At 63.5% G+C, this 113966-nt stretch carries 103 protein-coding genes, 1 tRNA gene, 1 other RNA gene and 2 pseudogenes (2 of these 107 running past the window's edge); 61 read left to right on the forward strand and 46 right to left on the reverse strand.

Features of this window, described 5'->3' with window-relative positions; all coding sequences use genetic code 11:
* On the forward strand, nucleotides 1-1243 hold the 3' portion of the coding sequence (locus tag EV686_RS09500; protein WP_165972564.1) for a UvrD-helicase domain-containing protein. The gene continues 788 nt to the left of window position 1, outside the view; only the last 1243 of its 2031 coding nucleotides appear in the window; its start codon lies beyond the left edge, outside the window; the stop codon is at nucleotides 1241-1243.
* Between the two features lie 82 nt (nucleotides 1244-1325).
* Here the strand turns inward: EV686_RS09500 and EV686_RS09505 are convergent, their stop codons facing one another.
* The 3 genes from EV686_RS09505 to EV686_RS09515 all read right to left on the reverse strand — a co-directional run bounded on the left by EV686_RS09505 (nucleotide 1326) and on the right by EV686_RS09515 (nucleotide 3518).
* Entirely contained in the window at nucleotides 1326-1559 is a 234-nt protein-coding gene (locus tag EV686_RS09505) for a hypothetical protein (RefSeq protein WP_132476232.1), read from the reverse strand.
* A gap of 207 nt (nucleotides 1560-1766) precedes the next feature.
* Nucleotides 1767-2537 carry an enoyl-CoA hydratase-related protein gene (locus EV686_RS09510; protein WP_132476235.1) on the reverse strand — a complete coding sequence of 257 codons (771 nt, stop codon included), beginning with the start codon at nucleotides 2535-2537 and terminating at the stop codon, nucleotides 1767-1769.
* 3 nt (nucleotides 2538-2540) lie between these two features.
* Nucleotides 2541-3518, reverse strand: a complete 978-nt coding sequence (locus tag EV686_RS09515; protein WP_132476238.1) for an NAD(P)H-dependent flavin oxidoreductase — start codon at nucleotides 3516-3518, stop codon at nucleotides 2541-2543.
* Between the two features lie 206 nt (nucleotides 3519-3724).
* On the opposite strand from EV686_RS09515, the gene EV686_RS09520 reads away from it, so the two are divergent.
* Entirely contained in the window at nucleotides 3725-4954 is a 1230-nt protein-coding gene (locus EV686_RS09520; protein WP_132476241.1) for a CaiB/BaiF CoA transferase family protein, read from the forward strand.
* Nucleotides 4955-5078: 124 nt separating this feature from the next.
* Here the strand turns inward: EV686_RS09520 and EV686_RS09525 are convergent, their stop codons facing one another.
* Nucleotides 5079-5705: a c-type cytochrome gene (locus EV686_RS09525; protein WP_132476244.1), complete on the reverse strand. Its 627-nt coding sequence runs from the start codon at nucleotides 5703-5705 to the stop codon at nucleotides 5079-5081.
* Nucleotides 5706-5952: 247 nt separating this feature from the next.
* On the opposite strand from EV686_RS09525, the gene EV686_RS09530 reads away from it, so the two are divergent.
* A tRNA-Arg gene (locus EV686_RS09530) sits at nucleotides 5953-6027 on the forward strand.
* A gap of 142 nt (nucleotides 6028-6169) precedes the next feature.
* Here the strand turns inward: EV686_RS09530 and EV686_RS09535 are convergent.
* Nucleotides 6170-7054 carry a LysR family transcriptional regulator gene (locus EV686_RS09535; protein ID WP_165972565.1) on the reverse strand — a complete coding sequence of 295 codons (885 nt, stop codon included), beginning with the start codon at nucleotides 7052-7054 and terminating at the stop codon, nucleotides 6170-6172.
* Nucleotides 7055-7196: 142 nt separating this feature from the next.
* Here EV686_RS09535 and EV686_RS09540 point away from each other — a divergent pair, with 142 nt between their 5' ends.
* From EV686_RS09540 to EV686_RS09550, 3 genes are read left to right on the forward strand one after another with little or no spacing between them, the layout of a single operon-like run.
* Nucleotides 7197-9233, forward strand: a complete 2037-nt coding sequence (locus EV686_RS09540; RefSeq protein WP_132476250.1) for a hydantoinase/oxoprolinase family protein — start codon at nucleotides 7197-7199, stop codon at nucleotides 9231-9233.
* A 2-nt stretch (nucleotides 9234-9235) separates the two neighbouring features.
* Entirely contained in the window at nucleotides 9236-11227 is a 1992-nt protein-coding gene (locus tag EV686_RS09545) for a hydantoinase B/oxoprolinase family protein (RefSeq protein WP_132476253.1), read from the forward strand.
* Between the two features lie 21 nt (nucleotides 11228-11248).
* A complete protein-coding gene (locus EV686_RS09550) occupies nucleotides 11249-12328 on the forward strand; it encodes a Bug family tripartite tricarboxylate transporter substrate binding protein (RefSeq protein WP_132476256.1) in 1080 nt (359 codons plus the stop codon).
* 164 nt (nucleotides 12329-12492) lie between these two features.
* Here the strand turns inward: EV686_RS09550 and EV686_RS09555 are convergent, their stop codons facing one another.
* The 7 genes from EV686_RS09555 to cuyA form a co-directional block, all read right to left on the reverse strand.
* Nucleotides 12493-13074, reverse strand: coding sequence for a toxin-antitoxin system YwqK family antitoxin (locus EV686_RS09555; protein ID WP_132476259.1), 582 nt, complete (start codon nucleotides 13072-13074; stop codon nucleotides 12493-12495).
* Nucleotides 13075-13172: 98 nt separating this feature from the next.
* A complete protein-coding gene (gene cuyB, locus EV686_RS09560; RefSeq protein ID WP_132476262.1) occupies nucleotides 13173-13916 on the reverse strand; it encodes a cysteate racemase in 744 nt (247 codons plus the stop codon).
* Nucleotides 13917-13929: 13 nt separating this feature from the next.
* On the reverse strand, nucleotides 13930-14664 hold the full coding sequence (locus EV686_RS09565; protein ID WP_132476265.1) for an amino acid ABC transporter ATP-binding protein: 735 nt from the start codon (nucleotides 14662-14664) through the stop codon (nucleotides 13930-13932).
* Between the two features lie 12 nt (nucleotides 14665-14676).
* The gene (locus tag EV686_RS09570; protein WP_132476268.1) at nucleotides 14677-15366 is read right to left on the reverse strand and encodes an amino acid ABC transporter permease; all 690 of its coding nucleotides are present in this window, start codon (nucleotides 15364-15366) and stop codon (nucleotides 14677-14679) included.
* Nucleotides 15363-16187: an amino acid ABC transporter permease gene (locus tag EV686_RS09575; RefSeq protein WP_132476271.1), complete on the reverse strand. Its 825-nt coding sequence runs from the start codon at nucleotides 16185-16187 to the stop codon at nucleotides 15363-15365. Before EV686_RS09575 ends, EV686_RS09570 begins: the two co-directional genes overlap by 4 nt.
* Nucleotides 16188-16295: 108 nt before the next feature.
* A complete protein-coding gene (locus EV686_RS09580) occupies nucleotides 16296-17204 on the reverse strand; it encodes an amino acid ABC transporter substrate-binding protein (protein ID WP_132476274.1) in 909 nt (302 codons plus the stop codon).
* Nucleotides 17205-17421: 217 nt separating this feature from the next.
* Nucleotides 17422-18426, reverse strand: a complete 1005-nt coding sequence (cuyA, locus tag EV686_RS09585) for a D-cysteate sulfo-lyase (protein ID WP_132476277.1) — start codon at nucleotides 18424-18426, stop codon at nucleotides 17422-17424.
* A 115-nt stretch (nucleotides 18427-18541) separates the two neighbouring features.
* Here cuyA and EV686_RS09590 point away from each other — a divergent pair, with 115 nt between their 5' ends.
* Complete coding sequence (locus tag EV686_RS09590; protein WP_132476280.1) at nucleotides 18542-19513, forward strand: LysR family transcriptional regulator; 972 nt, start codon at nucleotides 18542-18544, stop codon at nucleotides 19511-19513.
* A gap of 49 nt (nucleotides 19514-19562) precedes the next feature.
* Here EV686_RS09590 and EV686_RS09595 read toward each other — a convergent pair whose 3' ends face one another.
* Entirely contained in the window at nucleotides 19563-20156 is a 594-nt protein-coding gene (locus EV686_RS09595; RefSeq protein ID WP_132476283.1) for a PIN domain-containing protein, read from the reverse strand.
* 175 nt (nucleotides 20157-20331) lie between these two features.
* Nucleotides 20332-21951 carry a methyl-accepting chemotaxis protein gene (locus EV686_RS18970; RefSeq protein WP_132476286.1) on the reverse strand — a complete coding sequence of 540 codons (1620 nt, stop codon included), beginning with the start codon at nucleotides 21949-21951 and terminating at the stop codon, nucleotides 20332-20334.
* Nucleotides 21952-22227: 276 nt separating this feature from the next.
* On the opposite strand from EV686_RS18970, the gene EV686_RS09605 reads away from it, so the two are divergent.
* From EV686_RS09605 to EV686_RS09645, 9 genes are all read left to right on the forward strand, one after another.
* Nucleotides 22228-23097, forward strand: coding sequence for a transporter substrate-binding domain-containing protein (locus tag EV686_RS09605; RefSeq protein WP_132476906.1), 870 nt, complete (start codon nucleotides 22228-22230; stop codon nucleotides 23095-23097).
* A 115-nt stretch (nucleotides 23098-23212) separates the two neighbouring features.
* The gene (locus tag EV686_RS09610) at nucleotides 23213-23932 is read left to right on the forward strand and encodes an ABC transporter permease (protein ID WP_132476289.1); all 720 of its coding nucleotides are present in this window, start codon (nucleotides 23213-23215) and stop codon (nucleotides 23930-23932) included.
* A 5-nt stretch (nucleotides 23933-23937) separates the two neighbouring features.
* The gene (locus tag EV686_RS09615; protein ID WP_132476908.1) at nucleotides 23938-24666 is read left to right on the forward strand and encodes an ABC transporter permease; all 729 of its coding nucleotides are present in this window, start codon (nucleotides 23938-23940) and stop codon (nucleotides 24664-24666) included.
* Nucleotides 24667-24740: 74 nt separating this feature from the next.
* Complete coding sequence (locus EV686_RS09620; protein ID WP_377748308.1) at nucleotides 24741-25523, forward strand: ABC transporter ATP-binding protein; 783 nt, start codon at nucleotides 24741-24743, stop codon at nucleotides 25521-25523.
* Between the two features lie 74 nt (nucleotides 25524-25597).
* A complete protein-coding gene (locus EV686_RS09625; protein ID WP_132476295.1) occupies nucleotides 25598-26584 on the forward strand; it encodes a diaminopimelate dehydrogenase in 987 nt (328 codons plus the stop codon).
* Between the two features lie 238 nt (nucleotides 26585-26822).
* Nucleotides 26823-27986, forward strand: a complete 1164-nt coding sequence (locus EV686_RS09630; protein ID WP_132476297.1) for an ABC transporter substrate-binding protein — start codon at nucleotides 26823-26825, stop codon at nucleotides 27984-27986.
* A 180-nt stretch (nucleotides 27987-28166) separates the two neighbouring features.
* Nucleotides 28167-29204 (forward strand): branched-chain amino acid ABC transporter permease, encoded by a 1038-nt coding sequence (locus EV686_RS09635; protein ID WP_132476299.1) that lies wholly within the window; start codon nucleotides 28167-28169, stop codon nucleotides 29202-29204.
* A 4-nt stretch (nucleotides 29205-29208) separates the two neighbouring features.
* A complete protein-coding gene (locus tag EV686_RS09640) occupies nucleotides 29209-31008 on the forward strand; it encodes a branched-chain amino acid ABC transporter ATP-binding protein/permease (protein WP_132476301.1) in 1800 nt (599 codons plus the stop codon).
* Entirely contained in the window at nucleotides 31001-31759 is a 759-nt protein-coding gene (locus EV686_RS09645) for an ABC transporter ATP-binding protein (protein ID WP_132476303.1), read from the forward strand. Before EV686_RS09640 ends, EV686_RS09645 begins: the two co-directional genes overlap by 8 nt.
* Before the next feature lie 153 nt (nucleotides 31760-31912).
* Here the strand turns inward: EV686_RS09645 and EV686_RS09650 are convergent, their stop codons facing one another.
* Entirely contained in the window at nucleotides 31913-32626 is a 714-nt protein-coding gene (locus EV686_RS09650) for a FadR/GntR family transcriptional regulator (RefSeq protein WP_243650828.1), read from the reverse strand.
* A 246-nt stretch (nucleotides 32627-32872) separates the two neighbouring features.
* Here EV686_RS09650 and EV686_RS09655 point away from each other — a divergent pair, with 246 nt between their 5' ends.
* On the forward strand, nucleotides 32873-33844 hold the full coding sequence (locus tag EV686_RS09655; protein WP_132476305.1) for a Bug family tripartite tricarboxylate transporter substrate binding protein: 972 nt from the start codon (nucleotides 32873-32875) through the stop codon (nucleotides 33842-33844).
* 8 nt (nucleotides 33845-33852) lie between these two features.
* Nucleotides 33853-35052, forward strand: coding sequence for a mandelate racemase/muconate lactonizing enzyme family protein (locus tag EV686_RS09660; RefSeq protein WP_132476307.1), 1200 nt, complete (start codon nucleotides 33853-33855; stop codon nucleotides 35050-35052).
* Between the two features lie 108 nt (nucleotides 35053-35160).
* Here the strand turns inward: EV686_RS09660 and ybgF are convergent, their stop codons facing one another.
* The 8 genes from ybgF to EV686_RS09700 all read right to left on the reverse strand — a co-directional run bounded on the left by ybgF (nucleotide 35161) and on the right by EV686_RS09700 (nucleotide 42454).
* The gene (gene ybgF / locus EV686_RS09665) at nucleotides 35161-35835 is read right to left on the reverse strand and encodes a tol-pal system protein YbgF (protein WP_132476309.1); all 675 of its coding nucleotides are present in this window, start codon (nucleotides 35833-35835) and stop codon (nucleotides 35161-35163) included.
* 184 nt (nucleotides 35836-36019) lie between these two features.
* A complete protein-coding gene (gene pal, locus EV686_RS09670; protein WP_132476311.1) occupies nucleotides 36020-36526 on the reverse strand; it encodes a peptidoglycan-associated lipoprotein Pal in 507 nt (168 codons plus the stop codon).
* Nucleotides 36527-36563: 37 nt separating this feature from the next.
* Entirely contained in the window at nucleotides 36564-37874 is a 1311-nt protein-coding gene (tolB, locus tag EV686_RS09675; protein ID WP_132476313.1) for a Tol-Pal system beta propeller repeat protein TolB, read from the reverse strand.
* A gap of 15 nt (nucleotides 37875-37889) precedes the next feature.
* Nucleotides 37890-39101, reverse strand: a complete 1212-nt coding sequence (gene tolA / locus EV686_RS09680; RefSeq protein ID WP_132476315.1) for a cell envelope integrity protein TolA — start codon at nucleotides 39099-39101, stop codon at nucleotides 37890-37892.
* Between the two features lie 46 nt (nucleotides 39102-39147).
* Nucleotides 39148-39600 (reverse strand): ExbD/TolR family protein, encoded by a 453-nt coding sequence (locus EV686_RS09685; RefSeq protein ID WP_132476317.1) that lies wholly within the window; start codon nucleotides 39598-39600, stop codon nucleotides 39148-39150.
* Nucleotides 39600-40274, reverse strand: a complete 675-nt coding sequence (gene tolQ / locus EV686_RS09690) for a protein TolQ (protein ID WP_132476320.1) — start codon at nucleotides 40272-40274, stop codon at nucleotides 39600-39602. The genes EV686_RS09685 and tolQ overlap by 1 nt, the downstream gene beginning before the upstream one ends.
* A 2-nt stretch (nucleotides 40275-40276) precedes the next feature.
* Complete coding sequence (gene ybgC, locus EV686_RS09695) at nucleotides 40277-40699, reverse strand: tol-pal system-associated acyl-CoA thioesterase (protein WP_132476323.1); 423 nt, start codon at nucleotides 40697-40699, stop codon at nucleotides 40277-40279.
* 30 nt (nucleotides 40700-40729) lie between these two features.
* Entirely contained in the window at nucleotides 40730-42454 is a 1725-nt protein-coding gene (locus EV686_RS09700; RefSeq protein ID WP_132476326.1) for a proline--tRNA ligase, read from the reverse strand.
* A 60-nt stretch (nucleotides 42455-42514) separates the two neighbouring features.
* Between EV686_RS09700 and EV686_RS09705 the strand changes: the two are divergent.
* From EV686_RS09705 to EV686_RS09715, 3 genes and pseudogenes are all read left to right on the forward strand, one after another.
* Nucleotides 42515-43072 (forward strand): annotated as a pseudogene (locus EV686_RS09705) (RNA pyrophosphohydrolase); the annotation flags it as partial.
* Nucleotides 43073-43289: 217 nt separating this feature from the next.
* Nucleotides 43290-43970, forward strand: a complete 681-nt coding sequence (locus tag EV686_RS09710; protein ID WP_132476329.1) for a response regulator — start codon at nucleotides 43290-43292, stop codon at nucleotides 43968-43970.
* Nucleotides 43971-43976: 6 nt separating this feature from the next.
* Nucleotides 43977-45485 carry a sensor histidine kinase gene (locus tag EV686_RS09715; RefSeq protein WP_132476332.1) on the forward strand — a complete coding sequence of 503 codons (1509 nt, stop codon included), beginning with the start codon at nucleotides 43977-43979 and terminating at the stop codon, nucleotides 45483-45485.
* A 4-nt stretch (nucleotides 45486-45489) separates the two neighbouring features.
* Here EV686_RS09715 and EV686_RS09720 read toward each other — a convergent pair whose 3' ends face one another.
* The 6 genes from EV686_RS09720 to EV686_RS09745 form a co-directional block, all read right to left on the reverse strand.
* Nucleotides 45490-46395 (reverse strand): NAD(P)-dependent oxidoreductase, encoded by a 906-nt coding sequence (locus EV686_RS09720; protein ID WP_132476336.1) that lies wholly within the window; start codon nucleotides 46393-46395, stop codon nucleotides 45490-45492.
* Between the two features lie 203 nt (nucleotides 46396-46598).
* On the reverse strand, nucleotides 46599-49079 hold the full coding sequence (locus EV686_RS09725; protein WP_132476339.1) for a TonB-dependent receptor: 2481 nt from the start codon (nucleotides 49077-49079) through the stop codon (nucleotides 46599-46601).
* A gap of 25 nt (nucleotides 49080-49104) precedes the next feature.
* A complete protein-coding gene (locus EV686_RS09730; protein ID WP_132476342.1) occupies nucleotides 49105-50208 on the reverse strand; it encodes a YncE family protein in 1104 nt (367 codons plus the stop codon).
* A 93-nt stretch (nucleotides 50209-50301) separates the two neighbouring features.
* Nucleotides 50302-50535 carry a sigma factor gene (locus tag EV686_RS09735; RefSeq protein ID WP_341539333.1) on the reverse strand — a complete coding sequence of 78 codons (234 nt, stop codon included), beginning with the start codon at nucleotides 50533-50535 and terminating at the stop codon, nucleotides 50302-50304.
* A 272-nt stretch (nucleotides 50536-50807) separates the two neighbouring features.
* Nucleotides 50808-52313 carry a tripartite tricarboxylate transporter permease gene (locus EV686_RS09740; RefSeq protein ID WP_132476345.1) on the reverse strand — a complete coding sequence of 502 codons (1506 nt, stop codon included), beginning with the start codon at nucleotides 52311-52313 and terminating at the stop codon, nucleotides 50808-50810.
* A gap of 14 nt (nucleotides 52314-52327) precedes the next feature.
* A complete protein-coding gene (locus EV686_RS09745; RefSeq protein WP_132476348.1) occupies nucleotides 52328-52786 on the reverse strand; it encodes a tripartite tricarboxylate transporter TctB family protein in 459 nt (152 codons plus the stop codon).
* 350 nt (nucleotides 52787-53136) lie between these two features.
* Between EV686_RS09745 and EV686_RS09750 the strand changes: the two genes are divergently transcribed.
* The 3 genes from EV686_RS09750 (at nucleotide 53137) to ssrS (ending at nucleotide 54167) form a co-directional block, all read left to right on the forward strand.
* Nucleotides 53137-53574 carry a hypothetical protein gene (locus EV686_RS09750; RefSeq protein ID WP_132476351.1) on the forward strand — a complete coding sequence of 146 codons (438 nt, stop codon included), beginning with the start codon at nucleotides 53137-53139 and terminating at the stop codon, nucleotides 53572-53574.
* Between the two features lie 6 nt (nucleotides 53575-53580).
* On the forward strand, nucleotides 53581-53883 hold the full coding sequence (locus tag EV686_RS09755; protein WP_132476354.1) for a cell division protein ZapA: 303 nt from the start codon (nucleotides 53581-53583) through the stop codon (nucleotides 53881-53883).
* A gap of 101 nt (nucleotides 53884-53984) precedes the next feature.
* Nucleotides 53985-54167: non-coding RNA, 6S RNA (ssrS, locus tag EV686_RS09760), on the forward strand.
* A 58-nt stretch (nucleotides 54168-54225) separates the two neighbouring features.
* Here ssrS and lgt read toward each other — a convergent pair.
* Nucleotides 54226-55023, reverse strand: a complete 798-nt coding sequence (lgt, locus tag EV686_RS09765) for a prolipoprotein diacylglyceryl transferase (RefSeq protein WP_132476357.1) — start codon at nucleotides 55021-55023, stop codon at nucleotides 54226-54228.
* Nucleotides 55024-55093: 70 nt separating this feature from the next.
* Here lgt and EV686_RS09770 point away from each other — a divergent pair, with 70 nt between their 5' ends.
* From EV686_RS09770 to EV686_RS09800, 7 genes are all read left to right on the forward strand, one after another.
* Complete coding sequence (locus tag EV686_RS09770; RefSeq protein WP_243650829.1) at nucleotides 55094-55453, forward strand: c-type cytochrome; 360 nt, start codon at nucleotides 55094-55096, stop codon at nucleotides 55451-55453.
* Between the two features lie 31 nt (nucleotides 55454-55484).
* Nucleotides 55485-56048 carry a peptide-methionine (S)-S-oxide reductase MsrA gene (gene msrA, locus EV686_RS09775; protein ID WP_132476360.1) on the forward strand — a complete coding sequence of 188 codons (564 nt, stop codon included), beginning with the start codon at nucleotides 55485-55487 and terminating at the stop codon, nucleotides 56046-56048.
* A 189-nt stretch (nucleotides 56049-56237) separates the two neighbouring features.
* The gene (locus EV686_RS09780; protein WP_132476363.1) at nucleotides 56238-57158 is read left to right on the forward strand and encodes a helix-turn-helix transcriptional regulator; all 921 of its coding nucleotides are present in this window, start codon (nucleotides 56238-56240) and stop codon (nucleotides 57156-57158) included.
* A 179-nt stretch (nucleotides 57159-57337) separates the two neighbouring features.
* Nucleotides 57338-57787, forward strand: coding sequence for a MaoC family dehydratase (locus EV686_RS09785; RefSeq protein ID WP_341539334.1), 450 nt, complete (start codon nucleotides 57338-57340; stop codon nucleotides 57785-57787).
* A 330-nt stretch (nucleotides 57788-58117) separates the two neighbouring features.
* Nucleotides 58118-58681 (forward strand): sigma-70 family RNA polymerase sigma factor, encoded by a 564-nt coding sequence (locus tag EV686_RS09790; RefSeq protein WP_132476369.1) that lies wholly within the window; start codon nucleotides 58118-58120, stop codon nucleotides 58679-58681.
* Nucleotides 58672-59670, forward strand: a complete 999-nt coding sequence (locus EV686_RS09795; RefSeq protein ID WP_132476372.1) for a FecR domain-containing protein — start codon at nucleotides 58672-58674, stop codon at nucleotides 59668-59670. Before EV686_RS09790 ends, EV686_RS09795 begins: the two co-directional genes overlap by 10 nt.
* 141 nt (nucleotides 59671-59811) lie before the next feature.
* Nucleotides 59812-62235: a TonB-dependent siderophore receptor gene (locus EV686_RS09800; RefSeq protein WP_132476375.1), complete on the forward strand. Its 2424-nt coding sequence runs from the start codon at nucleotides 59812-59814 to the stop codon at nucleotides 62233-62235.
* A 166-nt stretch (nucleotides 62236-62401) separates the two neighbouring features.
* Here EV686_RS09800 and EV686_RS09805 read toward each other — a convergent pair whose 3' ends face one another.
* Nucleotides 62402-63043 carry a nucleotidyltransferase family protein gene (locus tag EV686_RS09805; RefSeq protein WP_132476378.1) on the reverse strand — a complete coding sequence of 214 codons (642 nt, stop codon included), beginning with the start codon at nucleotides 63041-63043 and terminating at the stop codon, nucleotides 62402-62404.
* A 6-nt stretch (nucleotides 63044-63049) separates the two neighbouring features.
* A complete protein-coding gene (locus EV686_RS09810) occupies nucleotides 63050-63970 on the reverse strand; it encodes a LysR family transcriptional regulator (RefSeq protein ID WP_132476381.1) in 921 nt (306 codons plus the stop codon).
* Between the two features lie 212 nt (nucleotides 63971-64182).
* Here EV686_RS09810 and EV686_RS09815 point away from each other — a divergent pair, with 212 nt between their 5' ends.
* The 13 genes from EV686_RS09815 to EV686_RS09875 all read left to right on the forward strand — a co-directional run bounded on the left by EV686_RS09815 (nucleotide 64183) and on the right by EV686_RS09875 (nucleotide 80978).
* The gene (locus tag EV686_RS09815) at nucleotides 64183-65364 is read left to right on the forward strand and encodes a mandelate racemase/muconate lactonizing enzyme family protein (RefSeq protein WP_243650830.1); all 1182 of its coding nucleotides are present in this window, start codon (nucleotides 64183-64185) and stop codon (nucleotides 65362-65364) included.
* Between the two features lie 104 nt (nucleotides 65365-65468).
* Nucleotides 65469-66458: a Bug family tripartite tricarboxylate transporter substrate binding protein gene (locus EV686_RS09820; RefSeq protein WP_132476384.1), complete on the forward strand. Its 990-nt coding sequence runs from the start codon at nucleotides 65469-65471 to the stop codon at nucleotides 66456-66458.
* 54 nt (nucleotides 66459-66512) lie between these two features.
* Nucleotides 66513-67967 (forward strand): aldehyde dehydrogenase family protein, encoded by a 1455-nt coding sequence (locus tag EV686_RS09825; RefSeq protein WP_132476387.1) that lies wholly within the window; start codon nucleotides 66513-66515, stop codon nucleotides 67965-67967.
* Between the two features lie 47 nt (nucleotides 67968-68014).
* Nucleotides 68015-69013, forward strand: coding sequence for a Bug family tripartite tricarboxylate transporter substrate binding protein (locus EV686_RS09830; RefSeq protein WP_243650831.1), 999 nt, complete (start codon nucleotides 68015-68017; stop codon nucleotides 69011-69013).
* A gap of 22 nt (nucleotides 69014-69035) precedes the next feature.
* Nucleotides 69036-72032, forward strand: a complete 2997-nt coding sequence (locus EV686_RS09835; protein WP_132476390.1) for a xanthine dehydrogenase family protein molybdopterin-binding subunit — start codon at nucleotides 69036-69038, stop codon at nucleotides 72030-72032.
* Nucleotides 72029-72847 carry an FAD binding domain-containing protein gene (locus tag EV686_RS09840; protein ID WP_132476393.1) on the forward strand — a complete coding sequence of 273 codons (819 nt, stop codon included), beginning with the start codon at nucleotides 72029-72031 and terminating at the stop codon, nucleotides 72845-72847. Before EV686_RS09835 ends, EV686_RS09840 begins: the two co-directional genes overlap by 4 nt.
* Nucleotides 72844-73353 carry a (2Fe-2S)-binding protein gene (locus tag EV686_RS09845; RefSeq protein WP_132476396.1) on the forward strand — a complete coding sequence of 170 codons (510 nt, stop codon included), beginning with the start codon at nucleotides 72844-72846 and terminating at the stop codon, nucleotides 73351-73353. Before EV686_RS09840 ends, EV686_RS09845 begins: the two co-directional genes overlap by 4 nt.
* Before the next feature lie 21 nt (nucleotides 73354-73374).
* Nucleotides 73375-74949, forward strand: coding sequence for an AMP-binding protein (locus EV686_RS09850; protein WP_132476399.1), 1575 nt, complete (start codon nucleotides 73375-73377; stop codon nucleotides 74947-74949).
* Nucleotides 74946-76385: a UbiD family decarboxylase gene (locus EV686_RS09855; protein WP_132476402.1), complete on the forward strand. Its 1440-nt coding sequence runs from the start codon at nucleotides 74946-74948 to the stop codon at nucleotides 76383-76385. The genes EV686_RS09850 and EV686_RS09855 overlap by 4 nt, the downstream gene beginning before the upstream one ends.
* A gap of 1 nt (nucleotide 76386) precedes the next feature.
* Nucleotides 76387-77064 (forward strand): UbiX family flavin prenyltransferase, encoded by a 678-nt coding sequence (locus EV686_RS09860; protein ID WP_132476405.1) that lies wholly within the window; start codon nucleotides 76387-76389, stop codon nucleotides 77062-77064.
* Nucleotides 77065-77222: 158 nt separating this feature from the next.
* On the forward strand, nucleotides 77223-78029 hold the full coding sequence (locus EV686_RS09865; RefSeq protein ID WP_132476408.1) for an enoyl-CoA hydratase/isomerase family protein: 807 nt from the start codon (nucleotides 77223-77225) through the stop codon (nucleotides 78027-78029).
* 91 nt (nucleotides 78030-78120) lie between these two features.
* On the forward strand, nucleotides 78121-79275 hold the full coding sequence (locus tag EV686_RS09870) for an alpha-hydroxy acid oxidase (RefSeq protein ID WP_132476411.1): 1155 nt from the start codon (nucleotides 78121-78123) through the stop codon (nucleotides 79273-79275).
* Between the two features lie 17 nt (nucleotides 79276-79292).
* The gene (locus tag EV686_RS09875) at nucleotides 79293-80978 is read left to right on the forward strand and encodes a thiamine pyrophosphate-binding protein (protein ID WP_132476414.1); all 1686 of its coding nucleotides are present in this window, start codon (nucleotides 79293-79295) and stop codon (nucleotides 80976-80978) included.
* Nucleotides 80979-81171: 193 nt separating this feature from the next.
* Here the strand turns inward: EV686_RS09875 and EV686_RS09880 are convergent, their stop codons facing one another.
* Nucleotides 81172-82182: an XdhC family protein gene (locus EV686_RS09880; protein ID WP_132476417.1), complete on the reverse strand. Its 1011-nt coding sequence runs from the start codon at nucleotides 82180-82182 to the stop codon at nucleotides 81172-81174.
* Between the two features lie 313 nt (nucleotides 82183-82495).
* Here EV686_RS09880 and EV686_RS09885 point away from each other — a divergent pair, with 313 nt between their 5' ends.
* Both EV686_RS09885 and EV686_RS09890 read left to right on the forward strand, forming a co-directional pair.
* Entirely contained in the window at nucleotides 82496-82849 is a 354-nt protein-coding gene (locus EV686_RS09885; RefSeq protein WP_132476420.1) for a biotin/lipoyl-binding protein, read from the forward strand.
* A 17-nt stretch (nucleotides 82850-82866) separates the two neighbouring features.
* Entirely contained in the window at nucleotides 82867-83310 is a 444-nt protein-coding gene (locus EV686_RS09890; RefSeq protein ID WP_165972568.1) for a transposase, read from the forward strand.
* Between the two features lie 202 nt (nucleotides 83311-83512).
* Here EV686_RS09890 and EV686_RS09895 read toward each other — a convergent pair whose 3' ends face one another.
* Nucleotides 83513-84709 (reverse strand): acyl-CoA dehydrogenase, encoded by a 1197-nt coding sequence (locus EV686_RS09895; protein WP_132476427.1) that lies wholly within the window; start codon nucleotides 84707-84709, stop codon nucleotides 83513-83515.
* 97 nt (nucleotides 84710-84806) lie between these two features.
* Here EV686_RS09895 and EV686_RS09900 point away from each other — a divergent pair, with 97 nt between their 5' ends.
* Nucleotides 84807-85706, forward strand: coding sequence for a LysR substrate-binding domain-containing protein (locus EV686_RS09900; RefSeq protein ID WP_132476430.1), 900 nt, complete (start codon nucleotides 84807-84809; stop codon nucleotides 85704-85706).
* A 67-nt stretch (nucleotides 85707-85773) separates the two neighbouring features.
* Nucleotides 85774-87180, forward strand: coding sequence for an FAD-binding oxidoreductase (locus tag EV686_RS09905; protein WP_132476433.1), 1407 nt, complete (start codon nucleotides 85774-85776; stop codon nucleotides 87178-87180).
* 87 nt (nucleotides 87181-87267) lie between these two features.
* On the opposite strand, the gene purU is transcribed toward EV686_RS09905, so the two are convergent.
* Genes purU through EV686_RS09925 form a run of 4 tightly spaced genes read right to left on the reverse strand, consistent with a single transcriptional unit; the run spans nucleotide 87268 to nucleotide 90004 of the window.
* Entirely contained in the window at nucleotides 87268-88116 is an 849-nt protein-coding gene (gene purU, locus EV686_RS09910) for a formyltetrahydrofolate deformylase (protein WP_132476436.1), read from the reverse strand.
* 48 nt (nucleotides 88117-88164) lie between these two features.
* On the reverse strand, nucleotides 88165-88707 hold the full coding sequence (locus EV686_RS09915; RefSeq protein ID WP_243650832.1) for a flavin reductase family protein: 543 nt from the start codon (nucleotides 88705-88707) through the stop codon (nucleotides 88165-88167).
* Nucleotides 88704-89336, reverse strand: coding sequence for a pyridoxamine 5'-phosphate oxidase (pdxH, locus tag EV686_RS09920; RefSeq protein ID WP_132476439.1), 633 nt, complete (start codon nucleotides 89334-89336; stop codon nucleotides 88704-88706). Before pdxH ends, EV686_RS09915 begins: the two co-directional genes overlap by 4 nt.
* Nucleotides 89337-89374: 38 nt before the next feature.
* The gene (locus tag EV686_RS09925; protein WP_132476442.1) at nucleotides 89375-90004 is read right to left on the reverse strand and encodes a gamma-glutamylcyclotransferase; all 630 of its coding nucleotides are present in this window, start codon (nucleotides 90002-90004) and stop codon (nucleotides 89375-89377) included.
* Between the two features lie 201 nt (nucleotides 90005-90205).
* Here EV686_RS09925 and EV686_RS09930 point away from each other — a divergent pair, with 201 nt between their 5' ends.
* Nucleotides 90206-91021 (forward strand): tRNA threonylcarbamoyladenosine dehydratase, encoded by an 816-nt coding sequence (locus EV686_RS09930; protein ID WP_132476445.1) that lies wholly within the window; start codon nucleotides 90206-90208, stop codon nucleotides 91019-91021.
* 13 nt (nucleotides 91022-91034) lie between these two features.
* On the opposite strand, the gene EV686_RS09935 is transcribed toward EV686_RS09930, so the two are convergent.
* From EV686_RS09935 to uvrA, 3 genes are read right to left on the reverse strand one after another with little or no spacing between them, the layout of a single operon-like run.
* A complete protein-coding gene (locus EV686_RS09935) occupies nucleotides 91035-91700 on the reverse strand; it encodes an aminotransferase class IV (RefSeq protein WP_132476448.1) in 666 nt (221 codons plus the stop codon).
* Between the two features lie 18 nt (nucleotides 91701-91718).
* Nucleotides 91719-92906: an aminodeoxychorismate synthase component I gene (gene pabB / locus EV686_RS09940; protein ID WP_132476451.1), complete on the reverse strand. Its 1188-nt coding sequence runs from the start codon at nucleotides 92904-92906 to the stop codon at nucleotides 91719-91721.
* Entirely contained in the window at nucleotides 92903-98668 is a 5766-nt protein-coding gene (gene uvrA / locus EV686_RS09945) for an excinuclease ABC subunit UvrA (protein WP_132476454.1), read from the reverse strand. Before uvrA ends, pabB begins: the two co-directional genes overlap by 4 nt.
* A gap of 334 nt (nucleotides 98669-99002) precedes the next feature.
* Here uvrA and EV686_RS09950 point away from each other — a divergent pair, with 334 nt between their 5' ends.
* The 3 genes from EV686_RS09950 to EV686_RS09955 all read left to right on the forward strand — a co-directional run bounded on the left by EV686_RS09950 (nucleotide 99003) and on the right by EV686_RS09955 (nucleotide 100977).
* A complete protein-coding gene (locus EV686_RS09950; protein WP_207901732.1) occupies nucleotides 99003-99578 on the forward strand; it encodes a YceI family protein in 576 nt (191 codons plus the stop codon).
* Between the two features lie 163 nt (nucleotides 99579-99741).
* Nucleotides 99742-99870 carry a hypothetical protein gene (locus EV686_RS18975; protein ID WP_279389462.1) on the forward strand — a complete coding sequence of 43 codons (129 nt, stop codon included), beginning with the start codon at nucleotides 99742-99744 and terminating at the stop codon, nucleotides 99868-99870.
* A 162-nt stretch (nucleotides 99871-100032) separates the two neighbouring features.
* Nucleotides 100033-100977 carry a glycosyltransferase family 2 protein gene (locus EV686_RS09955; RefSeq protein WP_132476457.1) on the forward strand — a complete coding sequence of 315 codons (945 nt, stop codon included), beginning with the start codon at nucleotides 100033-100035 and terminating at the stop codon, nucleotides 100975-100977.
* Between the two features lie 4 nt (nucleotides 100978-100981).
* Here EV686_RS09955 and EV686_RS09960 read toward each other — a convergent pair whose 3' ends face one another.
* Entirely contained in the window at nucleotides 100982-101500 is a 519-nt protein-coding gene (locus EV686_RS09960) for a hypothetical protein (protein ID WP_132476460.1), read from the reverse strand.
* 213 nt (nucleotides 101501-101713) lie between these two features.
* Between EV686_RS09960 and ettA the strand changes: the two genes are divergently transcribed.
* The 3 genes from ettA to EV686_RS09975 all read left to right on the forward strand — a co-directional run bounded on the left by ettA (nucleotide 101714) and on the right by EV686_RS09975 (nucleotide 104477).
* Complete coding sequence (gene ettA, locus EV686_RS09965) at nucleotides 101714-103387, forward strand: energy-dependent translational throttle protein EttA (RefSeq protein ID WP_132476463.1); 1674 nt, start codon at nucleotides 101714-101716, stop codon at nucleotides 103385-103387.
* Between the two features lie 63 nt (nucleotides 103388-103450).
* A complete protein-coding gene (locus EV686_RS09970; protein WP_132476468.1) occupies nucleotides 103451-104032 on the forward strand; it encodes an isochorismatase family protein in 582 nt (193 codons plus the stop codon).
* A 217-nt stretch (nucleotides 104033-104249) separates the two neighbouring features.
* Nucleotides 104250-104477, forward strand: a complete 228-nt coding sequence (locus EV686_RS09975; RefSeq protein ID WP_132476471.1) for a glycine zipper 2TM domain-containing protein — start codon at nucleotides 104250-104252, stop codon at nucleotides 104475-104477.
* A gap of 364 nt (nucleotides 104478-104841) precedes the next feature.
* On the opposite strand, the gene minE is transcribed toward EV686_RS09975, so the two are convergent.
* The 4 genes from minE to EV686_RS09995 form a co-directional block, all read right to left on the reverse strand.
* Nucleotides 104842-105096, reverse strand: coding sequence for a cell division topological specificity factor MinE (gene minE, locus EV686_RS09980; RefSeq protein ID WP_132476474.1), 255 nt, complete (start codon nucleotides 105094-105096; stop codon nucleotides 104842-104844).
* A 1-nt stretch (nucleotide 105097) separates the two neighbouring features.
* Nucleotides 105098-105913 carry a septum site-determining protein MinD gene (gene minD, locus EV686_RS09985; protein WP_132476477.1) on the reverse strand — a complete coding sequence of 272 codons (816 nt, stop codon included), beginning with the start codon at nucleotides 105911-105913 and terminating at the stop codon, nucleotides 105098-105100.
* Nucleotides 105914-106046: 133 nt separating this feature from the next.
* Entirely contained in the window at nucleotides 106047-106799 is a 753-nt protein-coding gene (gene minC, locus EV686_RS09990; protein WP_132476480.1) for a septum site-determining protein MinC, read from the reverse strand.
* A 79-nt stretch (nucleotides 106800-106878) separates the two neighbouring features.
* Nucleotides 106879-108633 carry a glutamine--tRNA ligase/YqeY domain fusion protein gene (locus EV686_RS09995; RefSeq protein ID WP_132476483.1) on the reverse strand — a complete coding sequence of 585 codons (1755 nt, stop codon included), beginning with the start codon at nucleotides 108631-108633 and terminating at the stop codon, nucleotides 106879-106881.
* 135 nt (nucleotides 108634-108768) lie between these two features.
* Here EV686_RS09995 and EV686_RS10000 point away from each other — a divergent pair, with 135 nt between their 5' ends.
* The 6 genes and pseudogenes from EV686_RS10000 to EV686_RS10020 form a co-directional block, all read left to right on the forward strand.
* Entirely contained in the window at nucleotides 108769-110106 is a 1338-nt protein-coding gene (locus tag EV686_RS10000; protein ID WP_132476486.1) for a cytochrome ubiquinol oxidase subunit I, read from the forward strand.
* Nucleotides 110103-111158 carry a cytochrome d ubiquinol oxidase subunit II gene (locus EV686_RS10005; RefSeq protein ID WP_132476489.1) on the forward strand — a complete coding sequence of 352 codons (1056 nt, stop codon included), beginning with the start codon at nucleotides 110103-110105 and terminating at the stop codon, nucleotides 111156-111158. The genes EV686_RS10000 and EV686_RS10005 overlap by 4 nt, the downstream gene beginning before the upstream one ends.
* Before the next feature lie 113 nt (nucleotides 111159-111271).
* Nucleotides 111272-111428, forward strand: a pseudogene (locus tag EV686_RS18850) (integrase); the annotation flags it as partial.
* A 255-nt stretch (nucleotides 111429-111683) separates the two neighbouring features.
* Nucleotides 111684-111914, forward strand: a complete 231-nt coding sequence (locus tag EV686_RS10010; RefSeq protein WP_243650833.1) for a hypothetical protein — start codon at nucleotides 111684-111686, stop codon at nucleotides 111912-111914.
* Between the two features lie 438 nt (nucleotides 111915-112352).
* Nucleotides 112353-113051, forward strand: a complete 699-nt coding sequence (locus EV686_RS10015) for a response regulator (protein ID WP_132476492.1) — start codon at nucleotides 112353-112355, stop codon at nucleotides 113049-113051.
* Nucleotides 113051-113966: the 5' portion of a sensor histidine kinase gene (locus EV686_RS10020; RefSeq protein ID WP_132476495.1), read on the forward strand. It continues 515 nt past the right edge of the window; only the first 916 of its 1431 coding nucleotides appear in the window; the start codon lies at nucleotides 113051-113053; its stop codon lies off the right edge, out of view. The genes EV686_RS10015 and EV686_RS10020 overlap by 1 nt, the downstream gene beginning before the upstream one ends.

The following is a 113966-nucleotide window of genomic DNA, read 5'->3' on the forward strand; positions in this document are numbered from 1 at the left end:
GGAGAACCTGTCCAGACTGGAGCAGGACTACGCCAACCTGAAGCTGATCAAGCTGGAGCAGAACTACCGTTCAGTGCAGCGCATCCTGACGGCGGCCAACAATGTCATCGGCAAGAATCCGCGGATCTTCGGCAAGACGCTGTGGTCGGAGCTGGGCGTGGGCGAGCCGATCCAGGTATCGCCGGCCGACGACGAGCTGGCCGAGGCGCAGGCGATCGGCGTAAGACTGTCCGCGTCGCGCTTCGAGCGGCAGGCCAAGTGGCGAGATTTCGCCGTGCTGTACCGTAGCAACCACCAGGCCAGGATCATAGAGCAGGCGTTCCGGGATCTGCGCATTCCCTATACGATCTCGGGCGGCCAGAGTTTCTTCGACAAGGCGGAAGTGCGCGACATACTGGCCTATCTGCGGCTGGTCGCCAATGACGAGGACGATCCCGCGTTCATCCGGGCGGTGACGACGCCGCGCCGGGGCATAGGACAGGCCACGCTGCAGACGCTCGGCCAGTTCGCCGCCGAGCGCCGTCTGCCCATGTTCGCGGCGGTGTTCGAGATAGGTTCCACGGAACTGCTGGCCGCAAGGCACTACGAGCCCCTGCGGGTCTTTGCGGCCTTCATCCAGAAACTGCAGGAAAACCGCGATCCGGTACCCGAGGTGCTGGACGGCCTGCTGGCCGCCATTGGCTATGAGAACTATCTGTTCGATACGCAGGAAGAACGCGCGGCCCAGTCGCGCTGGCAGAATGTGCTGGAGCTGCTGGGCTGGCTCAAGCGCAAGGCGACGGAGGACGGCCTGCAATTGAAGGAGCTGGCGCAGCACGTGGCGCTGGTCACCATGCTGGACCGCGGCGACGATGAGGAGCCGGATGCCGTCAAGCTGTCCACGCTGCATGCCGCCAAGGGGCTGGAATACCCCCACGTCTATCTTGCCGGAGTCGAGGAAGGGCTATTGCCGCACGCTGGCCGGGAAGAGGATGAGCTGCCGGGCGAGGCCGGGGAGCTGCAGCGCGTGCAGCGTATCGAGGAGGAGCGTCGCCTGATGTATGTCGGCATCACCAGGGCGCAGCGCACGCTGCACCTGACCTGGTGTCGCAGGCGCAGGCGCGCCCGCGAGGATGTCATGCGCGAGCCGTCGCGCTTCATCAAGGAGATGGCGCTGGACGGCGGCGGCAAGGCTGCGCCGGAGGATGCGGGCGTCAGTCCCAAGCAGCGGCTGGATATGCTCAAAGCGCTGCTCAAAAAATAATGAAGCCCGCCAGGGGCGGGCTTCGATCAGATCAGAGGCACCAGTGGCCAGCGCAATGGCGCGCTCTGCTCCGGTGCGATTCTTACCAGTAGCCGTGCGACTTGCGCGTATCTTGCGCGCGGGCTTCGTTCAGCACGTCGGCGACGGCGACGATGTAGTTGAATGCGGCGCTGAAGCACTGTGCGATGCCGCTGCCAACGAATTTCAGCAGGGAAGTAGCGGACAGGGATTCGCCGTTTGCCAGAGTCTCGCGGATGATTTCGCGCTCGACGGAGTCGCTGAGGCGGGCTTCGGAGGAGTAGGAGACGTTCGACATGATATTTACCTTTTGGGTTTGGGTGGCTGACAACTGCATTATAGGGATAACCCTAATCCAAAAGCAAGGGTTTTCCCTAAATAAACCTAGGGTTTCTACTAATAAGCTTATTCACCCTGGATTTGTTGTCCCTAAGCCACGCATTTCCCGCCCGGATGCCTGGAACGATCATTCTGGATCGGAGACTGCATTCTCCGTCCGGCCGGCTCAGAGTTCCCCGCCTTCCCCTGCGGGCCCTCGATCCGGCTTTCCTTCGAAGAACTGCTGGATGCGGCTCCTGGCCTCTTCCGATTGCAGGCACTGGCGGAAGTACTCCCATTCATTGTCGATTGCGTGATGGACCGGATTGCGCCGGGAGTCGCGCATCAGGTGCTTGGAAATGCGTATCGAGGCGGCGGGCATCGCGGCAAGCTGTTCCGCCGTTGCACGGGCAGCCTGCAGGGCGGCGCCGTCCTCGACTAGACGGGTCAGGAGCCCGGCCTCCAGCGCCTCGGCGGCATCGAAAGGCTGGCCCGTCAGCAGCCATTGCGCGGCGCGCCTGGGGCCGACGATATCCGCCAGCAACAGGCTCGAAGCGCCTTCGGGACAGAGCCCCAGAGGGACGAAAGGCAGGCGGAAGCAGGCGCTCTTGCCGGCGAGGACGAAATCGCAGTGCTGGAGCATGGTGACGCCGACGCCCACGGCCTGGCCTTCCACAGCGGCAATCACAGGAATGTCCGCGTCGGCCAGGGCGTGCAGGAATGCGATGCCGGCATGGGGCGCATCGGGATCGTAGGCCAGGAACTCCGTCAGGTCGTTGCCCGCGGTGAAGCATCCTCCCGCGCCGGACAGAATGATGGCGCGGCATTCGGCCCAGCCCGCGGCCTGCCGCAGGGCGTCCGTCATTTCGGCGTACATGGCGTGCGTCAGGGCGTTGCGCTGCCCGGCGCGGTCCATGGAGATTTCCAGCCAGTTGCCTTTATTGGAGAGATGGATCATGGTTCAGCTCCTGAGTGTCGTTGCCAATCGGTGCTGCGCCTGCCGGTATTCCTTCGTCAATTGGGCGACGATGTCCGCCGTGGGCTGGATGCCGCGTATATTGCCGACGCCCTGGCCTGCGCCCCAGATGTCCCGCCATGCCTTGGCGTCCGTATCGGCCAGGAGACCGAGGTTGGCCTGCTGGGGCGTGGACGGCAGGGCGTCGGGGTCCAGGCCGGCGGCGCGGATGCTGGCGCGCAGGTAGTTGCCGGGGATGCCGGTGAAATAGGGGGTATAGACGATGTCGCTGGCGGCGCTTTCGACCAGCATGTCCTTGTAGGCCTGGGAGGCATTGGCCTCCTGGCTGGCGATGAAGCGCGTGCCCATGTAGGCGAAGTCCGCGCCCATGGCCCGGGCCGCCAGGATGTCGTCTCCCCTGGAAATGGCGCCCGACAGCACGACCGGCCCGTCGAAGATGCGCCTGACTTCGCCCAGCAGGGCGAACGGGCTGAGCGTGCCCGCGTGGCCGCCCGCGCCCGCGCAGACCAGGATCAGGCCGTCGACGCCGGCATCCAGCGCCTTGCGCGCATGCCGCAGCGTGGTGACGTCGTGGAAGACTTTGCCGCCCCAGCGGTGCACGGCTTCGATGATCGGGCCCGGGGCGCTCAGGCTGGTGATGATCAGCGGCGTGCGGAATTCCGCGCACACTTCCAGATCCGCCTGCAGCCGGGGGTTCGACGCATGGATGATGTGGTTGATGGCGTAGGGAGGAATGGGCGCGCCGGGATTGCGGACGCGCAGGGCGTCCAGGCCGTCGTGTATGGTTTTCAGCCAGTCGCGCAATAGCGGCTGTGGCCGCGCATTCAGGGCCGGCATCGAGCCGACGATGCCGGCGGCGCACTGGGCGATGACCAGCGCCGGATTGGATACGATGAACATGGGTGCGGCAATGACCGGAATGGCCAGTTGTCGTTGCAGCGTGGCGGCAAACGTGTCCGTCATGAACGATTCCCCCGAGTGGCAGGCGACGGTTCAAGCATACCGTCAATGGCCAACTGGCGCATGCTGGTAAACTGCCGGATCGGCCGCATCACGCTGGAAAGACGTCTTCGCGAAGCAGCGGGCGGAGCGGCAAGGCGTAAATGTTCATGAGATGGCCACGAAATGGCGCACGACCGGGCCGTGGCGGTTTTTGGAGTGAAGTTCCGATGTCTTCTTCGCGTAATGCGCCATTGCATGGCATCCGTGTGCTGGATCTGACCCGTGTGCTGGCTGGTCCATGGTGCACGCAGAATCTGGCGGATCTCGGCGCCGACGTGATCAAGATCGAGAGGCCCGGCGCTGGCGACGATACCCGGGGCTGGGGGCCTCCCTACCTGAAAGGGGAGGACGGCGAGTCCACTTCGGAGGCTGCCTATTACCTGTCGGCCAACCGCAACAAGCGCTCGGTCACCCTGGATATTTCGACGGAGCGCGGCGCGGAGCTGGTGCGCGCATTGGCGCGCGGCAGCGACATCCTGGTGGAGAATTTCAAGGTCGGCGGCCTGAAGAAATACGGCCTGGACTACGACAGCCTGCGCCAGGAAAATCCGGCCCTGATCTATTGCTCCATTACCGGGTTCGGGCAGACCGGTCCTTACGCGAAACGCCCGGGCTACGATTTCATGATCCAGGGGATGGGCGGCCTCATGAGCGTGACTGGGGAGCCGGACGGCGCTCCGGGCGCCGGGCCGCAGAAGGCGGGCGTGGCCGTGGCCGACCTGATGACGGGAATGTACGCCACCGTCGGCATCCTGGCCGCCCTGCAGGAGCGCCATCGCAGCGGCCTGGGGCAGCATGTCGACATGGCCCTGCTGGATTGCCAGGTGGCCATGATGGCCAACCAGAACATGAACTACTTGACGACGGGGCAGGCGCCCCGGCGCATGGGAAATGCGCATCCGAACCTGGTGCCTTACCAGGTGTTCGAGTCTTCCGACGGCCATCTGATCATCGCCGTCGGCAACGATACGCAGTTCGCTGCCTGCTGCGCCGTGCTGGGCCGGCCCGAGCTGGCGCAGGACGCCAGATTCGCGCGCAATGCGGATCGCGTCGGAAACCGGGACGCGCTGATCGCCATTCTGGCGCCCGCCGTGAAGCAGAAGGCAAGGGATCACTGGCTAGGCGCACTGGAGGCGGCGGGCGTGCCTGCCGGTCCGATCAATACCCTGGCGGACGTCTACGAAGATCCGCAGGTGCGGGCGCGCGGCTTGCGGCAGGAACTGCCGCATCCGGCGGCGGGCGTCGCGCCGACCGTCGCCAGCCCCCTGCGCCTGTCCGATACGCCCGTCCAATACCGCAATGCGCCGCCTTTGCTGGGCCAGCATACGGAAGAGGTGCTTCGGGACGTGCTGGGCCTGGCGGAAGAGGAAATCAGGGTGCTGGCGGGGAAGGGCTGAGCGCCTCGTATCCTGTGTGGGCTGGGTGATGCTGGCCCATTAAAAAAATGGCGCCTTCCAGAGGCGCCATTTTCATGCCGGCCTGCGTGTCTGTTGCAGGCGGGATCTGTATGCCGGGGGGGACTTACTTGCTTTCCGCAGCTTCCGGCTGAGCTTGAGCGTCGCTGCCGCCCTGGGGCTGTTCGGCCGGAGCGGCCTCGGCGGGCGCGGCTTCTGCGGGAGCGGCATCGCCGCCGGGTTCCGCGGGTTCGGGGAGCGAGCCGCCAGACTGATTCGCCATGTAGACGACGGCGCGTGCGATTTCGAAGTCGTCCAGCGCAGGGTTGCCGCCCTTGGGAGGCATAGCGCCCTTGCCCTCGATGGCGATCTTCAGCATGGCGTCCATGCCCGATGCGATCAGCGGAGCCCACACGGCGTTGTCGCCCATCTTGGGCGCGCCGGCTACGCCGGCTGCGTGACAGGCGGTACAGGTGGATTCGAAGACTTGCTGACCGGTCTTGAATTCCTTGGGCGCATTGGCGTCGACCAGGGCGAAATTGGCGACGGGCTTGATGCGTGAAGCGATGGCTTCAGGCGACAGCGCATCGGAACCGGAGCCCATGCGCGAACTCGATACGACCAGATTGACCAGGAGGATGATGACGACGACCGGAATGATAAACGCCAGCACGACGGTGGCGATGAGTTGCCTCGGGGTCTTGATCGGCGCGCTGTGTTCTTCTTCGGTAGTATGAGCTTCCGTTTGGTTCATGTTTTGATCCTGCTGGTTTGTCTTGTGCCTGTTCGTAGTGCAGGCGGCGATTGTCAGGAGCGGAGCGGCGCCATTCTTCGTATTGTGCCTTGTGTGCCAGAGTGTTCCGGGCCCCGGGCCGCACCATGCTCACTGCGGGATTATAGGCCAGTCTTCAGCCATGCGGCATGCCTAAGCAATATATTGCGGTGCATAGTCGACGGGTGCTGGAATATTTTGTACGAATCACGCTACAATAGCCGGCTTGGCGACCGTAGTTCAATGGATAGAATGGGAGTTTCCGAAGCTCTTGATACAGGTTCGATTCCTGTCGGTCGCGCCATATCCATCCAGTATTTGGGGTTCTCCCATGCCATGCGCGCTTTCTCCTTGCGCGCTCGACGGGCTGCTTCGGCCCATTATTCCCGCGTTCCGTCACGACAGGCTACGTTATCGCAGCTGTGCAGACTGACGGCACGGATGTGTCAGAGGTGCCGGGCGGGTCTGGCGCTGTCCAATGCGGAACACAATTGCATAAGCCACGAACGGAACTCCAGGAAGATCAGTCGTTCGCGAACGCTCTTCTTCGATACCAGATAGTAGGACGAGCAGCGCGGGAGATACGGGGTGTCGCAGATGCGGCGTACTTTGCCGTCCATGACATACTTATGGACTATGTATTCGGGCAGGAGCGCGACACCGGTGCCTTGCAGGACGGCCTGCGCAGACGTAGTCAGCATCGAGTGATTGCCGCCGACCATATCAGGTGAGAAAACCAGGCCGAGCTGTTCGAAATACTCGGGCCATGCGTCCGGATGCCGCAGTTGCCCGATCAGCTTGTGCTGATATAGAACTGAATGGTCAACCGCCTGATTGCATGGCGCCAAGTCCGCCGAAATGTATGGAAAGTACGACGGCGTGCAGAGCAGTTCGGGGTTGCCGTCCCTGGATCGCGGCTCGCCCAGGACTATTGCGGCGTCGAATTCTTCTTCCTCCAGATTGACATCGCCCACGGTGGTCAGGAAGTTGATCAGGTATTGCGGGTTTCTTTGCAGGAAATCGTTGACTGCGGGGCTGATGATCTCAAGGCCAAAGCTTGGCATTGCCGAGATGTTGAGGGTTTCGCGTCCCGGCGATTTTAGCGAGGCGAACACTTCTTCGAGCTGGGACAGCACAGGCTGTATTTTTGCGGCGAGTTGCTGCCCCGCGGTTGTGAGCTCGAGGCCTTTCGAGCCGCGGGAGAAAAGACTGACCCCGACGAATTTCTCCAGGTCGAGGATCTGCCGGCTGACTGCGCCTTGGGAAAGAAAAAGCTTCTCCGCCGCCACTGTGATGCTGCGCGAACGCGCGACCATGATGAATGCTTCCATGTTCGCAATCGGAGGCAGTTTTCTCTTTGATGAAACCTTCATTCCAAAAATGAATTGCTCATGGATTTATTTGCATGGACCAGCCTGAATCCAGCTCAGTATAGTACATTCCATCGCAAACCACTCAGGGAAAATAAAGACCATGGGCTATAGAGTAGGCGTCGACATCGGAGGGTCTTTTACCGATTTCGCGGTGTATGACGAGGGCACCCAAACGATCAGCAGCATGAAGGTTTTTTCGAGGCCGGATGAGCCGGGCTCGGAGGTGATCGCCGGCATTCAGATGCTGGGCGAGCGCTATGGCATCCAGCCTGGCGAGATCAGTTACTTCACCCATGGCACGACGGTGGGCATCAATACTGTCATTCAACGCAAGGGGCTGCGTCTAGCGCTTCTTACGACGCGGAATTTTTCCGATGTTCTGGAACTCGGCCGCCTCAAGACGGTGGACATGTATCACTTGCTGTCGCGCCGGCCCGACCCTTTGATCCCGCGCGATATGGTCTTCGGCGTCGACGAGCGGATCGCTCCCGACGGCAGCGTGAGGACCGCACTGGATGAAGACAGCGTGGCCGAAGCCGTCGAAAAGGCGCGGGTGGCCGGCGCCGAGGGCATCGTCATCGCTTTTCTGCATGCTTATCGCAACTCCGGGCATGAATTGCGCGCGAAGGAGATCGCCGGCTCGCTAGCCCCGGAACTGCCAGTGTTTTGCTCCAGCGAGACGTGGCCCATCATCCGGGAGTATGAGCGGACGATCACGGCGGTGATCGGCGCCTATGTGCAGCCCCGTGTCTCGCACTACCTCGGCTCGCTGCAGAAAGCATTGAGGGAGGTCGGCGTATCGGCCGAGCCCCAGCTGACCAAGTCCAATGGCGGAATCATGAGCGCGGAGCAGGGCAAAAGCGACTGCGTCCAGATGATTCTCTCCGGAACCGCTGCAGGTGTGATCGGTGCCAGTCATCTGGCAGCGTCCTGCGGCGTCTCGCATTGTCTGAGCCTCGACATCGGCGGCACGAGCGCGGATATTGCAGTCATTGTCGATGGCTTGCCGCAGTACGGGGTCGGCGAACTGATCGGAGAGTTCCAGATACATATACCGTCCGTCTCGGTGTCGTCCGTGGGCGATGGCGGAGGGTCTATCGCCTGGATCGACGATCAGGGGGTGCTGAAGGTCGGTCCCGAAAGCGCGGGATCGCATCCAGGTCCCGCATGCTATGGCAAGGGCGGCAAAAGAGCAACGATCACCGACGCATTCGTCGCCTGCCGTCTGATGGGGCATTCCGCGCTTGGCTACCAGGCAGTCTCGGTCGATGTCGACGCCGCAGACAAGGCGGTGGCGGACCTGGCCGTGAAGCTGGGAATCACCAACGAGAAGACAGCGGAAGCGATTATCGAAATCGCCGTATCCGGCATGTATGCGGAAGTCAGCGGGCTGGTTTCCCGTTATGGCATCGACGTGCGCGAATTCTCGATCATGGCGTTCGGAGGGGCCGGCCCGATGATGGCCTGCTATCTTGCCCGCGAACTGAACGTAAAAGAGGTAGTGGTCCCGCGTGCTCCCGGTACGCTTAGCGCCCTGGGCGGGCTGATCGCCGACTTGAAGAATGACTTCTTGAAAACTGTGTACATGGACCTGAATGTGGCCTCCATGGACGTTATCCGAAAGGAATATGCCGGTCTCAGCCAACGCGCCCTGGAATGGGTCCGCAAGGAGCAAGGCGATACCGAGGGCGCGCTCCTGTCCTACTCGGCGGAAATTCGCTACCGGGGCCAATCGTTCGAAGTCGAAACACCGCTCACGCCGGCCGAGTGCGGCGATGCCGAGGGCATGGCCGCGGCCTTCCACCGGCAGCATCGCAAGATCTACGGTTATGCCGACGAAACCGCGGCGGTTCAGGTAGTCAGCCTGCGCGTGCTTGCCACGGGCCGCAAGCATAAGCCCCAATTCAAGCGTCATGAAATGACGGAAGGCATCGTTGCTCCGGAACGGCCCGTCACGGTTTGGATGGACGGAGCTTTTCGCGAGGTTGCGCTGTATTCGCGGGCGAATGCCTTGCCGGGCATGCGCTTCGATGGCCCCGCCATCGTGGCGCAGGATGATACGACGACCGTCATCCTGCCCGGCTATCGCTGCGTGGTCGATGAATTTTTGAATCTGCGAATTTCCCGGGGAGTCTGAGCATGCCCATCGAAAACACCCAACTCCAGGTCCTGGCCAACCATTGCACGGCAGCGGCCGAAAGCATGGGCTACACCATCATGCGTACCGCTTACTCAAGCTTCGTCAAGGAGACTGAGGATTTTTCCGCGCAGATCATGACGCCTGATGGACAGACCTTCGCTTCGCCGCGGACGCTGGGCGTCACTTGGTATACAGGACTCGATTACGGACCGGTCATCCGTATGTTCGACGATTATCGTGAAGGAGATATCTACCTGACCAACGACCCCTACAGCGGTTTCGTGGCGACGCATACGCCGGACATGCATCTGTGGAAGCCGGTCTTTCGCGAGGGCAAGCTGGTCTGCTTCCTGGGTTGCCACCTTCACAATACCGATATGGGCGGGGCCGTGCCCGCCTCACTGTCGCGTGCCCTGACTGAAGTCCACCAGGAGGGCATTCGTATCCCGCCGATGCTACTGATCCGGGATGGGGCGATAGACGAGAACATTCTTCGCATATTGGAAACGAATGTCCGTGCGCCGGAACTGAACCGGGGCGACCTGAATGCGCAGATTGCGTGCCTGAACACCGGAGAGAAGAAGGTACACGAGATCGTCGACCGTTTTGGCGTGGATGTATTCATGGAGGGGACGCAGCGCATGCTGGACTATGCCGAAGAGCAGACGCGCAGTCTGATCAGCAGCATGCCTGATGGCGAGTATTTCTTTTCGGAATACGCGGACGAAGATTCGCCCAACGGATTTCCCTGCCGTATCGCCATTACGCTGCGCATCAAGGGGGACGAGCTGGAGCTGGATTTCACAGGGAGTGATCCGCAAGTGGCTTCGGCCCTGAATGTTCCCACGGGCGGTAACCCTCATCACTCGATCGTGACGGTGGGCCTGGTATATGTATTGCACAGCCTGGCCCCTTTGCATGTGCTGAACGCCGGATCCGTCAAGCCTTGCAAGGCGATTCTCCCCAAAGGTACGGTCCTGAATGCCGAGCACCCCGCCGCCGTAGGCATGCGGAGCCTGACGACAGCGGTGATACAGGCTTGCACTTTCGGTGTTTTCAGCCAGGTGGTCCCGCACCTGCTTCCCGCCTGCCCGGCGGGCGGTTCAAGCAATCTCAACGTCAAGACATTGTCGGCCGACGGCCGGCCAGCGCTGTCGTCCATCGGTCCGTGCGGCGGCGGAGCGGGCGGCGGCCCCGAGCGTGACGGTGTCGAGGGCTGCGGCGCGAATTCGGCTTTCCTGAAGAATACCCCGGTGGAGATCAACGAGGCGGAAGTGCCGATCGAGATTCTCCGTTATGGCCTCGTGCCCGATACAGGAGGCGTTGGCGAGCAAAGAGGAGGCAACGCGGCAACCATGGAGTTCCGCGTCCTGTCGCCCAATGCAGTCGTCACTGCGCGCAACCGCAACCGGACGGACCTTGCCGCCTGGGGAGTGTTAGGCGGCAAGGCTGGAGCGAACTCCCGGTTCATCAAGAATCCCGATACGCCTGCTGCGGTGGAGCTGCGCAATATCGATGTCGTGCCATGCTCGCCAGGCGATGTGATTCGAGTCCAGGGACCGGGCGGAGGAGGGTATGGGGATCCGCTGAAACGCTCGTCCGAGAAGGTGCTGCATGATGTGCGCTGCGGCTTCGTATCGATCGAAAAGGCAAGGTCCGAATATGGTGTGGAGATCACTCCCGATCTGGAGATCGACGCGCAGGCCACCAGCCTTCTTCGCAGCAGTCGCGCCCCCCGCACTGACGGGCATTACGATTTCGGGCCGGGCCGCAGCCGCTTCGAAAGCGTCTGGACACGACAGCGCTATGCAGCATTTACCGAGATCGCGCGCGTCGTTCCTGTGTCTTGGGCTCACTTCGTCAAGCATCATCTGTTCAGCCGCCTGGCCGACAACGTTGCCCCGGCGGATGGCGGGGCGGACGATGTCTTCCGAGTCTATGAGGAATTGCGAGCGCAGTTCCCGAGACTTCCGGAAGTGGCTGCCGCATAAGTTTTTTCTGGATTGGCGGCAGTGCGAACTGCCCCAATCCATTCGCGCGGCATCAGGTTATTTCAACAACTTCTACAACTACAACAGTATGGAGACTCCATGAATGATGATACTTCTGATCGCGTGAATGTTACGCGCCGCGATATCACCCTGTTCGGCATATCGCTCATTGCAGGCGCATTAGCCTGCAGCCCGGCCAGAGCGCAGTCCTGGCCGGCCAAGCCGGTACGATTGGTGGTTCCCTTCGGCGCCGGCTCAATACTGGATTCCATGATGCGGGCAATGGTGAATGAGCTGGGCGAAGCCTTGGGGCAGCCATTCGTAATTGAAGCCCGCCCTGGCGCGGGAGGCTCCGTCGGAACCGCCTCGGTAGCCAGATCCCCCGCCGACGGCTATACGATTCTTGTAACCGGAGCCAATCACACCATCAGCGGAGCCATGTATTCCAACCTGCCGTACCACCCTATCACGGACTTCGCTCCAGTTGCGTCGATTGCCAGCAGCGGTTACGCGCTGATGGTGAACAGCGCACTGCCGGTGAACACGGTGGAGGAATTCATAGCCTATACCAGAGAGAAGAAAGGGCTGGCCTATCCCTCCGCGGGCATCGGCAGCAATACCCATCTGGCCATGGCGCTTTTGGTCGATATGGCGGACCTCGACATGATCCATGTGCCGTTCAAAAGCACAGGAGACGCCATTACCGAGGTTCTGTCGGGGCGCGGTCATGCGATGATCGGAGCCAATGTTGCGATCATGCCGTTCCTCAACGACAAGCGCGTGCGCGTGCTTGCCGTCACTACCGCCGAACGCAGCAGGTTCATGCCCGAGGTTCCTACGATCGCCGAAAGCGGCCTGCCTGGCTACGAGTATGACACTTGGCTTGCCTTGCTGGCTCCTGCCGGTACTCCGCGGCCCATTATCGACAGGATAAATGATGCTGTTGGTCCGATATTGCGCAACGCGGACGTGCTGGAGCGTTTTACCGTGTTGGGCATCGATCCCAAACCGATGACTCCGGAGGCTCTGGGTGATGTGCTGAAGGAGAGCAGCGAGAACATGGCGAAGCTTGTCGCCATGGTGGGCGCGAAAGCCAATTGACGTCATAAGAGACCTTTCATGCCGCTTTGTCCCTTCGCCTCGGATGGCGGCATGTGCCAGCGCTTGTTGGCGCCCGATGGCTCGGCTGAGGCGCAGTTCACGGTCCAGCCGGGCAAGTTCTCCAACGAAGCGGGGAATGCCGATCGTCCCGCCTGGCGCAAGTGTCAAGGCAATCGGCGCGAACCGTCGGGATGGAAGCCCTGTGCTTCGCCGGCTACCCCATCCGCATCGAATTTTTTCTCGGAAACGAGAGTGCCTGAATCGTCGTAGGTCATCTCGGTCCTCAGCTTTCCGTGCTCATCATAGAAGCGATGCGGGCCTACGCGCTTGAACCGCCCCTGCATTACACCGGAGGCCTGCAGCACGCCCAGGTCGGAAAAATGCTCGACGTAGTTTCCGGGCGGACCTTTGGGGTCGCGCAGCGCCTGGTTGACGTGTTTCTCCCGCACCTTGCCGTTCATGTACCAGAACGTTCCGCGCATCTGCATGCCGTCCAGGAAAATCTGGTCGCGCAGCGGGCCGCCGTCCTGGGTCCATTCGCGCTCGGTCGCTTCCAGTCCTTTTCCGCGATCCTGCTCTATCACTTCATAGACCAGTTGCCCGTTGCGCGCGTATTCCTTGCGATGCTCGCCGCCTGGAATCTGCGTCACCACGGTCTGGCCTGCAAGCGAGGCATTGACTTCGGCGCCAGCCATTGCAGGCAGCAGGACGAGGGCGGCGGCAAGGACAAAACTTCTGGCATGCATTGGGAGCTGCTCCGCGGACGAGATGCGTGGGTACGTGAAATGACACGCAATAAATAACACGCGAATTGCCGGATCCCAAAGCGGATATCCAATTTGTTTCAATCGTCGGGTTTTCGCTTTCCTGTTTGCCGCCTGTGCCAGTGGATGGCGGCATGCGCCAGTGCATCGATGGAGTCGACGATGGGCACTTCCCAGGAGCCGCGCATGGCGTGGGGCAGCGCCAGGGGAAGTTCGGTGCAGCCCAGCACGATGGCCTGAACGCCCCGGTCGCAAAGCGAAGCGACGCCGGGGCTGGCGGCGCGCCGGGCTTCTTCGAGATGCCCCTGCTTGGTAAGGGCGATCGGGATCGAACAATGGCGGCCGATTTCCTCTGGCTCCGGTACGAGGCATTCGTATCCGTGGGCGCTCAGCCGCGACTGATAGAGTCCGGATTGCAGCGTGGCGCTGGTCGCCATCAGGCCGACGCGGCCATGCGGGACGCCCTGGGCCTGAAGGTTCTGCACCACGGCATCGACGATATGGATGATGGGAACGCGCGCTTGCGCGGCCAGGGCGTCGTACCAGAGGTGCGCCGTGTTGCAGGGAATGACGATGATCTTCGCGCCGGCGGCCTCCAGGCGTCGGATGCCGTTGAGCATCCACGGGAACGGGTCCTCTCCCTGGCGCAGGTAGGCGGCGGGGCGGTCTGGGATGCGCGGGTCGCTCCACAGGATCGCAGGAATATGCGCCTGATCCGTCTCCGCGGGTGTCAACTGCGTCAAGCGCGTCATCAGGGTCGCGCTGGCCAGCGGGCCCATGCCCCCCAGAATGCCGAGAAAAGGCCCATCGAATGCGTCTTCCATCTCGCGCACCTACCTAGTTGGGCAGAATCTTGGACAGGAACAGCCGGGTGCGTTCCGCCCGAGCGGGAAGATTCTCGAAGAACTCATGTTTGCTGCAGTCTTCCACGATCTTGCCCTCGTCCATGAAGATGACGCGATCGGCCACTTTCCTGGCAAATCCCATCTCGTGCGTGACGACCATCATGGTCATGCCTTCCTTGGCGAGATCGACCATGACGTCCAGGACTTCGTTGACCATCTCCGGGTCCAGGGCGGATGTCGGCTCGTCGAACAGCATGGCGACGGGATTCATGGCCAGGGCGCGGGCGATGGCCACCCGCTGCTGCTGGCCGCCGGAAAGCTGTCCGGGATATTTGTCCCTGTGCGACAGCATGCCGACGCGATCCAGCAGCTTGTCGGCCCGCGATACGGCCTCCGCTTCGCTGCGCTTGAGGACCTTCACTTGGGCGAGGATCAGGTTGCGTATCACGGAAAGGTGAGGGAAAAGCTCGAAGCTCTGGAACACCATGCCGATGCGCGCGCGCAGCTTGGCCAGATCGGTGTCCGGCGCGCCTACGGAAACGCCGTCGACGAACACTTCGCCTTTCTGGAAGGGTTCGAGTCCGTTGACGACCTTGATCAGCGTGGACTTTCCCGAGCCCGAAGGGCCGCAGATCACGACTACCTCGCCGTTCTCGACATGGGTGGAGCACGAGTCCAGCACCTGGACCGTCCCATACCATTTGCTCACGTTCTTGATGTCTATCATTGAATCTCCTGCTTACCGGCCGATGGCAGTGCGCTGCTGCAAGTATCGCACTCCCCGCGAGGCGCTATAGCTGATCAGGAAGTAGACCAGCGCAACGAACAAGTACATTTCCAGGAGCCGGCCGTCGCGCTGGGCGACCTTGACGGCTGCGCCGAGGAAGTCGGTCAGCGAAAGGACGTAGACGAGGGATGTGTCCTGGAAGAGGATAATGGTCTGCGTCAGCAGAACGGGCGCCATGTTGCGGAAGGCCTGGGGAAGGACGATGCTGCCCATGATCTGGAAATAGTTCAGTCCAAGGGCGCGGCCTGCGGCGGTCTGGGATTCCGGCACCGACGAAATGCCCGCGCGCATGATCTCGCAATAGTAGGCGGCTTCGAAGATCGTGAAGGTGATCAGCGCGGAGGTGAAGCCGCCCACGGCGATCGGGCGGCTGGCGCCGGTGAGCCAGGCGCCGATGAAAGGAACCAGGAAATAGAACCAGAAGATCACCAGGATGAGCGGCAGGGCGCGCAGCAGGTTGACGTAGATGCCGGCCACGCCCGACAGCAGCGGTATTTTCGACAGCCGGCACATCGCCAGAATGGTTCCCAGGATCAGGCCGCCGGTGGCGGAGAGCAGGGTCAGCTTCAGCGTAAAGACCATGCCGTCGCGAAACAGGTAGCCCAGCGAGCGTTCAATGACATCGAAGTCGAAAGCGTTCATGGCCGTGCGCCTCCTTTCCACCACTTGCCGTGTTTTCTGCCTTCGGACCGCGCCAGGCCGAAAAGCGCGCCCTTGGCGGGCGCGTCCCGCGCGCTGCCGGCCAGGCCGGGCACGGCGGTGTACCGCGCGAACCCTCCGGCGCAAAGCACGACGACGAGGTTGAGTATCAGGTAAAGCGTGGTGGCGCCGGCGAAGCTCTCGAACACCTGGAAGCTGAATTCCTGCATGGAGCGCGCGGCTCCCACGAGCTCCATCAGGCCGATGGTGAAAGCGACGGAAGTATTCTTGATCAGGTTCAGCATTTCCGAGGTCATGGGCGGCAGGATGATCCGGAAAGCCACCGGCAGAAGCACGTACCGGTAGACCTGGGCGGGCTTGAGCCCCAGCGCGGTGCCTGCCATGCGCTGCCCTTTCGGCAGCGATTCGATCCCCGCGCGGACCTGCTCGGCGACACGCGAAGCGGTGTAGAAGCCCAGGCAAAGAAAAGCCGGAAGAAAAATCCCCCAGGGCGGCGGGATCTGCTTGACGGCATTGCCCAGCGAAGAGGGCAGTAGTTCAGGTATGACGAAGTACCACAGGAACATCTGCACCAGGAGAGGGATATTGCGGAAGATTTCCACATACAGGGTTGCGATTTTCCGCAGCCAGCCGATCTCCGTCGTCCTGGCGACGCCGACGAGCGTGCCTACGACCGAAGCCAGGATCCATGCGAGCAGTGCGGTGAAAACCGTCCATACCAGGCCATTGAGCAGGGTGAAAATATAGAGATTCCCGTACGGGGACGGTTCGAAAAAAATGGACCAGTTCCAGTAGTAGTTCATGCTCTCCTCCTGACGGGATGGCGGATATGGCCAGGGGCGGCTCACCGGACGGCAACCGGCGCAGGGCCGGTTGCCGCGAGGATTGCCCGTCGGCTTTTACGTCAGCCTTTACTTATAGTGCTCGGGATCCGCGGAGTCGCTGGGGTTTTGCAGCGTCCGTTTCAACTGCTCGGTCATGGGCCAGTTCAGGGTTACGTTCTTGGGAGGAATCGGCGATTCGAACCATTTGGCATAGAGTTTCTCGATGGTGCCGTCTTTCATCATTGCAATGATGGCATCATCGACGACTTTCTTGAACTCGGGGTCGTCCTTGGGCTGCATGATGGCATAAGGCTCGATGGTGTAGGCGTCCTTGCTGATCATCCATGCATCGGGGTTGCGGGATGTCGCGACCAGCCCCGCCAGCAGGATGTCATCCATGAAAAACGCCAGGGCCCGGCCGTTTTCCACCGTGAGCATCGCTTCCGCATGGTCTTTGGTGGAGATGATGTTCATGCCGAGTTTCTGCTCGTTGTTGGCCCCGGTGGCCCAGCGGATGTTGCTGGTGCCGGCGGTGGATACGATGGTTTTTCCCTTGAAGTCATCCAGCTTTTCGACCTTGGAGGATTTCAGGGCAAGGAATCGGGTGGCGGTGATGAATGTGGTGGGCGCGAAGGCGACCTGGGCCTGGCGCTCGATGGTGTTCGTGGATGAGCCGCAGTTGAGGTCCACCGTGCCGTTCGCCACCAGGGGGATGCGTGTCGACGAGGTGACCGGAACGTATTTGACCTTGATCTCCGGCATATCGAGCTTCTTCTTGAGCGCCTCTATGACTCCCATGCATATGTCCAGCGAATAGCCGATGGGGTTCTGCTTGTCGTCCAGATAGGAAAAGGGAATGGAAGTGTCGCGGTGTCCGATGGCGATCTCGCCCGTGGACTTGATCTTTTCCAGGCGGCCCTCCGCATGGGCGGGCGTGGCGGCGAATGTGACCGCGGCAATCAAAGCTGTTGTGCAGGCGGTGAGTTTCTTATGCATGACTTGTCTCCGTACAGAATGATCCAACACTAATAGTTATCTGTGTTTGGCCGGCTGAAGAGGCTCCAGGCCGACAGCGTTGCGCGTCTACCTCCTGTATCTGTGGGAATGCATGAATGATCAAATTTTCGCGTCATCCTCCTTGTCATGAGTGGAAGGGTGGTTGGCGTCCGCTCTTTGTCCTGTCGGGCGGCGGGAGCGGAGCCTGTGCTTCTTATTATTGACCGAAAATCGGGCGATAGCCGTATAGTCCGACGGTTCCGCCAGTATGGACGAAAACGATATTTTCGCCTTTCTTGAAATGGCCTTTCCTGATAAGGTCGATCAGGCCCGCCATGCCCTTGCCGGAATAGACGGGATCGAGCAATATTGCGTCCTGCCGCGCTGCAAGCGTGACGGCTTCGATCATGGCGTCCGTGGGTATGCCGTATCCCTCGCCCACGTAATCGGTATTCGCAACGACATCGGAGCGCTGCACGCAGGACAAGGATACTCCCATGTGATCCAGCGTCGCCTGCACCAACTTCCAGACATTTTCCTCCTGCTGCGGGCGCGGCGCGCGCACGCCGATGCCGTAGACGGGCACATGGCTGTTCATCGCGGCAAACCCCGCGACCAGCCCCGCCTGCGTGCCGGCGCTGCCTGTTGCATGCACGACATGATCGATCCTCAGTCCCCGTTCGAACGACTGGCCGAGGAGTTCCTGGGCGCAGGCGACGTAGCCCAGCGCCCCGACGGCGTTGGAGCCGCCTCCGGGAATGATGTAGGGCTTGCCCCCTTGCGAGCGCAGCTCCTGAGCCAGATCTTCCATCGCCCGGGCCATGTCGGTGCCGGAGGGGCAGCGGGCGGCGATGACGCCGCCCAGCAGCCGGTCGAGCATGACATTGCCCGATTCGGCATATTCTTCCGATGCGCGCTGCACGCGCTCTTCGAGGAGTATCTTGCATTTCAGCCCGGTGACGGCCGCCGCCGCGATAGTCTGGCGGGCATGGTTGGACTGTACCGCCCCCTGGGTGATCAGGGTGTCGGCTCCTTGGGCAATGGCATCGGCCACGAGGAATTCGAGCTTGCGCGTCTTGTTGCCTCCCGTCGCCAGTCCGGTGCAGTCATCTCTTTTGATATAGATGTCGGGACCGCCCAGATGTCTGGTGAGATTCGGGAGGAATTCCAGCGGTGTGGGAAGATGTCCCAGACGGATCCGGGGAAAGCGGGCAAGATGCATGACTATCACTCCAGGGCGGGAAGAGAGCTTTCATCATAGGTGGCGCGTTGCGGCTTGACCAATGCTATATTTTGCCCACGGCTATGCCGTTTTTGCATAGTTGGGTGGAGCCGCCATGAAGCAAGAATGGATCGAGGATTTTCTGGCCCTGGCCGAATTCGGCACGTTTTCGCGCGCCGCGCTCGAACGCAACGTCACGCAGCCCGCCTTTTCCAGGCGCATCCGGCTGCTGGAGGAATGGCTGGGCGCGACCCTGGTCGACCGGGGCCGCCAGCCGGTGCAACTGACGGCGGTGGCGCAGCGCCACGTGCCCGAGTTCCGTGCACTGCTGCACGATCTGGCGCAGCTGCGCATGCGCATGCAGGAAGAGAGCAGAGGGTCCGTGCATCTGATCGTGTCGACCCAGCACTCATTGACGATCACTCATTTGCCCGCGCTGCTGCGTCTGATCGGCCAGGAGTCGGAGCGGCATATCGAGTTCGAGGTCCTGTCCGAGAACAGGGATGAATGCGTGGCCTCGTTCATGCGCGGCCGGGCCGATCTGCTGCTTTGCCTCGAAGAAGAGGATGATCCGCTGTTGAGCATCATGCCGAAGACGCCGCGGCTGCAGTTGGGCATCGAGAAGATCGTCCCGGTCACCGCGCCGGATATGCAAAATCAGCATAAATCGGGCCTGGAAGACCAGAAACGCCTCAGGGTGCTGTCCTTCCCGGCCGACAGTTACATGGGGCGCATCATGAGCGCGCCGATGTCCCGGATCATGCGTACATATAACGTGGAAGTGGTGCACGAATCAGTGTTTCTTGCCGGCGTGAAGGAAATGGTCAAGGCCGGGCTGGGCATGGCCTGGCTGCCGTGGAGCCTGGCTGCTTCCGATGTCCGCGAGGGCAAGCTGGTCGATCTGTCGTCGGAATTCCCCGTCCTGAACATGCGCTTCAGCATTTATTGCCATTCCCAGGGGCAGCATCAGGACGTCATCCGGGATATTTATGCGCTGCTGAAGAAATCCTGGACGGGGGCGGTGCTGCAAGAGGGTATGGCGCCCCCGTATGGCGGCGAGGACGCTCCCGACTTCAGGCAGGAGTGACTCACATGCAGGTTGCCGGCGGCATTTCCGTATCCGACGGCTGTCCCGGCTATGCCGCCATCAGGCTGCGCAACATGAAAAGGCGTTCGCGGCCCAGCCGTTCCTTCATGGGCAGACGGGGCAGGCCGGCGGGAGGGTCGGCCGCATCGAGTTCGTCGATGATGCTGCGGATACGGGCCCTGTGCATTGGCCACCAGGCAGCCAGCTTGCGGTCCGGCGTCAGCGCTGCCAGGCCCAGCCGGCGGAGTTCCGAGCGGTTGAAGTCCTTCATGTTCAGCGTCAGGATTTCCACCGGGCTGCAAGGATGACGCTCGCGCATCTCCCTGGCGGCTGCGATCACATGCCAGTCCTTGGGGTCGCTGTAGCGCAGACCCTGCTTGTGCAGATCGATCTGGTGCGCCATGGCGCCGGGAAAGGCGGACTGCATGGCGTCCCACTCTTCCTGCAGGCTTTCGGCCGGAATGTCCCACAGGCGTCCGGCGTTGCGTTTCCATTCGTCCCCGATGCGCTCGCTCCAGGCCGGCTGGAAAACGCCGCTCGCGCCCAGCGCCAGCAGCAGGCGGCGCTGTAGGCCGGACATCATGACGCAGGCGTCGATGACCAGGATGGCGGGAGCGGGCGAAGGAGATTCGGAGAGAGGCAAGACAGGCGTGGAAAAGGGTTCGGGCAGGGCGTATCTTAACCTGCCGGACCGTGGCCTCCGGACACGGAGGGATATGCGCTTGTCATTTGTCGGTCGAAAAAGCGAGGTCGTTAAAAAGGCATGTCCCTGCCGAGGAGGGAAGCGGGCAGGGGCATGCTGAAACCAGTGCCGTGTCTTACATCTGAGCGATCAGCCTGGGCGCTCCGTGTCCCAGCGCATCGTTGTCCGGCCGGGTATCAATGACTTCGCCGGACTGGATCTGGAAGATGGAGACCGCGTCGCGCAGGCGTTCCGCCTGCTCTTCCAGCGAGCTGGCCGCCGCCGCGGCTTGCTGGACCAGGGCGGCGTTCTGCTGTGTGACGCCGTCCATCTGCGTGATGGCGATATTGATTTGCTCCAGGCCGCGGGACTGCTCCTGGGAGGCCGAGGAAATTTCTCCCATGATGTCTGTGACGCGCTGGACGGACTCCTCGATCTCGCGCATGGTGGCTCCAGCCTGCTCGACCTGGCTGGAGCCGGTCTGGACAGTGCTGACCGACTCCTCGATCAATCCCTTGATTTCGCGCGCCGCCTGCGCGCTGCGCTGCGCCAGAGAGCGGACTTCACCGGCCACCACGGCGAATCCCTTGCCTTCTTCGCCGGCCCTGGCTGCTTCCACGGCGGCATTCAGCGCCAGGATGTTGGTCTGGAATGCGATGCCGTCGATCACGTTGACGATTTCCGAGATCTTGCTGGAGCTGGCGGAAATGAGCTGCATGGTCTGCACGACTTCCGAAACGGCCAGTCCGCCGCGGCGGGCGACGTCGGTGCTGGAGGCCGCCAACTGGTCGGCCTGGCGGGCGTTGTCGGCATTCTGGCGCACCGTAGCGGCGAGCTCTTCCATGCTGGCCGCGGTTTCCTGCAGGGCGGCAGCCTGTTCTTCGGTGCGGCTGCTCAGGTCGGTATTGCCTTGCGATATCTGGTGGGAGCCGATATGGATTTCGTCCACGCCCTGGCGGACTTGCGAGACGACGCGCACGAGATTGTCCTGCATGCGTTTCATGCTGGAGAGCAGCAAGCCGATCTCGTTGTCGGAGCGCGATGTGATGCGCTGGGACAGGTTGCCGGCGCCCATCTGCTCGAACACCCGGCCTGCCTGCTGCAAGGGCTTCAGCACGACCAGGGTGATGAAGCGCCAGGCGGCAAACAGCATGACCAGCGCAAATACGCCAAGGGCGATGGCGCTGATCCTGGCGAACGTGTAATCGGATGCAGCGCTGGCTTCCAGGGCCTGCATCTGCTGCTCCGTCTGGGCCAGCGCCTCGCTGACCACCCGGTCGAAGGCCTGGTTGCTTTCGCGGGATTTATCGTTTGCCATCAGGTAGCCATAGCTGCTGCGCTGGGCAAGGCTCTCGGCCACTTCGCGGACGGCGGCGATGTAGGCGTCGGCGACCTGTTGCAGCTGGGCGGCGGTGTTCTCGTGGGCGACATCGATGTTTGCGCGGTAGTGCGCAATTGCCTTTTCGACCTGTTCAAGGCGGTTGCGGGCGCCCTCGATGCGGCTGTCCAACTGGGTGATATCGCCTGAGATCAATTCGGAATAGCCGGATGCCAGACCGATGCGGGCGCGCAGCATGGCGACCCAGGCGGAGTAGAGCTGGCCCCGCTGGTCGGAGGCGATGACATGGCTCTTGTCGATGGCTTGGTGGCTGTCGTGGGCGTTTTTCCAGCCCAGTGCGCTGGCGGCCAGCAGGCCGGCAACCAGCAAAAAGATAATGGCAAGAATGACGGTTCGGACCTTGAGGCGGGTCAGCATGGCAAACAGGCTCCTGATGTACTGCTGCTTGTGGCAGCGCTCCGGGCCAAATGTAATATTTTTCCGGCCTTGGCAATGGGTGGAGCAAATAGGAATAGCCCGGTTTGTTCGGGCGATGCATGCGCGATACGGTGTCGTCCCCGGTAGCGGGAAGACGACGGTTTCGCGCGCCGGAGCGCCTCGAATTTATCGCAAAGCGCAGGCTGGCGTGGACCGTAGTGCGGGCTTTTTGGGTTATGCTAAATGGTTTTGTATCTGGAACCAAAGGGAACGGAAATGATCAAGGCGGGTGGAAGACGGCTGGCAGGCTGGATTGGCGGTTTCGTGGCTGGCGCCGCGATTTTGATGACCCCGGCGCAGGCCAAGGAATGGACCAAGGTGCGCGTTGCACTGACGGGCGCCTACGAACCGTGGAATTTCACGCTGCCCAACGGCAAGCTGGGCGGTTTCGAGCCCGAGCTGCTGGAATACCTGTGCGCGCATGCGAAGCTCGAGTGCATCCTGGGCACGCAGGACTTCAACGGCATGATCCCCGCCCTGCAGGCGGGCAAATTCGACGTGCTCATGGATTCCATGAGCATTACCGAGGAACGCCGGAAGGTCATCGCATTCTCGCGCCCTTATGCTGCGACTCCGGTTGCATTCGTCGCCGTCGACGGCGACGTGCTCCCCAAGCCTGAAGAAGGCAAGGCCACCGTCTACCTGACCGGCGACGATGCGCACGACAAGCCCGTCATCGACGAGCTACGCAAGCACCTGAAGGGCAAGACGATCGGCCTGCAGACGGGCGTCAGCTACACCGCCTTTATCGAAAAGCACTTCAAGGATGTGGCGCGCATCCGCCTGTACAAGACGGCGGCGGAGCATACGCTGGACCTGGTGGCCGGCCGCATCGACGTGGCGTTCGATGCCATCACCTACTGGACCGCGGCGCTGGAGCGCCCCGAGAACAAGAAACTGGCCTATGCCGGCCAGATCATCACGGGCCCTGTCTGGGGCGAGGGCGAGGCCCTGGGCATCCGCAAGTCGGATGACGACCTGCGCAAGAAGTTCGACGACGCCATCGCGGCGGCGCTGGAAGACGGCACCTTGCTCAAGCTGTCGCAAAAGTGGTTCAAGGCCGACCTGACACCCAAGGCGGAGTAAGCGCGAAGATGGCGCCGGCCGGACGCATCATCGATCGAAACGCGGGCTGGAGCTATGCCCCTGCGGCGCTGCATGGCCGGGCCGCGCCCGCCATGGCTTTCGAGGGATGATGGGGATGGCGCTGTTCGACACGCTGGGGTTCGGCGAAAACGGCTGGGGCCGCATGCTGCTGCTGGCGGCCGCGGTCACCTTTCTGCTGACCCTGGCCGCCATGGCGATCGGCGCTGTATTCGGCGGCCTGGTGGCCGCCGCCAAGCTGTCGCGCAACCGCGCCTGGCGCGTGCTGGGCGAGCTGTATACGACTGTATTCCGCGGCGTGCCCGAACTGCTGATCATCTATCTGTTCTATTTCGGCGGCTCTTCCGTGCTGACGAGTGTGGGATCGTGGTTTGGCGCCGACGGCTTCATCGAGATGCCGCCGTTCCTGATCGGCGCGCTGGCGGTCGGCATGATTTCGGGGGCTTATCAGGCCGAAGTCTACCGGGCGGCGGTACGCGCCGTGCCGGTCGGCGAGCTCGAAGCCGCGCGAGCCATCGGCATGACGCGGCCCACGGTCTGGCGCCGGGTGCTGGTGCCGCAGGTCATGCGCTTCGCCCTGCCCGGGCTGGGCAATGTGTGGCAGCTCAGCATCAAGGATTCCGCGCTGGTGTCGGTGACCGGCCTGGCCGAGCTGATGCGCACCAGCCAGAATGCTGCGGGCTCCACGAACGACTATTTCCTTTTCTATATCGTGGCGGGCTTGCTGTACCTAGCCATGACCTCGTTCACCAGCCAGGTGTTCCAGCGTCTCGAGGCGCATACCGGCAAATCCTTCCGGCGCGGGTTTGCCCGCTGAACATGATGGGCATCGATTTCGAATTCCTGCGCGACACATTCCTGAGGCTGCTGGAGGCCGTGCCGACCACGCTCGGGCTCGTGTCGTCCGCGCTGCTCCTGGGCGGCATCTGGGCCTGCGTGCTGGTGGCGATGCGGCTGAGCCATCGCGCGGTTCCGCACTATTTCGCGCGCATCTATATTTTCCTGTTCCGCGGCACGCCGCTGCTCATCCAGCTGTTCCTGCTGTATTACGGAGTGGGGCAGTTCCAGGCCATACGAGACAGCATGCTCTGGTTCGTGCTGCGCGAACCCTACGCCTGCGCCGTCATCTCTTTCGCTTTGTGCACGGCCGCCTATACTGCGGAGATCCTGCGCGGCGCTATCCTGTCGATTCCCCAGGGGCAGATCGAGGCCGGCATCGCCTGCGGCATGAGCCGGTTTACGCTGCTGCGGCGCATCATCGCGCCCGTGGCGCTGAGGTACGCCTTGCCCGCCTATTCCACCGAAGCCGTCATGATCACCAAGGCCACCGCGCTGGCCAGTCTGGTGACGGTATGGGAGGTCACGGGCGTGGCGCAGCAGATCATCCAGTCGACATACAGGACGCTCGAGGTATTCTGTTGCGCGGCGCTGATTTACCTGATCATCAATTTCCTGATTTTCCGCGCGCTGGGGCTGGCCGAGTATCTGCTGTCCGGGCATTTGCGCGATCCCGGCCTGCCGCGCGGCGCCGTGCGGCGGGAGGGGGTCTGATGACGCAAGACACTCATGGCGACCCGAAAGAATCCGGCCGCATTGCTATTTCTGGAGCTTCAATGACGCAAGTCATTTCGCCTTCCGGCCTTCCCGCGCTTTCCGTGGAGGACATGCACAAGTCGTTCGGCGACGCGCATGTGCTGCAGGGCATCAGCTTCGATGCCGCGCAGGGAGATGTCATTTCGATTCTCGGCGCGAGCGGATCGGGCAAGAGTACGCTGCTCAGGTGCATCAATCTGCTCGAAATGCCCGACCAGGGCAAGGTCGCGCTGGACGGCGAGGTCATCGCCATGCGCGATCTACCCGACGGCCACCGCAAGCCCTGTGACCGCAAGCAGGTCGAACGCATGCGTTCGCGCCTGGGCATGGTGTTCCAGAGCTTCAACTTGTGGTCGCACATGACCGTACTGCAGAATATCGTCGAAGGTCCCATCCGGGTGCTGAAACGCCCGCGCGCCGAGGCCATCGAAGAAGCCGGGGTATGGCTGGAAAAGGTAGGTCTGTACGACAAGCGCGATGCCTATCCGGCGCACCTGTCGGGCGGGCAGCAGCAGCGGGTGGCCATTGCCCGCACCCTGGCGATGCATCCCAGGGTCATGCTGTTCGACGAGCCAACGTCGGCGCTGGATCCAGAACTGGTCGGCGAAGTGCTGCGCGTCATGCGCACGCTGGCCGAAGAGGGCCGGACCATGCTGGTCGTGACGCATGAGATGGGATTCGCCAGGCATGTATCGAATCGCGTGATGTTTCTGCACGAGGGGCGCATCGAGTGCCAGGGGGCGCCCGAAGGCATGTTCGGCGACGAAGGGTCGGAGCGCTTCCGCCAGTTCGTTTCGCGCCAGCATCAGTTGTAAAGTGAGTCACTTCCGCCTGAATAGGAGGAGAGACTTGCGCTTTGGCCCGTGGTCAATCAGCAAGGAGAAATTGGATGACAGCAAAGATCAGAATCGGAATTGTGGGTTATGGAAACCTGGGGCGTGGCGTGGAGTCCGCCATTGCGCAGAATCCCGATATGGCGCTGGTAGCGGTATTCACGCGGCGCGACCCAGCTTCGGTTGCCCTGTTGGATTCGGGCATTCCGGTTGTCGGGCTGGATGTGATCGCAGACTACCGGGATAAGGTGGATGTCATGATCCTGTGCGGCGGATCCAAGAGCGACCTGCCCGAGCAGGGGCCGAAAATGGCGTCGCTGTTCACGACCGTGGACAGTTTCGATACGCATGCCCGCATCCCCGAATACTTCGCGGCCGTCGATGCCGCTGCCACGAAAGGGGGCAATGTCGCGTTGATCTCCGTTGGCTGGGATCCAGGCCTGTTTTCACTGAACCGTCTGTTCGGCGAAGCCATCCTGCCGCAAGGTGAAACCTATACTTTCTGGGGCAAGGGCGTCAGCCAGGGGCATTCGGACGCCATCCGCCGCATTCCCGGCGTCAAGGCGGCCGTCCAGTACACCGTGCCTCTGCAGTCCGCCGTCGAGCGGGTGCGTTCGGGCACGCAGCCGGTATTGTCCACACGCGAGAAGCATCGTCGCGACTGCTTCGTCGTGCTGCAGGAAGGCGCCGATGCGGATGCCGTCAGGAATGCCATCGTCACCATGCCGGATTATTTCGCCGACTATGACACGACTGTTGCCTTCATCACCGAGGACGAACTGGCGCATGACCACTCGGGCATGCCGCATGGCGGCTTCGTGATCCGCAGCGGCAAGACTGGCCGGAATACGGTGCAGACCATCGAGTATTCCCTGGCGCTGGAAAGCAACCCCGAGTTCACCTCCAGTGTGTTGGTGGCTTATGCGCGTGCGGCATGCCGCATGCGCCGGCAAGGGCAAAAGGGCGCGCGGTCTGTTTATGACGTTGCGCCGGGCCTGTTGTCGCCCAAGTCAGCGGAGGAGTTGCGCAAAGCGTTGCTGTAGCCTCCGCGCCTGCGCGTCGGTTTTCCTTTGTGGCGTCTGTCTGCGCACGGTGTCAGGAAGCTGGCGATGCCAGGGGCGTCGTGGTATTCTCTCGCTGGCCGCGAGGCGCGAGGGTTTGCCAGCGTTGCTGGCCGTCAGATTTGTGTCCATAATTACCTTCCCGTACGGGAACGCCCGTGCCTCTGGCCGGCAAGCCCAAGCTCCTATACTCTCGTCCGGCTGTTTTCAGGAGACAACCATGCAATACCCCGATAACCTGGGCCGCGGCCTGTTCGCGGCCTGCTTGCTGGCGGCCGTTCCGCTGGCGGGCCAAGCCCAGATCAAGGTGGGCGTCACGCTCTCCAGCACGGGCCCTGCGGCCTCGCTGGGCATTCCCGAGCGCAACACGGTGGCCCTGCTGCCCAAGGAAGTGGCCGGGCAGAAGGTGGAATACATCGTGCTGGACGATGCCACCGATACTACCCAGGCCGTGCGCAACATGCGCAAGCTCGTCACCGAGGACAAGGTGGACGTGATGCTGGGCTCCACGGTGACGCCCGCCTCGCTCGCCATGCTGGACGTAGCCGCTGAACAGAAGGTGCCGATGATCAGCGTGGCGGCCAGCGCCCGCATCGTGGCGCCGATAGATGACAAGCGCCGCTGGGCCTTCAAGACGCCGCAGAACGATACGCTGATGGCGGGTGCCTTGGTGGACACCATGCTGGCCAACAAGGTGGCCAAGGTGGCCTTCATCGGTTTCGCCGACGCCTATGGGCAGAACTGGCTGGCCGAGTTCAAGGCGGTGGCCGAGCCCAAGGGCATCTCCATTGTGGCCACCGAGAGCTACGCGCGTCCCGACACCAGCGTGACGGGCCAGGTGCTGAAGCTGATCGCCTCGCGCCCCGACGCCGTGCTGGTGGCCGGCGCCGGCACGCCGGCGGCGCTGCCGCAGACGGAGCTGCGCGCGCGCGGTTTCAAGGGCCCTATCTACCAGACGCACGGCGTGGCCAACAACGACTTCCTGCGCGTGGTGGGCAAGGATGGCGAAGGCACCTTGCTGCCGGCCGGTCCGGTGCTGGTAGCGGCCCAACTGCCCGACAGCAACCCGGTCAAGAAGGCTGGCCTGGAGTACATCGAGCGCTACGAGGGTGCCCACGGCGCCGGTTCCACCTCCACCTTCGGTGCTCACCTGTGGGATGCTGGCCTGCTGGTGCAGGCGGCGATCCCGGGCGCGCTGGCTACTGGTGCCAAGCCGGGTACGGTCGAGTTCCGTGCGGCGCTGCGCGATGCGCTGGAGAACCTGAAGGATGTGCCGGCCTCGCATGGCGTGTTCAGCATGAGCGCCACCGATCACTCCGGGCTCGACGAGCGCGCCCGCGTGATGGTGAAGATCGAGAACGGGAAGTGGGTGTACCTGCCCTGATTCGATCCCGGCCCGCCTGGGCAGGTGGCGCCTGTGCGCCATCATTGCGGGTGAACTCCTGTGATTCCCGGAGCCTTGTGGCTCCTGTTGCTGCGGGGCCGGCCGCGCCAGGTATCTGGCGCGGCAACCCGACGTCGAGGGCTGCCCTGCGCGCCGCTCCTCATATAACCGAGTAGCCGGATGGATGCAACGATAGCGCTGATCCTGGCCCAGGATGGCATAGTCAATGGTGCCATCTACGCCCTGCTGGGCATGGCGCTGGTGCTGGTCTTTGCGGTAACCCGCGTCATTTTCATACCGCAGGGCGAGTTCGTGGCCTTCGGTGCCCTCACGCTGGCCATGTTGGTGAACGGCCAGGTGCCGGGCACGATCTGGCTGCTGCTATTGGCTGGCCTGGCCGCCTTCCTGATTGAGCTGGTCTCCGCGCGCCGCAACGGCCGCGCCGGCACCTTGCTGCGCGCCGCTGCGGGCTACCTGTTGCTGCCGGCCGCCGCCGCCGGGCTTACGGCCCTGCTGGCCGGGCCTGGGACGCCGCTGGTGCTGAACATCCTGCTCACGCTGCTGCTGGTGGTGCCGTTGGGCCCGATGCTCTACCGCATGGCCTATCGCCCGCTGGCCGAGGCGCCCGTGCTGGTGCTGCTGATCGTGTCGGTGGCGGTGCACTTCGCGCTGATGGGCATTGCGCTGGTGTTCTTCGGCGCCGAGGGCTGGCGCACGCCACCCTTCGTAGAGGGCAACATCGACCTGGGCTTCACCCTGGTGTCTGGCCAGAGTCTGTTCGTGGTGGGCACGGCGTTGCTGCTGATCGTGGCGCTCTACCTGTTCTTCGAGCGCACACTGTATGGCCGCGCGCTGCGCGCCACGGCAGTGAACCGGCGCGGCGCGCAACTGGTGGGGATCAGCACGTCCGTGTCGGGCAGCCTCACCTTTACACTGGCGGCGTTGATAGGCGCGCTATCAGGCATGCTGATCGCCCCCGTCACCACCATCTACTACGACACCGGCTTCCTGATCGGCCTCAAGGGCTTCGTGGGGGCCATCATCGGCGGGCTGGTCAGCTATCCGGTGGCCGCGGCCGGCGCGGTGCTGGTGGGGTTGCTGGAGGCCTACGCCTCGTTCTGGGCCAGCGCCTACAAGGAAGTGATCGTGTTTACGCTGATCATCCCGGTACTGCTGTGGCGCTCGCTGACGAGCCGCCACATCGAGGATGAGGAGTGAGGCCGTGAACCGTGCATACACCCTGGCCTTCGTCGCGCTGCTGGCGCTGCTGCCCCTCATCCCGGCCACGCCTGAGTTCTGGATCACCCAGCTCAACTACATCGGGCTCTCCAGCCTGGTGGTGATCGGGCTGGTGGTGCTCACCGGCGTGGGCGGGCTCACCTCCTTTGGCCAGGCCGCCTTCGTGGGCATGGGCGCCTATACCACAGCCTATCTCACCACGGCGCTGGGCTGGTCGCCCTGGCTCACGCTGCCGCTGTGCCTGACGGTGGTGGGCGTGATCGCCTACGGGCTGGGCGTCGTCACGCTGCGGCTCTCGGGGCACTACCTGCCGCTGAGCACCATTGCCTGGGGCTTGAGCTTCTTCTACCTGTTCGGCAACATGGAGGCCTTCGGCAAGTACGACGGCATCGCCGGAGTGGAGCCGCTGTCGTTGTTCGGCTGGTCGCTCGCCAGCGGGCGCGGCATCTACTACCTGATCTGGGGCCTGGCGCTGGCGGCGGTGTGGGCTACGCGCAACCTGCTGGACTCCCGGCCCGGGCGAGCCATCCGCGCGCTGAAGGGCGGCGCTGGCATGGCCGAGTCGTTCGGCGTGGACACGGCCTCCTATAAGGTGGTGATCTTCGTCTATGCGGCCCTGCTGGCCGGTATCTCGGGCTGGCTCTATGCCCATATGCAACGCGCCGTGAGCCCCAGCCCCTTCGGGCTGAACTATGGCATCGAATACCTGTTCATGGCGGTGATCGGTGGCGCGGGCCACGTGTGGGGCGCGATCCTCGGCTCGACCGTGGTGCTGGTGCTGAAGGACCAGATCCAAAACTGGGTGCCGCGCCTGTTCGACACCACGGCCAACTTGGAGATGATCGTCTTCGGGGTGCTGCTGGTGGTGGTGCTGCAGTATGCCCGCGATGGTCTCTGGCCCTATGTGCAGCGCCTGGCGGGCGCTCGCGCGGGGCGGCGTGCGGCACGGGGGGGCGAGGAGCCGCCAGAGGCTCCGCCGTTGCCGCAGCGCCCACGCCCTACTGAAGGCGAGGTGGTGCTGGAGGTGGAGGCCATCCGCAAGGAGTTCGGCGGGCTGGTGGCGGTCAATGACATCGGTTTCCGCGTGCGGGCCGGCGAGATCGTGGGCCTGATCGGCCCCAACGGCGCGGGTAAGAGCACTACATTCAACCTGATCACGGGTGTGTTGCCGGCCACGTGCGGCGAGGTACGATTCCTGGGCAAGCGAATCAGCGGCCTGTCGGCGCGCGCCATCGCCAGGCTGGGGGTGGGGCGCAGCTTTCAGCACGTGCAGCTGCTGCCGGGAATGTCGGTGCTGGAGAACGTAGCGTTGGGCGCGCACCTGCGCAGCAACGTGGGCGTGGTGGCCGGCGCCCTGCACAGCGAGCGTGCCCGCGAGGCCGCTCTACTGCATGAGGCGTCGCGCCAACTGCAGCGCGTGGGGCTGGGCGACTACCTTCACGAGCAGGCGGGCAACCTGGCCCTGGGCCAGCAGCGCATCCTGGAGATCGCGCGCGCCCTGGCCGCCGATCCGGTTCTGCTGCTGCTCGACGAGCCGGCGGCGGGCCTGCGCTACAAGGAAAAGCAGGAGTTGGCCGCCGTGCTGTCGCAGTTGCGCGCCGAAGGCATGAGCATCCTGCTGGTGGAACACGACATGGAGTTCGTCATGCGGATCACCAATCACCTGGTGGTGATGGATTTCGGCACCAAGCTGGCCGAGGGGCCGCCAGTCGAGATACAGTCCAGCCCGGTGGTGCTGGAAGCCTACCTGGGCGGCGTGGACGAGGAGCTGGCCCATGGCTGAGGCGAATCAACCCCTGCTGCAGGTCGAAGGGCTCAGCGCCCGCTACGGCAAGGTGCCGGCGCTGGCCAGCACCAGCCTCACGCTGGCGCCCGGCGGCATCGTCACCGTGATCGGCGCCAACGGCGCGGGCAAGTCCACGCTGCTTAACGCGCTGATGGGGGCGCTGCCCGTTAATGGTTCAGAGTCTGGGTCGGTGCGGCTGGGTGGTATCGAGGTGTCGGGCTGGGACGTGGCGCGGCGCGTGGGCGCTGGCATGTCGCTGGTGCCCGAGAAGCGCGAGCTGTTCGCCAGCATGAGCGTGAAGGACAACCTGCTGCTGGGCGGCTTCCGGCGCTACTGCGCGCGGGAGGCGGGCTGGCGCGACGAGATGGATCGGGTCTATGCCCTGTTCCCCCGGCTGGCCGAACGCCGCCACCAGCAGGCCGGCACGCTCTCGGGCGGCGAGCGCCAGATGCTGGCCGTGGGCCGCGCGCTGATGGCCCGGCCCCGTGTGCTGCTGCTCGACGAGCCCAGCCTGGGTCTGGCGCCGTTGGTGGTGCGCGAGATCTTCCGCATCGTGGCCGGCCTGCGCGATACCGGCGTGGGCATCCTGCTAGTGGAGCAGAACGCGCGCGCTGCGCTCCAAGTGGCCGATCACGGCTATGTGCTGGAGGCGGGCGAGGTGGTGTTGTCGGGGCCGGCGCGCGAACTGGAAGGCAATCCGCGCGTGATTGAGAGCTACCTGGGGCTGGGGGCGGGCAAGCGGGTGTAGAACGGGCCTGTTGTCGCCCAAGTCAGCGGAGGAGTTGCGCAAAGCGTTGCTGTAGCCTCCGCGCCTGCGCGTTGGGCCAGGCATTTGCTGGGCTTCATCGATTGCACTGCGCTCCGTCACTCGGCTTGTTGATCCGGCCGTGGCGGGGCGTTTTCATTTGTGTCCGGTTTGCCGCAGGCTGCTGTGTATCCGTTCAGAGGCTCTTTCGATGAGCGCGAGCGATGCCTGTTCGGCGTCTCCGGAGGAGCCGCCGGCAATGGCGTTCAGCAGATTGCGGTGCAATGCCAGTGATTTGCCGTCGGGGCCCCAGGCCTGGCTGGATGCAGTGAAGCTGGTTTTCAGCACTTCCGACAGGGCGGCCTCCAATTGCTGTATGAACTGGTTGCCGCAGGACCGAAGGACGGTGCCGTGGAACTTCAGGTCGGCCTCAATGTAACTTGCCTGGTCTTTTGCGGTGGCCATGGCCTCGTAGGCGCTGCGCAGCGCTTCCAGCATTTGCGGCTCCGCCCGGGTCGCCGCCAGGCGAGCGGCCAATGGTTCTATGGCGCTTCTCAGTTCCAGCAGGTCGGCGATGAACTTGGCATCCAGCGGAACCTTGCCGTACCACGACAGAACGGCGGGATCGAACAGGTTCCATTGCTCGCGCGGCAGCACATGCGTGCCGATGCGCGGGCGTATGGATACCAGACCCTTCGCCGCCAGGCTTTTCATGGCTTCGCGGATGAGCAGCCGGCTGGCCTGGAAGCTTTCCGCCAGCTCCGCCTCGGTAGGCAATTGCCGGCCCGGGGCAAGAACGCCCGTGACGATGTCGGATCCCAGGGAGTCCATGATCTGCGCATGGAAGTTTTTCAGTGGCGGCTTCTTCATTGTCTGTGGTGTGTGCCCGGAGAGGAGAGGGTAACAGGCTTCGGGTGCCGGCGCCATTTCGTGCTGTGCGGCGCAGTATACCCGCCGGGAGGCGCATGCATGTCTCCATGCCTCCCGACAAGATTGTTTTTAATCATATATTCATCATATAATTAAAAACAGGATGCGGATTCTTCCGTTTCCTGCGCCGGGGCCTGCGAGTGCGGGTGGTATCAGGCGTCCTGAATCTTGAAAAAAGGAAGAGGCATGAAGAAAACAATGCTGGCGGGTCTGTTGTCGGCCGCCGCTGCGCTCGCGCCACTGTCGGCGGCATGGAGCGATGACAGCTATCCCCGGAAGCCGGTGCGCATTATCGCGCCCGTGCCGCCCGGCGGAGGCGGAGATTTCGTGACCCGGCTGGTGGCCAATGCAGCTTCCCAGGAGCTGGGGCAGTCCATCGTGGTGGAAAACCGCCCAGGCGCCACAGGCAATATCGGTACGGTGGCGGCGGTGCGCTCAGCTCCGGACGGTTATACCATCCTGCTGTGCAGCATCGGCAATTGCGCGGTCAATGCAAGCCTGTATGCCAACCCGGGATATGACTTGTTCAAGGATATCGCGCCGGTCGCCCTGGTGGGTTCGTCCATCAATGTGCTGACGGTCAATCTGGAAACGGGCATCACATCGGTGGCGGAGCTGCTGGAGCAGGCCGGGAAGCATCCTCTGAATTACGGTTCTTCCGGCGTCGGCGCTTCGAACCATCTGGCGGGGGAAATGCTCAAGAAGGTGTCGGGCGCCGATATCCTGCACGTGCCGTACAAGGGGTCGGGACCTGCCATTACGGACTTGATCGGCGGCAGCATCCAGGTGTTCTTCGATAACGAGCCTTCCATTCTTCCTCATATCCAGGCGGGCAAGGTGCGCGCGCTGGCGGTCACCGGCAAGACCCGATCCGAAAACCTGCCCGATGTTCCCACCATGGAAGAACTGGGCTTCAAGGGATTCGTGATCGAGCCCTGGTACGGCATCGGCGCGCCAGCTGGCACGCCGGAGTCCGTCATCAATCGACTCAATGATGCGGTGAACCGCGGCCTGAGCAAGCCCGAGGTGCGCGAGACCTTGCTCAAGGCCGGCATTACGCCGGCCAGCGGCGACGCAGGCGTGCTGAAGGCGCATATCAGGAGCGAATACGAAAAATGGGCCGATCTCATCGCGTCCCAGAAGATCAGCGCGGAGTAGGAGCCGACATGCGCATCACAGCTGTAGAAACAATCAGGGTCGAGGCTTTCCCCAACCTGTTGTGGGTGGAGCTTCATACCGACGAAGGCCTGTTCGGACTGGGGGAAACCTTTCGTGGCGCCCAGGCGGTGGAAACCTATGTCCACAGCATGGCGGCGCCCATGCTGCTGGGGCAGGATCCTTCGGACATTTCGCGCCTGCAGCGCCAGCTGCTGCGCGGCTACCTGGGATTCAACGGCAGCGGTGTGGAAACGCGCGCCGCATCGGCAATCGATATTGCGCTATGGGATCTTTTCGGCAAGGCGAACGGCAAGCCCGTCTACCAGATGCTGGGAGGCAAGTGCCACGATCGCATGCGCACCTACAATACTTGCGCGGGCTACGACTACAACAGCCAGAAGATCCAGCGGCGCCTGATCGAGAAGGGGGCCCACCAGACGCGGGGTAAGTACGACGACCAGATCGCATTCATCGAGCGTCCCGACGAGCTGGCCCTGAGTCTGCTCGAAGAGGGCTTCACAGCCATGAAAGTATGGCCGTTCGACGGCGCGGCCGGCGCCTCCGACGGCCAGTTCGTCAGTGCGCAGCAGATGCGCCAGGGCCTGGAGGTGTTCGAGAAGATTCGCCTGGCGGTTGGGGACAGGATGGAGGTGATGTGCGAATTCCATTCCATGTGGAATACGACGTCGGCTATCGCCATCGCTCGCGAGCTGCGGCAGTATCGCCCGTTCTGGGCGGAAGATCCCATCAAGATGGACAGTCCGCAGGCGCTGGCCGATTACCGCCGCCATGCCGGTATTCCCGTGTGTGGCAGCGAGACCCTGGCGACGCAGGGAGCGTTCCGGGATCTGCTTGCCGCCGACGCGCTGGATATCGTCATGCTGGATCTGTCCTGGTGCGGAGGCATTACCGAAGCGCGCAAGATCGCGGCATTGGCCGACGCCTATCAGAAGCCGGTGGCGCCGCACGACTGCACGGGGCCTGTGGTGCTGATGGCGTCCCTGCATCTGGCGTTCAGCGCTCCCAATGCCATTTTCCAGGAAGTGGTGCGCGCTTTCCTGGCGACGTTCTATCGCGATCTGGTGACCGAGCTGCCGGTACTGAATCAGGGCTATCTCGAATTGCCCGTTGCTCCGGGTCTGGGCACCGCGCTGGCGCCTGGCCTGAAACAGCGCGAGGATGCTGTCGTGCGCCGCACGGCGCTGTAGGATGGACGGCGAACGAATGGAATCCCGGCATTTGCCGGTCTGCGGGCAGTAGTAAAAAAACGCGCCGGATTGCGCGTTTTTACGATTGGCTGGGAATGGAGCCGAGGCTTACTGCAGCAGCTTCAGGCGTGATTTCGCTGTTTCCGCCGCGTTGCTTTGCGGATAGTCCTTTACGATCTGTTGCAGTGTGGTGCGCGCCCCATTCATGGAGTTCAGCTCGATCTGGCTGGCGGCGACGACCAGCAGGGCGTCCGGAGCGCGAGGATCATTGGGAGCGGCCTTCACCAGCGACTGCAGGGTCGAGATGGATTCCTTGAAATTCTTGGTGGCGTACAGGCTGCTGCCGCGGTAGAACTGCGCTTCGGTGGCCAGGGAGCTGGCGGGATAGGCATTCAGGAAGTCGGCGAATCCTGTGGCGGCATCGGCGTACTGGCCGTTGCGGAACAGTTCCATGGCGGAGTCGTAGGAGGCCTGCTCGATCGGATCGTTGGACTGCGCCGTGGGCGTGTCGCTCTGCTGGGCCGCGCTTTGCTCCGCCTGCCACTTCAACTGCTCCACCTGTCCGCGCAGGCTGGCGACTTCCTGCTGCAGGATTTCGATGCGGTCGGCAAGCTGCATGCGGGCCTGCAGGGTCTGCTCGGACATTTGCCTGACTTGCTGGCGTAATTCGAGGATAGCCTTCCGGGCTTCGTCGTCGGAGAAGGCGTGGGCGGGGGCCAGCGACATGGCGCCCAGGAGCAGGCTGGCGCCTATCGTGCGGATTGCGTAAGGGGAAAACGTCATGTCATGTCCGTCCAAATTTATTGCAATGGGGCGGCCCGGCGGCAAAAAAAAGCCCCCGCGCTGCGCCTTCGGCTTGCTGCCCCCCCAAGGGGGGCTTTTTGTCTAGGGGCGGCCCGGCGACAGAAAAAACGCCGCGGCGTTCTGGCCGCCACGGCGTTTATGTTACCGCAAACCGGCTGTGGAATTAGCGCTGGTAGACAATGTCTGCGCGGCGGTTTTCAGCATAGTCGGCTTCGGTGTTGCCTTGGGCGCGGGGGCGCTCCTTGCCGAAGCTGATGGCCTCGATCTGGTTGGCGTTGACACCGAGCAGCGTCATGGTGCGCGCTACGGCGTCGGAGCGGCGCTGGCCCAGGGCCAGGTTGTATTCCGAACCGCCGCGCGCGTCGGCGTGGCCTTCGATGCGGACATTCTGCTGGCCATTGCCGCGCAGGTAGGTGGAGTGCATTTCCACTACGCTGCGATACTGCTCGGGAATGGTGTAGCTGTCGAAGTCGAAGTAGACCGAGTTCTGCTGGGCCAGGGGGCTTTGCGGATTGAACGGATCCATGATCTGGCCGGTCGTGGCGGAACCCGAACCGCTGCCGCCCATGCCGGAGCCGGATGCGGATTCATCCAGAGGTACGGAGCTGCACGCAGCCAGTGCTGCTGCCAGGGCTGTGATGGTGATGCTTTTTGCAATGCGCGAGCTCATGTGTTTGTTTCCTTTGAGAAAGAGTCACACGTGGTTGTTAATTGGTGAAGGGGCCCCATACGGGTTCCCTGACTTGTCCGTTCAAGGCCGACAGGGTCTGGCGTACACGTCCATCGACGGAGGTGACTGCCAATACGCTGCGTCCGCCTTGCACGGAACTGTACAGGATTTGCATACCGTTTGGCGCGAAACTTGGAGACTGGTCGTCGGGGCCCGCTGTCAGCAACTGCTCGGAGCCTCCGGACATGTTCTGCACGGCAATCCGGTATGCGCCATCTCTTCTTGTAACGTACACCAGGTTGTTTGCATCGGGTGAAATATCGGGCGAGATATTGTAACTGCCGTTGAATGTGACGCGCTGCGCATCTCCGCCCGAAACGGGTACGCGATAGATCTGAGGACTGCCGCCGCGATCGCTGGTGAATATCAGGGAGCCGCCGTCAGGCGTGAAGGTGGGCTCTGTGTCGATCAGAGGCGAGCGCATCACGCGGCGCAGGCCGGAGCCGTCGGCGTTGATGAGGTAGATCTGGGAGATACTGTCGCGAGAGAGCACGATGGCGGCCTGCTGGCCGTCCGGCGACCATGCGGGGGCGCTGTTGTTGCCCTTGAAGTTGGCCAGGGTCGTGCGCTGGCCCGAGGACAGGGTCTGCACATAGATGACGGGCTTGCCGCTTTCGAAGCTGACGTAGGCCAGGCGGGAGCCGTCGGGCGACCATGTGGGCGAAATGATGGAGTGCTTCGAGCGCAGCATGACCTGCGGATTCTGGCCGTCGGCATCGGCGATCTGGAGCTCGTACGTGTTGCCGGTTTGCAACACGTAGGCGATGCGGGTGGAGAATACGCCGCGGATTCCCGTGATCTTTTCATAGATGCGGTCGGCGATCCGGTGCGAAATGCGGCGCAGTTCCTTCTCCGTGCCGGCGAATGTCACGCTGTCGAGTTCCGTCTTGCGGACGGTGTCCAGCAGGCGGTAGCGGATCTGGTATTGCCCTGCGGCCTGGGTGACGGTCCCGAAGGCGAGGTAGTCGGCGCCGCGCGTATTCCAGTCTTCGGGCGATACCTGGCTGTCCACGCCGATGTTGGCGCCCGCCGCGCTGACCAGGCGGAACTGGCCGGAGCGGGTCAGGTCGGCGCGAATGATGTCGGCAACGGTCTGTCCTTGGGGGTCTTGCGCAAAGTCGGCGATGGCGATCGGGTATTGCGTTGCGCCGACACCGGAAATGTCCACCCGCAGCTGAGCCGTGGCGGCCTGCGAGACGAGCAGGCCGGCGGCCAGCGCCAGCAGGGACAGGCACCATTTCCGGAAAATCTGTGGCAGCGGCCTGCCGGGAATCTGGATAGCATTCATGGGTATGGTCTCCTGTCAGTCATACATGCGGTAGTCACCGTCAATGTAGGAGGGATATTTGCCGGACGGTGGTTTCGGGAATGGAGAGCAACTCTGGATTCCCTTGATGACGGCTTCGTCGAAGCGCGCGTTGCCGGATGAACGCTGGACTTGCGCGCTGACGACTTGGCCGCTGGAATTCAGGTTTGCCCGATATTGTACTGTCGGGTTGCTGCGGCCGGAGCGGGGCGGCACGTTATAGATGACGCGCGGCTGGATGCAGGCGCGTACCTGCGCCGCATAGCCGTGGTCTCCGCCGCCGGCGCGCTGGTTGCGGTCCGCCGTGCCGCCGGGCAGGCCCGCTGCGCCGAGCGCGTCGCCGCGCATGGCGTTGCGCAGGGCCTCTTCCCTGGCTTTCTTCTCGGCGGCGGCCTTGGCCGCGGCTGCTTCCTTCGCCTTCTTCTCCGCAGCGGCCTTCTCGGCGGCTGCTTTTTCAGCGGCAGCCTTTTCCGCAGCGGCTTTTTCGGCAGCGGCCTTCTTCTCGGCCGCCGCTTTGGCTTCGCGTTCCTTGCGTTCGGCTTCCGCCTTTTCCGCGGCCAGGCGCTTGGCCTCGGCTTCCTTGCGGGCTTTCTCTTCTTCCGCTTTTTTGCGTTCGGCTTCCTTGCGCGCCTTTTCCTCTTCGGCCTTCTTGCGTTCGGCTTCTTCCTTCGCCTTCTTCTCGGCTGCCAGGCGGGCTTGTTCTTCGGCCTGCTTGCGCTCCTCGGCCTCGCGGGCTTCCTGTTCCTTGCGGCGAGCCTCTTCCTGCGCCTTGCGCTCCTGTTCCTGCCGTTCACGTTCCTTGCGCGCTTCTTCCAGAGCGATCTCGGGATCGGGCTCGGGTTCCGGCTCCGGCTGGGGCGGCGGCGCAGGCGTGGGCTCGGGCTGGGGTTCCGGCTCGGGTTGCGGTTCAGGCTCGGGGGCGGGCTCTTCCGGCTGCGGTTCGGGTTCGGGCTGAGCTTCGGGCTCGGCCTCGGCAGGCTCGGGGTCCGCAACGGGGTCTTCGGGCTGGCCCGCGTCCGGCGAGTCGCCGTCCATCCATAGTTCGACCTGGAAAGGCGTATCCGACTTTTCCGGCGCCGTCATGAAGCCGATCAGCAGCGCGATCACCAGGGCTGCATGCAGCGCCAGGGAGTATCCCAGGCCGCGGTTCTCATCGCGTTGCTGCGGTGAGTCGGGCTGCCGGGAAGAGGAACGGTCGAATGGCTTCATTGCTTGCTAGGGCCTGTTAACGCTAAAAGGCGTTGCGATTGCCGGATCAGCGCGATGCCGGCACGTCGTTGGGGTTCTGCTGGTCCACCAGCAGGCCAAGGCGTGTGATGCCGCTGGAACGCAGCCTGTCCATGATCTGCATGACGGTTTCATAAGGCACCTTGCCGTCGGCGGCGATGACGACGGGAGTGTCCGGCGTCAGGCGGGAGCGGACCTCGTCGATCAGACGCTGGTCGTCCACCGGCTGGAACTCCGAGCCGGCGTCGCGCACGCGCAGCGACAACGCGCCGCCTTCCGCGATCTGGACTTCGATGGGCTTGGCGGGCACCGAGTCGGCGCGACCCACCGATGGCAGCTCGATCAGGCCCGGCGTGATCATGGGAGCGGTGACCATGAAGATGACCAGCAGCACCAGCATCACGTCGATGTAGGGAACGACGTTGATGTCGTTCTTCAGGCGGCGGGTGCGCTGGCGGCGGTTGCCAGTGACGGCCGGCATCAGCGCACCTGGCGTTGCAAGATGTTGAGGAACTCGTCGATGAAGCTGTCGAAGCGTATCGAGAGGCGATCGATATCGGTAGTGTAGCGGTTGTACGCCACCACGGCCGGAATGGCCGCGAACAGGCCGATCGCTGTGGCGATCAGGGCTTCGGCGATGCCGGGAGCCACCGAGGCCAGCGTGGCCTGCTGCATGGTGGACAGGCCCATGAACGCATGCATGATGCCCCATACCGTGCCCAGCAGGCCGATGTACGGGCTGACCGAGCCGGCCGACGCCAGGAAGCTGAGGTTGGATTCCAGGGTGTCCATTTCGCGCTGGTAGGCGGCGCTCATGGCGCGGCGCGGACCGTCGAGCAGGGCGTCGCCGCCGAGATTGTTGCGTCGCGCCTTGACGAACTCGGTCATGCCGGCATCGAAGATGCGGGCGAGGGCCCCGTGCTCGTCATGCCGGGTGGCGACCGATTGCTGCAGCATGTTCAGGTCGCCGCCGGCCCAGAAGTCGTTTTCGAACTGGCGGGTTTGCGCCGCTGCGCGCTTGAGCGCCGCGCGCTTGCTGAAAATGTAGGTCCAGGAAATGATGGAAATGACCACCAGTATGAGCATGACGATCTGTACGGGAATACTTGCATGCCACAACAGGGAAAGCAGTGACATATCGCTTGAGGCTGGCATATTTAGCTTGAGACCTTTTCCAGTAAGAGACGAAGTTCCGGGGGAATGTGCGCCGGGCGGAAGCTGTCCGCATTGACGCAACCGACTTTGACGGTGCCATCGCACAGCAGTTCCCCGTCACGGGTGATCGACTGTGCGAATTCGATGGAAGCCGCGCCGACGCGCCTGACGCTGCTGTTGACGGCAATGACGTCGTCCAGCCGCGCGGGCCTGCGGTATTGTATTGCAAGGCTGGCTACCACAAACAGGCATTTTTCACGGACCGCCATGGCGGACTGGTCGATGCCCAGCGCGCGCAGCCATTCCGTGCGGCCGCGCTCCATGTACTTGGCGTAGTTGGCGTAATACACGACGCCGCCTGCGTCCGTATCTTCGTAATATATGCGAACGGGGAGTACGCAGGCGTCAGAGGATGTGTCAGTCATTGTCGAACGGTGCGGGGTGGCGGTCATCGCTTAGAGCGTATCCAGCTGTTCCTTGATGCGGGCCAGGGCGTCGGACAGCGCGACCTTGTGCGTCACGCCGTTGCGGCGCGCCTGGATTTCGACCACGCCTTCCTGCAGTCCGCGGTCGCCGATCGTGACGCGCAGCGGCACGCCGATCAGCTCCCAGTCGGCGAACATGACGCCGGGGCGGATGTCGCGGTCGTCCAGAATGACGTCGACGCCCATCTGCTGGAGCTGTTCATACAATTTGCCAGCTTCGTTGCGTACCGTTTCACTCTTGTTCCAGCCCATGGTGCAGATGACCACCTCGAACGGGGCGATGCCGCGCGGCCAGATGATGCCCTTGTCGTCGTGGTTCTGCTCGATGGCCGCCGCCGCGATGCGGCTGATACCGATGCCGTAGCAGCCCATCTGCAGGATGGCGGGCTTGCCGTCGGTTTCCAGGAAAGTGGCTTGCAGCGCCTTGGAATACTTGTCGCCCAGGAAGAATACGTGGCCGACCTCGATGCCGCGCTGGATGGCGAGCCTGCCGCCCCTGGGGTCGGGATCGCCCGCGACCACGTTGCGCAGGTCCGCAACCGCCGGCTCCGGCAGGTCGCGGCCCCAGTTCACGCCGGTGTAGTGGAAGCCCTCTTCGTTGGCGCCGCAGATGAAATCGGACATATTGGCGACCGTCGTGTCGGCGATTACCCGGACCGGGCGGCGTGTGCCGATGGGCCCCAGGTAGCCGGGAGGGCAGCCGAAGACGTCCAGGATTTCTTCTTCCGTGGCGAAGCGATGGCCGTTTTCGAAGCCCGGCAGCTTGCTGGCCTTGATTTCGTTGAGCTCGTGGTCGCCGCGAACCAGCAGCAGCCAGATGACGGCGCCTTCGTCGGTGTCCGTGGCCAGGACGATGGACTTGACCGTGTCGGACAGCGGGCGGCCCAGCAGTTCGGCCACCATTTCGCACTTGGGCGCCTGCGGCGTAGGCGTCTTTTCCAGGCTGGCTGCGGCGGGCTTGCGTTCCGGCAGCAGGCAGGGCGCTTCGGCCAGTTCGATATTGGCCGCGTAGTCGGAGTCCGGGTTGTAGACGATGAGGTCTTCGCCCGTGTCGGCGATGACCTGGAATTCGTGGCTGCGCGAGCCGCCGATGGAGCCCGTGTCGGCCGCCACGGCGCGGTAGGTCAGGCCCAGGCGCGTGAAGATGCGGTGATAGGCGGCGAACATGGCGTCGTAGCTGGCCTGCGCCGAGGCTTCGTCGCGGTCGAAGGAATAGGCGTCCTTCATGGTGAACTCGCGTCCGCGCATCAGGCCGAAGCGGGGGCGGCGTTCATCGCGGAACTTGGTCTGGATGTGGTAGAAGTTGACCGGCAGCTGGCGCCAGCTGTGGATTTCGTTGCGCACGATGTCCGTGACCAGCTCTTCGGAGGTGGGCTGCAGCACGAAATCGCGGTTGTGGCGGTCCTTGATGCGCAGCAGTTCGGGTCCGTATTCCTGCCAGCGTCCGGACTCTTCCCAAAGCTCGGCGGGCTGGACGACGGGCATCAGCAGTTCGAGCGCGCCGGCGCGGTTCATTTCTTCGCGCACGACAGTTTCGATCTTGCGCAGCACGCGCAGCGCCAATGGCATGTAGGTGTAGATGCCGCCGGCCGCCTTGCGGATCATGCCCGCGCGGGTCATGAGCTGGTGGCTGGCGACTTCGGCTTCGGAGGGCGCTTCTTTCAGGGTGTTGATGTGAAACTTGCTAGCATGCATGGTAGGGATTCCGGCAGATACGTATAATCAGTGCTAATTGTATTGTTTTGGGAGTGGCCTATGTTGGACCGCGAAGGCTATCGTCCCAATGTCGGCATTATCCTCGTAAACCAGAAAAACGAAGTTTTCTGGGGAAAACGGATACGGGAGCACGCATGGCAGTTTCCGCAGGGGGGCATCAAGTACGGGGAAAGCCCCGTCCAGGCCATGTACAGGGAACTGCAAGAAGAGGTCGGGCTGCTGCCGGAGCATGTCAGGATATTGGGGCGCACACGCGACTGGCTTCGTTATAACGTGCCTAGTCATTTTATCCGCCGTGATTCGCGCGGGCACTACAAGGGGCAGAAACAGATCTGGTTCCTGCTGCGGCTCGTGGGCCGCGATACCGATGTCTGCCTGCGTGCGTCGGGGCATCCCGAATTCGATGCCTGGCGCTGGAGCCACTACTGGGTGCCGCTGGAGTCCGTCATCGATTTCAAGCGCGAGGTCTACTCGCTTGCGCTGAACGAACTGGCCGGCATTCTGTTCCGGCGCGGTGGCGATACGCGCTATCTGCGCCAGCGCGGCAACGGCGAACGCAAGCCTGCGGCACTGGACAAGAAAGATATCCCCCATGCTGCGCCTTCGGCTTGCCGCCCTTCCGAAGAGGGCGCTTACCGTCTTGAGGGCGGCACGGCGAAGGAAAATACCTCCCACGCTGCGCCTTCGGCTTCCCCACCTCGCGGCCTGCATGCCGCTCGGATTCATCAGGCACAGGACAGTCCGCAGGGACTGTCCCGTGTCCAGACTCATCCCGAGGAGGGCAGTCTTGGGGGCGGCCCGGCGACGAAAAAACATGCGCATACTATTGGTTGAAGACGAGCGCGAGATGGCGGCGTGGCTCGAGCGCGCCCTGGCGCAAAGCGGGTTCCTGCCCGAACATGCGCCGGACGCGGCGACCGCCGAAGCCATGCTGGAGCACGAGGTGTTCGACGCCGTGGTCATGGATCTGCGCCTGCCCGACAAGCACGGGCTGGTGCTGCTGCGCGAAATGCGCAATCGCGGCGATGTCACACCCGTGCTCATCCTGACGGCGCAGGGCGCCTTGCAGGACCGGGTGCGCGGGCTCAATCTCGGCGCGGACGACTTCCTGTCCAAGCCGTTCGCGCTCGAAGAGCTGGAAGCCAGGCTGGCCGCGCTGGTGCGGCGCAGCCGCGGGCGGCAAAGCAGCAATATCCAATGCGGCTCGCTGGAGTACGACAGTGAAAGCCGCGTGTTCCAGTTGCAGGGGGCCGTTTTGCACCTGACTCCGCGCGAGCACGCCTTGCTGGCGGTGCTGGCGTCGCGGGCCGGCGTGCCGGTGGAAAAGGCCAAGCTGTTCAATCGCGTCTTCGAGCACGACAGCGAGGCCAGTCCGGAGGCCATCGAGGTGGTGCTGCATCGCGTGCGCAAGAAGCTGGCGGGCAGCGACGTGCACATCGTCACGGTGCGCGGCCTGGGCTATATGCTGGAAAGCGCCACGGCCCAGGGAGACTGATCGTTCATGAGGCAGCCGGCGAACCTAGCCAGGGGCAGCATCCGTTTCTGGCTGCTGATCCTGCTGATTCCAGGCACGGTCACGCTGTTGCTGATCGATGGGTGGAACGACTACCAGGATTTGCGCCGCATCACGATGCGCGTGTACGACAATGCCTTGCTGGAGCCTGCCAAGGTACTGGAGACCAGCGTGGAGTTCAACGATGACGGCACGCTCAGGCTGGATCCGCCCTTCTATGCGCAGGTGATGCTCGAATCGGGCGCGGGCAACCGCAAGTATTTCCGCGTAGAGGAAATTACTCCGAGGGCGCTGAACCTGTCCGGCGCCAATGCCGTGCTGCTGGAGGGAAGGGCGCTGATCGGCATGCACGGCCTGCCGCGCCCGCACAGGCTGGCCGAGGTCGAAGGCGAGCCTGTTTTCTACAATGCCGAATACCGCAGCGACTCCGTGCGCATGGCGGCGGTCTGGCGGGAGCTGCACTACAACGGCGTACATCGCCAGATCATGGTGATCGTGGGTGAGAGCATAGGCATGCGCGAGCGCACGCAGCAGGAGGCCTGGCACGCGGGGCTGGTGCGCGATGGACGCATGCTTGCGCTGGTCATCATCCTGGTATGGGTGAGCGTCCTGCTGGCGTTGCGGCCGCTGTCCACATTGCAGCGCGAGGTCAGGCGGCGCAAGATCGATAACCTGCAGCCGCTGGACGCCACGCAGGTGCCCAAGGAGGTCATGCCGCTGGTCAAGGCGGTGAACCACCACATCGATCTGTACCGCAGCGTGCTGGAGCGCCAGGCGCAGTTCCTGGCGGATGCCTCGCATCAGTTGCGCACGCCGCTGGCTATCATGCGCACGCAGGCGCAGTATGCGCGGCGCGAACCCGACATCAACCGTATGCGCGAAACCCTGGGCGCAATCATCCAGCAATTGGGGCAGACCTCGCGCCTGACGGAGCAGTTGCTGTCGCTGGCGCACGCCAGCCGCGACGAGAAGACCGACAGGACGCGCATCGATCTGAACCAGATGGCGCGCAGCCTGGTGCTGCGCTATCTGCCGCTGGCGCGCGAAAAGCAGCAGGACCTGGGATGGGTGGACTGGAACGAGGACGCCTCGGATCGGGACGAAGACATGCCGGACGGCATATGGGTGATGGGCAGCGACGTCGAGCTGCACGAGGCGCTCGGGAATCTGATCCACAACGCCATCAATCATGCCGGAGAAGGCCGCGAAATCACGGTGTCAGCAGGGTGCGATGCCCGCACCGCATGGGTCAGTGTATGCGACAACGGCGTGGGGCTGGATCCCGCGCTGCGCGACAGCGTGTTCGTCAGGTTCGACCGGGGAAGACAGGCCCGCAAGTGCGAGCCGGGCGGAGGCGGGGGATCGGGCCTGGGCCTCGCCATTGCGCTGGCCTACGCCGAACGCAATGGCGGCACCATCCTGCTGCAGGACGGCGACCCGTCGCCGGATGGCGGGACGGGCCTGTGCGCGGTGCTGCAGATGCCGCGCGTGAAGTAAAAGCCTAGTCCGTCAGGCGCGTGATCAGGCTGGAGGTGTCCCAGCGGTTGCCGCCGGCTTTCTGCACGTCGCCATAGAATTGGTCCACCAGCGCGGTTACGGGGGTGCGAGCGCCGTTGCGCCTGGCTTCGTCCAGGACCAGCCCCAGGTCCTTGCGCATCCAGTCCACGGCGAAACCGAACTCGAACTTGCCTTCCACCATGGTGGCGCCGCGGTTTTCCATTTGCCAGCTTTGCGCCGCGCCCTTGCTGATGACTTCCAGCACTTTCTTCATGTCCAGGCCGGCCGCCTGTCCGAATGCGATGCCTTCGGACAGGGCCTGGACCAGGCCGGCGATGCAGATCTGGTTGACCATCTTGCACAGTTGGCCGGCGCCGGGTTCGCCCAGCAGCGTGACGGCCTGCGCGTAGTTCATGCAGAGATCCTTGACGGCGTCGAACTGGGCGGATTCGCCGCCGCACATGATGGTCAGCTTGCCATTGACGGCGCCGGCCTGGCCGCCGGAGACGGGCCCGTCGACGAAGCCGATGCCCTTTTCCTTGGCGATGGCATACAGTTCGCGCGCGACTTCGGCCGATGCCGTGGTGTGGTCGACGAAGATGGCGCCGGATTTCATGCCGGCCAGGGCGCCGTCGTCTCCCAGGACGACGCTGCGCAGGTCATCGTCGTTGCCCACGCAGCTGAATACGACTTGCGCGCCCTGCGCGGCTTCGCGCGGCGTGCGCGCGGCCTTGCCTCCGAATTCGGCGGCCCAGGCTTCCGCCTTGGAAAAGGTGCGGTTGTAGACCGTTACCTGGTGGCCCGCCTTGGCCAGATGGCCGGCCATGGGGAAACCCATGACGCCCAGCCCGAGAAAGGCGACTTGCACGGGTGTTGCGGATTCATAGAGTCTGGCTGCGATGGATGACATTGTCTTTGCTCCGTTGGGTTTTATAGGTTTATGCGGCTGGCGCCTGGGACGCAGGCGGTGCGATAAGTGCAATCCACAAGGTTACCGCATTCCAGCTGGCTTGTGCGCCGAAGGGATGCTTGCTGCCGGAGGGAGCATAGGGATGAGGGAAAGGGCGGATGCGGGCGGCCTCCCGGGAAGAGAGGCCGCCCGCCTGTCGCGGTTCAGAATTCGAGCGAGGCGTTTAGCATGAAGGTGCGGGGATTGCCCAGTACCAGGTAGCCGGAGCCGGGGTAGCCGCCGACGGATGCCCAATAGTCGCGGTTCATGACATTCTCCACACGGGCGCGCAGAGTCAGCAGGCGGTCGCCGGGCAACTCGGCGACATACCTCGCTCCGAGGTCGAAGCGTACCCATCCGGGCACGCGCTTTGTGTTCTGGGCATCGGCATAGCGGCTGCCGGTGGCGATGGCGCGGGCATCCACGGAAAGTCCCGTGACGGACGGAACGTCCCACTCGACGCCGAGCGTGGCCTGCTGCCGGGGAACGCCGATGACGCGCTTGCCACTGGTGGCGGGATCGTCGGTGCTGACCTGCTTGGCGTCCAGCAGGGTCACGCCGCCGAGCAGCCGCAGGCCGGCAATGGGCTCGCCATAGAGCGACAGTTCGGCGCCGCGGTGACGGTCCTTGCCGGAACTGGTGTAGGTATAGTCGCCGCCGTTGTCCTGCAGGTAGGCGTTCGGTTTTTTCGTGGTGAACAGCGCCAGGCTTGCGCCGAATGAGCCGCTGTCGTATTTCACGCCGATTTCCTGTTGCTTGGAAACGAAGGGGGGCAGGAGCTGCCCTCCGTTCGTGACGGGCAGGTTGTTGTTGGTGTCGGGCGCCCTGGAGCCGCGAGCCAGGCTTTCTATGTAGTTGGCGTAGACGGACAGGCCGTCGTTGATCTTGTAGACCACCCCGGCGACGGGGCTGGTGCGGCTGTCGTCATAGCCGCCGGGCTCGGGGATGGCCGTGAGATAGGCGTAAGTGTTGTGGCGCATGCGCTGGTGCCGCAGCCCCAGCGTGATCTCCAGGCGGTCGTCCAGCATGGACATGGTATCGCCGATGGTGAAGCTGCTCATGCGCGTGCGGTCGCGCAGCGCGGGGTTGTTGATATCCCCGCCGACGAATGCCGGATTGTCCAGGGAAGGCCGTTCGATCAGGATGGGATCGTAGATGTTGACATCATGAAGATTGGTGAAGTCCATGATGACGGCATTGCGCTCCTTGTGATCGAACCAGGAGGCCGATGCCACGACCTGGTAATTGATGGGACCGGTGTCGAAGCTGGTGCGCAGGCCGATTTCGCCCGTTTTCACATCGTCCTGGCGTCGGTTGTCGAAGCGGTAGGTGGTCCCTGCGCCCGTGTCGGCATCCGTCAGGCTGACTCCGGCCAGGGAATTGAACTCCTTGCCGCGCCGCATGCCGCCCGCGATCCAGGCCGTCGTGCTGTCGGTGAAGTCATATTCGGCGCGTATCGTGCCGAATATGTCTTCTTCGTTCAATCGCGTCCAGGGCTGGGCATAGTTGGTTTTGCCGTCGGGCATGCGCGGAACCGCATCGACGGCGTCTATGTTTACGCTCGGGCGCATGCCCTTGATCCGGTTGTTCTGGTAGCCGATGTCCGCCGAAAGGCGGAGGCGGTCATTACGCCAGTCCAGTCCGATGGTGGCAAGATCCAGCCTCGCGCTTTCCCGGTCGATGGCGGTGTCGCCGTCGCGCCGGGCGAGGTTGACGCGAATCCCCATGTTCTGCTTGTCTCCGAAGCGGCGGCTGAAATCGGCCGCGGTGTATAGCTGGCCGCCGCTGGCTGTGCCGAGCGTGACTTGGTTCAGGGGCCGGGAAGACGCCCGTTTCGGCAGGATGTTGATCGTGCCGCCGATGCCCATGCCGGATGGCGCCGCGCCATAGAGGAAGGCGCCCGCGCCGCGCAGTATCTCCACACGCTCGATCATTTCGGCTGCCGTGTATTGCCGCGGCAGCAGTCCGTACAGCCCGTTGTAGGCGATGTCGTCGGCGTAAGTCAGGAAGCCGCGGATGAAGTAGGTTTCCGAGAAATTGCCGAATCCGCGCGCCGTGCGTACCGAAGGATCGTTCGTCACGACATCGGCCACGCTGCGGGCCTGCTGGTTCTGGATCAGCTGATTGGTATAGCTGGAGGTGCTGAAGGGCGTGTCCATGAGGTCTTTCGAGCCCAGGATGCCCACGCGGCTGCCGCGCGCCACCTGGCCGCCCGCATACTCCCGCAGCAGGCCCGCGGCCGATGCGTCCGCGCTGGGCTGGACGACGATGGCGGCCAGTTCTCCTTCCTGCATGACTGCGCCGGAGGATGGGGAAGCGTCGCCGGAAATGACGATGGCGCGGCCGTCGATGCGGTAGATGAGTCCGGAGCCTTGCAGCAGCCGATCCAGTGCCTGGGATGCGGTCAGGGAGCCGGAGACGCCGGGAGCGCTTCGGCCGGCTACCAGTTCGGGCCGGACGATCAGTTCCATTTCCGTTTGTCGCGCCAGGTCCTGGAGAGCTTGCGACAGCGGCTGCGCCTGGATGGAGACCGGGACGGGCTGGCCGGCGGCGGAAGATTGAGCCTGGGCCGGCGGCGCCATGCCCAGCAAGGCGGCCAGGATGGCGCTCGATGCCAGGGTGGGCTTGAAGCGTGGTGTTGTCATGGTGGCAGTGCTCCAGGGCGGATGGTCAGGGCAGATCGATACGGGCGATGCTGCCGAAGCCGCTGGCGAAGTGGTCCGGCGTGAATGGCGTCTTGATGGTGACGAACAGTGCGTCGCCTTCAGGGGAAAGCAGCAGGGAGTTCGGGTTCGGGGGCAACCGGTATTGTTTCCTTACTTGAAAGGATGTGGCGTCGACGATGCTGACCATGCCGCGATCGCGGTGGCTCAGGTACAGGGCATTGCGCCCGGGCTGGTAGAGAATGTCCAGCGATTCGCCCACCGGCAGGCGATTGATCAGTTTGCCGGTGCGGGTATCCACCGCCAGTACGGTCTTCAGTTTGGAGTGGTCCGTCACGAACAGACGGTCGCCGCTTTCGTCCAGCGCCAGATTCAGCAGCAGCGCGGGTTCTTGCCCGGCAGGCTTCCAGCGTTGCTGGATCGTGTGGCTGCGCGTGTCGATGACCAGAACCTCGCCGTCGCCGTTGGCAGCGTACAGGCGGTTCCTCCGCGGGTCGGACAGCAGTCCCGTGACCCACTTGCCTGCGTCGGGAATGGAGGTTCGCACGACCCAGTCCCGGGCGTCGATGACCCAGATCCGGCCGGGATCGCCGACACCGCCCACATAGACGGTGTCGGTGGCCGCATCGCGCAAGATTTCCCTGGGACCGTAGGCGGAGCCGTCCGCGCTGCGTTCCTCGAATTCGATGCGGCCGACCACCTTCCCGGACGCGAGATCGATCTTGCTGGCTGCGCCGGCGAGGCTGTGTGTGACGAAGAGAGTATCGCCGTCGGGATCGGTCGCCAGGCCGAAGTTCTTTTCATCGGTGTGGATCAGGCCCGTCGTTGCCAGCGTCGACGGATCGAGCCGGTAGATCAGTCCGCCATTCACGTCCGGCGCGAGCTCGGCGGAGGCAATGTAGAGGGATTTTTTTGTGTTGCTGTAGACCGCCTGATAGACGCCGCGGGCCAGCTCCCGGCGCAAGGCGCCTTCCGTGGTGATTTCGTACGGCTGGACCGCGGGCCTGACTTCGGGGGATTGCAGGCCGGGATCCTGTGCGTGCGCGGGCGCATGGCCCGTCAGGATGGCGGCGATGAATGCGGGAATGACGAAGGTGTGCAGCGCTGACATTGTGCAGGGTCTCCGGGTGGAACAAATGGGCGGTTGTTCCTGTGTAGACGTATGGAGATGGCAAAACCCTGCGTGCGGGATGCAAAAAGGTATTCAGCCGGCATAATGAGCGCGGGTACTGTCCTTTCTGTGAAGATCGATCACCAGGTTGCGCGCGGTACGGTAGAGCAGTGCGCGCGGTTCCTTGAACTGCGCGCCTTTGTCCTGGGCGCTGAGAACCCGGGCATAGGTTTCCTGAACGAGGTCCGCCGCCGCGTCCCTGTTGCGGGTCAATCTTGCGCAGAACTGGATGAGTTCCTGATAGTAGTGTTCCAGCAAAATGGCCACGGGGCATGAATGAGATAGATTAATAAATGATAAATATAGCATTATTGAAAATCATTCTCATCAATATTGATTCGACGAATCTGTAATGAATCGCCGCTGGTGCGATGCGGACAGCTGCGGCGCTCAGGCCGGATTTTTTTCACGTTGAAAGCAGTCTTGCATCGCCGGGGGCGCTGGCATGAAAAAGCCCCCGGTTGCCGGCAATGCCGGTGCTCCGGGGGCTTCGTTCCTGCGCCGCACCCCACGCGGGGCGCGGCGGGAAGGGGGGTGCGTCAACCTTCGTCGACGAAGGCTTCCTCGCGTTTCTTCTTGACGGAGGGCAGTGCGACCAGGATGACCAGGAACGCGGCCATTGCCAGAAGCGTCAGCGACAACGGACGGGTGACGAAGGTCGTGTAGTCGCCGCGGGACAGCAGCAGGGCGCGGCGGAAGTTTTCTTCCATCATCGGACCCAGCACCAGACCCAGCAGCAGAGGCGCGCCTTCGCACTTCAGCTTGGCCCAGAGGTAGCCGATGGCGCCGAATGCCGCGGTGACCCAGATGTCGAATGCGTTGTAGTTCAGCGAGTAGACACCGATCGTGCAGAACACCAGAATGGCGGGGAACAGGACGCGGTAAGGCACAGTCAACAGCTTGACCCACAGTCCGATCAGCGGCAGGTTCAGGACGACCAGCATCATGTTGCCGATCCACATGGAGGCTACCAGGCCCCAGAACAGCTCGGGGTGGCTGCTCATGACCTGCGGGCCGGGCTGGATGTTGTGGATCGTCATGGCGCCGACCATCAGGGCCATCACGGCGTTGCCGGGAATACCCAGGGTGAGCAGCGGGATGAACGAAGCCTGCGAACCGGCGTTGTTGGCGGATTCTGGACCTGCCAGACCTGCGGGGTGACCCTTGCCGAAGCGCTCGGGATTCTTGGAAACCTTCTTCTCCACGGTATAGGAGGCGAAGGACGACAGAACGGCGCCGCCGCCAGGCAGGATGCCCAGTGCGCAACCGATGGCGGTACCGCGCACGACCGCGGGCCAGGCTTCCTTGAATTCCTGCTTGTTGGGATAGAGCTTGCCGACCTTGCTGTCGATCTCCACGCGCTGGTCGCGCAGTTCCAGGTTGGTCATGATTTCGGAGAAGCCGAACACGCCCATGGCGACCACGGCGAAGTCGATGCCGTCCTGGAGCTCGGGGATGCCGAAGTCATAGCGGGCGACGCCGGAGTTGACGTCGGTGCCGACCATGCCCAGCAGCAGGCCCAGCAGGATCATGCAAATTGCCTTGGGCAGCGAGCCCGAAGCCAGCACCACGGCGCCGATCAGGCCCAGCACCATCAGCGAGAAATACTCCGCCGGACCGAACTTGAAGGCGACTTCCGCCAGGGGAGGCGCGAAGCCGGCGATCATCAGCGTCGATACGCAGCCGGCGAAGAACGAACCCAGGGCGGCAATTGCCAGCGCGGCGCCCGCGCGGCCGTTGCGCGCCATCTGGTGTCCGTCCAACACCGTCACGACGGCGGCGGTTTCACCTGGCAGCGCCACCAGAATGGCTGTGGTGGAGCCCCCGTAGGCCGCGCCGTAGTAGATACCGGCCAGCATGATGAGGCCGGCGATGGGCGGCAGCACATAGGTGATGGGCAGCAGCATGGCGATCGTGGGAACCGGGCCGAGGCCGGGCAGAACGCCGATCAGTGTGCCCAGGATACAACCGAGCAGGCAGTACAGCAGGTTTTCCAGCGTAAACGCGACGGATAAACCCAGCGCAAGATTATCAAACAATTCCATCTTGGTTTCTCCGCTTAGCTAATGAATTGGGGCCAGAGCGGGAAGATGAGTCCCAGGCCTTTAATGAACGCCAGCCAGACGAAGATCAATATGAAGACAGCCGTCCCCAGTGCGACCTTCCAGTCGAAGTCGTGACTGGCCACGCTGCTGACCATGACGAGCAGGAACACCGAAATGTAGACGCCCAGGAAAGTGAATACCGTGCCGCACAGAACGACAGCGCCGATGATGATGAGAAAGATCTTCCAGTCGAACCTGCCGATCTCTTCCGCCTCGGCTTTCTTGGACAGGCCGCCCAGAGACACGACGGCGCCGATGAGCGCAAGACTGATGCCCAGCCAGAACGGGAAGTAGCCCGGTCCCATGCGGGCGGCGGTGCCCATGCTGTATTTGGTGGCGCCGAGCGCGAAGCCCAGGCCTATCGCTATGAACATTACGCCGGCCCAGAAGTCCGGCTTATTTCTTATCCGCATGTTTTTACATCTCCTAGACAGCGGTGAGTACTTGTGGTGCCTGCGTTTTTGAACTGTAGGTGCAGAACCAGCTGAGACATGTCGGGATGGTAATGGCGCGTCGATCGGCAACCCATCCAACAGGTTCCGAATGGTAATGAAAGGAAGGGCTGCTGCAAACCCAGATTTGCCCTTGATTAGGGGGGGTTTACCCTAAAATCCGGTGACTTTTTTCGTAACCGGGAGGATGTTCCCCTGCTGAATCGTCGAATTGAAAGTTAAATGAAAGGTAATGGAAAGAGCCATGAAAGGTTACTTATGCTTTATCATTTTCTATTCCATCGTCCTCAGGATGGTTTACGATAGCGCCCATGTTGCAAGATCTCGATTCCCTCGCCGCCAGGGTCCGCCAGTTGGTTCTGGCCACCCGCGATTTCCAGTCGCAGCGTACAGAGCTGCAGACACAGATTGCGCGTCTCGAACAGGAGCGCAATGCCTTGCGCCAGCAGCTCGATGAGCGCGAGTCCCAGTTTTCCAATGCGTCCGAGCAGCTTGCGCAGCACCAGACTTCGCTGCAGTCGCTGACGCAGGAATACGAAGCCAGGCTCGCCGCTGCGCAGGCCGAGGCGCAAACCGCGGCGGAATCGCTGCGGCGCGAATTGCAGCAGTGCCAGTCCGAGCGCGATGCGGCGCTCCGGCAGGCCCAGACAGCGCAGGCGCAGGCCGACAGGCTGCGCTCCGCCGCGGGCCAGGCCCAGGAGCTCGTGGATACTGTTCTCATGCGCCTGCCTGGCGCACCCCAGGAGTAACGCATCATGGAACGCGTCGACATTTCCATTCTGGGCCGGGATTATTCGCTGGCCTGCCTGCCTTCCGAGCGCGACTCGCTGATGGCGGCGGTTCGCATGGTGGACCAGCGCATGCTGGCCGTGAAGAACTCGGGCAAGATCGCCGGCAATGAGCGCATTGCCGTCATGGCCGCGATACAGATCGCGGCGGAACTGTTGTCCATGCGCGCGCCCGACGGCCCGCTGGGCAACGTCGCCGTTGGCGACTTCAAGCGCAAGATCGACGAGATGCATGGCTTGCTGGACCAGGCGCTTGGCTCGGCACGGTGAATGGCCGGGGACTAAAGCGTAAGCTTTGATCTGCGACAGCTGCGATGCATAAAAGGCATGGGAAAGGATCGCATGATCCGCTTTTTTAGTGTCTAATATCGCTAACCCTGCTGTGTTCGTGACATGGCTATATATTCCTTGAACCAATGCTTATGGCATTAGGTTGCCCGATAGATCGGATAAGTGCGATCGTCTTAGCTGACGAACCCAAAGGCCGACTGAAGGCGACCACCTTGAACCCTCGGTTCCAGGATGCCGGCCTTGACGGCACGTGCGGGGCACTTATTCCTGAAAGCCTGTCCTTGCGACAGGCTTTTTTCTTTTCGCACGCAGGCGTCCGATTCAACCCGGCTGCCCGTGGCTTGGCCGCCTTGTCGTCCGCAGGAAGATCAGGACGCCGATAAAGATCATGGGCAGCGACAGCCACTGGCCCATGGTCATGCCGCCGGCCAGAACGCCGAGAAAGGCGTCGGGCTCGCGCGTGTATTCGACCAGGAAGCGGAAGATGCCGTAGCCGATCAGGAATACGGCGCTGACTTGTCCCGTGGGGCGAGGCTTGCTGGAGAACCACCACAGCAGCAGGAACAGCGTGATGCCCTCCAGCCCCATCTGGTAGAGTTGCGAGGGATGCCGCGCTAGCGTGTCGCCCGCCTGCGGGAACACCATGGCCCAGGGAAGGTCGCTGGGGCGTCCCCAGAGTTCGCCGTTGATGAAATTGCCCATGCGGCCCGCGGCCAGGCCGAGCGGTACCAGCGGCGCGATGAAATCGCCGATGTGCAGCAGCGTCGTGCGTTTCTTGCGAGCGAACAGCAGCAGGGCAAGAATGACGCCGATCAGGCCGCCGTGGAAAGACATGCCTCCTTGCCACAGAAAGAAGATTTCCCAGGGTTTGCGCAGGAATGCGTCGAACTGGTAGAACAGCGCGTAACCGATGCGCCCGCCGGCCACCACGCCCAGAACGCCGTAGAAAATGATGTCCTCGAGATCGCGCTGGGTAAGGTCTGTCAGCCCCTGGCGTATGCGTCGCCGGCCAAGCAGCCAGACGAGCGCGAACGCCAGCAGGTACATCAGGCCGTACCAATGGATTGCAAGGGGGCCGAGCTGGATTGCGATGGGATCGAATTGCGGATGATGCAGCATAGCGGTGCCTGGAGTCAGTTATCATCGGCGATAATAACGCGAAGCGACTGACCTTGATGAGAAATGCCGTATGCGAGCTTCCCGCCGCCTGACATCCGCCGTCTTTTTCCTGCTGGCCTGCAGTCAGCCATTACCGGCCATGGCGTCGGGAAGCACGGGCCTGGAACGCGCCAAAGCCAATGTATGCCTCAGCTGCCACCAGATCGACAAAAAGCGCGTCGGACCGTCGTTCGAAGCCATAGGCGAGCGCTATCTTCCGGTCCAGGGCGCCATCGATTATCTTGCCATCGTCATCAAGGATGGCGGGCGCGGGCGCTGGGGAGCGGTTCCCATGCCCGCCCAGCCGCAGGTGAGCCACGCTGACGCGCTGGTCATCGCGCAGTGGATCCTCGAACTCGCGGCGAAGAAACAGCCGGGATCCGGATCCTGATTCCAGCAAGGCCGTTTCCACGGGAGGTGTCATGAGCGAAGACAGACAGGCAGTCGATACCACTGAACTCGCCGTGTTCGGCGGCGGCTGCTTCTGGTGCACCGAAGCGGTGTTCAGGCAGATACGGGGCGTGCTTTCCGTCGAACCGGGCTATTGCGGCGGCGCGGGCGGTGCGCCCAGCTACGAACAGGTATGCGCCGGCGGCACTGGACATATCGAGGTGGTTTCCGTGCGCTTCGATCCGGCGCTCGTTTCATACGACGATCTGCTGGTGGTGTTCTTCGCGACGCACGACCCCACCTCCATGGACAGGCAGGGCAATGACGTCGGCTCCCAGTACCGTTCCGTCATTTTCTGGCAGACGCCGCAGCAGCAGGCGCAGGCGCAGGCATGCATCAAGTGGCTGAACCATCAGTTGCCGGCGGAGCGGCAGGTCGTGACGCAGTTGCTGCCGGCGGCCCGGGTATGGCCGGCCGAGGGTTATCATCGCGACTACTACGCGCAGCATCCGCAGCAGGGCTATTGCCAGTTCGTCATCGCGCCGAAACTGGATAAGCTGCGCCAGCGCTTCGCGCACATGCTCGCCGGCGGGTAAGGCGGGCCGAACCTGCACTATTGATTGATTTTTATCAACGATCGCTTAGGAAAGAGTGCAGTTTTCTGCAGATTTCGGCCGCGCTGCGCGTGAGTCGTTCTATAGTTTGCCTGATGCCGTCTCTGTGTATTTGAAACGTCTATTGGGAACTGCCAGGTGAAGCCAACTATTCTAGGTCGTAAGACTGCAATGGATTTGCAGGAAGCCCGCCTTGGTGGCGATTCCTTCCTGATCGGACTGGGCAAGCGTGTGCGCCGGTTGCGTACCGAGCGCCACATGACGCGCAAGGAAACCGCGCTGGCGGCGCAGGTGTCCGAGCGCCATCTCGCCAATCTCGAGCTGGGCGTCGGCAACGTCTCCATCCTCGTGCTGCTGCAAATCGCGCGCGCGCTGGGCTGCGAGCTGGCCGAGCTGGTGGGCGATGTGACCACCTCCTCGCCGGAATGGCGGCAGATACGCAGCCTGTTGTCCGATCGCAGCGATACGGAACTGCGCCAGGCGCACGAAGCCTTGTCCACGATTTTCGCCGGCTATGGACAGGGCAGGAAAAGCAAGAGCGTGCGCCAGCTGGCGCTGGTGGGCCTGCGCGGCGCGGGCAAGACGACGCTGGGCCGCATGGTGGCGGGAAAGCTGGGCTATCCCTTCATCGAGCTGGAAACCGAGATCGAGAAACTGGCGGGCTGCAGCCTGCTGGAGATCCATGGCCTTTACGATGCCAGGGCCTATCGCCGCTACGAGCGCCAGGCCCTGGAAAATGTCCTGGCGGCCTACCCGGAAGTGGTCATCGCCGTTCCGGGTTCGCTGGTGGCGGAGCCGCAGACGCTGGAATACCTGCTGGCCAATTGCTATACCGTATGGGTGCGCGCCAATCCCGAAGATCACTTCGAGCGCGTCATGGCGCAGCGCGGCAGCTATACCGCGGCGGATGAGGCAGAGGCCCTGCTGGATCTGCGCCGCGTGCTGGCAAGCCGCGAACCCCTGTTCGCCAAGGCCGACTGGGTCTGCTCGACCAGCCGCCGCGGCATCGACGAGTCGTTCGGCAATCTCTGCCGACACATCGAAGTCGCTACCGCGGTAGCCAGCGACGGCAACTACGCCGGCAGCCACTGAAGCGAACCTGAGGCGTTGAACCCGCGCGCCGCCCGGCGGCGCATCCGCGCATCGATACCGCGTGCCCACGAAGGCCGGACTGTTCCCTCGGCTCGCAAGCGGTTACACTTGTCTGTTCACGCAATGCCGCACGACTTCACCCGTTCCCTCCTCAGGGCAGGGGAGATGCGGCAGTATCGGTGGAGACAGGAATGAAGTTCAGCGAATTGAAGGTGGGCATGGTCCTGAGCCATCCGCCGGTTACGGTGGAGAAGCAGGACATGCTCGACTTCTCACGCAAATACGACCCGCAGTGGTTTCATGTGGATGAGGCCCGCGCGGAGCAGGGAAGATGGGAAGGCCTGATCGCCAGCGGGTGGATGACCTGCGGCATCGCCATGCGCATGGCGGTGGAAACCGTGCTGAGCGACTCCGATTCCTTCGGCTCCCCGGGGCTGGAAAACCTGCGCTGGCTTGCGCCGGTCAGACCGGGAGACAGTATCCGGCTGGAGGCCACGATAGACAGCAAGCGTATTTCGTCCACCCGATCGGATCTGGGCATCCTGCGCTGGACGTGGCGCGTCTACAATCAGCACGACGTGCAGGTCCTTGAGGTCGAAGCCGTCAATATGTTCGATCTCGCTGATTGACCACGCGCCCAAGCGCAAGCCTCGGACTTCAGTCCGAGGTCAAGCGAGGCAGTGTTCATATGGCGCCGCAGGCGCCCCCGTATTGTGGCGGGGAAGCTCCCGGCTTTAGCCGGGAGTGACTCACCTCAGCCAGTCAGAGCGCAAGCCCCAGTCTTCCTGCCGGGGCTTTTGCCGCCGGGCCGCCCCAAGGCAAAAGGCGCCCCCTTGGGGGCAACAATGTCGGGAGCAGCAAAAGGCGAACACGGATTCAGGTTATATAATAAAAATAAGAATCGTTCGCTAATACAGTCAGAAGCCAAGACTGAACGCGCTCTACTGCGCTGGTTTTCCATGTCCGTCACTCCCGACCCTTTGCGGCAAGAAGTCTCCCTGATGTATGTCCATCATCATGGGTGGCTGCGCGCCTGGCTCAATAAAAAGCTGGGCGACAACCATCAGGCCTCCGACCTGGCGCATGACACCTTCGTGCAGTTGTTGTCACGTACTGAGGTCATTGCTGCCAAAGAACCGCGTGCTTTTCTGTTGACGGTGGCGCAACGGGTGCTCTCGAACCATCGCCGTCGGGCCAGGCTGGAGCAAGCTTATCTTGAGGCCCTTGCAGGCCTGCCGCAGGAGGTGGTCATTTCGACGGAAGAGCGCGTCATGCTGCTGCAGGCCTTGCTCGAAATAGATAAGCTGCTGGCCGGCTTGCCGCTTGTGGTGCGTCGGGCCTTTCTGCTGTCGCAGGTAGACGGCATGAAGCATGGGCAGGTTGCGTCAGAGTTGGGGGTGTCCGTGGCCACCGTCAAGCGCTACTTGGCCAAGGCTGCGTATCAATTCTGCTTTGCTGGCCTGACCTCCAGCAATGCTGCGCTGGACGGGGGAGGTTCGTCCGAGACCGGGGCATGCTCGTGAGCCAGGCGCCCATTCCCGAGGCGGTCGCGCGGCAGGCCATCGAGTGGATGCTGGCCTTGCAGGCCGAAGACGCGCAAGACAGCGTGCGCCAGGCCTGGCAGCTATGGCTGGGTCAGCACCCGGACCACGCTCGGGCCTGGCAACGCATTGCTGACATGCACGGCAATCTGCAAGGCCTGGCGCTGCCCTTCAAGTCGGCGCTTGCGCATGCCACGCTGGCGCCGAGTCGCTCGTCAAGGCGGCGACAAGCCATACAAACGTTGGTTGCCTTGTTGTGCGTCGGGGGGGCGACGTCCAACGGCTATCGCTACCTGCCTTGGCGTACATGGACGTCGGATTACCGTACCGCGATTGGTCAACAGCGTGTCGTGACGCTGGAAGACGGTTCAACACTCGACCTGGACACCGATTCTGCCGTGGACGTGGCCTATCGCAGCCACGAGCGCTTATTGCGTCTGCATGCCGGACGCATCTGGGTCAATGCGGTGGCAGACGTTGTTTCGGGGCGGCTATTTTGCGTCGAAACCCAGGAGGGGCGCATACAGACCTTGCAGGCGGAGTTCGTCGTACAGCAGCGGCACGAGCTCAGTCGTGTCGCCGTCGCTTCGGGTGAACTCGGCATACGGCCGTTGCGCAGCGTCGGCCCGGCCACGCTGTTGCGGGCAGAGCAGCAAGCCGATTTCACTTTGTTGTCCGTCGGAGTGCTCGAACAGGCGCCTGCCAACGACTGGGCCTGGCGCAAGGGCATGCTGATCGTGGAAGGGATGCCCCTGTCAGACTTCCTTCAAGCCTTGGGCCGTTACCACCCGCAGGCCTTGTCCTGCGATCCAGCGGTGGCGGGCCTGAGAATATCCGGCTCCTTCATTGTGGAGGACCTGAGCAGGGTTATGGACACCTTGCAGGCCACCTTGCCCATTTCGGTGCAGACACGCCGACGTCCCTGGGGAAGCGAGTCGGTGCGCCTGATGTCGCGCGGGCAGTCCGCATAGCGTGGCGCGGGCGCGCGGCGTTTTTTTGATTGTGTCTTGTGGGTGATGTGCTGTGTGAGCCGTTTTTCTGGTCTTGCGTGACATGGATAGCAGGAGAAGCAGATTGCTTCGTATTTCACTATCCGTTGCGAGCACAACCCCATGGCTTTGAATCCCGCCCGCAGGTATGCTGCGGCCTCTCGTCATTCTCTGAAAACGCTGGTTATTGCACTGGCCCACCGGGGCGTCGTATCCATCGTGGCTTTGCCTGTGCTTGCTCCAGTATCGGCCCAGGCGAAAAACGTCGCTCAGGAACACCGCTACGCCATTCCGGCTGGCCCGCTGACGCAAGCGTTGAGCCAGTTTGGCCGCGAAGCAGGCATCATGGTGTCGTATACCCCGGAACTGACCGATGGCAAGACCAGCCCCGGCGTGCAGGGCCAGCATTCGCCCGCTTCGGCTCTGACACAACTGCTGGCCGGCACCGATCTGGAGGCTGCGTCCACGCGCAGCGGCAGTTTTGTGCTGCGGCGTGTCGTGGCTGCGGATGTGACGACGCTCGAGCCTGTGACCGTTTCCGGCAAGGCGCCCGGCTCCATCACGGAGGGAACGGGCTCCTACACCACGTGGTCCACCAGCAGTTCCACGCGGCTGAATCTGACGCCGCAGGAGACGCCGCAGGCCGTCACGGTGGTGACGCGCCAGCGTATCGCTGACCAGAGGCTGAACAGCCTTAGCGATGTGCTGGATGCAACTGTTGGCGTCACCACGAAGCCATTCAGTCTGGGTACGGATAGCCCGCAGATGTGGGCTCGCGGTTCCAGTATCACCAACTTCCAGATCGACGGTGTGCCGATTTCTTCGTCGATGAACAATTATCTGCAAAGCACTGTCATGTACGATCGTGTGGAAATCGTCAAGGGTGCCACTGGAATCATGAGTGGCCTAGGCACTCCGGCTGCAACCATCAATATGATCCTCAAGCGTCCGACGAAAGAGCCGCAGGCTAGCATCAGCGCCGAAGCCGGAAACTGGCAGCGCTACGGGCTGGGGATGGACATGTCCCGCCCACTCAACGAAGATGCTTCCGTGCGCGGCCGGCTGGTGGCCGATTACAAGCGCGATGGCGCATGGACCGAAAATTACAAGCAGGACTACGGTGTGCTGTACGGTATTGGCGAAATAGACTTGGGGCCTCGTACGTTGCTGAGTGCTGGCTTCAGCCACATCACCCGCAATACGGACTCGCCGGTTCGGGCATTCTGGGAGGTCTACACGAATGGTCAGCCGACGGGGGCTTCGCCATCAGACGGTACTTCTCCTGATTGGGCCTACTATGACCACCAGATGAACAGTATCTTCGGATCGATCGAGCACACGTTCGATTCCGGTTGGAGCGTCAAGGCCGAATTGAGGCATGGCCGTCACGAGTACGAGGCGCGTATGCTTGCCCCTGTCGGCGCAGTGGATCAAGCAACCGGCTTGGGCGGCATGGTGGATAGAATCCGCTGGGCCAGCGAAACCGAGCAGACGAGCCTGGATGCCTATGCCACTGGCCCATTCTCGCTGTTTGGCCGGCGGCATGAGTTGATCGGAGGTGTCACGCTGTCCCGCTTGAACCAAGACAGCCCCGCCTATCCGTGGTTGCCGCGGCAGAGCATCACCAATATATTCAATTGGGCCAGCGAGGTGTCGAAACCTCAGGCGGACGCCCAAACCGGCTATACCAAGACGAGGGAATACCAGTACAGTGCCTATTTGAATTCCCGTCTGCAATTAAGCGACGCCACGAGCCTGCTGCTGGGAAGCCGTCTCATCAACTGGAAGCAGGACAGTGAGTCCGTTACCTATTCCAGCGGCAATGTAAGCTCGGTGCATCTGCGGGAAAAGAACATCTTCGTTCCCTATGTCGGAATCGTACATGCGCTGAATGACACCTACTCGGTGTACGCCAGCTATACCAAGATCTTCAATCCACAGCCTGACTATGTGATCGACATTAACGGCAACCGGCTGGCTCCGGAGGAAGGTACGAGCGTCGAAGTTGGTATCAAAGGCAGTTTTGCCGATGGTGCATTGACGTCCAGCCTGTCGCTGTTCCGTACCCAGCAGGATACCTACCCTGAATGGGATGGCACGACGCGCACTTACACGGCGCTCAATGGCATAACCACTAAAGGCGTGGAAGTCGAACTGGCCGGTGAACTAATGCCTGATTGGCAGATCAGTGCAGGTTATACCTACAGCGAAGTGCGCGGCACGGACGGTCAGCGCCTCATGACCCGCATTCCGCTCAATACCGCCAAGCTGTTCACCAGCTATCGCCTGAAGGGCGACTGGAACAAGCTCACGCTAGGCGGCGGCATCCACTGGGAGAGCAAAACCGGTGATCAACTGTCGGTTCTGACGCAGCATAGCTATGCTCTAGTCAATCTGATGGCACGCTATGAGTTCAGCAAGCAGTTGTCTGTCGCCGCGCACCTCAACAACGTTTTCGACAAACGTTACCTCATGGGCGTTGCGGATACGCGGGGCATTTACGGTGCCCCGCGCAACGTCATGGTCTCGGCCAAATACAGCTTCTGAAATGCTGCCTTGTATGTCTCGGCTTTTTTCTTCCGCCATTCCATTCGCGCCGCTGACCGCAACCGCCTTGCATTGATGCGTCGACCTATACCATCAAGCGCACGATCGACCTGCGGTAAACCTTGCTGCCTGATTGCCCAGCGTGGGGGAAACGGCGCTGCGCATATCAGTCTGCGGAGCCGCCCAGCTGCGCGACCGTATCGATATCGCGGATCACGCCCGGGTCGTCGCATGGCATCAAGTGAACCGCATGAGCCAGCATCAGCGAGCGGGCTCCCATGTCTCCATCGAGCGCGGAGAGTTCGCCGAACAACTGTGCGTCGAAGCGCACGGGGTGGCCGCGCTGCTCGCGGTACAAGGGAGCGGCGATGGCGGCGTCCGTTCGCAGCAGGCTAAGCCTGCGTATGGTGTCGCACTGTATCCACGGCATGTCCGCCAGTGCGACGAGGCACATTCCGGGCGGCCGCTGGCCGGCTGAAATCGTGCGTATGCCGGCCGCCAGAGTGCTTCCCATGCCGCGTTCGGCATGGGGATGGACGAGGATCTCGCAGCCGGCCAAGGCCAGTTCATGCCGCAGCGCTTCGTCATGCTCGGGGATGACGGCGACGACGCGCGCCAGGACGCGCTTGAGCTGCATGGCGCTGGCGCGCGCCACGGCAAGGCCCGAGCCGGGCAGCGGCGCCAGCAGCTTGCCGCGCAGCAGGCCCGCATCGGCAAGGCCGGAGGCGGAAGCGCGGAAACGCGATCCGCTTCCCGCCGCCAGCAGCAGGCCGCAGCAGATGCTTGCGTCAATGAGGTCTGCGTCCATCCGCGATCATTTTCCTGTGATTTTCGAGTAAAGCGGCCCCAGCGCCAGGATGTGGCTTGTCAGCGTCGCCATGAATACGGCGGTGGCCGGGCTGAGAGGGCGGCGCGGGTGCGTGGCGCAGACGACCTGCCGGATCAGGCGTGGTGAAACGATGGAGCGCCATTGCAGGCGACCGCGCTCCAGCCTGCGATGCACAGCGCTGCGCGGCAGGATGCTGGCGAACGAGGTGGACTCGACCAGCTTGATGATGCTGGTGACCGAATCGGTTTCCAGGGTGGGAGTCAGGTCTATGTTTTCGGCCTGGGAAAAGCTTTCCAGGATGCCGCGCAGGCCGTGGTGGCGGGTAGGCAGTACCAGGCTGAGCTCGGTTGTTCCTTGCAGCGATACTTCCGCAGGCAGGTGCTGGTTGGCCTCGACGCTGGTGATCAGGCCCAGCTCCTCGTCGATGATGTAGTCCATGTTCAGGCCCAGCGGGCGGCGCGGACGGTTGATGATGGCGGCGTCGATGCGTCCCCCGGTGACCCAGTCGGCCAGCATGGCGCTGTAGCCGTCGACGACGGTTACGTTGACATTGGGGTGCAGCGCGGTGAATTCGCGCAATGCATCGGTAAGCACCCCATGCGCGATGGAGGCGATCATGCCTATGTTGACGTGGCCGCTGAGCTCGCCTTCCTTTTGCAGCAGTTGTTCCCGTGCGTGGAGAAAGTCGCGCATGATGGGCAGGAACAGCCGGTACATCCGCCGGCCGGCCGACGTGGGGTGCATGCCTTGCGTGCTGCGTTCGAACAGCTGCTGGCCGATCTCGTCTTCAAGCTTGGCGATCTGCATGCTGAGCGCCGGCTGGACGATGTTCAATCGTTTGGCGGCGCGGGTCGCGGTGCCTTCTTCGAACAGACAGATGAAATACTGTATCTGTCGTAGTTCCATAGCTTGTCCTTGTTGTATCAATAGTATTGATGATGTTCCGTCGGCACCCGCTGGAACAGAAGGATGATAACCGGTTTATGCCGTAGAAATTTAGAAATCAACAATACTGATAAAGACAATAATTAAATATTAATTTACCTTATCGATGCGGCTCAATAGAATTCCGGCATGACAGGAGTGCGCGAAATGCGGCTCCGGTATGTGGAGACAAAATGAGCGAAGCATTGCGTGCGATGCCGGCGGGAGCCGGGAAACTGACGATCCGGGACGTGACGGCATATGCCGTATCGTTTCCCGTGGATGCCGCCGGCAGCGTTCAGCTGGGGGTCGGCAGGACCGTCAAGCGCGATGCCGTGGTCGTCAAGGTGACGACCGAATGCGGCCTCGTCGGATTCGGCGAATCCCATCACGGCAGGGCGCATACCACGATCGCGCATTTCATCAACACCGCGCTGCGCGATATGGCGCTCGGACAGGATGCCGGAGATACTGTCGGCCTGTGGCGGAAAATTTATAAAAGCCAGCTGCAGGGCATGGGGCTGGGCGCGGCCTGCGTGCTGGCCATGAGCGGCCTGGACATGGCGCTGTGGGATATCCGGGGAAAGGCGGCAGGCTTGCCGCTGTACCGCCTGCTCGGCGCGCAGCGCCGGGCGCTGCCTGCCTATGCGGGCGGCGTGGCGCTGGGATGGCAGGAGCCTGAGTTGCTGGCCGATGAGGCGCAGCGTCATGTGGAAAGCGGCCTGAAGGCGGTGAAGCTGCGCATCGGCGATACGCCCGAGCGCGATCTGGCGCGCATTCGCGCCGTGCGCAAGCGCCTGGGCGACGGCATCGAGATCCTGACGGACGCCATGATGTCCTATCGTCTGGACGATGCGCGCAAGGTCGTTCCCGCCATGGACGAACTGGGCGTGGGCTGGCTGGAAGAGCCTTTCGCAGCGCACGACTACCAGAACTACGAAACGGCTCGCGCGTTCGGCCGCGTTGCCTTTGCCGCGGGCGAGAACCACTACACACGCTTCGAGTTCACGCGCCTGCTGGAAACGAACGCCGTCTCCATTCTCCAGCCCGATCTTTCCAAGGCTGGCGGAATCACGGAGGTGTTGCGCATTGCCGCGCTGGCCTCTGCGTACCACTTGCCGGTGCATCTGCATTCCTCCATGACCGGCATCAATATGGCGGCGACGATCCACGTCATGACTGCGCTGGACAACGCAGGCTACTTCGAGGCCGATGTATCGCGCAACAACCATTTCAGGGACACCCTGGTGCGTATGCCGTACCGGGTCGATGCCGAGGGTTGCGTCCATGCGCCGGACGGGCCGGGTCTCGGGGTCGAAGTCGACGAGGACTTCATTGCGGCGCATCCCCCTATCGAGGGGCCTGCCTATCGGTGAGGTCCGGCCAGGACTGCGGTCGATATCGGAAACCATGCGGTTCGTCACGGCAGGGAGCGGCCGGGCCGGCGGCATTACAGCAACAGAAAACAAGGAGAGAGACGATGAAAGCAAACAGGCGAAAGCTGATTGGTGGCACGCTGGCAATGAGTGCGGTGCTGGCCGCGAGCGGAGGCATGGCGCATGCGCAGGAAAAAGGTTTTCCGGATCGCATGGTGCGCATCGTGGTGCCGTACCCGCCGGGAGGATTCAACGACACGCTGGGCCGCCTGGTGGCGGCGCGGCTGGCGGAAATGTGGAAACAGAGCGTCGTCGTGGAAAACAAGCCGGGCGCCGGCACCATGATAGGCACGACCCAGGTGGCACGCGCGCCGGCCGACGGCTATACGCTGTTGGTGAACCAGTTTCCGTTCGCGGCCAACCCTTTTCTTTACAAGAAGATGAACTACGACACCAGGGCGGATTTCGCGCCTGTGGTGCTGGCGGGCCGTTCGCCCATGCTGCTGGTCGTCAATGAGTCGGCGCCTTACCGGTCGGTGGCCGATCTGCTGCAGGCGGCGCGCAAGGCGCCGGGAACAGTGACGTATGGCTCGTCCGGCAGCGGATCCTCCAACCACCTGGCGATGGCGTTGTTCGAAAGCATGGCCGGCATTTCGCTGGTGCAGGTGCCGTACAAGGGCAGCACGCCCATGCTGACGGACCTGGCAGGCGGCCAGATCCCCGTGGCGTTCGATGCTTTCCCGCACGTCCTGCCATTCATCCAGACGGGCAAGATCAGGCCGATCGCCATCGCGGACGACAAGCGTTCTACGCTGATGCCCGATCTGCCCACCATCAGCGAGTCCGGCGTGCAGGGATACGAGGTGTCCTCGTGGCACGGGTTCATGGTGCCTGCCGGCACGCCGCAGGACATCGTGCAGAAACTGAATCGCGATATCAACGCGGTGTTGGAAGAAGAAGCCGTGAAAAAAACGTTCCGTGAGCAAGGTGTCGTGCCCGATGGCGGCAGCAGCGAGGCGTTCGGCCGGTTCATCGATCAGCAGATGGCCCTGTGGGAGCGTGTCGTGAAAGATGCGGGCATCCATGCGGAATGAAGCTCCGCGCCATAGCGGCGGAGATGAACAGGCGGAAACTACAGGAGAAGTGACGTGAGTGCAGATGCGCTGAATCTGGTGGGAGGGATATGGCAGCCGTCGCTGGCGGGACGTGTTGCTGAAAGCCACAATCCGGCCGACGGCAGCGTGCTGGGCGTCTTTCCCGACAGTGGTCGGGAGGATGCGCGCATGGCGGTCGAGGCGGCGGCCAAGGCGTTCAATCGGGCGGGCTGGTCGCAGAATCCCCGGCTCAGGCAGATGGTGCTGCTGCGCTGGGCGGACCGGATGGAGCAGGCGCAGGAATCCCTGGCGAAGCTGCTGACGCTGGAGAACGGCAAGGTGCTGGCCCAGTCGCGCGGGGAAATCGCGGCGGCTGTTTCCGAGATCCGCTATTACGCGGGGCTGGCGCGATATCTGCCGGGACATGTCTTCGAGGTCGAGCCGGGCTGCTATTCCACGCTGATCAAGGAAGCGGCGGGCGTGACGGGCATCATCGTGCCGTGGAATGCGCCGGCCGTGCTGCTGATCCGCTCACTGGCGCCGGCGCTGGCGGCTGGCTGCACGGCGGTGGTCAAGCCGGCGGCGCAGACGGCGCTGGTCAGCGCCGCCATGATCCGCGCGCTGCACGAAGCCGACGGGCTGCCCGATGGCGTGGTCAACCTGCTGTCCGAGACCGGAGCCGATGTGGCGTCGTTCCTGGTGGAGTCGCCCGATGTCGAGGTCATCAGCTTCACGGGATCCAATCAGGTCGGCCAGAAAATCATGGCGGCGGCTGCGCCGACGATGAAGCGGCTGTCGCTGGAACTGGGCGGGAAGTCGTGCTGCCTGGTGTTCGACGATGTCGATGTCGCTCCCGTGGCGGATGCGCTGGCGCGCGCCGCCACCATCATTTCCGGGCAGCAGTGCACGGCAGCGCGCCGCGTGCTCGTCCATGCGTCCCGCTATGAGGAAATGAAGGCGGCGCTGGCCGGGGCGCTGGGATCCCTGCGCGTGGGCAACGGTATGGATGAGGGCGTGCAGATGGGGCCGCTGATCGACGAGGCCGCCTGCAGCCATGTGGAATCGCGCATCCAGGCGACGCTGGATGCCGCGGACGAGGTGGTCCTGCGCGGCGGCAGGCCCGAGGGCGCCGCCTCCAGCAGCTTCCTGCTGCCTACGCTGGTGGCGCATCGCGATACCGGCGCGTTCTTCATCCAGGAGGAGATCTTCGGACCCCTGCTGGTGCTGGAGTCGTTCGAGGACGAGGCGGAGGCTGTCGGCCGCGCCAATCACACGGAATATGGATTGTCGGCCAGCATCTGGACGCGGCATGGCGCGCGCGCCATGCGCGTCGCCAGGGCGCTGCGCAACGGTACGGTCTGGATCAACGATCACAACAAGCTGTTTGCCGAAGCGGAAACGGGAGGATATCGCCGCAGCGGGCTTGGCCGGCTGCACGGTTACGACGCCCTGCTGGACTTCCTGGAAACCAAGCACATCTACCAGGACGCCGGCGTGGTGGGCGTTTGATGGAAACCAAGCAGTATCTATTTCGATAATACCAAGGAGAGTGGAACATGAAGACAACATGGAATATGAAGCTGGCGGGCATGCTGGGCATGGCCACGCTGGTGGTGGCCGGCCTGGCGACGAGTGCGGCGGCGCAGGCCAATGAGGCGGCCGGTTATCCCAATCAGCTAGTGAAGATCATCGTGCCCTATGCCCCTGGCGGATTCAACGATACGCTGGGCCGCATGTTCGCGCGCGCCATGCAGGAGTCCATGGGGCAATCCGTCGTCGTAGAGAACCATGGCGGTGCGGGAACGGTGGTCGGTACGCGCCTGGTCTCGCGCGCACCCGCCGATGGGTATACCTTGCTGGTCAACGGCTTCCCCTTCATTCTGAATCAGTTCCTGTACAAGGAACTGCCCTACAAGAATACGGATTTCACGCCAGTCATCGCCGGCGCCAAGTCCAATAATCTGCTGGTGGTGCGCGCCGATTCGCCGTTCAAGTCGGTCAAGGATCTCGTGGATTATGCCAAGGCGAATCCCGGCAAGCTGAATTACGCCACCGCTGGCAACGGCAGCTCCAATCACGTCACGATGGAGTATTTCAAGTCGGTGGCCGGCATCAAGATGATGGGCATTCCCTACAAGGGCAGCGCGCCCATGGTCACGGACCTGCTGGGCGGCCAGGTGGACGTCATGTTCGACAACGTGCCGCACGTGCTGCCGCACGTCCAGGCGGGCAAGATGCGCGCGCTGGCCATCACCAACGCGGAACGTTCGTCGCTGGCGCCCGAAGTCCCGACGATTGCCGAACAGGGCTATCCGGGCTTCGAGGTGTCGGTTCCCTACGGCCTGCTGGCTCCGGCAGGAACGCCGCCGGCGATCGTCGAGAAGATCAACGGCGTGCTGCAACAAGCCATGAAGACGCCTGAGTTCACGAAGGTGTTCGAAGCCCAGGGCGTCGAAGCCATGAGTGGATCGGCCGAGGACTTCGGCAAATTCATCGAAGCCGAATCGGCAAAGTGGAAACCTGTCGTGGAGCAGGCGGGCATCGTGCTGAACTGAGGGACCGGGACGGAATGAAGGCATGAGTGCGGCAAAGGAAAGCGTGATGAACGGGAAGGACGAAGCTTCGACGCATGTGGGGCGTCCCGCGCGGCGCATCGAGGATGCGTCCATCCTGATCGGCAAGGGCAAGTATGGGGACGATGCTCCAGTCAAGCCCGGCACGCTGCATGCCGCCATCCTTCGTTCCCCGCACGCCCATGCGCGACTGCTGGGCGTGGATGCCAGCGCGGCGCTGGCGCTGCCCGGCGTGCGCGCCGTGCTGACGGGCGAGGATGTGCGCGCCTGGTCGCGGCCGTTCGTGGTCGGCGTCAAGCAGCCGATGGAGCACTGGGCGCTTGCCGTGGATAAGGTGCGCTATGTCGGCGAGCCAGTGGCCGTCGTCGTGGCGGAATCCCGCTATCTGGCGGAAGACGGCGTCGATCTGCTGACGGCCAGCTACGAGACGCTGCCGGTGGCCGTGGAAATCGAGCAGGCCATGGCGGAGGATGCGCCCGTGCTGCACGAGGCCGTCGGCTCCAATGTCGTCAGCGACAGGCAGTTCCATTATGGCGATCCCGGGACGGCGTTTGCGCAGGCCGCGCACCGCATCGGACTGACGGTGCGCTATCCCCGCAATTCCTGCACGCCCATCGAAGGCGCGGTCGTCATGGCCGAGTATCTTTCCGCCGAGGAAGGATACGAGGTCAGCTCGAACTTCATGGGGCCGTTTTCGCTGCATACCGTCATGGCCTTGGCGCTGCAGGTGCCGGGCACGCATCTCAGGCACCGGAATTTCCGCGATTCCGGCGGCAGCTTCGGCGTGAAGCAGGCTGTATTTCCCTATATCGTCCTGATGTGCATGGCGGCGCGCAAGGCCGGCGCTCCGGTCAAGTGGGTGGAGGACAGGCTGGAGCATCTGACGGCCGCCACATCGGCCACGGGGCGGCTCAGCCATATCGAAGCCGCCGTCCGCGAGGACGGCAAGATACTGGCGCTGTCCTACGATCAGATGGACGACTGCGGCGGCTACCTGCGCGCGCCGGAGCCGGCCACATCCTATCGCATGCACGGATGCGTGACGGGTCCTTACGATATTCCCAACCTGTCCGTGCGCAACCGCATCGTGCTGACCAACAAGATGCCGACCGGGCTGGTGCGCGGGTTCGGCGGGCCGCAGGTGTATCTGGCGCTGGAGCGGCTGATGCAGCGTATCTCCGTGGAGCTGGGGCTGGACATGCCCACGCTGTACCGGCGCAATTTCATCAGCGCGGACGCGTTTCCCTATCGCGCCGCCGCCGGCGCCTTGCTGGACTCCGGCAATTACCAGGGAGCGCTGGAAAAGATCGAGACCGAGGGCGGGCTGCGGGAGCTGTACGAGCGCAGGGACGCAGCCAGGGCGCAAGGCAAGTACTACGGAATCGGGTTTTCCGCCGTCGTCGAGCCGTCGATTTCGAACATGGGCTATATCTCCACGGTGCTGCCTCTGGAGATGCGCATCAAGGCTGGCCCCAAGAACGGCGGCATCGCATCGGCGACCGTCGGCATCGATCCGCTGGGAGGCGTCACTGTAGTGGTGGCTTCGTCTCCGGCGGGTCAGGGACACCGCACGGTCTGCGCCCAGGTGGCGGCGGACGTCTTCGGGTTGTCTCCGGAACAGATCGTCGTCAATGTGGATTTCGATACGCAGAAAGATGCCTGGTCCGTGGCGGCGGGCAACTATTCCAGCCGTTTCGCGGGCGCCGTGGCGGGAGTGGTGCATCTGGCGGCGGAGAAACTGCGCAACAAGCTGGCCGTCATCGCCGCGCACAACTTCGGCTGTGCGCCCGAAGACATCGTGTTCCGCAATGGCCGCGTGCAGGCTGGAGGCGACACCGAACGCTCGCTGCCGTTCGCGCGCATGGCGGCGGGGCCGCATTGGGCGCCGGGGCTGCTGCCGCCGGGCGTCGAACCGGGCATGCGCGAGACGGTGTTCTGGACGCCGGAGCAGTTGACGCCGCCGGACGAACAGGATCGCGTCAACACATCGGCCGCCTATGGATTCGCCATGGATGTCTGCGCCGTGGAGATCGATCCGGATACCGGGCGCGTGCGCATCGACCGCTACGTCACGTCGCACGACGCGGGCCGCATCCTGAATCCGGCGCTTGCCGACGGGCAGATCCGGGGCGCCTTCGCCCAGGGACTGGGAGCGGCGCTGATGGAGGAGTTCCAGTACGGGGCGGACGGCAGTTTCCAGTCCGGCACGTTCGCCGATTATCTGGTGCCCACGAGCTGCGAGGTGCCGGAGCCCGTCATCCTGCATCAGGAAACGCTTTCGCCGTTTACGCCGCTGGGCGCAAAAGGGCTGGGCGAGGGCAACAACATGAGCACGCCGCCATGCATCGCGAATGCCGTGGCGGATGCGCTGGGCGTACGCGATGTCATGCTGCCCCTGACGCCGTCGCGCGTCATGTCGCTGATCGGCATGGAAGATCCGCCGCCTTCGCGGCCGCAGTCAGCGCCTGCGCCAGCGAAGGCGGGCTCCGGCAAGGCGCTGAGCGCTGCCGGCGAGGTGCAGCTGTCCGCCGCGCCGCAGGCCGTGTTCGACGTCATGCTGAACCCGGATGCGCTGGCCAAGGTCATTCCCGGCTGCAATGCCCTGCAGAAGGTAGGGGAGAACAAATATCGCGCCGACGTGACCGTGGGCATAGGCATGATCAAGGCGCGCTACGCCGCCGAGGTCGCGCTCAGCGAGCTGGATCCTCCGCACAGCCTGCGCCTGTCGGGTTCCGGCCTGTCCAGTGTCGGTTCGGCCAAGGGCAGCGGCATGGTGCGCTTGGAGGAAAAGGACGGCGGCACCTTGCTGCGCTATGACTATCAGGCCGAAGTGTCGGGCAAGGTCGCGGCGGTGGGCGGCCGCATGCTGGAAGGCGCGGCCCGCATCGTGCTCGGCCAGCTGTTCGAGCAGCTCGGGCGGCAGGCGGGCGGCAAGCCGCTGGAGGACAGCGCGTCCTGGTGGCGCAGGCTGCTGCGGAGATTGGGAGTCGGCAGGAAATGAAACCGCAGAAATTCGATTACGTGCGTGCGGAAACCGCGCAGGAAGCCGTGGACATGCTGGCGGAGCTGGGCGGGGACGCGCGCATCATGGCCGGCGGCCAGTCGCTGATGGCGGTGCTGAACATGCGCCTTGCGCAACCCGCCGTGCTGATCGACATCAGCAGGACGGCCGACCTGAAATACCTGCGCGCCGACAAGACGCATCTGTCCGTCGGCGCCGCGACGACGCAGGGAACGCTGGAGTGGAGCGGGGAGCTGCCTCGCCAGTTGCCCTTGCTGACGCAGGTGTTTCCGTTCATCTCGCATTTCCAGATTCGTAACAAGGGTACGGTCTGCGGTTCGGTGGCGCATGCCGATCCCAGCGCCGAGCTGCCGCTGTCGCTGGCGCTGCTGGGCGGCGAAGTGGTGCTGCGCAACCGCAAGCGCAAGCGCACCGTGGCGGCGGAGGATTTCTTCCAGGGCATGCTGATGACGGCGAAGGCGCCCGACGAGCTGGTGGAGGAAGTCCGTTTTCCGCTGGCGCGTGAAGACCAGCGCTTCGCATTCACCGAGTTTTCCGCCCGCCATGGCGACTTCGCCATCGCATCGGTGGGAGCCATGCGCGACGGTCGGGTCACCCGTCTCGCCGTGGGCGGCGTATCGGACCGGCCCGTCGTCATGCAATGGGAAGACTTGCAGCGGGGAGACTGGGAAGGCGTGCTCAACGACCTGGCCTGGGACCTGCAGGCGCAGGACGACCATCACGCCAGCGCGCAATTCCGGCGCCATCTGGTGCGCAGGCTGGGTTTGCAGATTCTCGGGAGGATATCGGAATGAAGCGCTACGACCAGGACGCGCGCCATCGCGTGACGGTGGTGCTCAACGGACAGGAACGCAGCGGGCTGTGCGAATCGCGCATGCTGCTGTCGGACTTCCTGCGCGAAACGCTGGGAGCCACCGGCACGCACGTGGGTTGCGAGCACGGCGTCTGCGGCGCATGCACGGTGCAGATCGACGGTGTGGCGGTGCGCTCGTGCATGACGCTGGCCGTGCAGGCCGACGGCATGCGCGTGGATACGGTCGAGGGCCTGGCGGAAGCGCAGGACCGCATGAGCGACCTGCAGGAGGCCTTTCGCCGCAATCATGCGCTGCAGTGCGGCTTCTGTACCGCCGGCATCCTGATGTCCTGCGACGACTACCTGAAGCGCAATCCCGATCCCACGGAAACGCAGGTGCGCGACATGCTGTCCGGCCATCTTTGCCGCTGTACCGGCTACACGAACATCGTCAACGCGGTGCTGGAAACCGCGGCGTCGCGCCGTGCGTCTTCGGCGCAGCCATAACTCAACTCTGGGGAACCGCAAATGCTGGATCTGGGAAGAACATTCTTGCAAAGCGTGGAACGCAGTCCAGGCAACCTCGCCATCGTCGATGGCGACAAGGCGCTGACGTATCGGCAGTGGCGCGATGAAATCGCCGGGCTGGCGGCGGGGCTTGGGTCCGTGGGCCTGAAGCGCGGCGACCGCGTGCTGGCAGTCATGCAGAATCGCTACGAGATGGCGACCCTGCACTGGGCCTGCCAGTTTGCGGGTGTGGTGGTGGTACCGCTGAACTGGCGCGCCAAGCCCGAGGAAATCGGCTATTGCGTCCAGGATGCGCAGGTCGGGGCGGTCTTCTTCGAGGGAGTCAGCGCGCCAGCGATCGAAGCCGCGGACATCGCCTCCGGCGTGCGCAAGGTGTCGGTCGGCATGGGCGCCGGGGCCGGCGATGTACTGGCCTTCGAGGATCTGATCCAGCCTGGCGGCGTGCTGGAGCCTCTGGCGGGCAGTGAGGATATATCGCTGATGCTGTATACCTCCGGCACGACGGGCAACCCCAAGGGCGTGCCGCGCAGGCACAGGCAGGAGCGTACGGCGGCGCTGGGACACGTGGCGCAGAACCTGTATCGCCGGGGTGAGCGCACGCTGGGCGTCATGCCGCTCTATCACACCATGGGCGTGCGTTCCCTGCTGAGCATGGCGCTGGTCGACGGCGCGTTCGTCTGCATGCCGAAATTCGATCCGCTGCATGCGCTGGAACAGATCGGCAAGCATGCCGTCACCTGCCTGTATCTGGTGCCGACGCTGTATCACGACATGCTCAAGCAGTATGTCCCCGGCACGCACGACATTTCCGCCGTCAGGAAGCTGGGCTTCGCGGGCGCATCCATGCCTGATGGGCTGCTGATCCGCCTGCAGGAGGTCTTCCAGCCGGAACTGTTCGTGAACCACTATGGTTCTTCCGAGGTCTACACCTTCTCCATCGAACCGGATGCCGTGAAGAAGCCGGGCAGTGCGGGCCGCGCCGGCATCAACACGCGTCTGCGCGTGATTTCGCTGGATTCCAGGGACGTGGGCCGCCTGGCGGCGGTCGGCGAGGAGGGGCAGATCATCGCCGACCTGTCGGGCGACGAGGCTTTCGAGGGCTACTGGAACCGCCCGGACGCCGATGCCAGGTCCATCCAGGACGGCTGGTACTTCACGGGCGATATCGGCTACCTGGATGCCGACGGCGACCTGTTCGTGACGGGGCGCGTGGACGACATGATGATCAGCGGCGGGGAGAACATTTCTCCCGTCGATATCGAATCCGTGCTGTCGCTGCACGACGCCGTGGACGAGGTGGCCGTGGTCGGCCTGCCGGACGAGCGCTGGGGGCAGCGCGTCACGGCATTCGTCAAGCTCCGCTATCCGGCCGATGCGGCAGTCCTGGACGCGCATTGCCGCAATTCCGACCTGCAGAATTTCAAGCGGCCGCGCGACTACGTCTTTGTGCAATCCATCCCCAAGTCGCCGGTCGGCAAGCTGTTGCGCCGCCTTCTGATCGCGGGGCAATACGAGCGTGTGGACGCTTCCGGCAATGAACAGCGCCCGGTGTCCGGGGCAGGAGAGAAATCATGAAGCACATTGGCCAACCCTATGACGACCTGCGCGCATGGCTGCGGCACCTGACGCAGACCGGCCGCGTGGCGGTGATACGCGAAGGCGTCGGCCTGCGCCACGAGCTGGCGGCGATCGCCAAGCGCCTGGACGGCGACAAGGCGACCTATTTCCCCAGGCCCGACGGCCATGAGATGCCGGTGATCTCCGGCTTCATGTCGCAGCGCGGCTGGATCGCGGAGGCCATGGGCGTGGCGGACGCCGATGTCCTGTCCGCGTTCCGGCGCGCCGCGCAGTCGCCCCTGCCCTGGCGGGAGGTGGAGCCCGGTGCGGCAAGCTGCCAGCAGGTGGTGCACACCGATATCGACATGCATGCGCTGCTGCCCATTCCGACGCACAGCGAGCACGACAACGGCCCATACATCACGGCAGGCATGGTCATCGCGCGCAATCCGGTCACGGGCGTGCAGAATGTGTCGATCAACCGCATCCAGGTGCATGGCAAGGACCGCATGGCGCTGCTGATGCTGCCGCGCCACCTGTACGCTTTCTTCAAGGAGGCGCAGGCGCAGGGCTTGGCTCTGCCGGTGGCCATCGTCATCGGCGCGGATCCGCTGACGCTCCTGGCGTCGCAGGCCATCACCCCGATCGACCACGACGAACTGGAAATCGCGGGCGCGCTGCATGGCAAGCCGCTGCCCGTCGTGAAGTGCCTGAGCAACGAGGTGCGCGTTCCTGCCAATGCGGAAATCGTGATCGAGGGCCGCATCCTGCCCGATGAAATGGATCTGGAAGGGCCGTTCGGCGAATTCCCGAAATACTACAGCGCCCAGGAGAAGCGCGAAGTCATCATGGTGGATCGCGTGACGCACAGGCGTTCGCCCGTCTATCACACCATCATTCCCGCGGAATACGAGCACCTGCTGCTGGGCTCCATTCCGCGCGAGGCGACGCTGCTGGCGCATCTGCAGCGCAGTTTCCCGAATGTGCTGGATGTGCACCTGTCTATGGGGGGCGTCGGCCGCTACCACCTGTACGTCAAGATCCGCAAGATGCACGAAGGGCAGCCGAAGAATGTGATCCTGTGCGCGTTCGGCGCGCACTACGACATCAAGCACGTCGTGGTGGTTGACGAGGACGTGGACGTGCACCAGCCCAGGCAGGTCGAATGGGCGCTGGCCACGCGCTTCCAGGCGGACGTGGATCTGGTGGTCATCTCCGGCGCCCAGGGTTCCGTGCTGGATCCGTCCACGACGACGCGCTTTTCGCTGGAGGACCAGGTGGGGATGCCTGAATCCCACGAGCAGGGCATCAGCGCCAAGATGGGCATGGACGCCACGCGCCCGGTCAGGTATCACGAGCACGTCTTCACCAAGGTCAGGATTCCGGGCGAGGACACGCTGGACCTGGAGCAGTTCGTCGTGTCGGGAGCGACCGTCGACTGGCAGGCGGACTGAGATGCATACGCTGAGCGAAACCTCTTCAGCCGGCGGCCGCCCGCAGCCCGGCGCGCGGCCGCGCAGGCTCGTCATCGCCATCACCGGCGCGAGTGGAGCCATCTACGGCGTGCGCATGCTGCAGGTGCTGCGCAGCCTTCCAGGATGGGAAAGCCACCTGATCCTGTCGGCTTCCGGCGTGCTGACCGCGACCCAGGAGCTGGGCATGTCGCGCGGCGAGATCGAAAGCCTGGCGGACGTGGTGCACAGCGTCAAGGACATCGGCGCCACGCTGTCGAGCGGATCGTTCCGGCACGACGGCATGATCGTAGCGCCTTGCTCCATGAAGACGCTGGCGGGCATTGCGCACGGGCTTTCCGACAACCTCATCAGCCGAGCGGCGGACGTGGCGCTGAAGGAGCGTCGGCGCGTGGTCCTGATGGTGCGCGAAAGCCCTCTGAACCTTGCGCATCTGCGCAATATGGTGGCCGCCACCGAAATGGGCGCGATCATCTGCCCGCCGGTGCCGGCGTTCTATGCATGTCCGGAAACGCTGGAGGACATGGTTTCGCATACTGTCGGACGGGCGCTGGACCTGTTCGACATTCCGCATGAAGGCCTGCTGGTCCGATGGGCCGGCATGGCGCCAATGCGCCGCAATCGCCAGGCGGTAACGGCGGACGCCGCCGATGTCTGCTGACCACGCGCCCAAGCGCAAGCCCCGGACTTCAGTCCGAGGTCATGCGAGGCAGTGTTCATATGGCGCCGCAGGCGCCCCCGTATTGTGGCGGGGAAACTCCCGGCTTTAGCCGGGAGCGACTCACGCGGCAAATTATCAAAATCAACAAGGAGCAGGAAATGACTGTATTGAAACACCCCGCGCAGGAAAAGCTGGCCGACCTGGACGGGTTCCGAGTCGAGATCGATGCAAAGCAGAAGCGGGCCGACATCGTGCTCGATCGTCCGCCGTTCAATATCATTTCGATGGCGCAGCGCGATCAGTTGCGCCTGGTGTTCGAATCGCTGGACGAGAACGACGACGTGCGCGTGATCGTGCTGCGCGCCGAAGGCGAGCACTTTTCCAGCGGTGGGGACATCAAGGGCTTCCTGGAGGCCAGTCCCGAGCATGTTTCCAAGCTGGCATGGAACATTGCGGCGCCGGCGCGCTGCTCCAAGCCTGTCATCGCGGTGAACCAGGGCTATTGCTTCGGCGTGGGCTTCGAGATCTCTCTGGCCTGCGATTTCCGCATCGTGACTGAAACCACGCAATATGCGCTGCCGGAGCAGAAGCTGGGGCAGATCCCGGGCTCGGGCGGTTCTGCACGGCTGCAGAAGATGGTAGGCATCACGCGCACCAAGGATGTCGTCATGCGCTCGCGCCGCATCCCCGGCAAGCAGGCCTACGACTGGGGCGTGGCGACGGAGTATGTGGAGCTGGGCGACCTGGCGGCGGCCACGGATCGCCTGGTCAAGGAGCTGGTGTACTTCTCGCCCCTGGCGCAGCGCACGGCCAAGAAGCTGCTCAACGATTCCGAGGATGCTTCCCTGGCTGCCGGCATCGAGCTGGAGGGCCACTGCTACAGCCGCCTGCGCTCGTCGGACGATTTCCGCGAGGGTGTCGAGGCGTTCCACGGGAAGCGTGCGCCGAAGTTCATCGGCAGCTGATGCCGCTTGCGCTTTATGGGAGGAGGGCCGGGGGCGCTGTGGTCTCCGGCCGGAGAAGAATCATGATCGCGGATGCAGCGGGAAGGATGCGATGAGCAGACTGGATAAGGTGTTGTCGATAGAGGACCTGCGCCGCATGGCGCGCAGCCGCCTGCCGGTGGGAATTTTCGGCTACGTGGACGGCGCGGCGGAGGACCAGCAGTCGAAGGCGGCGAACCGTCGGGCCTTTGAGCGCTGGGCGTTCCTGCCGCATATTCTGACGAATGTTGCGCAGCGCAATCTGTCGCGTTCCCTGTTCGGCAAGGAATACGCCATGCCCGTGGGCATCAGCCCGATGGGCGCTTCCGGGCTATGCTGGTTCGAAGGCGACTTGGCCATGGCCGCTGCGGCAAGGGAGGCCGGCGTGCCGGCGGTGCTCAGCGCCGCCTCCAGCATTCCGCTGGAAGAGGTGGCCGCGGTGAATCCCGATATCTGGTACCAGGCCTACCTGCCCGCGGATCCGCAGGTGATCCTGCCGCTGTTCGCGCGTGTCGAGCGCGCGGGCATCGAGGTGATGGTGGTGACCGTCGATGTACCTATCGCCTCCACGCGGGAGAACGAGCTGCGCAATGGCTTTTCCCTGCCGCTGAGGCCCAGCCTGCAACTGGCATGGTCCGGGCTTGTGCGCCCCCGCTGGCTGGCGGGAAATTTCGCGCAGACCCTGATGCGCCGGGGAGTGCCGCATTTCGAGAATTTTACGGCGCAGCGGGGCGGCCCGATCATCTCGGCGCCCAGGAAGGATCACCGCTCGGGCAGGGCGGCGATGAGCTGGGACGAGATCCGCCTGATGCGCGATCACTGGAAGGGAAAACTGGTGATCAAGGGCGTGCTGCGCCCCGAGGACGCGCGGCTTGCCGCAGGCATCGGAGCCGACGGCATCGTAGTGTCGAATCACGGCGGGCGGCAGTTGGACGGCGCATGCGCTACGCTGGACGCCTTGCCGGGCATCGCGGCAGCCGCCGGCGGCATGGCCGTGATGATCGATAGCGGTTTCCGGCGGGGAACGGACGTGCTCAAGGCATTGTGCCTGGGCGCGGATTTCGTATTCGTCGGACGGCCCGCCCTCTATGGGCTGGCGGCGGGGGGACAGGCCGGCGCGGCGAAGGCGCTGGAGGTCCTGCGCCAGGAGCTGGACGTGAACATGGCGCTGCTGGGCGCGGCGGATATCGCGCATCTGGACCAGGCATATATCATGCGCGCGGATTGAACATCAAGGAGAAAGGAATGAAGGCAACAGGGTTGGCGCCGCGTACGGGCGGACAGGTACTGGTTGATGCATTGCGTATACATGGCGTCGATACGGCGTATTGCGTGCCGGGCGAGAGCTTCCTGGCGGTGCTCGATGCCCTGCATGAGGTCAAGGACGCGCTGCGGCTGGTCGTGTGCCGCCAGGAAGGCGGCGCGGCGCATATGGCGGAAGCCCATGGCAAGCTGACCGGCAGTCCGGGTATCTGCTTCGCGACGCGCGGTCCGGGAGCGACCAATGCCAGCATCGCCGTGCATACGGCCCGCCAGGATTCCACGCCGCTGATCCTGTTCATCGGCCAGGTGGGCCGCGACTGCATGGAGCGTGAGGCCTGGCAGGAAATCGATTACCGGCACATGTATGGCCATATCGCCAAGTGGGTGGTGCAGATCGAAGATCCCGCGCGCATTCCCGAGATGATCAGCCGGGCGTTCCACGTGGCCATGTCGGGCAGGCCGGGTCCCGTCGTGATCGCGCTGCCGGAAGACATGCTGACCGAGCAGGTGAGCGTGGCGGATGCGCCGGCCTATCGCGTGGCGCGGGCCGCGCCAGATCCTGCGGCGATGGCCGAACTGAGGGAGAGGCTGCAGTCGGCGCAGCGTCCGGTGATGGTGCTGGGTGGCGGTGGCTGGCGGACCGAGGGCAGCGAAGCGATCGGCCGGTTCGCGCAATCCTTCGGTGTGCCCGTCATCGCGGCTTTCCGGCGCCAGGACCTGCTGGACAATCGCCACCCCTGCTATAGCGGCGAGGCCGGGCTGGGCATGAATCCCAAGATCGCCGAACGCATCCGCACCGCGGACCTGGTCGTGGCGGTCGGGGCTCGCCTGGGCGAGACATCGACGAACGGCTACGCCTTGCTGGATGTGCCCAGGCCGGCGCAGACACTGGTGCACGTGCATGCCGATCCCAACGAACTGGGGCGCGTCTACCATGCGGATGTCCCGGTCACGGCGGACGTGAACGCGTTCGCCCTGGCGGCGGCGGGCATGGCGCCGCCGGAAGGCCTGTCCGCCGGGCGCAGGGCATGGCTCGAACAGGCGCGCAAGGATTACGAGGATTCGCTGGCGCCCGAGCCCATGCCGGGCGACGTCAACCTGGGCGAGGTCGTCAGGCACATGGATCGCATCCTCGGGCCGGAAACGATCGTGTCGAACGGAGCCGGCAACTACACTTTGTGGGTGCAGCGCTTCCATACCTACACCGGCATACGCACCCAACTGGCGCCGACCAGCGGCACAATGGGCTATGGCGTGCCGGCCGCGATCGCCGCGAAGCTGGTGTATCCCGATCGCCCTGTGGTCTGCTTCGCTGGCGACGGCTGCTTCCTGATGAATGGCCAGGAGCTGGCGACGGCCATGCAGTATGGCCTGGACCCGCTCTTCATCGTGGTCAACAACGGCATGTACGGCAGCATCCGCATGCACCAGGAAAAGCATTATCCGGGGCGCGTGCACGGCACCGAGCTGCATAATCCGGATTTCGTAGCGCTGGCGCAGGCCTACGGGCTGCATGCGGAACTGGTGGAACGGACGGAAGATTTCCCCGCTGCGCTGGAACGCGCGCGTGGCGCGGGCCGCGCGGCCTTGATCGAACTGCGCGTACCGCAGGATGCGCTGTCGCCCAAGCTTACGGTCTCCGCGCTCAGGAGGCAGGCGGGGCTGTAGACTGTTCGATATTCATGCGCGCGGCGCTCTTGCGTGGGACGGATGAGGGCAGCGGGACGGGAAGCGATGCTCTCGTCCCGCTTTGCTTTCTTCAGCTCGAGGCTTCCAGGCTGACCACGCGCCCAAGCGCAAGCCTCGTCGTTCACGACGAGGTCAAGCGAGGCAGTGGTCATACGGCGCCGCAGGCGCCCCCTTATTGTGGCGAGGAAGCTCCCGACTCCAGGAGGGAGTGACTCACAGGACTGGCTGACGAGCAGGCCATCTGGGGCAGGCTGTTGCGCACCTGGATCAGTTCGGCGGCGATGGCGACGGCGATTTCCGCCGGAGTGCGGCTGGATATGCTCAGGCCGACGGGGCCGCGCAGGCGCTCGATTTCGTCGGGGGACAGCTCGAACAGGGCGAGCCGTTCGCGGCGCTTGTCGGAGTTGCGTTTCGATCCCAGCGCGCCGACGTAGAATGCGCGGGATTTCAGCGCCTCCAGCAGGGCCATGTCGTCCAGTTTCGGGTCGTGCGTGACGGCGACGATGGCCGTGCGTTCGTCCGTGCCGATCTCGACGACGGCGTCGTCGGGCATCATGGCCAGCGTGGTGGCGCCCTGGACGTGCCAGGTCTGCAGGAAATCCTTGCGCGGATCGCAGACCAGCACGTGGAAGCCGAGCATGCCGGCGATGTCGGCCAGGGCCTTGCTGGTCTGGTTGGCGCCGATGATCAGCAGCCGCCACTGCGGACCGTGGATGGCGCGGAATACATGGCTGTATTCTCCGGGCTGGTCGTCCGGCTGGGCGGGGGACAGCCGGCACTGGCCCGTGCCGGTATCGACCTCGCGCGTGATGGAGCGGTGCTGGCGCATGGCTTCCAGAACCTCCGGCAGCCAGGATGAGCCCGTCAGGTCTTCGCAGAACAGTTTCAGCGATCCGCCGCAGGGCAGGCCGTACTGGATGATGTCTTCCTGCCGCAGGCCGTAGCTCAGCCAGCCTGCGGGCGCCGGCAGTTCCGCGTGAGTGGCGCGCTGGATCAGGTCGTCTTCGATACAGCCGCCCGATACGGAACCGACGAGCAGACCGTCGTCGCGCAGCGCGGCCATGGAGCCCGGCTGTCTGGGGGCGGAGCCCCAGGTGCGGATCACGGTCGCCAGGTGGACGCGATGGCCCGCATCGAGCCATTCCTGCGCTTGCCGCAGTATCTCGTAGTCCAGGGAATACATGGTGCTTCTGTCTCCTGCGATTTCTGTATGGATCCAGGCTTGTCGGCCCGACTCCGTTGGTTTTTGCTTTCCCATGAGTTTATGCGGTTTTTCGAAGATTATCCCTTATTATTTTGTGATTGGGCGTCACAGCTTTTCTGATGGAAGACATCAGTCCGCGCCCGCATGGCTTGCCGCGTCGCCGCCGCAGGCGTATCCCCATGGTTTTTCTGTAGAATTAGAACCATTCGCATTTGATGTCGTTTCGCATGAGGTTCCTGTCATCCGGCATCGACCGCCTGCGTTCCTTTTGCCTTTCTTTTCCGGCTGTCTCATGAATCAATCCGCTGCACCCCATGTCTCCAGGCGCTGGCCCTGGATTCTTTTTGTTGTCTTGCTGGCATGTCTGGGCGCGTGGTGGTGGGCGGGAGAGTCGGACGAAGGGGCCGGACCGGCCGTGTCGCGCTATGCCGGACCGGTTCCTGTGCGCGTGGTGGAGGCGGAGCAAGGCACATTCGCCGTGGAGAGCAGCGCCATCGGCACGGTGACGTCGCTTGCGACGGTACAGGTGCGGGCCAAGGTCGATGGGGAGTTGAAGGAAATCCTGTTCGAGGAAGGACAGATGGTGAAGGCCGGGGAGGTGCAGAGCTTGTGTTGCGGTCCCTTGAACAGACCATCTCGTTTCTGACTCAGGAATTGAAGCGATTGGACAAGGCCATTGACGATCATATCGACCGGCATCCGGATCTGAAAGAAGATGAGCGCTTGCTGACCAGCATTCCGGGCATAGGGCCTCGGGTTGGCCGGATCATGATGGCCATCATGCATAACCACTGCTTCAACTCGGCCCAAGGGTTGGCCGCCTATTTGGGCTTGGTGCCCGTGCCACGACAATCAGGCAGCTCGTTTCTAGGGCGCTGCTGCCTGGCCAAGAACGGGCCCGGCTCGGTACGGGCTATGTTGTATCTGGCTGCCATGTCGGCAGTCCGATACAACCCGCACGTTCAAGCGCTATATACCCGACTTCAAGCCAACGGCAAAAGCAAGATGTCGGCCCTGGGAGCTGCCATGCGCAAACTGGTTCACCAGTGCTTCGGGGTGCTCAAGACCCGGCATGAGTATCGACCTGACTACGCCTTATCGGCTTGACAATCAACACGGTATCTTCGCCTGCACGCGGGCGGGCCTCAAAAGGCTCCGCAGCCAGCACACGGCGCATCCGGCCGGACCTCTTGTCATGCCGCGTTTGGAGGCGTCGTGTTATGTGGGGTCTGTGTTTTGCTGTTGCAGATTCCGTAGGGTGGGCTTCGCTTCGCTCAGCACCACCCTACGTTCAGCGCCACCCTGCCTGTCAGTTTGCGAATGCCTGGATGCCGGTCTGGGCGCGGCCCAGGATCAGGGCGTGGACGTCGTGCGTGCCTTCGTAGGTGTTGACGACTTCCAGGTTGACCAAGTGGCGCGCGACGCCGAATTCGTCCGAGATGCCGTTGCCGCCCAGCATGTCGCGCGCCATGCGTGCGATGTCCAGCGACTTGCCGCAGGAATTGCGCTTCATGATGGAGGTGATTTCGACGGCGGCGATGCCTTCGTCCTTCATGCGGCCCAGGCGCAGGCAGCCCTGCAGGCCCAGCGTGATTTCAGTCTGCATGTCGGCCAGCTTTTTCTGGATGAGCTGGTTGGCGGCCAGGGGGCGGCCGAACTGCTTGCGGTCCAGCGTGTACTGGCGCGCGGTGTGCCAGCAGGCTTCCGCGGCGCCCAGCGCGCCCCAGGCGATGCCGTAGCGGGCCGAGTTCAGGCAGGTGAATGGGCCGCGCAGGCCGGTCACGCCGGGCAGGCGCTGTTCTTCGCCGATCTCGACTTCGTCCATGACGACTTCGCCGGTAATGGAGGCGCGCAGGCCGACTTTGCCGTGGATGGCAGGGGCGCTCAGGCCCTTCATGCCTTTCTCGAGGATGAAGCCGGCGATCTTGCCGTCGTCTTCGCCGCCGACGACTTTCGCCCACACGACGAAGACGTCGGCGATGGGGGAGTTGGTGATCCACATTTTGTTGCCGCTGATGCGGTAGCCGCTCTCGGTGCGCGTGGCGCGGGTTTCCATGCCGCCGGGGTCCGAGCCGTGGTTGGGCTCGGTCAGGCCGAAACAGCCGATCCATTCGCCGCTGGCCAGCTTGGGCAGGTATTTGCGTTTCTGTTCTTCGGTGCCGAATTCATTGATGGGGACCATGACCAGGGAGGACTGGACGCTCATCATGGAACGGTAGCCGGAGTCGATGCGTTCGACTTCGCGGGCGATCAGGCCGTAGCAGACGTAGTTCAGGCCGGCGCCGCCATATTCGGCGGGGATGGTGGCGCCGAGCAGGCCCAGTTCGCCCATTTCCCGGAAGATGGAAGGATCCGTCTGCTCGTTGCGGAAGGCTTCCATGACGCGGGGCGCCAGCTTGTCCTGCGCATAGGCCAGGGCGGCGTCGCGCACCATGCGCTCGTCTTCCGTAAGTTGTGTGTCGAGCAGCAGGGGATCCTGCCAGTGGAAAGAAGGGTTGGATGACATGGTTTGATCTCCGGTCCAGAATGTACACAACTATAATGTGCATTATTCGAAATCATCAATTGATAAATTTGCACATTATTGTGTGGCGGGAGCAAGGATGAGGAATGGTATTCCCAATCTGGGCGCCTTGCAGGCGTTCGAGGCTACGGCCCGGCTGGGCACGTTCTCCCGCGCCGCCGAAGAGCTGTCGCTGACGCACAGCGCGGTGTACCGGCAGGTGGCCGGGCTGGAGCACAGCCTGGGCGTGCAATTGTTCAACCGGGTCAGGCGGCGCGTCGTGCTCACGCCGCAGGGGGCGGAGTATGCCGCGCGCGTCCGGCACCACCTGGAGCAACTGGAAAAGGATACGTTCGGTCTGCGCACGCGGTCGGGGCTGGGGCGCAGCCTGCATATCGCGGTACTGCCCACGCAGGCCACGACCTGGCTGATCCCCCGCATGCCGGATTTCCAGCGCAGGCATCCCGACATTACCATCAGCCTGTCCGCGCGCACCCTGCCGTTCCAGTTCAATGATCACCCTTACGACGCCGCCATCTATCACAGCGAGCAGCCGTGGCCGCGCACGCGCAGCGTCAGGCTGTTCGAGGAGGGCGAACTGTTGCCGGTGTGCCGTCCGGATCTGCTGGAAGACAGCCGCGGCGCGGGCGGCATGCAGGGTCTGCCGCATCTGCACATGATGTCGCGGCCGGATGCCTGGCGCGCATGGTACCGGCAGCACGGGCTGGAGTTTTCGCCGCTGATCAGCGCCGGGCCGCAGTACGAGCTGTTCAGCATGACGCTGGCCGCGGTGCGGGCGGGCATGGGCGTGGCTCTGGCACCCAGGTTCCTGGTGGCGGATGCCATTGTCCGCGGCGAGCTTGCCCTGGCGGGGCCGGGCGGCCTGACGGTGGCGGAAAGCTATTTCTTCGGCTACCCGCTCACGGACGAAGAAGGCAGCGATGCCCTGCAGGTTTTCGAGCAGTGGCTGATCCGCATTGCGCGGGCGGAATCGGCGTAAACTGGATTCGGGGATAAAGCATGGCCCGGCGGATGCGGGCCGGGGTTTTCGCAGAGGAAAGACAGTGATGGACTTGGGCGCCCTGTCGGGCATCGTAGGAACGGAACACGTATTGACGGGCGATGCGGCGCGCGCCAGCGAGCTGGACTGGCGCGAGCGCTATGCGGGCAAGGCGTTGGCCGTCGTCAGGCCCGGTTGCACGGAAGAGGTCGCCAGGGTGGTGCGCTGGTGCGCCGACCGGGGGATAGGCATCGTCCCGCAGGGCGGGAACACAGGGCTGTGCGGCGGCGCCACGCCGGACATGTCTGGCACGCAACTGATTCTGTCCCTGCAACGGCTCGACCGGATACGCGCCATCGACACGGACAACGACACGCTGGTCGCCGAGGCGGGCTGCGTGCTGCAGGCCATCCAGGAGGCCGCGCGCAATGCGGACCGGTTGTTTCCCTTGAGCCTGGCGGCCGAAGGCAGCTGCACCATCGGCGGCAATCTTGCGACCAATGCGGGTGGCACGCAGGTGCTGCGCTACGGCAATGCGCGCGAGCTGGTGCTGGGGCTCGAGGCCGTGACGGCAAGCGGCGAGATCATGCATGGCCTCAAGGGGCTGCGCAAGGACAATACCGGTTACGATCTACGCAACCTGCTCATCGGCAGCGAAGGCACGCTGGGCGTCATTACGGCGGCGACCCTGAAACTGTACCCGCAGCCGGCAGCCCAGCGCACGACGCTGCTGGCGCTGCAAAGCATCGAGGATGCGGTGACGGTGCTGGCGGCGGCGCGCAAGGGATTCGGCGCGGCGCTGACGGGGTTCGAGCTCATTGCCGGCAGCTGCCTGCATGGGGTGGTGCGCTGCTATCCGCAGCAGCGCATTCCTTTCGATGGTGCATCGGCGGCCATGCCATGGTTCGCCTTGCTGGAGCTGTCGGACAGCGAAAGCGCCGGGCATGCGCAGGAACGCTTCGAGACCGTGCTGGGCGCCCTGATGGCGTCAGGGCATATCGCCGATGCCGCCATTGCCGAAACCGTGGCGCAGAGCCGCGCGCTCTGGCATTTGCGCGAGAGCATTCCGCTGTCGGAAAAGGCGTTCGGGAAAAGCGTAAAGCACGACATTTCCCTGCCGGTATCGGCGATTGCACGGTTCGTGAAAGAAACCAATGCCCTGCTGCAGCAGTCGTTTCCCGGCGTCGAGCACGTGGTCTTCGGACACCTGGGCGATGGCAACCTGCACTACAACGTGGCGGCCGGCACGGGTCGCACGGAAGCCGAGTTGCTGGCGCAGCAGGACCGCATCTTCGCCATCGTGCTGGACAGCGTGGCGCGCTTCGACGGCTCGATCAGCGCCGAGCACGGCATCGGCCAGCTCAAGCGCGGCCTGCTGCCGCGCTACAAGGACCCGGTCGCCATGGCGCTGATGCGGGACATCAAGCGGGCGCTGGATCCGCTGGGCATCATGAATCCCGGCAAGCTGCTTTGAGAAAATGGAGGGCGGCGGCCTTCGGGCCGAAGCCTGCGCAAGCGGCGCGACAAGCGGCTTGCATTTCCGATCGCATCGGGCTCGCGCTCAGCGGAAGATGACGGTGCGGTCGCCGTTGAGCAGGATGCGGTGCTCCACATGGAAGCGTACGGCGCGCGCCAGCACTTTCGATTCGATGTCGCTGCCGATGCGCACCAGTTCGTCCGGGCTGAAGGAGTGGTCCACGTGCTCGATGTCCTGGGCGATGATGGGGCCTTCGTCCAGGTCCGCCGTGACGTAGTGGGCCGTTGCGCCGATGATCTTCACGCCGCGGGCATGCGCCTGGTGATAAGGCTTGGCGCCCTTGAAACCTGGCAGGAAGCTGTGGTGGATATTGATGGCGCGCCCGGCCAGGGTCTTGCACATGTCTTCGGATAGCACCTGCATGTAGCGGGCCAGCACGACCAGGTCCACGTTCTCGCGTTTGGCCAGGTCCAGGATCTGCGCTTCCTGCGCCGCCTTGGTTTCCTTGGCGACAGGATAATGGTGGAAGGGAATGCCGTAGGACTGCGCCAGGGCTTCGTGGTCCTTGTGGTTGGACGCAACGGCGGCGATGGTGACGGGCAGTTGCCCGCTGTGCACGCGGAACAGCAGATCGTTCAGGCAGTGGCCCTGGCGGCTGACCAGCAGCAGCAGGCGGGCCTTGCGCTGCGCATCATGGATCTGCACATCCATGTCGAAGCGCGAGGAAACCGACTGGAAGGATTCGAGCAGGGCTTCGGCCGTGGTGGCTATGGGCAGGCTGAAATGCACGCGCAAGAAGAAGCGTTCGCTGGCGGCATCGCGGAACTGCTGCGAATCGATGATGTTGCCGTGGCTGTTGAGCAGCCATCCGGAAACACTGTGCACGATGCCGATGCGGTCGGGGCAGGACAGTGTCAGGATATAGTCGTTCATATATCTTTTGAATTCAAAAGGTTGAAGCTGATGCCGGTATTGCGGGCCTTAGCGCTCGACGATGATTTCGGCGACGGGCGGGGAATGATGAAAGCGCCTCGAGTGGTGGATCAACGGTTGCGCGTTGGTCCAGGCGCATGCATGGACGGCGCCAATGAAAATGGCGTGATCGCCCGCGTCGTGCTGATGATGATTGCGGCATTCGAACCAGGCCGAGCAGTCAGGCATGTCCAGCATCCACAGGCCCGAGCGGGAACGCTTCAGCGGAATGCCTTCGAAACGTTCCTGCTGCGAGCCTTTGGCGAAGCGGTAGGCAAGGTCCTGCTGCGCCGCGGACAGTACATGGATGACGTAGCCTTCGGCCTGGCGCATATGGGCTATCGAAGCCGATTCCAGCTTCAGGGTCCACAGCACCAGTGGAGGTTCCAGCGACAGCGAGCTGAAGGAGCTGATGGTCATCCCGATGGGACTGCCGTCGGCGGCCTGCGCCACCACGACGGTAACGCCGGTGGGAAAACGCGACAGTGCGGAACGAAAGTAGCTCTGATCGAATGCGGGCGTAGCAGGATTCATGCCGTGGAGAAGGATCATGGGGCCAGACGGCTGACCAGCCACAGGCCTTCCGCGTTGCGCTCGTAGACCAGCCTGTCGTGCAGGCGGGAGGGGCGGCCTTGCCAGAACTCCAGGCGTTCGGGCGCCAGGCGGAAACCGCCCCAATGTTCGGGACGCTGGGGATGCTCGCCCAGACTCTCGCCCAGGCTGGCGGTATTGGCTTCCAGCGCTTCGCGCGTAATGGGGCGGCTTTGCGGAGAAGCCCAGGCGCCGATGCGCGAACCGAGCGGGCGGCTGTGGAAGTACTCGTCCGATTCCTGCTCCGAGGTGCGGGAGACGCTGCCTTCGATGCGGACCTGGCGCTCCAGCGCCGGCCAGAAGAAAAGCAGGCTGGCCTGAGGATTTTCCTGCAGATCGTGTCCCTTGCGGGAATCGTAGTTCGTGAAGAACACGAAGCCGCGTTCGTCGTAGCCCTTGAGCAGCACGATGCGGGCCGACGGCCGGCCCTTGGCATCGGCGCTGGCCAGGGTCATGGCGTTGACTTCGGATACCTTTGCGGCAAGCGCTTCTTCGAACCAGGCATCGAACTGGCGGAACGGATCGTCGGCCAGGGATGATTCCAGCAGTTCGTTCTTGGAGTAATCGTGGCGTATGTCGGCGACAGACATGGAGGGCTCGCAGGGGAAAATCGGGATAAACGACAAGTTTACCCGTTCAGGGCCGACTCCGTCTGCAATTGCCGCATCAGCGCTTCCAGCCGGGCGTCCTGTATACCCGATCGGCGCAGGGCGCGCGATGTCTCGACGACATATTCCAGGCATGGGCCGTAGGTGCCATGCGCGGTCCGCACGATGTCGATCAGCCGCTCCTGCGGCAGATCGCGCACGTAGGCGTCCGTGTGCCGGTTCATCACGAAGGCCAGAGCGGCGACGGGACCATCGTCCGTGCGCGTCTCCAGCCACTTCGGCGTATATGCGCCGCTGGGCATTTCCCTGCGCCACAGCGCGTCCATCGTGTCCGCGATCCGGTTGGCGGGAATGCGGTACACCACGCCCTTGCAGGAGCCTCCCGCATCCAGCCCGAAAACCAGGCCGGGCTGTTCCGGGGTGCCGCGGTTGATGCGCGACCACAGGCACAGTGATCGGTGGTAGCCGCGCAGCAGCGCCATCCGCTGTTCGGTGAAATCGAATTCCGGGCGCCAGATCAGCGATCCGTATCCGAATACCCACAGATCCTGGCCGGTATCCCTGCCGAGCAGCGCCTGGCGCAGCGAGGCGCTGCGTTCTTCGTCGGACAAGACGCGAAATGGCCTGGGAGTGACTGCGGAGGATGGCATGGTCGTGCGAGAAAAACGGTTTACTGGCGGAAACAGGGCCAGAATGCGTATGACGCTGTTTCTGCCGATTAAGATAGCATGAATTATTCCGCTGATGCGGCAGAAACAGTAAGCATCTTTCTTCGCGCAGCGGCGATGTGGCGTATGTACGTCTTTATATAATCACCACCGACCAGAATCAGAGAAATTTTCACGGAACCCATGGAATCAGTCGATCTCGAACGCCGCTTTGGCGGCATGACGCGCCTGTACGGGCCGGACGCGGCGCAGCGGCTGCGCAGGGCGCATATTGCCGTCGCTGGTATCGGCGGCGTCGGGTCCTGGTGCGCGGAAGCGCTGGCGCGGTCCGGCGTCGGCACGCTTACCCTGGTCGACCTGGACAACATCGCCGAGTCCAACGTCAACCGGCAACTGCATGCCCTCACCAATACACTCGGTCAATCCAAGGTGCAGGCCATGCGTGAACGGATCGCGCAGATCCATCCCGGCTGCATGGTCAAAGCGCATGAAGACTTCGTGGAACCCGGCAATGCCGCCGAGCTGATCGGCGACGACGTACAGGTCCTCATCGACTGCACCGACCAGATCTCCGCCAAGATCGCCATGATCCTGCTGGGCAGGCAGCGCCGCATGCCTGTCATTGTCTGCGGTGGAGCGGGGGGCAAGACCGATCCGCTGCTGCTGCGCAGCGGCGACCTGTCCCGCGCGGCCAATGATGCCTTGCTGGCCAAGCTGCGCAACACTCTGAGGCGTCAGCATGGATTTCCGCGCGCCGGCGACGCCGCCGGCAAAGTGCGCAAGCGCATTCCGCCGATGCAGGTTCGCTGCCTCTGGTTCGATCAGCCGGCGTTGCTGCCGGATGCCTGGCTGCAGGGCGGCGAGCCGGATGCTCCACAGGGGCTGTCGTGCGCAGGATACGGTTCCGCCGTTGCCGTGACGGCTGCCATGGGATTTGCAGCCGCCAACGACGCCATGCAGTGCGTCATGCAGGGCAGGCCGTCTTCCGCATCGGCCTAGGCGGACGGACGCGTCAGGCGCCGATGTTCGTGTGGTCCCGGACCAGGTGGGCCGGATGCCAGCCGCGCAGCGCATTCGACAGCCGGATCTCCCTGGCCTGCAGCAGCTCGCGGCGAGTGACGGGAGCCTCGTGCGCCAGGCCCTGTTCCAGCAGTTCCTGGCGCTGCACGCCCGGCAGTATGCCCGCCTCGACCGGGGGCGTCAGCCAGCGGCCCGCGGCATCCTTGATGTAGATATTGGTGCGGCTGCCTTCGCAAACCATATCGTTCGCATCGCAATAGACCACATCGAACACGTCCGGATTGTTCGCCAGCCATTGTGCGGCTTGCGCATACCATGGGCGGTATGTGCTCTTGTGGCGCACCCAGGCCTGGTCGGCCTCCCTGGGGGCATGCTGCAGCAGAAGGCTGAAAGCCGCGGGAGAGGGAGGCAGGACGCCGGTCTCCAGCGTGTGGCCGCCGTCACGGTCCACCAGGATGCGCAGCCTGTGGAGATGGTGGCGGTCTAGCCTGGCAATGCGCTGGTCCAGCGCCTTTTCCAGGTCTTTCGGGAAGCGGAAGTCCAGCGCTTCGCAGGAACGTTTCAGGCGCGCGAGATGCAGTTGGCGCAGCGGCGTTCGGTGCCCGGTCTCGACGCGCATGGTTTCGATCAATTGGGCTGTGTCGGGGGAGGAGGTCATTGTCGGGTGCCGTTTTATTTACCGGGATGATGACGCCTGTGCGCCGTCAAGGTCAAGGATGCGGGCCTTCCACAGGCATTCTTCCCATTCCTGCGCCGGGTCGGAATCCATGACGATGCCGCCGCCGACGCCGAAGGTGCCCGAGGCTCCGCCTGCGCCGTCATCGCGCGCCAGCTCCAGCGTGCGGATGGCGACGTTCAGCGAAAAATCCCCGCCGGGAGCCAGCCAGCCCAGGCTGCCGCAGTAGATCCCGCGAGGATGCGGCTCCGATTGCGCGATGGCGTGCATGGCGGCGACCTTGGGAGCGCCGGTGATGGAGCCGCAGGGAAACAGCGCGGCCAGGAGCTCCAGCAGGGAATAGTCCCTGGACTGCCGGGCGGAGATTGTGGAGGTCAGCGTCCAGACCGAGGGATATTTCTCCAGCGAAAACAGCGCATCCACCCGCACGCTGCCCGGGACGGCGATGCGGCCCAGGTCGTTGCGCAGCAGATCGACGATCATCAGGTTCTCGGCGCGGTTCTTTGTGCTGGCCTGCAGCGCTTCCGCCTGGAGGCGGTCCCGTCCAGGATCGGCATGGCGCGGCGCCGTGCCTTTCATGGGGCGCACGGTCAGCCTGTCGCCGCGCCGCGTGACGAACAGTTCCGGCGAGAACGACGCGATGGTCCGGTGCGCATCCTCGAAGTAGACGCCATGCGCGACCGGATGGCGGCTGGCGATGGCGCGGTACAGCCGTTCCGGCGTCGCATTACTGCGTACATGGAGAGGAAAGGTGTAGTTCACTTGATAGAAGTCGCCGCGCGCCATGCGCTCGCGCAGGGCGGATACGGTCTTCAGATAATCTTCCTGCGCGATGCCGGGAATTCGGCTCAGGCGGATATCGCCGGCCGCCTCCGGCGGCCCCCAGGGGACGGTTTCGCAGGCCTGGGCGAACACCCATGCGCTAAGGGCGGGAGATCCCTCTCGCGTCCGGTTCGGCAGACTGTCGAAAGCGGGATCCAGCCACAGACCCAGCTCATAGTCCAGCGCCAGCGCAATCCAGTTGCCTTGCGACTGGGCGGCGCGGATCCGATCCAGCGCATCCGGCAGCTCCTCCGGCGATGCGGCGGTGATGTGCGCCAGGGGCTGCCGCATTTCGAGGGCGGCGCCGGCCAGGCGGTCCTCGAAACGGCAGCGGACTTCCGTCCCGGCGCTTTGATGTGTGGTCATGAGGCGACCTGCGCCTCGCAGGCCTGCAGCAATGGCGCGAGCGCCTGCGCGGTGTGGGACTCGGCGTGCTCGCGCAGCAGCGTTTCGGGCTCGCCCTGCGCGACCAGGCGCCCGCCGCCGCTGCCGCCTTCCGGTCCCAGATCGACGATCCAGTCCGCCTCGGCGATGATGTCCAGGTTGTGCTCGATGACGAGTACGGTATTGCCGGCTTCCACCAGTCGGTGCAGCACGTGGATAAGCTTTTCCACGTCGGCCATGGACAGGCCGACCGTGGGCTCGTCCAGCACGTACAGCGTGTGAGGCAGGCGCGAGGCGCGTCCGGTGCGCAGCAGGCCGTCGGTCAGCCTGGCCTTGCTCAGTTCCGTGACCAGCTTGATGCGCTGCGCCTCTCCGCCCGACAGCGTGGGCGAAGGCTGCCCCAGCGTGAGGTAGCCAAGGCCGACGTCCTGCATCAGCTTCAGCGGACGGGCGATCTTGGGATGGGCGGCGAAGAATTCCACCGCTTCGTCCACTTCCATGCGCAGCACTTCGCCAGCGCTCTTGCCGCGCAGGGTGACGCCGAGCGTGTCGGGATTGAAGCGGTCGCCGTTGCAGGCGTCGCACGGCACCTTCACGTCCGGCAGGAAGTTCATTTCAATGGTGCGCATGCCCTGGCCCTCGCAGACGTGGCAGCGGCCGTCGCCGGTATTGAACGAGAAGCGCGAAGCGCTCCAGCCACGCATACGGGCGTCGCGCGTGTCGGCGAACAGCCTGCGCACATCGTCCCAGAACCCGATGTAGGTGGCGGGGCAGGAACGCGGCGTCTTGCCGATGGGCGTCTGGTCCACTTCCAGCACGCGGTCCAGGCTTTCCCACCCGGCGATGTCGTCGCAGCCTTGCCATTTCGGCGCGCCGGCATTGCGTTGGCCCACCGTGCGCGCCAGGTTGTCCAGCAGGACTTCGCGGGCCAGCGTGGACTTGCCCGATCCCGATACGCCGGTGACGACGCTCAGCCTCTCCACGGGAATGCGCGCGTTTACCCGCTGCAGATTATGCAGGTGGGCGCCATGAACTTCCACGAACGCGGTGTCCGGCCCGATGGGGCGGCGCGGCTGCAGCGGATGCAGCAGCGGCGATTTCAGATAGCGGCCGGTCAGGGATTCGGGACTGTCCATGATGTCCCGCGCCGATCCCTGCGCGACGACGGTGCCGCCGCGCGTGCCCGCGCCGGGTCCGATGTCGATGATGTGGGCGGCGCGCCGGATGGTGTCGTCGTCATGCTCGACCACCACCAGCGTGTTGCCGTTGCCCTCCAGGCGTGACAGCGCGTTGAGAAGGATGCGGTTGTCGCGCGGATGCAGGCCGATGGTGGGCTCGTCCAGCACATAGCAGACGCCCTGCATGTTCGAGCCCAGTTGCGCGGCCAGGCGGATGCGTTGCGCTTCGCCGCCGGACAGCGTGGGGGCGGCGCGGTCCAGCGCCAGATAGCCCAGGCCGACTTCTTCCATGAAGCGCAGGCGGCTGCGGATCTCGGCGAGGATGTCGCGGGCGATCTCGCTTTCGCGTCCGCGCGCTACCAGTCCCGTGAAGAAGGTGTGCGCCTCGTCCACGGGCATGCAGGCCAGCTCGGCGATGGAGCGGTCGCGCCAGCGGAACGCCAGCGCCACCGCATTCAGCCGCTGGCCGTGGCAATGCGCGCACGTGCCGGCGGGCTCGTTGTCGCTGTTCGTCCAGGAAGTTTCCTCGCCGGTCTGGGTCTCGTCGAAGCCTGCGATCTCCAGTCCTGTGCCGTAGCAGTGCGTGCACCAGCCATGCTTGGAGTTGTAGGAGAACAGGCGCGGATCCGGTTCCGGGAAGTTCTCGCCGCAGCAGGGGCAGACGCGCTTGATCGAGTAGTGGCGCTGCTCCGCATCGCCCGCCGGAGCGCCGTTGCGGCGCGCTTCCAGAGGACCCTGGGCGGCGCCGGAGACATCGACCAGCACGCTCATGCTGCCCTTGCCGTGTTCCAGCGCGCTGCCGACCGCCTGGCGCAGGCCGGCTTCATCATTGGACGAAACCAGCAGGTCGGCCACGGGCAGCTCTATGGTGTGCTCGCGGTAGCGGTCCAGCCGCGGCCAGTTGGCGGTGGGGATGAATTCGCCGTCCACGCGCAAATGGGTATGGCCCTTGCCGCCGGCCCACTTGGCCAGGTCGGTGTAGTAGCCCTTGCGCGCCACGACCAGCGGCGCCAGCAGTCCGATGTGGCGGCCTTTCAGGTCGCGCAGCAGCGCCGCCACGATCTGGTCCGCCGTCTGGGATTCGACCGGCACATTGCAGGTCGGGCACATCTGCGTGCCCAGCTTGACGTACAGCAGGCGCAGGAAATGGTGGATCTCCGTCATGGTGGCCACGGTGGACTTGCGGCCGCCGCGGCTGGTGCGCTGCTCGATGGCGACGGTCGGCGGGATGCCGTAGATGGCGTCCACGTCGGGCTTGCCGGCGGGCTGCACGATGGCGCGGGCATAGGCGTTGAGCGACTCCAGGTAGCGCCGCTGGCCTTCATTGAACAGAATGTCGAACGCCAGCGTGGACTTGCCCGAACCGGACACGCCGGTGATGACGGTGAACGTATCGCGCGGAATGGAGACGTTCAGGCCCTTCAGGTTGTGTTCCCTGGCATTGATGATGTCGATGCCGTGCGCGCGTCCGTGACGCTTGCGCAGCAGCGATTGCAGCGGCGTGCCTTCTTCCTCGGCGGCATAGGGAGCCTTGGGCTCGGCCAGCGCATGGGCGGGCTGCGCCTGTGTCGTGGAGTCCAGCGAGGCTTCGTATTCCTTCAGGGCCCTGCCGGTATGCGAGGCGGGGTTTCGCATCAGCGTATCCGGCGTGCCGGTGCCGACCACAGTGCCGCCGGCATCGCCGCCCTCCGGTCCCAGGTCGATGAGCCAGTCGGCCGCGCGGACTACGTCCAGGTTGTGCTCGATGATCAGCAGGGAATGCCCGGCGGCCAGCAGCTTGCGGAAGGCGCGCATCAGGCGGGCCACATCGTCGAAGTGCAGGCCGGTGGTGGGCTCGTCGAACAGGAACAGGCTGCCCTTGACCGCCACGCGCGAAGCGGAAATGCCGCTGCGCGCCGCCGTGGCCAGGTGGCCGGCCAGCTTCAGGCGCTGGGCCTCGCCGCCCGACAGGGTCGGCACGGGCTGGCCCAGGCGCACGTATTCCAGGCCCACGTCGGACAGCGGCGCCAGGCCGTTCTGCACGTCGCGCAGTCCGCTGAAGAATTCCAGCGCCTCGTATACCGTCATCTCCAGCACTTCATCGATGGAGGCGCTGCGGCCCAGGTGCTCGACACGGACTTCCAGCACTTCCGGCCGGAAGCGCTTGCCGTCGCAGTCGGGGCAACGCAGGTAGACGTCGGACAGGAACTGCATTTCCACGTGCTCGAAGCCCGTGCCGCCGCAGGTGGGACAGCGGCCCTCGCCGCTGTTGAAGCTGAATGTGCCGGGGGTATAGCCGCGTTCTTTCGATAGCGGCGCCTGGGCGAACAGCTTGCGGATGGCGTCGAACGCGCCGACGTAGCTGGCCGGGTTGGAACGCGCCGTCTTGCCGATGGGCGTCTGGTCGACCATGACCACTTCGGCGATCTGTTCCGTTCCCAGCAACCGGTCGTGCGGGCCGGGCGCTTCTGTGGGCTTGCCTTTCTGCTTGAGGATGGCGGGGTACAGCACATCCTGGATCAGCGTGGACTTGCCCGATCCCGAGACGCCGGTGACGCACACCAGCCGGCCCAGCGGGAATTCGACCGAGACGTTCTTCAGGTTGTTGGCGCGCACGCCCTCCAGCAGCAGCCGGGGCGTACTGGCGGCCACGGGCATGGGCCGCGGCGCCTGCACGCGTTCGCGTCCGCCGAAATAGCGGCCGGTCAGCGTGTCGGCTCGCGCCAACTGTGCCGGAGTGCCGTCGAACACGATCTGCCCGCCGCGCTCGCCGGGACCGGGGCCGATATCCATGACGCGGTCGGCGGCCTGCATGACGAGCGGATCGTGTTCCACGACCACCAGGGTATTGCCGTTGCTGCGCAGACGGTGCATGACCTGGACAATGCGGTGCATGTCGCGCGGATGCAGGCCTATGGAAGGCTCGTCCAGCACGAACAGCGTGTTGACCAGCGATGTGCCCAGGGCCGTGGTCAGATTGATGCGCTGCACCTCGCCGCCGGAAAGCGTACGGCTCTGGCGATCGAGCGACAGATAGCCCAGGCCGACGTCGCACAGGAACTTCAGGCGCGAGCGTACCTCTTCCAGCAGCAGCTCCAGCGCGGCGTCCATGGCGTCGCCGAAGCTCAGGGTATCGAAGAAGCGGCGCACCCGCTCGATGGGCAGCCGCATCAGGTCATGGATGCCCAGGCCGGGCAGGGCGTCGAGCTGCGCGCGCGTCCAGTCGGCATGCACGGGCATGAAGCGGGGATAGCGGTCGTCGCCGTCGAACGGCTCGTCGCCGATGCGCCACAGCGTGGCATCGGGCTTCAGGCGCGAGCCGCCGCAGGCCGGGCAGGGCGTGTAGCTGCGGTATTTGGACAGCAGCACGCGCACGTGCATCTTGTAGGCCTTGGTCTCCAGCCAGTCGAAGAAGCGTTGGGCGCCGTACCATTGGGTCTTCCAGGCCTGGCTGCCGCCTTTCCAGTCGGGCGTGCCTTCGATGACCCATTGGCGTTCTTCGGGACGCAGCAGCTTCCAGGGGACGTCCAGGCGCACGCCTGCGGCGGGCGCGTAGCGCTGCATTTCATCCTGGCATTCCTTGTAGCTGGCGGTCTGCCAGGGCTTGATGGCGCCTTCGCGCAGCGTCTTGGTCTCGTCGGGCACGACCAGCCCGTAGTCGATTCCCATGGTGCGGCCGAAGCCGCGGCAGGTTTCGCAGGCGCCCAGCGGCGAATTGAACGAGAATGTGCTGGGCAGCGGCGTGGCGTAGTCGATGCCGGCGGCGGGGTTCTGCAGGCGCTTGCTGAATTGCCAGCATGCCGCTTCCTTGCCTTCGTCGTCCAGCGCCCGGACGGCCAGGCGGCCGCCGCCTTGGCGCAGCGCGGTTTCCAGGGCTTCCAGGACGCGCTCGGGCTCCGCCGAGGACAGCCGGAAGCGATCCTGCATGACGTGCAGGATGCGTTGCGACTCCGTTGTTCCGGAAGGCGCTTTTCCGGCCGTTTTGCGCTTGCCTTTCGCGGGTTTCGAGGTATCAGCGACAGGGACATCGACAGTCTCTTCGCTGTGGACGCGGGTATAGCCCTGCTGGTCCAGGAAGCCGCGCACCTCCTCCTCGCTGAAGTTGGCCGGGACGGCTACCGGGAATGTGACGACCAGCCGCGGCTCTCCGTCTGCCGTGCGTTCCTTCAGCGCGGCGTAGATGCTGTGCGGATCGTCGCGCCGGACTTCCGAAGCGTCGCTGCGGCAGAACAGGCGGCCCATGCGGGCGTACAGCAGCTTCAGGTGATCGTTCAGCTCCGTCATCGTGCCGACGGTGCTGCGCGAGTTGCGCACCGGATTGACCTGGTCGATGGCGATGGCTGGCAGAATCCCTTCGATGCGGTCCACCTGTGGCTTGTCCATGCGGTCCAGGAACTGCCGGGCGTAGGGCGAGAAAGTCTCGACGTAGCGGCGCTGGCCTTCGGCATAAAGAGTATCGAAGGCCAGCGAGCTTTTGCCGGAGCCGGAGACGCCGGTCAGGACCAGCAGCTCGCCGGTCTTGATGTCGACATCGAGGTTTTTCAGGTTGTTCTGGCGCGCGCCAAAGATTCGGATCTGGGAAGTCATGCGAAAACGGAAGCCGGGGAGGCTTCGAACGGGCCGCGGCGCTTGCTTTCCAAGCGGCTCGTCCGGAGTCTCCTTTGAGGAAGGGATCGCATAATCATAATCCTTCTGGCGCATCGGATTCGCACGAGTCCGGGCAGGCATCGCGGTTATGAGGGCGAGGCGGCGTAATCGCTTGAAACAGCTGGTTCGGACGAGGATTTGATCTCTGTCAGAATTTTGTCAGCTTGTGCTTGCCTGTGGCTGTCGCAACTCTAGACTAAAGGAATGTACCGCCCGTTCGGCCGGATGGCTGGCGTACGGCATGTTTCTCACTGATTCACGAAAAGGAATTCCCATGATCGTCCGATCCATTTCCGTTCTTTCCGCATGTTTCGGCCTCCTCGCCTCCGCTCAGGCGCAGGAAGCCGTCTACGATGTCGAGCCCACGCACGCCTTCGTCCACTTCGAGGTCCTGCACTCGGGAACATCGACCAACCGGGGCCGGTTCGACAAGGTCGAGGGAACGATCACGCTGGACAAGGCGGCGAGGAAGGGCAGTGTCGATGTCACGATTGATCCCGCTTCGGTGAATACCGGAGTCGAACCCTACAACCAGCATCTGATGAACGACGATTTCCTTGGCGTTCAGAAGCACCCGCTCGCCACATTCAAGGGAAGCGAGTTCACGTTCGACGGCGACAAGGTTGCGTCCGTCAAGGGCGAGCTGACCCTGTTGTCCAAGACGCAGCCGGTCACGCTGACGGCGCAGCGTTTCAATTGCTACAACAGCCGGCACTTCGAGCAGCGCGAAGTCTGCGGCGGCGATTTCGAGGCGACGATCAAGCGCAGCGATTTCGGCATGGACTTCGGCTTGCCGGGCATCCCGGATGATGTGCGCCTGCTGATCCAGATCGAGGCGGTGAAACGCTGATCGGTCGCCGAAGCGCGGCACAGGGGCATTTTTGCGCACGAAATGGCGGAGCATCCCGGATATTTGCTAGAATACCGGGTTGATTCCATTTTCAGGGCGTGCGTTACCGATCGCTAGCCCGTACCGGCGGGCGATCCGTCATCTGAATTTTCCGGAGAACATCATGGCAGAAATCAAGCGTACGCGCCGCAACACCCTCGAGCGTCGTTGCCTGGGCAAGGCATTCAAGCGTCTTTTCATCAAGTCGCCGAAGGGCGTCTTCAAGATGCTGGAGAAGGTCAAGCGCGTCTGATCCAGACTTCGCTTCAGCCGCGCAGTACCGCCAAGGCGCCGCGCGGTGTATAAAAGCCATATGTCCTCGTGATGTATGGCTTTTTTCTTTTTCCGCTGAGTTCCTCCCGGGAGGGCGCGGGAGCGCGCAGCATGGGGGCATTTCGCTCGGGAGAGTCATGGCATGCCGGATACTGAACCCCAACCGCTGTTCACTGTACTGACGCCCACCTACAACCGCGCCCATACCCTGCCGCGCGTATACCGGTCGCTACAGGAACAGACTAGCCGCGATTTCGAATGGCGGATTGTCGACGATGGATCCACGGATGATACCCGAGTACTGGTCGAGTCCTGGCAGGAGGACGCCGGCTTTCCCATCCATTATTTCTGGCAGCCCAACCAGCACAAGAAAAGCGCCTTCAATCGCGGGGTCGAGCAGGCGGCGGGCGAACTGATCGTGGCGATCGACAGTGACGATACGCTCGACCCCGACGCGCTGCAGGCCATGGCGGAGGTCTGGCGGGGCATCGCGCCGCAGGAGCGCGGGCGCTACGCCGCCGTCACGGGCCTGTGCGCCAGGCCGGACGGCACGATCGTGGGCGACCGCTATCCGCAGGATGTGCAGGACATGACGTCGCTGGACATGACGTTTCGCTGCAATGTGCGTGGAGAGAAGTTCGGTTGCCTGAGCACGGAGGTTCTGCGCCGGTTTCCGTTTCCGGAGGAATTCCCCGGCTTTGTGCCGGAAAGCCTGGTCTGGCGGGCGATCGCCAGGGCGGGCTACCTGACGCGTTTCGTCAACAAGGTGTTCCGTGTGTACTACGACAGCCCGGACGCCCTGTCGCACCAGGGCAGGCAGGGGCGCCAGCATGCTTTGGGGTTATGGCTGCTGGCTCATGATACGGTCGTACATTGCCTGCCGTGGTTTCGCTTCCGGCCCAAGGAGTTCCTGATGGCGGCGGCGCGCTATACGCGGTTTGCCCTGCATCTGCGCGATGCGGGCATTCCACGGCCCCAGGGCAGGGAGCTGAAGGGATGGGGAGCCCGGCTGCTGGTGGGCCTCATGTGGCCGGCGGGGTTTGCGCTGTACCTGAGGGATCGCAGGCAGGCGGGCGGCGCCGGCTGATCGGTCAGTGCAGTGTGCGCCGCGTCAGCTCCTGGACGTCCATCGGGTCGGCCTGTCCCGCGCCGTCATCCTTTGTCGCGTCTTCATCGGGGTCATCATCGTCATCGTCTTCAGGCACGATGTCTTCGATCAGGGCGAACGGCAGGATGTCGCGCAGGTCGCTGGTCCATGCGACTTCCTCGCCCGTGCCGTCCAGCTTGATGAAGCGCACGCCTTCCAGGTCGGATAGCTGGATGCCCCAGAGGAATTCGCATTCCATGGGGTCGTCGTCATCCGCAGACAAGCCGCCCCGGTTGCCGACGAAGCGGGCGTCTTCGCCGCCTATCGTCACTTTCACGATGTCTTCGCGTTCGTCTCCGGGCGCCAGGGGAACGGCGAACAGCACGCATTCCGCGCCGATGTCAGCATCGTCGATGATTTCGGCCAGCACGGGCTTGCCCATGTAGGCGCTCAGTGCGTCGGCGGTGCGCGCCAGCAGATCGATTTCGGATTCGGTAAAGCTGAGTTCGGGGGAAAGGGTCATGGCGTATCCAGTCTCGGCGGAGGTGCCGCAGTTCATTGGCGAAGGCCCTGGGGCTGCCGGCCCGGGCTTCTCCATCACTGCAATCCATCATTTTAGAGGAAACCGCCGGGAGGGGAATGCGCCGGCGCAGCTGTCCGCTTTCGAGGCATGGCCTGTATTTTTCCGTGGGTCAGCCTACAATCGCCTTTTGCTCTGACTTTTTCTCTGGATCCCATGGCGCAATACGTATACACAATGCATCGCGTGGGCAAGATCGTGCCTCCCAAGCGGCAGATCCTGCGCGACATCTCCCTGTCTTTCTTTCCCGGTGCGAAAATCGGCGTTCTCGGCCTGAACGGCGCCGGAAAATCCACGCTGCTCAAGATCATGGCGGGCGTGGACAAGGAAATCGAAGGCGAAGCCATTCCCATGCCGGGCATCAAGATCGGCTACCTGCCCCAGGAGCCGCAGCTCAATCCAGAGCACACGGTGCGGCAGTCGGTCGAAGAGGGTCTGGGCGAGCTGTTCAACGCCCGCAAGCGGCTGGATGAGGTTTATGCCGAATACGCCGAGCCGGATGCGGATTTCGACAAACTGGCGGCGGAGCAGGCCGAGCTGGAAGCTATCATCGCCGCGGCCGCTTCCAGCGGCGCCGACGATATCGAGCATCAGATGGAAATCGCGGCGGACGCCCTTCGCATTCCGCCTTGGGATGCCGTCGTCGGCAATCTGTCCGGGGGCGAGAAGCGCCGCGTGGCGCTGTGCCGCCTGCTGCTGTCCAAGCCCGACATGCTGCTGCTCGATGAACCAACCAACCACTTGGATGCGGAAAGCGTCGACTGGCTGGAGGTTTTCCTGCAGAAGTTTCCGGGTACGGTGGTGGCCGTCACCCATGATCGCTACTTCCTGGATAATGCCGCGGAATGGATACTGGAGCTGGATCGCGGCCATGGCATTCCCTGGAAAGGCAACTACAGCTCCTGGCTCGAACAGAAGGAGGCCCGCCTGAAGCAGGAGGAAGCCTCTGAATCCGCGCGTCAGAAGACCATCAGGAAAGAACTGGAGTGGGTGCGCCAGAATCCCAAGGGCCGTCAGGCCAAGGCCAAGGCACGCCTGGCGCGCTTCGAGGAGCTGTCCTCGCACGAGTACCAGAAGCGCAACGAAACCCAGGAGATTTTCATCCCTGTGGCCGAGCGCCTGGGCAATGAAGTCATCGAGTTCACCAATGTCAGCAAGGGCTATGGCGACCGCCTGCTGATCGACGATCTCAGCTTCCGCATCCCCGCGGGAGCCATCGTCGGCATCATCGGCCCGAACGGCGCCGGTAAATCGACGCTGTTCCGCATGCTCGCGGGCAAGGAAACGCCGGATTCCGGCACAGTGTCCATCGGCTCGACCGTGAAGCTGGCCTATGTCGACCAGTCGCGCGATGCGCTGCCGAACGATAAGACGGTGTTCGATGCCGTGTCGGACGGCGCCGATATCCTGACGGTGGGCAAGTTCGAAATGCCGTCGCGCGCTTATCTGGGCCGCTTCAACTTCAAGGGCGGCGACCAGAACAAACGGGTCGGTGATCTGTCTGGCGGCGAACGCGGCCGCCTGCACCTGGCCAAGACGCTGATCGCGGGCGGCAACGTGCTGCTGCTGGACGAACCGTCGAACGACCTGGACGTGGAAACCCTGCGTGCGCTGGAGGACGCCCTGCTGGAATTCGCCGGCACTGTGCTGGTCATCAGTCACGATCGCTGGTTCCTGGATCGCATCGCCACGCATATCCTGGCGTTCGAGGGTGATTCCAATGTAGTGTTCTTCGACGGCAACTACCAGGAATACGAGGCGGACAAGAAGGCCCGCCTCGGCGAAGAAGCCGCCAAGCCCAGGCGCCTGCGCTACAAGGCCTTGAAGTAGCAGCCGGGCCCACGACCCGGGCGCGGCATGCGCCTGGGTCTGCCGCAGCCAAGGAGACATGCCATGCCGCAGCTCGAAGCCCGGACATCTTTATTGCTGATCGTGGACATGCAGGCCGCGCTGCTGCCTGCCATTGCCGGCGGGGACCGGCTGCTTGCGCGTGTGGCCAGGCTGGCGCGCGCAGCGGCGTTGCTGGAGGTTCCCATCGTGGCGACGGAGCATTGCCGCGACAAGATAGGCTCGACCGTGGACGCACTGGCGCGGTTTCCGGCCTGGATACAGCAGAAAACCCATTTCGATGCCACCCGCGAGGCGGAATTCCTCCGACGTTTCGGGAATGGACGGCAGGCGCATGCCATGGCTGCGACAGGAGCGACGGACTGGCCCCGCATCCTCCTGACCGGCGCCGAAGCGCATGTCTGCGTGCTGCAGACGGGGCTGGGACTGCATCGGGCGGGCTTCCAGCCTGTGCTGGTGAAGGACGGCATCGGTTCCCGCAGTCCCGAGGATCTCCAGGCGGCATGTGAGCGCTGGGCGCATCACGGCCTGGAGGCTGTCAGTTCCGAGATGGCCATGTTCGAGTGGCTCGAATCCGCGGATCACCCACGGTTCCGCGATGTCATCGCCCTGATCAAGGCGGGTTGAGGTGGCGGCAGTCCAGGACCGTTGTTTTGTGTAACGCCAATATGTTTCAGGATATATAGCGAGATCCGGCAAGCAGCGGAATCGCGGCAGGCAAGACTGTAATCTGCTGAATCATGTTTTGCCAACGGATATTTTTTGTTATGTAAAAACAGATTTTTACCGGAATTTTACGGTATCGTGAAACTCACAACATTGTCGTTCCATGCAGGAGGTTTCCATGAATACCACGATTCTCAGTAAAGCAGGTGTTATCGCTGTCCTCGCCGTGGCCCTGTCCGGATGTTCTTCCTGGGACAGCATGAGCAGCCGGCAGAAAAGCACAGTGACCGGCGCCGGTATCGGCGGCGTGGCTGGTGCGGTGGTGACTGGCGGTGGCGTGCTGGGCACTGTGGGTGGCGCGGCCATCGGCGGCGTCATCGGCGACCAGGTCGGCAAGAACAAGTAATACCGCCGATCGAACCCGGCTCCGCCTTCGGGCGGACCGGCAATGGAGAAGGAAGCATTGCCATTGCGGCAAGCGCTTCCTTTTTTTGTCGCCGGGCTGCCCCGGTAATCCCCCCGTATATCCGCAGTGATCGAAGGTAGAATTTCCACAACAAGGAAATTCTGCGGCCTAGTAAGGTGATCGAAAATCAAGATAACCAGATGATATTTATGAGGTTTTCGTCTTTCGGTAATTTGCTTCGAGGGCTTAATACCGGCCCCTTTTTGTCGCCGGGCCGCCCCTAGACGAAAAGAAAGCGCCTGTCGAGGCGCTTTCTTCCAGTGCCAGGCGCTGCCGCACCAGACATGTCGCACGCAGTTTGCAATCAGCTTTGCGGCATTTCGATCTTGACTTCCAGCACTTCCAGGGAATCCTGGCGCTCCAGGTTTACGCGGATGTCGTCCGGATTGATCTTCACGTATTTGGAAATGACCTCGACCAGCTCGCGCTGGAGCTGGGGCAGGAAGTCGGGACCCGCGCCGCCGCGGCCGCGCTCATTGATGAGAATGAGCTGCAGGCGATCCTTGGCGACGTTGGCCGATGTTTTCTTCTGTCCCCTGAGAAATGAAAGAAACGACATATCACTTGCCTCCGAACAGGCGCTTCAGGAGCCCTGGTTTTTCATAATCGACGAAACGCAGTGGCTTTTCCTCGCCGAGATAGCGGGAAACGACGTCCTCATAGGCCTCGGCCACTTCGCTGCCGCGCTGGTGAATGGCGGGCACGCCCTGGTTGGATGCCTGCAGCACGACTTCCGATTCGGGAATGACGCCGATCAGCTGAATGCGCAGGATGTCTTCGATGTCCTGGAGCGACAGCATTTCTCCGTCGACCACGCGCTTCGGGTTGTAGCGGGTAAGCAGCAGGAATTCCTTGACGGGCTCTTCGCTCGTTTCCGCGCGGCGCGATTTGGCCGACAGGATGCCCAGGATGCGGTCCGAGTCGCGCACCGATGAGACTTCGGGATTGGTGACGACGATGGCGTCGTCGGCGAAGTAGGCCGCCATGAGAGCGCCTGTCTCGATGCCGGCGGGCGAATCGCAGACGATGTATTCGAAACCCATGCCGTCCAGGTCCTTCAGGACTTTTTCCACGCCTTCGCGCGTCAGCGCTTCCTTGTCGCGCGTTTGCGAGGCGGGCAGGATGTAGAGGTTTTCCAGCTGTTTGTCGCGGATGAGCGCCTGGTTCAGCGAGGCTTCGCCCTGGATGACGTTGACGAAGTCATATACGACCCTGCGTTCGCAGCCCATGATGAGATCCAGGTTGCGCAGGCCGACGTCGAAGTCGATTACGACGGTCTTGTGGCCACGCATCGCCAGCCCTGACGAAAAACTTGCACTGGTGGTCGTCTTGCCGACGCCGCCTTTGCCGGATGTCACCACAACAATTCGCGCCATGACAGTTCACTTCCTTTATGGTTTTGTAAATCACGCTATCGTAAAGCAAAACAGTCGATCATTGACTGCATGCCGGTGTTATTCGAGATTCGCTTGGCAACAAAAATTTACCTTCCGCGTTGCCCGAGCGTTTTTACTTGCCGAGCGGCATGATTTCCAGCTTGTCGTTTTCCAGTTGGACCAGGCAGGGCCGGTTGTGCTGGGCGGGATCCAGGCGTTCTTCGATGACGCGGTAGATGCCGGCGATCGCCAGCAGTTCCGGATCCAGTTGGCTGGCGAAGATGCGGGCGCTTTCGTCGCCGCGGGCCCCGGCCATGGCCTTGCCGCGCAGCGGACCGTAGACGTGGATATTGCCGTCGGCGATGACTTCCGCTCCGTGGCCGACCACTCCGATGATGATCAGGTCCGTATTGCGGGCGTAGATGCGCTGCCCCGAGCGCAGTTGCCTGCGCACCACCATGGCGGCCGGCGCGATTTCGGGAGCCGCCGCTGCCGCGGGTTCCGGAGCAGGGGCGGCCGGGTTGACGACGGGCACCTCGTGGTCAGCGGCCGGCGTGCTGGCCGGCCGCACGATAGGGCTGCTCAGTTCGACGCCGGTCAGTCCAGCCTGCCTGGCAGCCTCCAGATTGTCGCCTTCCGCCACCACGCCGATCGGGTACAGGCGATGATCGCGCAGCGCCTGTACCAGGGCGGTCCAGTCGACGGGATCGCTGATTTGCTCGGCATCGATGACGACTGGCTCGTTTTCGAAGAAGGAGCCTGCGTCATGCATGCGCTTGTCCAGCGCATCGGTCAGCGATTGCAGATCAGCCGCATGCAGGACGATGCGGACGGCATAAAGATTGGCGCTCTTGAAATCCAGCGCGGGTGATGAGGATTCGCTCACGTCGTAATACCTTCTTTCATAAATGCCGCCGCCTCCCTCCGCAGGCAGGGGCGAGGGGAGCGGCGGCGCTGCACATCGATCAGACCCAGGTGTCGCGCAATGTGGCCGCGCGATTGATGACGGGACGTTCCTCCGTGGATTCGATCCTGTCGGCCACGAAATAGCCCAGGCGCTCGAACTGCCATACGGCGCCCGGCGTTGCGTTCGCTCCAGGCTCCAGCCAGCCCTGCGTGACCTTGCAGGAGTCCGGGTTGATGTAGTCCAGGAAGTTCTTGTCGCCGGCATCGGGCGTGGGGTCGGTGAACAGGCGATCGTACAGGCGGATTTCCGCAGGTATCGCATGGGCCGCGCTGACCCAGGTGATCGCGCCCTTGACCTTGACCGCGTCCGCGCCCGGCGTGCCGCTCTTGGTGTCCGGCAGGTATTCGGCATGCACCTCGATGACGTTGCCTTGCTCGTCCTTGACGCATCCCGTGCAGCGCACCACGTAGCCGTATTTCAGGCGTACGGAGTTGCCGGGGAACAGTCGGAAGTATTTCTTGGGCGGGTCCTCACGGAAATCGTCGCGTTCGATCCAGAGTTCGCGCGAGAACGGGAATGTGCGCTCGCCGTCTTCGGGACGGTGAGGATTGATCGGCGCGTGGCAGGTCTCGGACTGGCCTTCCGGGTAGTTTGTGATGACCAGCTTGACGGGGTCCAGCACTGCGACCAGGCGGGGGGCCTTGGGATCGAGATCGTCGCGCAGCGCCTGCTCCAGCACGGAATAGTCGATGCGGGAGTCCGCCTTGGAGACGCCCAGGCGCTCGCAGAACAGGCGGATGGCTTCCGGCGTGTAGCCTCGGCGGCGCAGGCCGAACAGAGTGGGCAGGCGCGGATCGTCCCAGCCCTTGACCTGGCCTTCCTGCACCAGTTGCAGCAGTTTGCGCTTGCTGGTGACGATATAGGTCAGGTTCAGCCGGGCGAATTCATATTGCCGGGGCAGGGGTTCGGCCAACTGGTCCAGTTCGGCCAGGCGCGCCAGTATCCAGTCATAGAAAGGACGCTGGTCTTCGAACTCCAGCGTGCAGATGCTGTGTGTGATGCCTTCCAGCGCGTCTTCGACGGGGTGCGCCCAGCTGTACATGGGGTAGATGCACCATGTCTTGCCGGTGCGGTGGTGCTCTACGTGGCGGATGCGGTAGAGCACCGGGTCGCGCAGGTTGATGTTGGGCGAGCCCATGTCGATCTTCGCGCGCAATGCCAGGCTGCCGTCGGGGTGCTTGCCGTCGCGCATTTCGCGCAGCAGCGCCAGGGATTCCTCGGCGGGGCGGTCGCGCCATGGAGAGTTCTGTCCCTTTTCCGTCAGGGTGCCGCGCGTGGCGCGCATCTGTTCGGGCGTCTGCTCGTCCACATAGGCGTGGCCCGCCATGACCAGCGCCTCGGCAAACTGATACATGGTCTCGAAGTAGTCGCTGGCGAAATACAGGTTGCTTTCGTCGCTGTAATGCCAGTCGAATCCCAGCCATTGCACCATTTCCTTGATGGCGTCGACGTATTCGGTGTTTTCCTTTTCGGGATTGGTGTCGTCGAAGCGCAGGTGGCAGGCGCCGCCGTAGTCGTTCGCCAGCCCGAAGTTCAGGCAGATGCTCTTGGCGTGGCCGATGTGCAGGTAGCCGTTGGGTTCGGGCGGAAAGCGCGTGCGGATGCGCGCCGGATCGAGGCCTCCCTGAGCCTGCACGGAAGCCGGGCCGGGACGCCCGGCCCAGCGCTTGCCTTCGAAACGACCGTTTTTCAGATCGTTGTCGATGATGGTGCGTATGAAATTGGAAACGACAGGGGTCTCAGGGGTGGACATAAGCTCTTGAAGGCAGAAAAACGGGTGAATCCGGCATTTTGCCACGTTCTGCTACAAAAACAGCCGCGGAACGCAGGTCGATTCGTTCCGGAGGCCGAGCACGGGTGGCAAACTCGCTCTAAACTACTGCCTATTATGGCCTATTCCTCGCTGTGGTTACCGCAGATCCACTTCCTGGCCAGCCTTGGCTTTATGGCGCTGTTTCTGGGCGCCAGCCTGGGGCTTGCCTGGCTGCTGGCGTATTTCCGCCTCCGTTCGCTGCGTGCGGACGGGGCCGGCTGGCTGGCGGCCTATCGCTTCTGGGTCCGGGTGTTCGCGCTGGCGCTGGCGCTGGGCATGACGTCCGGCATTGCCGTGCTGATACAGGCGGGCAGCCTTTGGCCGGGTCTGTTCGTCAAGGCGGGGGATGTGATCGGGCCCTTGCTCGCGGCCGCGCTGGTGTGCGGTTTCATTTTCAAATCCTGCTTCCTGGGGGCGATGCTGTTCGCCGAGCGCAGGCTGACGGACCGCGCGCATGCGCTCATGGCGCTGATGGTGGCCGTGGGCCTTACGCTGACGCTGTTCTGGCTGGTGGCGCTGGTGTCCTGGATGCAGACGCCCGCCGGCGTATGGGTATTCGATGACAAGTACGGCGTCCGGGATTGGGCCGCCGTGGTGTTCAACCCGTCTTTCCCCTGGTATGCCGGACTCTATCTGGCGGCCTGCCTGGCATGCGTGGCTTTCCTTGTGCTTGCCGTCACCGCCTGGCAGTCCCTGTGGCATCCGCTGGGCGATGGCGAGCGGCATGCCTTTCGCACGTCCATGGTTCTTGGGGGCGCCAGCCTGGTAGTGCTGGTGTGCATGGCGATCGGCGCAGGCCAGATGACGGCCCGCTTGCTGCCGGCCAAGGCGGCGGCCACGGCGGGCTACTGGCATAGCGGCAGCCCGCCAGATTTCGTGCTGTTCGCGCTGCCTTCGGAAGCCGCTGGAGGAAACCGGGCTTCGCTGCACTGGCCGAGGGCGGGCGGACGCTGGCTGGGCAAGAACGAGGAGGGCGAGCTCCGTGGGCTGGATCAGTTTGCCGGCATGTCGCCGCCGGTGGCGGCCACTTTCCTTTCGTTCCGCCTGGCGGTGCTTGCGGGGGCCCTGATGGCCGTGTGCCTGGCCGCAACAGCCGTGCGCCTGCGCGGCCAGGCTGATCCCTCCGGCCTGCCGCGCTGGTGGAAGCGCTGGCTCGTTTCCATGGGCATCGGCGGCAGCCTGCTGATGCTGGCCGGGGTGACGTACGTCATGGTGGGCGCCCATCCTTATGCGATCACGGGGGCGGTGACGCTGCAGGAGGCCGCTGCCGTCATCGAGCCGGGAGAACTGTTCCTGGGCATGCTGGCCTATCTGGCCGTCTACGGCATATGCATTGCCGCGTTCATCGGCCTGGTCGGCCATGCCGCCCGGTATGGCGTCGTTCCCGTCGCGCGGCACAGGGGGCGGGCATGATAGGGACGCTGACGGCCGCGCTGGGGCTGGGCGCGCATGATCCGGCATTCTGGATGCCACTGGCAATGATGGTGGTGCTGATGATCGTGCTGGCGGCCGGCGTGCTGCTGGACGGTTTCGACCTGGGCGTGGGCTGCCTAACGCTGTTTGCGCCGCAGGAATTGCGTCTGCGCATGCTGTCTTTGCTCAGCCCATGGCGCGATGCCAACGAGTTCTGGCTGATCATGGGCCTGGGCCTGTTCCTGACGGCGTTCCCGAATGCGGTGCAGCCGGTGATGGATGGGCTGTACCTGCCCTTGACGCTGCTGGCGCTGGGTACCCTGCTGCGTTCCGTTGCGTTCGAGTTCCGCATGCGGTCTTCCAGCAAGGCCCGTGCGCGCTGGCTGGGAGGCTTCGCCCTGGGGGCGTTGATGGTGGCGACCTCGCACGGTTTGCTGCTGGCGCGCGTGGTGACCAACTTTGAGGAAGGCACGGGATACGACTGGTTCGCGTTGTTCGTGGTGGTCTGCGTGTTCGCCGCCTATTGCCTGCTGGGCGCTACCTGGCTGATCATGCGGGTCGGCGGGGAACTGCGCGCCAGGGCGCTGGTGTGGGGCCGCAGGGCGGTGCGCTGGGCCGCGGCGGGTACGGTGGGAGTTTCCGTCGTCCTGGGGTTCGCCAATCCCGGGGTGCTGATCAAATGGAGCGACGGCCTGCACTGGAGCGTCGTGGCCCTGTTGTGGTCCGGGGTGCTGTTCGGGTTCGTCGTTGTCGAAATGCTGCTGCAGCGCCAGATGAACCATAGCTACCGCACGACGGCCATCCCTTTCCTGCTGGTGCTGCTGATCCTGCTGGCCATGCTGGGAGGGCTGGCCTACAGCTTCTTCCCCTATATCGTCCTGGACAACGTTACGCTTTGGGACGGGGCGGCTTCGGTGGCATCGCTGAGGCTGCTGCTGTCCTGCATCGTGATCGCGCTGCCGGTGGCGGTCATTTTCAATGTCTGGGTCTATTGGCGCATGTTCGGCCTGTCCATCGCGCCCGAGCCTCCGCGCTTCCGCAAGGCGGATTGACCGCGCCCGCGTCGAAGGTTTTTTTCCTCCGGGCCGCCCTAGGGCAAAAAGTCCCCCTTGGGGGCAACCGTCGGGCGTGAGCCTGCGCAGCATGGGGGCATTTTTTCCGCCTGGTCACGCGTTGTGGCATACACGGCGTTTGCCATTGTTCGGCCACCAATATTGCCAACTCGGATGACTGTCAAGGTGGACGTGATGCTCACAGATCACAAGACCGTGGCCATGTTCATGCGTTATGTTTACACCCGGGATGGCTCGATGCGCCAAGCCGTCTAGCTAGTGATGAGTCGTCGCAATATGGCGATGACGGGCAAGGTTTTTTGGTGAGGCAGCGTCGCCATCATGTTGTTTGCCAAGCCTGGAAATGAAATCCCCGGCTCTGGGCCGGGGTGAAATCAGGTCTTACATGATGGGTCGTAGGCTTGCGCCCATTGGAAGCCATCACCAACCTTGTGTTCATTTTATGCCCCAAGACCAGCCATCGTCAATCTGGGAAACTGGCCTGTTTTTCCGAGGTTTAGCGACATGCCAATAGCACTGCAATATCGGCCCGTGCTGATCGACACGCTCATCAGCAACGAGCGCGTCAACAGCTACCAGAGCGTGTTCCAACCGGCTAATGACGTGGAACTGATGGGCGTCTATCTGTGGAACTCTTATGTCTGCGGCACTCTGTATCCGCTGATCGGCGCGGTAGAGATCACGTTGCGCAATGCCATTGACCAGGCGCTGGCATGCAGAAATCAGAGCAAGTAAAAGAATGCCGCCACTTAATGGTGCTGCGTGTTCGTGTAGCCACTTTAGTATGGTTGAGCATTTTCGATTCCAGTCGATGCTCTGTTTTTCTTGGTGTTCCTCCGCTCTCGCCTTGTCGCTTTTCACTACTGAAAACCCTATTGAATGTTAAAAAATCACGTGCGGGACATACCCATACTCTAATGGGCCGTTTCGTAGCCGTGCTGCTCGAGTAGCTTGTGGTCTTTGCCGTCATTCATGTCTGCGTTGTGCTAATTGCAGCTGCATGGCAACAATCTGCGGAAAGTAACCGCATTCGGACTTGTCTGAAGCACAGCGTCGAAGCTCGAGCTCGGTTACGGCATGATTGCTGGCAATTTAAGCCTGGATACCGACAGACGTTTCAATGGGTTTCCGATGCTTGCCTGTCCCGCCGCCCGCGGGCAAACTGTAGCCACGATGGATACCATGATCAAAGTACTGGTCGTCGACGACGACCCTGCCTTGCGTCAACTGCTGGCAGACTACCTCAACCGCAACCGCTACGACACATTGCTCGCGCCCGATGCCAGCGATCTGGAGGCGCGCATCCAGCGCTACAGCCCCGATCTCATCGTGCTGGACCGCATGCTTCCGGAAGGCGACGGCGCGGATGCCTGCCGCCGGCTGCGGCAGCAGGGCGAAGACATTCCCGTCATCCTGCTGACGGCGCGCGACGAGACCGTTGACCGCATCATCGGCCTGGAGGCCGGCGCGGACGACTACCTGGGCAAGCCGTTCGATCCCCGCGAGCTGCTGGCGCGCATCGAGGCCGTCCTGCGCCGCAAGCGCGGCGCTTCGGCGCTTTCCAAGGACAAGCCGGTCAGCTTCGGACCGTTCGTGTTCGATCCGTCCACGCGCCAGCTGTCCAGGGACGGCGAGGTCATCAAGCTGACGGGGGGCGAGGTCAACCTGCTGGAAGCGCTGGTCGCCAACCCGGGCAAGCCCCTGTCGCGCGAGCGGCTGCTGGCCCTGGCGCGCGATGACGACGAAGGCGAGCGCAACGACCGGGCCATCGACATCGCCATCCTGCGCCTGCGCCGCGCCATCGAGGAGGATCCCAAGCAGCCGCGCTGGATACAGACCGTCTGGGGCGTGGGCTACCGGTTCTCTCCCTGATGAAATTCCCGCGTCTGCCTCTTCCCCGTTCTTTGTGGGCCCGCATGCTGCTGCTGACGCTGGGCGTCATTCTGCTGGTGCAGGGGGCCACCGTGGCTACGCTGTCCTACCATCGGCAGAAATTCACCAGGGAAGTCGCCGTCGAGCTGACGGCGACGACGCTGGGCACCTTGCGGGCCGCGCTGTCCCAGGTGCCGGCGGCGGAACGCGCGGACTTCGTGCATCAGGCCTCGAACGGCGAGTGGCGGTTATGGACGCGCAGTCTGCCGGCCGGCACGCGCATGGACCGCCGCAGGCCGCCGCGCCACGATCATGCCAGGGGAGCGCCGCCGCCTCCGCCGCCATTCGCCAACGACATACGGCGCAATCTCCGTGATTTCGTCGAGGCTCTGAACGAGCGGCTGGATGATGGCACGCGGGTGGGCTTGTCGCGCGGCCCCGAGCCCAATCTGTTTGTTTCGCTGATGCCGGATCCGGGCGATTCCGAAACCGGCCGTCCTCCCTCGGAGTGGCTGGTCATACCGCTCGACCGGCTGTCGCCTCCGGTGTCGACGCCCGTGATCGCATTCTGGGCGGCGGGCATGGGCCTGCTGCTGTTGCTGGCGGCGGCATTTTCCTGGCACATCACGCGTCCGCTGACGCGCCTGGCCAAGGCAGCGGATCAACTGGCGCTGGGCCAGCCCCAGCGTGTCGTTCCGTCGGGGCCGACGGAAACCCGTATCCTGGGCGAACGCTTCAACGCCATGCTAGATGCGCTGGCGGAATCCAGTGCTGTGCGGCAGACGCTGCTGGCGGGCTTGCCGCACGACCTGAAAGGGCCGCTGTCGCGCATGTGGCTGCGCATCGAGATGTCCAGCGATCCCACGTTCCAGGAAGGCATGCGCAAGGATGTCCAGGACATGCAGCGCATGATTG

This window comes from Paracandidimonas soli (assembly GCF_004342005.1).
Lineage (GTDB): Bacteria > Pseudomonadota > Gammaproteobacteria > Burkholderiales > Burkholderiaceae_B > Paracandidimonas > Paracandidimonas soli.

Coding starts and splice junctions, on each gene's coding strand:
- EV686_RS09615 (WP_132476908.1), top strand. CDS start 23,938: ATGGGCATCGATTTCGAATTCCTGCGCGACACATTCCTGAGGCTGCTG.
- EV686_RS09970 (WP_132476468.1), top strand. CDS start 103,451: ATGCCGCAGCTCGAAGCCCGGACATCTTTATTGCTGATCGTGGACATG.
- EV686_RS09915 (WP_243650832.1), bottom strand. CDS start 88,707: ATGATCCTTCTCCACGGCATGAATCCTGCTACGCCCGCATTCGATCAG.
- EV686_RS09625 (WP_132476295.1), top strand. CDS start 25,598: ATGACAGCAAAGATCAGAATCGGAATTGTGGGTTATGGAAACCTGGGG.
- EV686_RS09715 (WP_132476332.1), top strand. CDS start 43,977: ATGAGGCAGCCGGCGAACCTAGCCAGGGGCAGCATCCGTTTCTGGCTG.
- EV686_RS18970 (WP_132476286.1), bottom strand. CDS start 21,951: ATGCTGACCCGCCTCAAGGTCCGAACCGTCATTCTTGCCATTATCTTT.
- pabB (WP_132476451.1), bottom strand. CDS start 92,906: ATGACCACACATCAAAGCGCCGGGACGGAAGTCCGCTGCCGTTTCGAG.
- EV686_RS09510 (WP_132476235.1), bottom strand. CDS start 2,537: ATGATCCATCTCTCCAATAAAGGCAACTGGCTGGAAATCTCCATGGAC.
- EV686_RS09845 (WP_132476396.1), top strand. CDS start 72,844: ATGAAGCGCTACGACCAGGACGCGCGCCATCGCGTGACGGTGGTGCTC.
- EV686_RS09840 (WP_132476393.1), top strand. CDS start 72,029: ATGAAACCGCAGAAATTCGATTACGTGCGTGCGGAAACCGCGCAGGAA.
- EV686_RS09830 (WP_243650831.1), top strand. CDS start 68,015: ATGAAGACAACATGGAATATGAAGCTGGCGGGCATGCTGGGCATGGCC.
- EV686_RS09855 (WP_132476402.1), top strand. CDS start 74,946: ATGAAGCACATTGGCCAACCCTATGACGACCTGCGCGCATGGCTGCGG.
- EV686_RS09700 (WP_132476326.1), bottom strand. CDS start 42,454: ATGCATGCTAGCAAGTTTCACATCAACACCCTGAAAGAAGCGCCCTCC.
- EV686_RS09950 (WP_207901732.1), top strand. CDS start 99,003: ATGATCGTCCGATCCATTTCCGTTCTTTCCGCATGTTTCGGCCTCCTC.
- EV686_RS09575 (WP_132476271.1), bottom strand. CDS start 16,187: ATGAACTACTACTGGAACTGGTCCATTTTTTTCGAACCGTCCCCGTAC.
- EV686_RS09730 (WP_132476342.1), bottom strand. CDS start 50,208: ATGTCAGCGCTGCACACCTTCGTCATTCCCGCATTCATCGCCGCCATC.
- EV686_RS09810 (WP_132476381.1), bottom strand. CDS start 63,970: ATGGAACTACGACAGATACAGTATTTCATCTGTCTGTTCGAAGAAGGC.
- purU (WP_132476436.1), bottom strand. CDS start 88,116: ATGAACGACTATATCCTGACACTGTCCTGCCCCGACCGCATCGGCATC.
- EV686_RS09545 (WP_132476253.1), top strand. CDS start 9,236: ATGCCCATCGAAAACACCCAACTCCAGGTCCTGGCCAACCATTGCACG.
- EV686_RS09975 (WP_132476471.1), top strand. CDS start 104,250: ATGAATACCACGATTCTCAGTAAAGCAGGTGTTATCGCTGTCCTCGCC.
- pal (WP_132476311.1), bottom strand. CDS start 36,526: ATGAGCTCGCGCATTGCAAAAAGCATCACCATCACAGCCCTGGCAGCA.
- uvrA (WP_132476454.1), bottom strand. CDS start 98,668: ATGACTTCCCAGATCCGAATCTTTGGCGCGCGCCAGAACAACCTGAAA.
- minE (WP_132476474.1), bottom strand. CDS start 105,096: ATGTCGTTTCTTTCATTTCTCAGGGGACAGAAGAAAACATCGGCCAAC.
- msrA (WP_132476360.1), top strand. CDS start 55,485: ATGAGCGAAGACAGACAGGCAGTCGATACCACTGAACTCGCCGTGTTC.
- EV686_RS09570 (WP_132476268.1), bottom strand. CDS start 15,366: ATGAACGCTTTCGACTTCGATGTCATTGAACGCTCGCTGGGCTACCTG.
- EV686_RS09930 (WP_132476445.1), top strand. CDS start 90,206: ATGGAATCAGTCGATCTCGAACGCCGCTTTGGCGGCATGACGCGCCTG.
- EV686_RS09850 (WP_132476399.1), top strand. CDS start 73,375: ATGCTGGATCTGGGAAGAACATTCTTGCAAAGCGTGGAACGCAGTCCA.
- lgt (WP_132476357.1), bottom strand. CDS start 55,023: ATGCTGCATCATCCGCAATTCGATCCCATCGCAATCCAGCTCGGCCCC.
- EV686_RS09885 (WP_132476420.1), top strand. CDS start 82,496: ATGAATCAATCCGCTGCACCCCATGTCTCCAGGCGCTGGCCCTGGATT.
- EV686_RS09780 (WP_132476363.1), top strand. CDS start 56,238: ATGGATTTGCAGGAAGCCCGCCTTGGTGGCGATTCCTTCCTGATCGGA.
- ybgF (WP_132476309.1), bottom strand. CDS start 35,835: ATGACGTTTTCCCCTTACGCAATCCGCACGATAGGCGCCAGCCTGCTC.
- EV686_RS09795 (WP_132476372.1), top strand. CDS start 58,672: ATGCTCGTGAGCCAGGCGCCCATTCCCGAGGCGGTCGCGCGGCAGGCC.
- EV686_RS09960 (WP_132476460.1), bottom strand. CDS start 101,500: ATGACCCTTTCCCCCGAACTCAGCTTTACCGAATCCGAAATCGATCTG.
- EV686_RS09860 (WP_132476405.1), top strand. CDS start 76,387: ATGCATACGCTGAGCGAAACCTCTTCAGCCGGCGGCCGCCCGCAGCCC.
- EV686_RS09925 (WP_132476442.1), bottom strand. CDS start 90,004: ATGCCATCCTCCGCAGTCACTCCCAGGCCATTTCGCGTCTTGTCCGAC.
- EV686_RS09935 (WP_132476448.1), bottom strand. CDS start 91,700: ATGACCTCCTCCCCCGACACAGCCCAATTGATCGAAACCATGCGCGTC.
- EV686_RS09955 (WP_132476457.1), top strand. CDS start 100,033: ATGCCGGATACTGAACCCCAACCGCTGTTCACTGTACTGACGCCCACC.
- EV686_RS09610 (WP_132476289.1), top strand. CDS start 23,213: ATGGCGCTGTTCGACACGCTGGGGTTCGGCGAAAACGGCTGGGGCCGC.
- minD (WP_132476477.1), bottom strand. CDS start 105,913: ATGGCGCGAATTGTTGTGGTGACATCCGGCAAAGGCGGCGTCGGCAAG.
- EV686_RS09540 (WP_132476250.1), top strand. CDS start 7,197: ATGGGCTATAGAGTAGGCGTCGACATCGGAGGGTCTTTTACCGATTTC.
- ybgC (WP_132476323.1), bottom strand. CDS start 40,699: ATGACTGACACATCCTCTGACGCCTGCGTACTCCCCGTTCGCATATAT.
- EV686_RS09660 (WP_132476307.1), top strand. CDS start 33,853: ATGCGCATCACAGCTGTAGAAACAATCAGGGTCGAGGCTTTCCCCAAC.
- cuyA (WP_132476277.1), bottom strand. CDS start 18,426: ATGCATCTTGCCCGCTTTCCCCGGATCCGTCTGGGACATCTTCCCACA.
- EV686_RS09655 (WP_132476305.1), top strand. CDS start 32,873: ATGAAGAAAACAATGCTGGCGGGTCTGTTGTCGGCCGCCGCTGCGCTC.
- EV686_RS09865 (WP_132476408.1), top strand. CDS start 77,223: ATGACTGTATTGAAACACCCCGCGCAGGAAAAGCTGGCCGACCTGGAC.
- EV686_RS09515 (WP_132476238.1), bottom strand. CDS start 3,518: ATGACGGACACGTTTGCCGCCACGCTGCAACGACAACTGGCCATTCCG.
- EV686_RS09740 (WP_132476345.1), bottom strand. CDS start 52,313: ATGGAATTGTTTGATAATCTTGCGCTGGGTTTATCCGTCGCGTTTACG.
- cuyB (WP_132476262.1), bottom strand. CDS start 13,916: ATGGAAGACGCATTCGATGGGCCTTTTCTCGGCATTCTGGGGGGCATG.
- ettA (WP_132476463.1), top strand. CDS start 101,714: ATGGCGCAATACGTATACACAATGCATCGCGTGGGCAAGATCGTGCCT.
- EV686_RS09805 (WP_132476378.1), bottom strand. CDS start 63,043: ATGGACGCAGACCTCATTGACGCAAGCATCTGCTGCGGCCTGCTGCTG.
- EV686_RS09650 (WP_243650828.1), bottom strand. CDS start 32,626: ATGAAGAAGCCGCCACTGAAAAACTTCCATGCGCAGATCATGGACTCC.
- EV686_RS09565 (WP_132476265.1), bottom strand. CDS start 14,664: ATGATAGACATCAAGAACGTGAGCAAATGGTATGGGACGGTCCAGGTG.
- EV686_RS10010 (WP_243650833.1), top strand. CDS start 111,684: ATGCCAATAGCACTGCAATATCGGCCCGTGCTGATCGACACGCTCATC.
- EV686_RS09875 (WP_132476414.1), top strand. CDS start 79,293: ATGAAGGCAACAGGGTTGGCGCCGCGTACGGGCGGACAGGTACTGGTT.
- EV686_RS09605 (WP_132476906.1), top strand. CDS start 22,228: ATGATCAAGGCGGGTGGAAGACGGCTGGCAGGCTGGATTGGCGGTTTC.
- EV686_RS09770 (WP_243650829.1), top strand. CDS start 55,094: ATGCGAGCTTCCCGCCGCCTGACATCCGCCGTCTTTTTCCTGCTGGCC.
- EV686_RS09750 (WP_132476351.1), top strand. CDS start 53,137: ATGTTGCAAGATCTCGATTCCCTCGCCGCCAGGGTCCGCCAGTTGGTT.
- EV686_RS09995 (WP_132476483.1), bottom strand. CDS start 108,633: ATGTCCACCCCTGAGACCCCTGTCGTTTCCAATTTCATACGCACCATC.
- EV686_RS09790 (WP_132476369.1), top strand. CDS start 58,118: ATGTCCGTCACTCCCGACCCTTTGCGGCAAGAAGTCTCCCTGATGTAT.
- EV686_RS09555 (WP_132476259.1), bottom strand. CDS start 13,074: ATGCATGCCAGAAGTTTTGTCCTTGCCGCCGCCCTCGTCCTGCTGCCT.
- EV686_RS09895 (WP_132476427.1), bottom strand. CDS start 84,709: ATGTCATCCAACCCTTCTTTCCACTGGCAGGATCCCCTGCTGCTCGAC.
- EV686_RS09815 (WP_243650830.1), top strand. CDS start 64,183: ATGAGCGAAGCATTGCGTGCGATGCCGGCGGGAGCCGGGAAACTGACG.
- EV686_RS09820 (WP_132476384.1), top strand. CDS start 65,469: ATGAAAGCAAACAGGCGAAAGCTGATTGGTGGCACGCTGGCAATGAGT.
- EV686_RS10005 (WP_132476489.1), top strand. CDS start 110,103: ATGATAGGGACGCTGACGGCCGCGCTGGGGCTGGGCGCGCATGATCCG.
- EV686_RS09535 (WP_165972565.1), bottom strand. CDS start 7,054: ATGGAAGCATTCATCATGGTCGCGCGTTCGCGCAGCATCACAGTGGCG.
- EV686_RS09505 (WP_132476232.1), bottom strand. CDS start 1,559: ATGTCGAACGTCTCCTACTCCTCCGAAGCCCGCCTCAGCGACTCCGTC.
- EV686_RS09590 (WP_132476280.1), top strand. CDS start 18,542: ATGAAGCAAGAATGGATCGAGGATTTTCTGGCCCTGGCCGAATTCGGC.
- EV686_RS09835 (WP_132476390.1), top strand. CDS start 69,036: ATGAGTGCGGCAAAGGAAAGCGTGATGAACGGGAAGGACGAAGCTTCG.
- EV686_RS09800 (WP_132476375.1), top strand. CDS start 59,812: ATGGCTTTGAATCCCGCCCGCAGGTATGCTGCGGCCTCTCGTCATTCT.
- EV686_RS09720 (WP_132476336.1), bottom strand. CDS start 46,395: ATGTCATCCATCGCAGCCAGACTCTATGAATCCGCAACACCCGTGCAA.
- EV686_RS09745 (WP_132476348.1), bottom strand. CDS start 52,786: ATGCGGATAAGAAATAAGCCGGACTTCTGGGCCGGCGTAATGTTCATA.
- EV686_RS09905 (WP_132476433.1), top strand. CDS start 85,774: ATGGACTTGGGCGCCCTGTCGGGCATCGTAGGAACGGAACACGTATTG.
- EV686_RS09870 (WP_132476411.1), top strand. CDS start 78,121: ATGAGCAGACTGGATAAGGTGTTGTCGATAGAGGACCTGCGCCGCATG.
- EV686_RS09580 (WP_132476274.1), bottom strand. CDS start 17,204: ATGCATAAGAAACTCACCGCCTGCACAACAGCTTTGATTGCCGCGGTC.
- tolQ (WP_132476320.1), bottom strand. CDS start 40,274: ATGCCAGCCTCAAGCGATATGTCACTGCTTTCCCTGTTGTGGCATGCA.
- EV686_RS09630 (WP_132476297.1), top strand. CDS start 26,823: ATGCAATACCCCGATAACCTGGGCCGCGGCCTGTTCGCGGCCTGCTTG.
- EV686_RS09525 (WP_132476244.1), bottom strand. CDS start 5,705: ATGAACCAAACGGAAGCTCATACTACCGAAGAAGAACACAGCGCGCCG.
- pdxH (WP_132476439.1), bottom strand. CDS start 89,336: ATGTCTGTCGCCGACATACGCCACGATTACTCCAAGAACGAACTGCTG.
- EV686_RS09635 (WP_132476299.1), top strand. CDS start 28,167: ATGGATGCAACGATAGCGCTGATCCTGGCCCAGGATGGCATAGTCAAT.
- EV686_RS10015 (WP_132476492.1), top strand. CDS start 112,353: ATGGATACCATGATCAAAGTACTGGTCGTCGACGACGACCCTGCCTTG.
- tolA (WP_132476315.1), bottom strand. CDS start 39,101: ATGAAGCCATTCGACCGTTCCTCTTCCCGGCAGCCCGACTCACCGCAG.
- tolB (WP_132476313.1), bottom strand. CDS start 37,874: ATGAATGCTATCCAGATTCCCGGCAGGCCGCTGCCACAGATTTTCCGG.
- EV686_RS09725 (WP_132476339.1), bottom strand. CDS start 49,079: ATGACAACACCACGCTTCAAGCCCACCCTGGCATCGAGCGCCATCCTG.
- EV686_RS18975 (WP_279389462.1), top strand. CDS start 99,742: ATGGCAGAAATCAAGCGTACGCGCCGCAACACCCTCGAGCGTCGTTGC.
- EV686_RS09710 (WP_132476329.1), top strand. CDS start 43,290: ATGCGCATACTATTGGTTGAAGACGAGCGCGAGATGGCGGCGTGGCTC.
- EV686_RS09755 (WP_132476354.1), top strand. CDS start 53,581: ATGGAACGCGTCGACATTTCCATTCTGGGCCGGGATTATTCGCTGGCC.
- EV686_RS09880 (WP_132476417.1), bottom strand. CDS start 82,182: ATGTATTCCCTGGACTACGAGATACTGCGGCAAGCGCAGGAATGGCTC.
- EV686_RS09685 (WP_132476317.1), bottom strand. CDS start 39,600: ATGCCGGCCGTCACTGGCAACCGCCGCCAGCGCACCCGCCGCCTGAAG.
- EV686_RS09645 (WP_132476303.1), top strand. CDS start 31,001: ATGGCTGAGGCGAATCAACCCCTGCTGCAGGTCGAAGGGCTCAGCGCC.
- EV686_RS10000 (WP_132476486.1), top strand. CDS start 108,769: ATGGCCTATTCCTCGCTGTGGTTACCGCAGATCCACTTCCTGGCCAGC.
- EV686_RS09900 (WP_132476430.1), top strand. CDS start 84,807: ATGAGGAATGGTATTCCCAATCTGGGCGCCTTGCAGGCGTTCGAGGCT.
- EV686_RS09520 (WP_132476241.1), top strand. CDS start 3,725: ATGTCTTCTTCGCGTAATGCGCCATTGCATGGCATCCGTGTGCTGGAT.